Origin of the sequence: Burkholderia sp. MSMB1078WGS, assembly GCF_001528895.1 — a bacterium.
GTDB lineage: Bacteria > Pseudomonadota > Gammaproteobacteria > Burkholderiales > Burkholderiaceae > Burkholderia.
The window spans coordinates 230,687-345,171 of the sequence record NZ_LPDI01000025.1; the positions used below are offsets into that span (position 1 = coordinate 230,687).

Below are 114,485 nucleotides of genomic sequence, written 5' to 3' on the forward strand. Positions count from 1 at the left end.
CAACGTGCGACGCCTCGACGCGCTCGAGGCGTTCAAGCGCATCGTCGCGCCATTCGACGGCGTCGTCACCGCGCGCAAGACCGACATCGGCCAGTTGATCTCGGCCGGCGGCGGCGCCGGCCCGGAGCTGTTTGCCGTATCCGACATCCACCGGATGCGCGTCTACGTGAGCGTGCCGCAGAGCGAGGCCGCCGCGATCCGGCCCGGCATGACGGCCACGCTGACCGTGCCGGAACATCCGGGCGAGACCTTCCGTGCGACGCTCGCCGACACCGACGACTCGATCGCCGATTCGACCGGCACACTGCTCGTGCAGTTGATGGTCGACAACCCTGCAGGCAAGCTGATTCCCGGCGAATACACCGAAGTGCATTTCGCGCTGCCGGCCGACAGCACCCATGCGTTGACGATTCCGGCCAGCTCGTTGATCTTCCGGCAGGCCGGCCTCCAGGTCGCCGTGGTCGGCAAGGACAATCGCGCGGTGTTCAAACCCGTGACGATCGCGACCGACCTCGGTACACACGTGCAGATCGCGACCGGCCTCGCACCGGACGATCGCGTGATCGACAACCCGCCCGACTCGCTCTCGGCCGGCGACCCGGTCAGGCTCGCGGCGCCGGCCCGCGCCATCGCGTCGGCCGCGCGCGATACGGAGCGTGCGCATGGCTAACCGGCTTCGGCTCAGCGCGCTGCTCGCCGGCGTCGCGTTTCTGTCCGCGTGCTCGTTCGCGCCCGCCTATCGTGTGCCGCAGACGGCGCTGCCGGCCAGCTTCAAGGAAGCGGACGGCTGGCAGGCCGCGAAGCCGGCCGACCGCATCGCGCGCGACGGCTGGTGGAAGGCGTTCCGCGATCCCGTGCTCGACCGGCTCGAAGCGCAGGTAAGCGTGGCCAACCCCGACGTGGCCGCGGCCGTGGCCCGCCACGACGAGGCGGCCGCGCTGTTCGATCAGGCGCGCTCGGGGCTGTTCCCGACCATCGGCCTCGGCGCGCAGGTCTCGAGCAACCGTCAATCGGCCACGCGGCCGCTGCGCGGCTCGAACCAGCCGAACGTCTATGGCGCCAACACGCTCGACGCCGGCTTCGACTACGACCTCGACTTGTGGGGGAAAGTCCGCAACGAGGTCGCGGCCGGGCGCGCCGACGCCCAGGCCAGCGCCGACGATCTCGCGTCGGTGCGGCTGAGCCTGCAGGCGAGCCTCGCCAGCGCGTACTTCAGCCTGCGCGGGCTCGATCAGCAACAACGGCTGCTGACCGACACGATCGACACCTACCAGCGCGCGCTGCGCCTGACGATGAGCCGGCACGCAGGCGGCATCGCGTCCGACCTCGACGTCTCGCGCGCGCGAACGCAGCTCGATTCGGCCCGCGCGTCGGCCGAGGACGTACGCGCGCGGCGCGCGCTCTACGAACACTCGATCGCGACGCTCGCGGGCGTGCCGGCGTCGTCGTTCTCGCTGACGCCGAACCTGAACGTGGCGTATCTGCCGACGATCCCGCCCGGCATTCCCGCGACGCTGCTGCAGCGGCGTCCCGACGTGGCGGCCGCCGAACGGCGCATGGCCGCCGCCAACGCGAAGATCGGCGTGGTACGCGCGGCGTTCTTCCCCGACATCACGCTCGGGCTGGTCGGCGGCTACCAGAGCTCGGGCCTCGGTCACTGGCTCAGCGCGCCGAACGAGATCTGGTCGATCGGGCCCAGCCTCGCGCTGACGCTGTTCGACGGCGGCCGGCGCCAGGCGCTCACCGACCAGGCGCGCGCACAGTTGGCCGAGAACGGCGCGAAATACCGCGCAGTGGTGCTCGACGCGTGCCGCCAAGTGGAAGACAACCTCGCACTCGCGCACCACCTCGGCGACGAAGCCGAGCGCGAGCAGGAGGCGCTCGACGCGGCCGAACGCACGTTGCAGCTGTCGATGTCGCGCTATCGGGACGGCGTCGTCAGCTATCTCGACGTGGTGACGGCGCAGGCCACCGAGCTGGATACGAAGGTCGCGATGCTGGAGCTGGACACGCGCCGGCAACTGGCGGCGGTGGGGTTGATCGCCGCGCTGGGCGGCGGGTGGTCGGCGGATGAAGCCGCAGCCGATACCCAAGCATCGGCCGCGCTGCCGGCTCGTTCAACGAACTGAATCCTTCGCGACATGGACGAGGCGTGTCGCATTTCAAGGCACCCGTCGCGAGGACGGGTGCCGTTTTTTTTACGTCGGACTTGCGGCTCAGAACTTGTGACGGATGCCGGCTGCGACCACGGCCTGACGATCGTTGCCTGACGCTGCCAGGTTGAAGATCCCCGCGTTGCCGAGCACCGCGACGCCGTCGGCGCCTGTCACACGCTGGTACACGCCTTCCAGATAGAGATCGGTGCGGCGCGACAGCGCATAGTCGGCCTGCAGCATGAACTGGTTCCACTTCGGTGCGATGCCGCGGCCCGCATCGTCGAAGCGGCCCTGCGTGAACGTATAGGCGCCGCCTAGCGAGAAGGCCGGCGTGACGAAGTAGCGTCCGTTCAGTTCGTAGTTGCTGAAGGTCAGCAACTGGCCGTTCACACGGCCGTATGCGCCGCCCTGCGACAGCTCGCGCGGGTCGTTCAGGATCGTTCTGGTGTAGACCAGGCCGATCGATGCATGGTCGAACGCATAGTGCGCGCCGGCGCCGAACGTGCGCCAGCGGCCGCCGGCCAGCATCGCGTCGCCATCCGAACTGCTCAGCGAACCGCCGGTGTTCTGCGGTGCGTTCACGCCGCCCGGCTGGTTCGACTGCAGGTACGCGACGGCGAGGTCGACCGGGCCGTTCGCATACTGCGCGCCGATGCTGTATGCGTTGTTGTTGCTGAACCCGCCGCCCTGATTGCTGAAGCCGTACGCGCCGCCGAACGTGAAGCCGCCGTAGTTTGCACTGCGGAACTTCACCGCGTTGTTCATCCGCGTGTCATTGGCGAGGTTGTCGTTGTCGTACGGATGATCGGCGAGGTTGCCGCCAAATCCCGACCCCGTCGCCGACAGCGGCGCGACGAAGTCGACCAGGAAATCGTATTGGCGGCCGAGCGTGACGGTGCCCCACTGGCGGCTCGCGAGGCCGACCCACGCCTGGCGGCCGAACTCGTCGCCGCCGTTGCCGAACTTGCCGTTCGCGACGTTGAAGCCGTTCTCGAGGGTGAACACGGCGGCCAGGCCGCCGCCGAGATCCTCGTTGCCGCGCAGCCCCCAGCGCGACGTGCTGACGTTGCCGCTCTGCAGGCCGTAGACGGGCCCTGCGCCCGCGGCCGATTTCTGGTTGCTGATGTAGTCCAGGCCCGCGTCGATCGTGCCGTACAGCGTCACGCTGCTCTGCGCATGCGCCGAACTCGCCAGCAGGCACGCGACGGCTGCCGGAATTGCCAGATATTTCTTCATGATGGTTTCGTTGGAGTGGATCGGTCTGCTCGCATCGCCGGCCCGTGCGACATGGCCGCTCGTGCGCGATGCGATGGTGCCCAATTTAGGCAGCGGGCATGACAGCGCCGTTATCGAAACGGCCCGAAAAATGAAACCTGCTTCATCTTGACGACATACCGGTTTCACGTCTCCGCGAATGCGCGCCTGTGCATGAATTTCTTTTCACGTTGCGTATGCCGATCCGCTAACGCCCCTCCTCTATGCTTGTCCTCAACCCGTGCGCGACGCCGACATCGACACGCCGCGCCCGGGGAGATGCCCAGTCGATCATCATGAGGACTCCAAACATGAAAACCACCAGCATCGTCGCCGCCGCCATGCTTGCGGCAATCGGCACGCTGTCCGTGCCCGCGTTTGCACTGACCGGCAGTCAGCCGATCCGGATGTCGCCGGCCGCCACCAAGGACGGCACGCCCGGCACGCAGGCCGCCGGCCAGTGGGTGCCGCCCTACGGCCAGCCGATCCACGAGAAGACCCGCGCCGAGGTCCATGCCGAGCTCGTGCAGGCCGAACAGGACGGGCAGCTCAAGTACCTGAACTCCACGCTCTATTCGCATTGATGGGTGCGACCGTGCGGCCGGGCGCGCTGCCCGGCGCACGCCGGCTGTTCCCCGCATTGCCCGCCATCCATGAAGCTGCTTTCCCTGCTCGCCCGTTCTGCCCGTCTCATGCTCCTCGCGATTGCCGCCGGCGCCATGTTGTCCGCCTGTGCCTCCGCGCAGCCCGACGGCCCCGGCCATTGTGTCGGCCCGCCCGACTTCTGCGTGCCCTTCTTCGGCTCGTAAACGCACGACGGGCGCGCTGCCGCTGGCAGGGCGCCCGTCGCGTCGGTTGCGCGGCCGACACCGCGCGTTCATGCGTCCGGCAGCGTCACCTGGTAGCCATAGCGGCTCACCGTATCGATGCGGACGTCGGGCAGATGCCGCGCGAGCTTACGGCGTAGCCGCGACACCACGAGATTGACGCTCGACGGATCGACATCCTCCTTGTCCTGCCATACATACCGGATCAATTGGTCGCGCGGCACCGGCGCGTTCGGATGACGCATCAGGCATTCGAGCAACAGGAACTCCCGGCGCGTCACGGCGAGGCGCAGCTTGCCGTCCTTGAGCTCCCGCGCGAGTGTCCCGACCGCGGACGCACCCGCGATCGAACGGCCCGCATCGCGCGGCCCGGCCAGCCGCTGCAACGCCTCCAGGCGTTCGTGCAGCTCGATGAACGAATACGGTGCGCAGAAACATGCATCGGCGCCCGCGCGCAACATATGGATGCGTTCGCGCGCCGACGCCTCGCCGATCAGCACCACGAGCGCGGCGCCGCCGCCGTCGGCAACGAAACGCGGCAGCATCCCGAGCAACGCGGCATCGCTGCCGGGCTCGAACGCGGTCGCGACGATCGCGTCGAAAGCCTCCTGCGACGCGAGGAACAGGCCGTCGCGCAGATCGTCGGCGCGCTGCACGCTGTGCCCGCTTTCCAGCAGCGCCTTGTACAGCCACGACGCTTCCGGATGCGGCGAAGTCGCGAGCAGGATGCGCATCGTCAGCCGGCCTCGCGGTTGCAATATGCGATCGCGTGCAGCGTCGTCCGGACGGCCATCATCCCAGCGACCTCGGCCAGCATTCGATCGTCACGCGCGTGCCGGGTGCGGCATTGCCGATCCGCAGCGTGAAATCGTGCACGTTGACGACCGTCGACACGATGCTCAGGCCGAGGCCAGCCCCGCCGAAATGCCCGGTGCGACGGCTGCGGTAGCGATACCGCAGCACCGCGTCGCGCTCGTCGGCTGCGATGCCCGGGCCGTTGTCGATCACGTCGATGCGCGGACCGGACGGCGTGTCATGAAGCTCCAGGCGTACCGTATCGCCCGCCGTCGTGTACTTGAGCGCGTTGTCGAGCAAGTTGCTCAGCGCCTCGAACAACAGCGCGCGATCGCCGTGAATCCGCGCCACCGGCTCGACGGACTGCACGAACTGGATCGCGCGGCTATCCGCGAGCGGTTCGAACAACTGCCCGACGTCCACGACCAGATCCTCCAGCGACAGCTCCGCAAATCCGCCGCGCCGCTGCAAGGAGCCGATTTCGGCGATACGCAGCATCGCCCGGAAACGATCGAGCAACACGTCGGTCTCGTTGCGTGCACGCGAGACGAGACGCTCCAGCACGGCATCGTCGAGCCGCTCCGCGCGCTGCGCCGCCTGCGCGAGCAGCGTGTGCACGTGTGCGAGCGGTGTCCGCAAGTCATGCGCGATGCCGTCGCAGACACCCTTTACCTCGTTCATGAGCCGCTCGATCTCCTCGAGCATATGATTGACGAGATGGGACAGCAGATCGATCTCGTCGTGTCCGCCCACCGGCAGCCGCTGGCCGAGATCGCCCTGCGCAATGCACTGCGTGATGCGCCGGACTTCCTTCAGACGCCGCATTTGCCGCACGCTGAGCATCAAGCCGCCCACGACGCCCGTGCCAAGACAGAGCAGCCCGCCGCCGACCAGCGCCTGGATGATCGCCGCGCGGATTCGCAGGATGTGCGTGAGGTCGCGTCCGAGCACCAGCACGTCGCCGTTTGCACGCCGCTCCGCCATCGTGCGGACGACCGGCGGCACCTGGTCTCCCGCGATCGGCATCGTGTGATCGAGCGTCACGCCGCTGCGGTTCGGCTGCAGGCCGGCGGGCAACGCCAGCACATCGCCGGCAATATGCCTGCCGTCCGCGGTAAAGAGCCCGTAGTAGTTGGTATGCATCCGCTCGTGCTCGATCCGGTGCAGGATCGCGGCAGCAAGCTGGCCGTCCTGTATCGAATCGAAATAGATCATCTGCCAATCGATCACCGTATCGGTTTCCCGTTCCATGTCGTGCGTGATCACCGATGCGATGAAACCGAGCAGCAGCATGACCGACACGGAGAACGTGACGGCATAGACCGACACCAGGCGAAACGTACTCGAGTACCAGCGTCGCGCGGGTGCCGGCTGGACCTGTTGTGCGGCGCACGCCACGGTAGCCGGTTCAGCCAAGGCGATACCCCGCGCCGCGTACCGTCTGGATCATCTGCTTCGCATCGGGGGGATCGATCTTCTTGCGCAACCGGCCCATGTGCACTTCGATCAGGTTCGTGCCGGGATCGAAGTGATAGCCCCATACGGCCTCGAACAACATCGTCCGCGTAATGGTTTGCCCGGCATTGCGCATCATGTATTCGAGCACGCGATACTCGGTCGGCAACAGCACGATTTCTTCGCCGTCGCGAAACGCCTTGCGCGAGATCAGGTCGAGCTTGAGGGGGCCGACGACCAGCGTCGTGTCGAACGGAGCCGGCGCGGCCTGGCTCCGGCGCAGCAGCACCTCCAGGCGCGCGGCCATTTCCTCGGGATCGAACGGCTTGGTCAGGTAGTCGTCGCCCCCCGCACGCAGCCCGCGCACCCGTTCGTCGACATCGCCGAGCGCGCTCAGCATCAGCACGGGTGTGCGCACCCCGACGCTGCGCATCGTGGTCAGGATCGTGAGGCCATCGACGACCGGCAGCATCCGGTCGAGCGTGATCACGTCGAACTCGTTGCCGAGCGCGCGCGCCATGCCATCGCGCCCGTTCGCCACCCATTCGACCGTAAAGCCGCGCCCCTCCAGCTCCCTGACTATCTCGTTCGCGGTGATTTCGTCGTCTTCGATCGTGAGGACATGCGCGATGGCTGCACGCTCCTCGGCCAGCGTGTCAGGCAAGTTGAGTTCGTTGCCCGGGGAAGCGGATGATGCCATGTACGATTCTCGTCTTCGTCGAAAGGACGTATGCGCGTCGATACCCGACGACCGAACGCGCTCGTGCAGAGCTTATGCGCGCACGCATAAAAGATGCACATCGGCTTCGTGAAGAAAGTTTCATATCCGGCAGCATGGCGTCCAGACCGTCTTCGATCCTGGCCGATGCGTCGTCGCAACGGAGGCCGGGAACGACGCGGCATGCGGGCCTTTGCGACACGATGCCGTACCGCGACCATCAGTGCACACCGGCCGGCGCGACCGGCTACGAACCGAGCGACGCAACGCGCGATCAGCGCTGGTGAGATCGTGTGTCCGATCCGTCCGTACGATGCGACGGGAGATCGCGTGCGGCATCGATCGCGCGATCTGTCCGTTCGGCTTTCGCATGCGCGAGCGTCACGTCGGCGATCGCGAGCCCGGTTCCCTGCACCTTCGCGAACGCCGGCAGCGACACACACGTCAGCGCGACCAGTCCAGTCATCATGACCGTTGATTTCATTGCATTACCTCAGGCGTGTACCGCGCGGCGCACGGCATCGATCGATTCGTTGCTCGACGATACGCCGCAGCGCCTAACCATCCGGAAACACGCACATGAAGGATTCTTTAAATTCCCATGCGACAGCCGATGCATGGACGGATCCGCGCTTGCCTAAAACATCTTTCATCATCGCGCTGCCGTTTAGATAGCCCACCGTGCCTAATCTTCGTCTCGCGGCCGACGCAGGCATTCTGCCGTTCGGCCTCTACCCAACGCTATCCAGGAGCCGAAGATGAATCATCCCGTCCGTTACCTCGTCTGCGCCGCCATGCTCGCATCGAGCGTCTGCGCGCATGCCGAGACGAAGCTCACGTCGGCGCAATGCCATGACTATCCGTTCGTGCATACGAAAGGCCCGGTCTCCCACCGGCAGCTCGTCAACGAACTGAACGAGCTGGAATCCGTCGGCTACAACCCGTCGTCCGGCGACGAGAGCAGCTATCCGGACGACATCGATTCGGCACAGGCGCGCCTGATGCAGAAGTATCAGCACGATTGCGCCGGTGCGGCCAACACCGTCGCGTCGAACGGCAACTGAATCCTCTGCGGCAACCGTTCTCCGAGTTTGCGCGCGAGCCTCGCGGCCGCGCGCGTTTTTTTTGGGTGGATGCGACTCGATCGTCGACGGCACACGCGACCGTTTCCTCGTGCGCTTTGCCCCGACATTCCGTTTCGATATGTCGACTTTTCACGCGAATAAAAACTTCATGTCAACCGGCGAAAAACAGAAAACAACACATCGCCAAGCGTTCGATATGCCAGGCGACTCCAAGGCACCCCATCTTTGCGCGTGAACGTCCATCGCCGCATGACACTTTCGAATACTGAAAGATAGTCTTTCCATGCACGTTGCGGCGCCCGCTTTTCCTCTGCCTACACTGCCTCGTCCGCCGAGATCGCATTTCGGGACGACATCGACGTCGGCGCCATCCGTCGCCGACTACCCAACCACACCATCAGAGCAACGAAATGAAACGTCAATCGATGAAACCGTGCTGGTTCGCATTCGCGCCGGCGCTCCTGCTCGCCGGTGCGGCGCACGCACAGCAGAGCATCACGCTATACGGGCTGATCGACGAAGGCCTCAACTTCACGAGCAACGCAGGCGGCCATCGCGCATGGCAGATGTCGAGCGGAGACACATTCGGCAGCCGATGGGGCTTGAAAGGCAGTGAAGACCTGGGCGGCGGCGACAAGGCCATCTTTCAGCTCGAAAACGGCTTCAACGTGAACAGCGGCAAGCTCGGTCAGGATTCGAGCATGTTCGGCCGCCAGGCGTTCGTGGGCCTGTCGTCTTCACGGTATGGCACGCTCACGCTCGGACGCCAGTACGACACCAGCGTCGACGCGCTCGGCTTCGGCGGTATCACGGCGGCCGGCAACTGGGCGGGCGACATCGCTACCCACCCGTTCGACAACGACAATACGGACTGGGATTTCCGCGTCGACAATGCCGTCAAGTATGTCACTCCGACATACCGCGGACTCACGGCGGAAGCGATGTACGGCTTCAGCAACCAGCCCGGCGGCTTCTCGAACAACCGCGTCTGGGGCGCCACGCTGAACTACCAGAACGGCAACCTGACGGCGGCGGCGTCCTACCTGAAGCTCGACAATCCGGGGCTCGCCGCGGGCGGCGCGGTCAGCAGTGGCGATCTCTTCAACGGGTCGTCGCAGCAGGACATCGGCGTAGCGGCTTCCTACCAGTTTACCCACGTACTCGTTGGCGCCGCGTGGTCCCATGTCGATGTCTACAACCCCGCCGGTAATGCATGGATCGACAATTCCACCCTGCAGAACGGTGCGACGTGGAATGCGTGGAAATTCGACAACTTCGAACTCAATGCTCAGTACTACTTCACTCATGCCCTATGGCTGGGAGCGTCCTATACGTTCACCATGGCGCATCTGTATACGTCCGACACGAAATATGTCCCCAAGTGGCACCAGATCGGCATGATGCTCGACTATGACCTGAGCAAGCGCACTTCGCTGTATCTGCAAGGTGCGTGGCAGCATGTCGTCAGCGCTCGTACCGGCACCGGCTTTGACGAAGCCCAGATCGTCGACGCATCGGCTGACGCGTCGTCCGGGCCGAACCAGATGGTTTATCGCATCGGCATGTTGCATCGTTTCTAGCCCGCGAGACGCCCGCACCGGAACCCGCTGGGCGCGGCTTCGGTGCGGGCGCCGGCATGTCGATCGGCATTCGATGCGAATCATCGTCATGAATTCGCTCGATTACACGCGGGCACACGTGCTCAGTCTTCGTGCGGGATGCCTTCGATCGGACACTCCGGTGTGCCGGGCGTAGCGCGCGTGAGCGCTTCGACACGGCGACGCCTGCGCATCGCCGGCTCGGCGTCCGCGTCGCATGAATGCCGGTGGGGCTACCCGATGTCCATCACTGCCTTGCCCGACTGGCGGCGCGCCTCGAGCGCAGCATGCGCTTCTTCGACGTTGTCCAGCGTGTAGCGCCCGTTGATTTCCACATGCAACGCACCCTGCGCGACGGCGGCGAACACGTCGTCGGCGCGGCGCTGCACGGTGATCGCGTCGGCGAGATGATCGGCGAGCCGCGGGCGTGTCAGGAAAAGCGAGCCGGCTTCGCCGAGTTCGTAGGGATCGAGATCGCGGATCGGGCCGGTCACCGAGCCGTAGTTGACGACCAGCCCGCGCACCCGGGTCGCACGGAAGCTGTCGCGCAAAGTGGTCTTGCCGACGGCATCGAACACCACGTCCACGCCGCGACCGTCGGTCAGTTCGCGGATGCGGTCCGCGAAGCCGCCGTTCTCGTAGAGCAGCACGTGATCCGCCCCGCGCGCACGCGCGATCGCGGCTTTGTCGGCCGTGCTCGTCGTGGCGAACACTTCGACGCCCCGCCGCTTCGCCAACTGCACCAGCAATTGGCCGATACCGCCCGAGGCCGCATGGACGAGGCAGGTCATGCCGGCTTCGAGCTTCCCGACGTCGTCGAGCAGATAATGCGCGGTCGAACCCTGAAAGATCGCTGCTGCGGCGAGATCGTACGCAATGTCGTCCGGGATGCGTGCGAGCCGCGCGGCGGGTACGACTGCATACTGGGCGTATGCCCCCCAGACGATGCACCACGCGACGCGATCGCCGGTGCGCACGGATGTGACGCCCGCCCCCACCTCGACGACCTCCCCTGCGCCTTCCATGCCGAGCGTGCACGGAATCCGCACGGGATAGGTACGCGAATCGCGGTACTTCCCCTGTCGCGTATGAACGTCCATGAAGTTGATGCCGGCCGCGACCACACGCACCAGCACTTCGCCCGCGCCCGGTTTCGGCACGTCGATATCCACTCGACGCAGCACGTCGGGGCCGCCGTATTCATGAATCTGAATGGCTCGCATGAGCATGTCTCCTTCGTTCGATCACGTTTGCACGACAGGCACGTCTTGTCGCGGCGCATCGACGAAACGGTGCGTCGACGTGGGGCAGCACGACATCGGCATCGACGTCGGCGGCGCTTGCGCGCACGGCATTCAGGTCTGCATCTCGTGTTCCCACCAGCCGCGCGTGTTCACGTCCGCAGCGTCGGCGAGCGCTTCCAGCCCGGCGATTTCGTCGGCGGCAAGCGCGATGCGGCTGGCTCGAACCAGGCCATCGACATGATCGGGCCTGGTCACGCCGACGATCGGCGTCGTTCCCTTGGCGATGGCCCAGGCCGTCGCGACATCGGACGCTGCTGCCCCGCGCGTCCGACCGATCGCGGCGAGTGCGTCCGTCAGCGCTTTCAGCCGAGGCAGCATGCGATTGTAGGTCTGCGCCCGGTTGCTGCCTTCCGGCAAAGGATGCGCCGGACCGTACTTGCCGCTCAACGCGCCCTGCTCGAGCACCATATAGGCGAAGAACGGGATGCCGCGATTGCGGCAATAGTCGAGGATGCCGGCGCGTTCGGAATCGCGATAGAGGAGACTGTAGTGGTTCTGGATGGCTTCGACCCGAAACCCGGCTTCGCCGAGAATCCGGTCGGCGTGTTCGATTTCGCTCAGGTCGTGATTCGAGACGCCGACGTGCCTGATCTTCCCGTTCTCGAGCAACGGAATCAGGTGCGGCGTCCATCGCGCCACATCGGCCGGATTGTGAATCCAGTAGAGGTCGATGTAATCCGTACCGAGGCGGGCCAGACTCTGCTCCAGCATGTCCGCCACCGGATCGGCGCCGGTTCCCGCGGCCTGCGGGGTGAATTTCGTGGAAAGCCGATAGTCGCTGCGCGCGAAGCGCTTCAGCACTTCGCCGAGTAGGGTCTCTGAACGGCCCATGCCGTACACCATGGCGGTGTCCCAGAAGCCGAATCCGGCCGCATGGGCCTTGTCGGCGACTTCTTCCAGGCCGGCCCGGGTGAGGCTGCTGCCGAAGTAGCCATCGCCTGCCTCGCCGCTGTCGCCCCAGGCCCACGTGCCCAGCGCGATCGTGGGTGTCATCGTATTGTCGGTTGTCATGTCGGATCCCTGTTCGTCTGGCGACCGGGTTTGCCGTGCCCCGGCTGCCAGGAACACTATGCTGTACCGCGCCGCCGAACCGTGAGCCCGATACCCCGAAATAGCTGCACGATCCTCCGGAATCAGGTTCGCATTGCCGCCCTCCCGCGTGGCATGCGATAGTCGGACGCATGGAAACACTGACCGAAATCGCTTCCGTCATTGCCCGGCATATCTCGACGGATGGCTTCCAGGCCACCCCGATCGAGCGCGTGACGCTCGTTCGATCGTCCACGGTGACGATGCCGATGCCGAACGTCTACCGGCCGCAACTCTGCCTCGTCGCGCAGGGGCACAAGGAGGTCACGCTGGGCGAGCGCATCTTCAAATACGCACCGGGGCGCTACGGGGTCGTGACCTACGACCTGCCGGCAACGGGCCGCGTGGTCGACGCGACGCCCGACAAACCCTACCTGTGCCTGTACCTCGATTTCGATCCGGTCATGCTGGCGGATCTGGCACTGCGCGTGCCACCGCCGCCGGACGCGCCCTTCCCGCCGATCGGCAAGACGGTGTCCGACGCCGGCGCCGGCCTGCTCGACGCGGCGCTGCGCTTGTTGCGCCTGCTCGACGATCCGGCCGGGCTGCCGGTGCTCGGGCCGCTTGCCGAGCAGGAGATCCTCTATCACCTGCTCGCCGGCCCCGACGGCGCCAGGATGCGCCACATTACCGCCAGCCAGGGCCGGCTGGCTCAGGTCGGTCGCGCCATCGCATGGCTCGGCAAGCATTTCCGGGAACGGTTCAGCATCGAGCGGCTTGCCGCGGAAGCCGGCATGAGTCCGTCGAGCCTGCACGAGCATTTTCGCGCCGTGACGGCGATGACGCCGTTGCAGTTTCAGAAGCAACTCAGGCTGCAGCAAGCGCGCAGCCTGATGTTGGTGCACGACATCGACGTCACGACCGCCGCCTTCCGCGTGGGTTACGAGAGCACATCGCAGTTCAGCCGCGAATATCGCCGTCATTTTGGAGAATCGCCGGCACGCGACATCGCTCGCTTGCGCGCTTCGGCGGATTCGGCAGTGGTCACTTGAGTCGGGATGGCTTCGCACGCCGCGCACCGAGCAAGAATGGGGCGCGCCGCAACACGGGATGATCGCGCCGGCGAATTCGTGTGCCATACGCACGAATTGACAGCCCCGATCGGTGCACTGAAACTGAGCATCCCTTTCCATCGCGGCGATCACCGGAATGAATTTCGAGATATCGGACTTGCGGGCCTTCGTGGCGACGGCCGACCTCGGCAGCTTTCGCGCAGCGGCCGACACACTGCATCTGTCGGCGTCCGCGCTATCGCGCCGGATCGAAAAACTCGAGGAGGTGCTGGGCGTCAGACTGTTCGAGCGAACGACGCGGAAGATGGACCTGACGATCGTCGGTCGCGGGTTTCTCGAGCGCGCTCACCGCATCCTCAACGAAGTCGACAACTCGATGCTCGAGTTCGACGATCTTGCACGCAAGATGACCGGCGAACTCACGGTCGCGTGCGTGCCGTCGGCGGTGCGCTACTTCCTTCCGGAAACCATTGCGATCTATCATCAGCGTTACCCGGGCATTCGCCTTCGTCTCATCGACGAGCCGTCGTCGATGGTTTTCCTCGCCGTCGCCCGTGGGGAAGCCGATTTCGGCCTGACTTACGTCGGCACCGAGGAGCCCGACATCGAATTCACGCCACTGCTCGACGACCCGTTCGTTCTCGCGTGCCCGCGCAGTCATCCGCTTGCAAAACGCAAATCCGTCGCCTGGGCGGAGCTCGCCAGCCTCGAGTATCTGGCCATCGCACAAGGCAGCGGCAATCGCGCGGTCATAGACGAAGCGCTGGCAGGCGTCGCCGACCGGCCCAAATGGTTCTGCGAGGTACGCCATGTACCCGCGCTCGTGAGCCTGATCGAAGCGGGGCTGGGTGTCGGTGTCGTGCCTCGGCTCGCGATGCCCCGCGGCCCGCACAAGGTACTTGCCAGCGTCGCGCTCGTCGATCCGCCGATCCGGCGAACGCTGGGTGTCATCCAGCGGCGCGGCCGCGGTCTGTCCTCCGCAGGCCGCTTCTTCCTCCAGCTGTTGACGGAGATGCGAGCGCCCGGTATGCCGCCCGCAAACGCTGCCGCATAGGCGAAGCGCCGGCCTCTCGGCTCGAGGCGGCCCGGCAAGCCTTCGCAGGCATCCGGTGGTTGGATTCGATTCGTGCGTACGACGCACCAATCGAACGAAAATATGCGTTTGTTGGGTGAACCGCTCCTGCACGATCATGTGCGAAACGCAAGCGTCGTGCCGTGCGCAGCCGCTTGAACCGCACAGCGTCCAAATCGAAGGAGACAACGCATTCCATGACCCAGCCCACTCCCACCCATGGCATCGTCAGCAAGGCCCATCTGACCGAGCTGACCGTCGAAGCACTCTGCGCGCTCGGCCTGACGCGCGCCGACGCGACGGACACCGCCACGATCCTCGTGCTTGCCGATCTGTTCGGTTTGCGCACGCACGGCACGAGCCGCATCGAGTCGTACGGCGCGCGACTGCGCATCGGCGGCATCAATCCCGCGCCTTCGATCACCGCCGAACAGGTGGCGCCGGCGCTTCACCGCCTCGACGGCGACAACGGCATCGGCCCGCTCGTCGGCTATCGCGCGCTCGATCTGGCGATGACCGCTGCACGCGAACATGGCATCGCCTGTGTGTTCGTGCGCGGCAGCAACCACTTCGGCCCCGTCTCTCCGTATTCGTACCTCGCCGCGATGCAGGGCTTCGCCAGCATCATCGGCAGTAACGCGACGACGACGATCGCGCCGTGGGGCGGCACCGACGCTCGCCTGGGCAACAGCCCCGTCGGCTTTGGCGTCCCGAACCCGAATGGCCGTCCGTTCATGCTCGACATGGCGATCAGCGTCGCGGCACGGGCGAAGATTCGCAACGCGCTCAAGCGCGGCGAACCGATTCCCGGCGATTGGGCAACCGATGCACACGGCAAACCGACCACCGATCCGAAAGCCGCGCTCGATGGCTTTCTGCTGCCGATCGGCGGCCACAAGGGCTACGGCCTCGCGCTGGTGGTCGATCTGTTCGCGGGACTGCTTTCCGGCGCGGCCTATCTCACGCACGTCAAGTCGTGGGAAGACGATCCTGAACAACCGCAGAATCTCGGCCACTTCTTCATCCTCGTCGATACGGCCAAGCTCGGCAGCACCGAATGGCTCGCCACGCATATGGCCGACCATGCGGCGATCCTGCACGGCTCCAAACCCGCCGATCCGGACGCGCCCGTGATCGTGCCAGGCGAGCTCGAACTCGGCCGCCTGGAGCGCCAGATGGCGGAGGGCATCGATATCGGCGCGGCCCAGCTCGCCATGCTGGAAGCGATCGCGCATCCGCGGCGCTGAACGCGTCGTTCGCGAGCGTGGCCCGCCACGCTCGCGCCGTTCCGAACACGCGGCGCGGCGGCGAACCGACCAGGCGGCGGACCGGATGGCGCGTACGAGCGCCCGGCCGTCAAGCACATAACAAGCTCCAGGGAGCGACAGGTGACAAACATTCGATGGCGCATCGTCCTGCTGCTGTTCATCGCAGGCTTCATCAACTATCTCGACCGTGCGGCGCTGTCCGTCGCCGCGCCCGCCGTCATGCGGGAACTGCATATGTCGCCGGGCAGCCTCGGGCTGCTGTTTTCGACGTTCTTCATCGGCTATGCGGTATTCAATTTCATCGGCGGATGGGCGGCGGACCGCTGGGGCGGCAAACGGGTTTTCTCGGGCGCAGTCCTGACGTGGTCGTTGCTATGCGGCGCGACCGGCCTTGCCAGCGGCTTCGGATCGCTGCTGGCCGTGCGCACCCTGTTCGGCATGGCCGAAGGTCCGCTCGCGACGACGATCAACAAGATCGTGAACAACTGGTTTCCGCACAAGGAATCGGCGACCGCGTTCGGCTTCGCGAATTGCGGCCTGCCGCTGGGCGGCGCGGTGGCGGGACCGGTAGTCGGCCTGCTGACGGCCGCTTACGGCTGGCGCGTCGCATTCGCCGGAATCGCGTGTTTCGGCCTGCTCTGGCTGGTGTTCTGGGTGTTCATGGCGACGGACAAGCCGTACCAGCATGCACGCGTCTCCGCTGAAGAACGCCGGCTGATCGAATCCGATCGAAGCGTCGCCGAAAGCCCTTCCGACCTGCGGCCCCTCGGCTTCTACCTCAGGCAGCCCGCCATTCTCGCGGCGATGATTTCGTACTTCGGTTACAGCTACATCCTGTTTTTCTTTCTCACGTGGTTCCCGACCTTTCTGACGATGGACCGTCACCTGAGCCTCAAAAGCATGAGTCTCGCGACGGTGCTGCCCTGGCTGCTGGGGTTCGTCGGCTACGGACTGAGCGGCGTGCTGTCGGACCTGATCTTTCGCCGGACGGGCAATGCCCTGCTTGCGCGCAAGCGGGTATTGATCGCCTGTCTCGGCACGGCAGGCGTGTGCGTCACGCTGGCCGGCGCCGTGACCACGACGCTCGGTGCGCTGCTGTTGATGGCCGTTGCGGTGTTTGCCCTTTATCTGAGCGGCAGCGCCTATTGGGCGCTGATCCAGGACACGATCCCCGGCCCGAAACTCGGCAGTGTCGGCGGATGCGTACATGCGATTGCAAACTGCGCAGGCATCGTCGGCCCGGCTGCAACCGGCTTTCTCGTGCAGGAAAGCCATACGTTCCTCAGCGCGTTCTTTCTCGCGGGCGGTATCGCGTTGGCCAGCGTGCTCGCCGTGGCGATACTGCTGAGGCCTCGCGCGCCGGCGCCACGCGCATCGAGCGATGCGCGGGTCTGTGGCTGAAGGCCCCGCGCCCGCCCATGAACGTCAGTTCTTCTTACCATCGACATGAAACCCGATCCATCCGTCATTCGCGCATTCACCCCTGCCGGCAAGCTGCGGGCATCCATCAATCTCGGGAACCCCATTCTCGCGGGCAAGGACACCTCGGGCGCCCCGACCGGCGTGTCGGTCGACCTGGCGCGCGCCTTTGCCGCAACGCTCGGTGTCGCGCTCGAACTGGTGGTCTTCGATACGGCGGGCAAGTCCGTTCAGGCGGTCAGCGACGAGCGGGCAGACGTCGGCTTCTTCGCCATCGATCCACGGCGAGGAGAAACCATCGCGTTTACCGATCCGTACGTTCTGATCGAAGGCTATTACATGGTGCGCGATGCATCGCCGATTCGCACCAACGACGATGTCGACCGGCCGTCGATCCGCGTGGCCGTTGGCGAGGGAAGCGCTTACGACTTGTTCCTGACGCGCGAATTGAAGCATGCGCGGATCGTTCGTGCGCCGACGTCTCCGACCGTTGTCCGCACCTTCCTCGACCAGGGTCTGGAAGTCGCCGCCGGCGTCAAGCAGCAGCTCGAGGCAGACGCACGTCGAGCCCCCGGCCTGCGCTTGCTCGACGAGCGATTCATGGTGATCCGTCAGGCGATGGGCTTGCCGAAGCGTCGCGGTGCGGCGGCAGCCGAGACGTTGCGCGCCTTCGTCGAGGAAGCGAAGACATCCGGGTTCGTCGCCGAGGCACTCGCGCGGCACGGGATTACCGGCGCGTCGGTTGCACCTGCCGCATAGGCCGATACGGCCCACGCGTCGCGGCCTGGCGTCAGTCCGGCACGCGCGCAGTCGATCGGGTCCGGACCACGCCGACGGCGACGAGCGCGCCGCCCAGTATCGCCATGCCGATCGACGTCAGCGTCACGACGAGTGCAACGCGCCCGTGATCGGGGAAGAGCCCGACGAGCAGCCCGGCAAGCGGCTGTGTCGCGTTGTTCAGCAGGACGATGACGCCCGTCGTCTTGCCGTAGTCCCGAGCGGGGATGATCGCCTGCCGTGCGCTGCGGATATACACGTTGAACATCTTGTCGAAGCCGATGACCATCAGGAAACCGGCAACGTACATCGCAATCGAACCCGACGTGCCCATCACGAGGCCACCCGCCGCGATCGCAACGAAGGCGACGATGCCAAGCCGCACGCGCGATACCTCGATACGCGCGACGAACAACAGGATCGCGACCGTCGCGATGGCGCCCGCGACCTGCAGCCCGGCATAGAAACCGCCTGACTGCCGAAACGTACCGGTCACCATTGCGGCCGACGTCGCAAGTGTCGTCCCGATCACGAGGTTTTCCGCCGCCGCGAGCAGGACCAGCCGCAAGAGCCCCGGCAGCGTGACGACATGCGTCAGCGCCACGCCGAACGGCGTATACCATGGCCCCGCCGCGCGTTCGGGAGGCGCCACGCGCGCCGTGCTGGTCCGTTGCCATACGAACATCGCCATATCCGCCGCGACAAACAGCAACGCCGCGCAAGCGACGGCCCACTCCCAGGTGCGCCATCCCAGTAGCGCCGCCGCGACGATCGGCCCGAGCACGACACCCGACTGATCGGCGAGCTGCGTATGGGCCAGCACTTTCTCGAAACGCTGCCGCGGAAAAATCTGTGGCAGCAGCACCTCCCGGGCGACGAGACCTTGGCTCGTGAGTGCGCCGCATACGGCGGACAGCGCGATCAACCAGCCGATTCCGCTCCAGGCGACATAGCCGACGATGCCGATCAGGCAAGCGACGGCCCGGCTGGTCTGGCTCACTCGCAACACACGAATTGGCGACACGCGGTCGCTCAGTGCACCGCAGATCGGAAAGGCGATGAATCGCGGAACCGTTTCGACGAAAAACGCGAGGCCGGACCATGTCGCTTTCTGAGTGACCTGAAAGACGACGAGCGGCACCAGAAAGAGCAGCATCTGGTCTGCCAGACGCGACAGAAAGAGAGAACCTAGAAAGGCCGGCTGCTCGACACGCATTGCGCGTATGCCTCTGCAAGATTGATCGGAAGGTGCCCGTGGGTACGCCTGCTTCGCCGGACGCTCGGTACGTCGATCCGGACGCGCCGCCGATGTTGCGCGGCTCGGAGCGGACCCGCCGATAAGCACGAGATCCTCGCCCTTGCCGCCATTCAACCACGCGCTCCGTCCGGTTGCAAACCGCAACCGGACGGTCGACAGGCCGATCGACCTCAATTGCTGAAGATCAGACCGCGAGCGGCGCCATTGACGTAAATCCGGCCGTATGTGTTCCAGTCGCCGGCCATCACGCCGGAGTCGCCGAATTGGTGCGCGTCGTCGTTGAAGCGCGCCCACGTTGCGCCGCCGTCGTCGGAATGGTAAATGCCCCAGACGCCGTTCAGCGTGCCTTCCACGTACACCGCGGCCGAGTACGGCGAACCGGTCAGCGCCTTGCCCAACGCGATCACGGTGGCGCCCGGCGTGCCGTTGGCCGACGCAAAGGCGCCGAGCTTCGCCCAGGTCGCCCCCGAGTCCACCGAGTGGTACACGGCCGTGCCGTCGGCCAGCCAAAGATCGCCCTCCGCGTTCGGATTGACCGCCATCGACGTATCCCGCCACGAATTCCAGGCCAGATTCGCGTTCACCGAGCCCTGGCTCAGCATGAAGGTGTGGCCGCCATCGTTCGAGACGTAGATCTTGCCCCGCTGCCAGCTCCACGACGCACCGCCCGAATCGTACGCATAGACCTTGTTCGGGTTCTTGCGGTCCGCGACCAGGCGATAAGCACGCGGGAAGCCGTTCCAGGTGGCGCTGAACGCCGGCAGGTTGGTCGCCGTCCAGCTGGCGCCATTGTCGGTGGTGTACGACGGCACCGAGTCCGGCGGTGCCCAGGTCACGTTGTTGCGGGACGGGACCGCCAGGTTGCCCACGTTGCTCTGGCTTGCCGCGGCGCCGTTGGGCAGCGACGCGAACGTCGCCCAGCTATTGCCGCCGTCGCCCGACCAGAAGCCCTTGGTGGCATGGCCGTTGGCGTTGTCGACGCCCGCGGCAGCGATGTACGTCGGATCGGACCACGACATATCGGCCGAATTGCCGCTGCTCCACGTGTTCAACGGGCCTTTCGTCGGCCTCGTCGAGAGGTCCGTATTGACCCACGTGCCGATGTCGCCGGCGCTGTTGATGAAGTTGTACGACGCACCGGGCGGCGCCGTGACGAGTGCGAGCGTCACGGTTTCCTCGAGGTTGTCGACCTTGGGGCTCCAGGTTGGCGTGGGCGACGACGCGTTCATGGTTTCACAGATACCGCCGCCGTGGACGTGCATGATGTGATCGCGATTGGCGGGGTCGATGGTGACGCTTTCCACCCAGCCGGCGCAGCCATCCGAGGCCATGCCCGTATGCGGCATGCCGGCCTCGATTTCGCGCCACGTGTTGCCGCCGTCGTCGGACAGCTGGATGGTCTTGCTGGTGTCGCTCCAGCCGGTCATGCCCAGTGCAATTCGGGCGGACGAGCCCAGACCGGAGACGGACAGGCCGCCGAAGCCGTTGCTGCTGGAACGGTTGAGCAGCGTCCAGTTGCCGTCGTTGCTGCCGCCGAACTTGTAGAGATAGCTCGGTCCGCCGATGCCCTGGCCGACGCCCGCGTTGAACACCACGTAGAAGTTGCCGTCGGACGTGCGCACGACGTGCGGGATGTAGTAGCCGGACACCGTCGGCGGGACGGGCACCGGGGTCCACGAGAAGCCGCCGTTGGTGGACTTGTACAGCGTCGACGTCAGGCCCGCTGCGTTGGCGTAGTCCGGGGCGACGGTGGCCCACATGATCCAGGTCGGCTGGCCGCTGCCCTTGCCCGACGTATCGAAGATCACCTGTTCGACGCCGATCGGGGAATTGCCGCCGCCGATCGTGGTGGAGGACAGGCCCGTGACCTGCGCCCACGTGCGGCCCGAATCGGTACTCTTCCACAGGCCGGCCGTGCGCGATCCGTAGAACAGCGTCGACGGATTGTTGGGGTCCACCTGCAGGCGCTCGCCGGTGGCCCGGCCGTTGTCGTTGCCGCCCACCGGGAACGGCAGATCGTAGTGCGTCCAGCTGTTCCCACGATCGCTGGAGATGTAGATGCGGCCGTTGTGACCTTGCGTCACGGTAATGCCGGCCATCATGTAGACGAGCTGATCGTCGTTCGGGTCGAGTGCGAGGCTTTCGACGCCGTGGAAGTCGCCCTCGCCCGCGCCGAAACCGATGCCGTCGGTGATGGGCGTCCATGTCGAGTCGGTCGCGTTCCAGCGGTACGCGCCGCCGACGTCGGTGCGTGCGTACAGCAGGCTCGCGTTGGTCGGATGATAGATCAGGCCGGTGACGTAGCCGCCCCCGCCCCACTTGACGCTGGTCCAGCTGGCCGCCGGCAGGTTGCTGCCGCTGCCGTTTCCGCCGGTCTGGTCACGCTTGGCGGCGACATAGGCCCCCAGGCTGGACGTGCTTGTCGTGCTGTCGGATCCGCCACCACAGCCCCATAACGTACACGCCATCGCCGCGACGGCGATCCGTCGTCGAGAAAACACGGTCATCGGAGAAATCCTTGAAGGAAGAGGTTCATCGCAGGGCCCGCCATGGGCCCGCGCAATCAATTCGCCATGAGCGATGCAATCTGCGCAGCGCCGAGCGCACCGCGATAGATGCGGAAATCGTCGATCAGGCCGTTGAACGTGGCGTCGGCACTGTATTGCGATTTGCCCAGCCAGTTCTGCGTGGTATCGCCAAGGCGGAACGGCGCCTGGAACATCGCCGTGTTGGTGCTGACGGGCGTACCGTCCACGTAGATCGTGCCGGTCGACCCCGACAGCGTGACGGCCACATGCACCCATCGCTTGCTCGGCAGCTCGGCGGGGGCGTCGATGACCTGTTCCGGAGGGCCGTCACCGGGGCCGTTGGCCGTCATGGCGAAGCGCATGCCGGCCCAGCCGTTGCGCGACTGCCCGCGCGGCGTGAACATCATGTAGCGGTGGAAGCCCGTGCCGAAGTCGAACAGGCGTGCCCACGTCTGCGAGCCGTTCCAGAACACCCAGCTGGCGATGGTGAAGTCCGACACATCGGTCAGCACATCGTCGGGCAACGCCACATACGCACCCGAGCCGTTGAGCGAGACCGCGTTGCCGTTGCGCCCCGTTGCCCACGTTGCGCCGTTGAGCGTGCCATTGCGCCCGTTGCCCGAACGATCGGCGGCCGTGATGCCGCTGCCTTCATCGAAGGCGAGGTGCGCAAGCAGCTGCTGCGCCGTGATCACTTTCACTTCGTTGGAGTGCGCCGATTCGCCCGCAATCGTTTGCGCTGTCACGACATAAAAATACGTGCCGGCACCGGCTGGCATGTCGGTATAGGTCAGCAGATCGGCGATCCCGCTCTGGATGGTGCTGTACGGTCCGCCGGCAATGGTCGCGCGCTTGACGTCGTAGCTCGTGGCATTGCTGCTGCCCCACCACGACAGCACCACCTTGCCCGCGCTGGCGTAGCCGGTCAGGCCGGTCGGCGTGGCGGCAGCGGGGCCGGGGTCGAGCGTGCAGGTGAGCGTGCCGTAGCCGAGCTGGTCGAAGCCGCCACTGTTGGGGCCGTAGTTGCCGCCACCGCCTTCCGGTGCCACGAGTTCGGCTGCGCGCTTGGTGTAAGGCGCCGCCAGGCCCTTGCGGTTGATGTAGTGGTTGGCCACCAGCGCCCAGCAGGGCCGCCCCAGCGCGCTGCCTTGCCCGCCGGCGGCGAACTGCGTCTGGATGACGCCGGCGCTGTTCTGGTACGTGACGAAAGGCACCGTGTAGAACGCGCCGTCTGCCTGCTTCAGGTTCGCCTTGGCCACGTATTCGGCGCCCGCCAGAAAGCGGTTGTTGTCGTAGCCGTACAGGTCGATGCCCTGATTCCACGCCATTTCGCAAATGGCGCCCGTCAGTGCAATGCCCAGCACACTGTGCCCCTGGTCCCGGCCGGCTTCCTGCCATTGCCCGAGGTTGCCGGGATGCATGTAGTACACGGCCTGGCGGATACAGCCGTTACTGCCACCGGTCTTGAAATGGGTGACGGCCTCGTCGACGAGCCCGGCATCGTCGCACAGCACGCCAATGGCGAGGACGCACGCGACGTTGGCCAGTCCCCAGTTGGCCCAGTAGTGCGTGTCCATCGCGGTGTCGATACGGGTCAGGAAAGCATGGCTGACCGGGTAGAAGACATTGCGCATCATCGCCTGAAACGCGGCGAGGCCGGCCGGGCTCCAACCGCTGTAGCTGCGCATGATTTCGGCTACGTTGGCGAACTCGTAGCCATAGATGCCGGCAGCGAGTGCCACGTCGCTGCCGCCGAGCGTCGTCAGCGTCGAGGCCCATCGGTCCAGATACTCCACTGCCTTGTCGGCGTAGCGCTTGTCGCCCGACACCTTCCAGCGCAGCGCGTCGCCGTAAGCGGCGGCGATGTCGTTGTAGAGGGCGCCGTAGTTCTGACCATGCGTCGGATCGTTGCCGCGATAGATGCCGACCTGCGGGTTAGGCTCGTTCGTCAGGCGCGTGTGACCGTTGGCAGCGAGCACGTTCCAGCTGTCGATCCACGGGGAAGCGTGCGCGCCGACTTTCGCGCGCATGCGTTCGAAATCCGCGTCGGTATGCAGCAAGCCAGGATGCGTGAAGGTGCGGGTTTGGGCAGTGCCTGCCGACGTCGCACCTGCGTCGATACCGTCCGAAGTCGGGGCCACGGCGGACGCTTGGCCGCCGCTGTTTGCCGATGCACGCTCACCGCCTGTAACCGCGTTCCCTCCGTCGCCGCCGCATCCGGCCAGAAGCGTTGCACCGAGCCCCATCACGAAATGGCGTCGTGCAACATTGTCGATGTCGCCGAGTGCGACGATTTCCCCGGATAGCATCGTCGATGCTCCCTTGTCTCGCATGTCTGGATCCCCTGTTTTTAGCTATCGTCAACGCGACGAAAATGTACTATCCGTTCCGTATCCATCAGGAACGGGGTGCATTCTATCCAGTGTGATAGGGATCCAATCAAGCGGAAAATAACAAATTCACCGATGACACGCACTTGTCACATCGGTGATGCAGGGATCGAGGAATGTGCGGAGCGGTCGGGTACAGCCGCAGAACTGGGCAAAGGTCGTCATCGCTTGCGAAGTACGAATGTCGCTTCATCATCCGACACCGACGCGAGACCTGAAAACTTTCACGGAATCCTTTCTATTCGTTAAACGAAATAAAATCGTCACCGGCCGTGATGTCGTGAAAAGCGGCGTCAACTCCCCTGCAGTGCCGGCACTGCCTCCCTACCGCCCCAAAACCCGCTCCACCAGCCTCACGAAATAACTCGCCCCCACCGACAGCAACGCATCGTTGAAGTCATAGCTGGCGTTATGCAGCAGGCAAGGCCAGCCGCCATGCCCGTGCACGCGATGATCGCTCGCCCCGTTCCGGAGAAACGCATAACAACCCGGCTTCTCACGCAGCATGAACGAGAAATCCTCCGCCGCCATAGTCGGCTCAACGGCTGCTCACCTGCGCGTCGCCCACCAGCTCACGTATCACCGTCACCGCCACCGCCGTCTGCTCGGCGTCGTTCACGGTCGCCGGATACTGGCGCTGGAAATCCACGTCGCTCTCGCAATCGAAGGCTGCGGCCGTCGCGGCCACCACGGCGCGCATGCGCGTCTCGATCAGATCGAGCGTCGCATGCCCTCATGGGCACATGACCCGAACCAGACGCCCTCACGCATCCGCATCCGGAATCCGCGCCGACTGAATCACCACCAGCGTATCGCCCGCCTCGATCCTGCACGGCGGATCCTCGTAAAACGAATGGATCTTCCCGCAGCGGTCGAGCCCGACCACGATCGCGCCCGGCACGACGTTCGTCATGCAGCCGATTTCATGCGGCAACGCCTCGCGCTCCAGCAGCGTCGCGCGACCGCGCGTCGACAGCATGTCGTTCACGAACGGCACGATGTAGCGGCTATGGACCGCGTCCGCCAGCAACAGCGCGCCGATCTTCGTCGACGACACGATCACGTCCGCGCCGGCCTGCCGCAGTTGCCGCTGGTACAGGTTTTCCTGGATCCGCACGACGATCTTCGTATCGGGCGCGATGCTGCGCACCGACAGCGTCAGCAGGATCGCGGTCGGATCGTCGGTCACCGAGATGATCACGGCCTTCGCCGCGCGCACCTGCGCCTGCTGCAGCAGATCCTCGTGCGCCGGATCGCCGAGCAATCCCGTCACGCCGAGCGACGTCGCCGCTTCGAGGGCCTGCTGTTGCGAATCGATCACGATGATCGTGGCCGGATCGACGCCGCTCTCCAGCAACTCGCGCACCGCGATCGACCCCGACAGGCCATACCCGCACACGACGATGTGATCGGACAGTTGCTTCTGCAGGCGTTTCATGCGGAATTCCTCGACGACGCGCTGGATCACGAACTGATACGCCGTGCCCAGGAAAATGAACCAGATGCCGATGCGGATCGGCACGATGAAGAATGCATCGAGCAGGCGCGCCCGCGCCGTGACGGGCACGATATCGCCATAGCCGACCGTCGCGACCGTGACCATCGTGAAGTACACGAGATCGGCCACGGTCATCGGCGTGCTCTTGGTCGAATCGCGCAGGCCGTCGCGATCGAGATACAGCACGAGAAACGCAAGCGTGCACAACAGCACGACCGCGCCGAGGCGGAACAGCAGCGTGCGCCGCGGCGATGTCGCGGGACGCGTGAACAGCGTGCGTGCGCGCGGCGCCTGCCACGGATCGCGGGCGCGACGCAGACGCAAGCGCAACGAGCGGCGCTGATCGGATGGCGTTGCCAACGGAAAATCTCCTGAAGGATGCGGGCTCGATTCTACGACGGGAACGCGTGTGCGCGGCCGGTCACAGCATGCTGCGCGGCCGCACCATCGTCCCGTCGACGAAACGCCGCGCACGAAACGCCGAGAGGTCGAGCGACGGCGCGCCCGTGTCGATCCATTCGGCGAGCAGCCGGCCGACGATCGGCCCCATCGCGAAACCATGCCCGCAGAACCCGGTCGCGATCGCGAGCCCCGCCGGCGTGCCGGGCGCATCGATCACCGGAATGCCGTCGGGCAGCACGTCGATCAGGCCGGCCCATGCCTCGACGACCTGCGCATCCTTCAGCGCGGGAAAGATCGCCTTGAGCTTCGCGAGCGCGCGCGGCGCATGGGCGCGATTCGGCTGGGGCTGCGGATCGCGCGGCTCGATCGGCCCGGTCGAGCCGTTGATGCGTGCGAGCACGTCGCGCCATGCGGACGCACCCAGATGCAGCCGGAATTTGTCGCGCTGCGACCAGAATTCCGGCCAGAAGAGACTCAAGCCGCGCAGATGGCCGAGCGTCAGGTCGACGTCGACCTGCATGTCGTCGGCGAGATTGATCGCACCGTTCTTGCGCTGCCGGATGCCGAGACCATGGCCCCACACCGTCGCTGCGGACACCGGCGGAACCACGTTGGTGCGCATGCAGGTGCCGCGCACGGCCTGCTGCGGCAGCCGGATGCCGACGCCGTCGAGCAGCCGGAAACTGGTCGCGCCGGCCGCGCAGATCACGCGACGCGTGCGGATCGTGCCGCGCTCGGTCGCCACGCCGACGACCGCGCCGCCGGCCGTCTCGATCGCGGTCACACCGCAGCCTTCGAAGAAACGCGCGCCGGCCTCGGTCGCGCGCGCCGCGAATGCGGCGGCCACGCGACGCGGCTCGGCCTGCCCGTCGGTTGCCGTATACAAGCCGCCGAGGGTACGCGCGTGCGTCGACAGCCCCTGCACGCGCTCGTCGATCTGGGCGCGCGTCAGCGTGCGCGTGTCGAGCCCGTGCTCGCGCGCGACGGCGAGCCACGCCTGGAACGAGGCCCAGTCGTCTTCGTTGTCCGCCATGTAGAGGCAGCCGCCCTGCCGCCATTCGAGATCGAAGCCGAGCGCCTGCTCCAGGCCTTCCCATATCCGCATGCCGGCCATCATCAGCGGCACTTCGGCCGATTCGCGCCCCTGCTGTCGCACGAAGCCCCACGCGCGCGTCGATTGCTGCCCGGCGATGCGCGACTTGTCGAGCACGACGGCTTTCAGGCCGCGCAGGCCGAGGTAGTAGGCAGCCGCGCAGCCCATGATGCCGGCGCCGGCGACAACGACGTCGGCTTCGGATGGAAACGCCGTATCGGCGTGGCTCAATGCGTCGTGCAGCGGATAGGTGGTGGTCATTGTTTTCTGTCGGAGGTCGATGCATGCCCGGCGAAGCTTATCGCGGCGACGGCGTCACATGAAGCGATAAATTTCGGAAAACCGTCATTCGGCCATCCCTTCGGGTCCGTCATCGCATTGACGCCGACCGCGGTGGCGCAGCCTGCCGAAGCCATGGAGCCGGAGCCGCATGTTGCGCCGACGATTGCCATCGCTCGAGCGTCGATACCGGCACCGGTGGAATCGTCGGCCGATGCCGGCTCTCCGACACCCGGCGTCGTTGCGGAAATTCCATCCGACAATGCGGGGTCGCCGAGCGCAACGCGAACTGCTGCGTCGAGAGGAGCTCGGCGCCCGACGCGATCGCCTTCTCGCCCATCCGGATTTTTTATCGATAAGGACTACAAATGTAACGACAGGCAATACCCGATCAATGCCGGAGCTGTTCGCGCTGGATCAGCTTCGGCGGCTGCTGTCCGTCGAGCGGGACGACGGCGAGCCGTTCGCGTATATGCCGACGTAGCGCGAACGCGCAATCGATGTGCGTCGGCTCGGCGGTGTCGACGGCGACATGTCGAGCGCTCGATAAACCACGCGGCCGTTTCAATCGGGACTTAGCGGTCAGCGCGGCGGGAAGCCGCCGCTGCGCCGGCGTCCTCAGTGCGAATAGCGCGTTTGAGTACCTGCCGCGCGATCGAACGGCTGCAGCCTCGCAAGCTGCTCGATCGACATCGTGACGACTTCGAGAACATGTCGCGCGATTTCGTCGTCGGCCATGCCCGCATTGATGTACCGCTCGATGCTCATCGTGCGGGGCGGATAGCTGCCGGTTTCGTCATCGACGATGTCGATCCTGGCTGTACGCTGCTCGGGCGACAGCACGATCTGGACAGTTTTGCCGTGAACGACGGTCTGCATGCACAAAGTGGACATTCGCAGTCTCCGATTGCGTTGGCTTCGGACGATCGATACCTCACAACAGGAGTCGTCAATCTACAAATTTCCGGACGCATTCGCAATATTCAGGCATGAATTCCCCGTCGTTCGGGGCCCAGCACCGCCGGTCGACCCGATGCCCGCATTGCACGGGCATGCGCTGCGCTATGCATAGCGGCTCAGCCATTCTTCGGAGAATTGTCTCGCGTACGCGACCGCTTCGGCTTCGGTGTCGAATTCGCCCAGCTTGCGGAACGCAGCCTCGCGGCTGAAACCCACCTTCGTGACCTCGACCTGCGCGGCGTATTTGCCCGCTTCCGTCACGCGCGGCTCGCAGTTCATTTCGTATCCGCGCATCAAGAATTTCTTCTGCATCGGTTCAACACGTTTTTTGAAACGGCGGAATCGTAGCACGCAGCTGCGCCGGCCTGAAAAGTGTATCCGCGTCGGTCTCACTAGAGGAAACCGTCGATGGATCGCCTTCCAGGAACTTCGACGATCCGTCGCGCGATATCCTGAAAAAATGGGGCGGATACGTCGGTCCGGCGCGTCCGCGCCCTGCGTTGGTGCATCGTGCGGCGATTACCTGCCGCCTCGTGTGGAATCGCATTGCGGCCGACAGGAATGCGGACCGGAAGGTGTCGAACGCGTCATCACAGGCATGCGCCGCGTCAAGCCGGGCGTAACTTCGTGACACACCTTTCACACAAACGCACCTTTCACCATACTGAATGACGACCATTTTGCGGTAAAGTTATCTTTTCCGTGCGTGGCCGGTCGGCTCGCCATTGGACGTCATGAAGACTGTCCGCCGAGACTGCCGCAAGGCGTCGTTCTGAACGTCACGATCCGTTCCCGTAGCATGACCACTGAAGCAATCACCACGGATTCCCTCGCGGTTGCCGAGCGCGTGCGCGAGCTGATGACCCGCAACGGCATCGGCAAGCGCCAGCAAACCACCGAGCTGTGCCGCATCCTCGATCTGAGTTTCTCGCAAGGCCACCGCAAACTGCGCGGCAGCAGCCCCTGGACGCTCGCGCAGATCAAGAAAGTCGCCGAAGCGTACGGCGAACCGGCCGCGCAGTTGTTCGGCGCGCAAACGCTCGACCCCGGCATGGTCGGCGCCTATTCCCAGGAAGCCGTCCTGTATGCGGGCGTCGCCGAGATTCCGTGCACCGCCTGGATCGGCGCGCCGCTCGAAGCCGGTGCGCGCCCCGAGTTCGTCGCGTACGAACAGAACGGCCGCTGGCGCGTGCTGCGCCATACCGGCGTGCTGTACCAGAACGCGTACGACGTGCACAAGATAGAGATCTACCCGCGCCGCGCGGAGAGCGACAAGCTCGTCGTCGCGGTGATCGATCCCGATCGCGTCAGCGCGACCGAGCTGTGCCGCTATCTCGAACGGCAGGGTTTCGCGACGGCCGCGTTCGACGGGCTCGCAGCATTCGTCGACGCGCTGCAGGGCCAGGCCTTCGACGCGGTCCTGACCGAATGGCTGTTCGACGACGGGACGGCCGCGACCGCGATCAAGGCCGTGCGCACGTCCGACAATCCGGGCGCGCCGATTTTCGTGCTGACGGGCGACCTGCTCACCGGCCGCGCGAGCGAAGCCGACATCAGCGAAGTGATCCGCGCGTTCGACGTGGTGTGCTACGAAAAACCCGCACGCATGGCGATCCTCAGCGCCGATCTGGCGAAGCGCCTCGCGCGCGGCTGACGTCCGCCGGGCCGGCCGCCCGTCGAATGGCCAACGCATGCGCCGCGGGCATGAACCGGTTCCTCAGTACAATAGCCGCACCCGTTCACGCGCACGCCGGCATCCGCCGCCCGACTCCATGGCCCGCCTCATCCCCGACGACTGGAAAAGCCTCGCCGCGACCGGCGCGGCCGAACGCGAGCGCGAAACGCTCGCCGCGCTCGAACACGCGCTGCCCGACAGCTACACCGTGTATCACGGCGTCCACTGGACGCGCGCCGACCAGGCGTTCTCGGTGTTCGGCGAAGCCGCGTTCGTCGTCGTGAGTCCGGCCGGCCGCGTGCTGCTGATCGAGCAGAAGGCCGGCTTCCTGCGCGAAACGCCGAAAGGGCTCGTGAAGGTCTACCTGCAGAAGGAACGCAATGTCCCGATCCAGCTCGCGCGCACGCAGGAGACGCTGCACCGGCGCCTGACGGCCGCGCTCGGCGCGGGCGTCTACGGCGTCGAGGCGCTGCTGTACTGCCCGGACTATTCGATCCGCGACGCGTCGATCGCCGGCGTCGCGCCCGAGCGTATCGTCGATGCGTCGCGCAAGGCGCAGCTCGCGCAAGTGATCCTGCAGATCCTGCCCGAGGACGACGCGCCCTTTCCGAACGCGCCGAAGCTCCACCATTTCCTCGCGGACGAGCTCGCGCTCACGCCCGACACGAGCGCGCTCGTCGGACAGGCCGGCACGCTCGTCACCCGGCTGTCGGGCGGGCTCGCCGCATGGGCGCGCCAGCTCGCGTTCACGCCGTTCCGGCTGCGCGTCACCGGCACCGCGGGTTCGGGCAAGACACAGCTCGCGGTGCAGGTGATGCGCGATGCGGTCGCGGCCGGCCAGCGCGTGCTCTACGTATGCTTCAACCGGCCGCTCGCCGACTACATCGCGCGCATCGCGCCGCCCGGCGCGAAGATCGCGAACTACCACCAGCTGTGCGACTGGGTCGCGCGCGACGGCGGCTATACGCCCGACTTCCAGGTGCCCGGCGAATTCGAACGGCTCGAGGCGCGCTTCGCGCAAACGCCGATTCCCGAACGCTGGCGCTTCGACGTGCTGGTCGTCGACGAAGGGCAGGATTTCCACGCGCCGTGGGCGGCCGCGCTGGAGCGCCTGCTCGCGCCGGACGGCGCATGGTGGTGGCTGGAAGACCCGCTGCAGAACCTGTACATGCGCGAACCCGTCGCGCTGCCCGGCTGGGTCACGCTGAAGGCGCTCACGAATTACCGCAGCCCGCGCGACCTGCTCGAATTCGTGCGCGACGTCGTCGGCCGGGCCGAGCCGCTCGCGGCCGAACTGCGCTCGGGCAGCCCGTTCGACGGCTCCGATCCGTCGGTGTCGGCATACGGGGAAGATGGCGCGTCGGGCGACGCGTTGGCCCAAGCCTGCATCGATGCGACCAAGCGTGCGATCACGCATGCGCTGTCGCTCGGCTTTCGCAAGCAGGACATCGCGGTGCTGTCGTACCGCGGCCGCGAAGGCTCGGTGCTGGCATCCCTCGACCAGCTCGGCCCGCACCGGATCAAGCGCTTCACCGGCAAGTACGACCTGTTCGGCAACCCCGAGTATCGCGACGGCGACGTGCTGCTCGATTCGATCTACCGCTTCAAGGGCCAATCGGCGCCGTGCGTGATCCTGACCGAAGTCGATTTCGACACGCTCGACGCGCGCGCCGCGCGCAAGCTGTTCGTCGGCGCGACGCGCGCGACGATGAAACTGCTGATCGTCGCGTCGTCGCGCGCGGCCGGGCAACTCGCGGCCGGTTGACGCGGCGGGCGGTGCGCCTGCCCGCCGCCGCGCCGCCGTCATTTCGCTTCAAGCGACCCGAAACGCCCCCACCGCGCGACGCAGCCCATCCGCCTGCTCCTCGAGCGACGCGGCAGCCGCGGCCGCCTGCTCGACCAGCGCCGCGTTCTGCTGCGACACCTGATCCATCTGCGACACTGCGCGGTTCACCTGCTCGATCCCGTCGCGCTGCTCGCTCGATGCGGCCGCGATCTCCGTCATGATGCCCGTCACGCGCCCGATTGCCTGCTGGATGTCCTGCATCGTCGCGCCGGCCGTACCGACGAGCCGCGAGCCGGTCGCGACACGCTCGACCGATTCGCCGATCAGTGTGCGAATTTCCTTCGCCGCGGACGCCGAGCGTTGTGCCAGCGTGCGCACCTCGCCCGCGACCACCGCGAAGCCGCGGCCCTGCTCGCCTGCACGCGCGGCTTCGACCGCCGCATTCAGCGCGAGGATGTTGGTCTGGAACGCGATGCCTTCGATCGTGCCGATGATGTCGGCGACCTTCTGCGAGCTCCGGTCGATCTCGTTCATCGTGCCGATCACCTCGCCGACGACCGTCGCGCCGCGCGTCGCGATCTCGCTCGCGCTGTCCGCGCAGGCCTGCGCCTCGAGCGCGTGATCGGCGTTCTGCTTCACGGTCGCCGTCAATTGCTCCATGCTCGCGGCCGTCTCCTGCAGCGCCGACGCCTGTTCCTCGGTGCGCTGCGACAGGTCGGTGTTGCCGGCCGCGATCTGGTGCGTCGCCGTCGAAATCGCCTCGGAACCCTGGCTCACCTGGCGCACCGTATCCGCGAGGCTGTGCTGCATGCCGGTCACGCCCTTGACCAGTTCGGCCATCTCGTCGCGCGACGACCAGTGCACTTCCGACGTGAGGTCGCCGTCCGACAGCCGACGGAAATGCGACAGCAGGCGATTCACCGGCTGCGTGATCGCGAAATGCAGGCCGACCGCGCAACCGAGGCACGCGGCCAGGCCGAATGCGATGCCCGCGATCGCGCCCATGCGCATCCAGCCGTAATAGGTCTGCGCGGTGTCGTACACGTCCTTGCCGCGCGCGGCCTGGTATGCATCGAGCGCGTCGGTCGCCTGCGTGAGCGCGACCGACAGGGGCGGCGCGACCGTCATCAGCAACCGGTCGGCTTCGTCGCGCCGCCCTTCGCGAATCGCCTCGATCATCGGCTTCAGCGCCTGTCCGATCAGCGCCTGGCGCGCGGCATCGAGGCGGCTCGCCAGCGGGCCTTCGTCGTCGCCGTGCGGCATCGCCGCGTAGTTGCGCCACGCCGTGTCCGCCTTCGCGAGATAGCCCTCGGCCTTCTTCACGAGATCGGGCACCTCCGGCGCTTCCGGATGCAGCAGCGCACGGTCGAGCGTCGTACGCACGATCGTCAGGTTCAGGCTCGCCGCGGCCAGCGCGGTCTTCGCCGCCAGTTGCCGCGTATAGGCCTCGTCGAGGGCGCGGTTCGAGCTCTGCATGCCCGCGAGGCCGATCAGCCCCGACACGACGAGCAGCGCGGCGACGAGGCCGAGCGTGGAGAAAATCCGCGTACGGATCGAGAAACGGGAAAACAGGGCGTTCAGGTTCATGACGGCACGTGAGCGATGAAAAGCGCCGCGGCAATCGGTCCGCGGCAAGCTGTATTACGGTTTGCCTGCAAAAAACTTGAGTCCGTCCCTGCTTCGCGGCTGACCGCGATCAATTTTTCGGGCGGCAATTTCCTGTTACGACTGCAACATATCGAGTCTGGGCAGAAATTGACTAGGCAATCATCCATGGCTATATTTCGACTCAATTCCCTGCCATGGCAGATATTTCGATGACACCCCATACGCTCCTCACCTCCCCGTCCGCGGACGCGGCCCGCCGCAATGCGCCGACCGGGCTCATCGTCGCCGCGCTGCTGCTCGTGATGCTGCTTTCCGCGCTCGACCAGACGATCGTGTCGACCGCGCTGCCGACGATCGTCGGCGAACTCGGCGGGCTCGACCAGTTGTCGTGGGTCGTCACCGCGTACCTGCTGTCGTCGACCGTGGTGCTGCCGCTGTACGGCAAACTCGGCGACCTGTATGGCCGCAAGATCGTGCTGCAGGTCGCGATCGTGCTGTTCCTCGCCGGCTCCGCGCTGTGCGGCATCGCGCAGGACATGACGCAACTGATCGTGCTGCGCGCGCTGCAGGGGCTCGGCGGCGGCGGCCTGATGGTCGTCACGATGGCCGCGATCGGCGATCTGGTCCCGCCCGATCGCCGGGCGCGCTACCAGGGGATGTTCGGCGGCGTCTACGGCCTCGCGACGATCGTCGGCCCGCTGCTCGGCGGCTTCCTGGTCGAGCATCTTTCATGGCGCTGGATCTTCACGATCAACCTGCCGCTCGGTGCGCTCGCGCTCGCGGTGATCGGCATGGCGTTCCGGCCGCACACCGCGCACGTGAAGCACCGGATCGACTACATGGGCGCCGCGTTCCTCGCGACCGCCCTGACCTGCGTGATCCTGTTCACGAGCGAAGGCGGCTCGCTGCTGCCATGGACGTCGCCCCAGCTGTGGATGACGCTCGTGCTCGGTCTCGTCGCGATCGGCGGCTTCATTTACGAGGAGCGCATCGCGGCCGAGCCGATCATGCCGCTCGACCTGTTCCGCCATCGCACCTTCGTGCTGGTCAGCCTGATCGGCTTCGTGGTCGGCATCGCGCTGTTCGGCTCGGTCACGTTCATCCCGCTCTACCTGCAGGTCGTGAAGGGCTCGACGCCGTCGCAGGCCGGCATGCAACTGCTGCCGATGATGGGCGGGATGCTCGCGACGTCGATCGTCAGCGGGCGGCTGATCTCGCGGTTCGGCTCGTACCGGCTGTTCCCGATCGGGGGGACGCTGATGGGCGGCGTCGCGATGGCGTTGCTGTCGACGCTGGCGCTCGATACGCCGCTGCACACGATGTACGCGTACATGGCGCTGCTCGGGATCGGGCTCGGGATGGTGATGCCCGTGCTGACGCTCGCCGTGCAGAACACGGTCGAATTCCGGCACATGGGTGTGGCGACGTCGGGCGCGACACTGTTCCGCTCGATCGGCGGCTCGCTCGGCGTCGCCGCATTCGGCGCGCTGTTTTCGCACGGGCTGCAGTCGCGGATGATGCACGCGCTGCCGGCCGGTACCGAGCTGCCGCCCGCGCTCGGCCCGGCCGCCGTGCACCAGTTGCCGGATGCCGTGCGCGACGCGTACCTGCACGCGTTCGCCGGTTCGCTGCACGTCGTCTATCTGTCGGCCGCTGCGGTGATCGCGATCGCGTTCGTGCTCGCGTGGTTCGTCGAGGATGCGCCGCTGCGCAAGCACCACTGAGCGCCTGCGGCTCGCGATGCGACCGCCGGGCCGCCGCGCGAGCCGCCGCCCCCGCCGTCACGCCAGCAGCACGACCCCGCCCGTCGTCGCGCGCGACTCCAGCAACCGGTGCGCGTCGGCCGCCTGTTCGAGCGGCAGCCGCGCGCCGATCTCGACGTGCATGCCGCCCGCCAGCCGGTCGAGCGTCGCACGCGCGGCGTCCCGATACGCGCCGACGTCGCGCGCGATGAAACCGAGCACGCTCGGCCGCGCGAGCGCGATCGAACGGGCCGGGCCCAATTCGTCGAGATCGAACGTCTGCCGCGCGCCGATCGCGGCCACCTGCCCGATGCTCGCGACCATGCCGAACGGACGAATCGCTCCGAGCGTGCGGGTCAGCACGTCGCCGCCGATGCCGTCGATCGCGTAGTCGACGCCCGCGCCGCCGCCGAACGTGCGCGCGGCCGCGACGAAATCCTCCTCGCGATAATCGACCACCGCTTGCGCGCCGTGCGCGCGCACGAGCGCGGCTTTCGCGGCCGATCCGACCGTGCCGATCACCCGCGCGCCGAGCGCACGCGCCCACTGCGTCGCGAGCAGCCCGACGCCGCCGGCCGCCGCATGCACGAGCACCGTGTCGCCGGCGCCGACCTGCCGGACACGATGCAGCAGCATGTAGACGGTGATGCCCTTCAGCAGCCCGGCGGCAACGGCTTCATCGCTCAGCCCGTCGGGAATCGGCAGCACGCGCTCGGCCGGCATCGTGCGCAGGCTCGCATAGCTGCCGGTCGGCAGGCCGGCATACGCGACGCGCAGCCCGGGCGCGAGATCCGTCACGCCCGGCCCGACCGCGTCGATCACGCCGGCCGCCTCGACGCCGAGCGCTTCCGGCAGCGCGGGCAACGCGTGCGCGCCCGTTCGGAAATAGATGTCGACGAAATTCACGCCGATCGCGGTCTGGCGAATCCGCACTTCTCCGGCCCCGGGCGGCCCGACGGGCGCATCGACGCGGCGCAGCACGTCGGCGTCGCCGTAACGGTCGATCCCGATCCGGATGGCATGGGCGGTTTGGGTCATGGTGTTCCTCGCTATCGAATGAAGTGACACGATCATCTCATCGTGCATAATCGAACGGAATTCACGTTCAACGCCCATCTACTGTGCAAAATTCAACCGATCGAGATTCTGTGGCCGCGCCCATGCTGCCGATGAGCTGGGATGACATTCGCTATTTCCTGGCGGTGATGCGCGGCGGCAGCCTGTCGGCCGCCGCCCGGGCGCTGCAGGTCCAGCATTCGACGGTCGCGCGGCGGATCGACGCGCTGGAGTCGGCGCTCGGGATCCGGCTGTTCGACCGGCTGCCGCGCGGCTGGCCGCCGACCGACGAAGGGCTGCACGTCGCCGAGCATGCCGCGCGCCTCGAAGCCGACGCGCATGCGTTCGCGCGCGCGGCGCAGGGCGCGGCCGCGCTCGACGGCGTGGTGCGCGTATCGGCGTCGCCGGTATTCGCCAGCCATTTCCTCGCGCCGCGTCTGGCCCGCGCGCAGCGCGCATGGCCGGCGTTGCGAATCGACCTGATGGGCGAGATGCATGCGGCGAACCTGTACACACGCGAAGCCGATCTCGCGGTGCGGCTGTCGCGGCCGAGCGAACCGGGGCTCGCCGCGCGCCGGCTCGGCACGATGCGCTTCGCGCTGTGCGCGGCCCGGGAATGGGCGGACGCGCCGCCCGATAGCTGGCCGTTCGTCGGCTACGACGATGCGCTCGCGCAAACGCCGCAGCAGCAATGGCTCGAACGCTTCGCAGCCGGGCGTCGTTTTGCGTTCATCGCCAACGACCTGGCCGCGCAGCATCGCGCCTGCGCAGCCGGGGCCGGCGTCGCGCTGCTGCCGCGGTTTCTCGTCGACGATCCGGCCGCGCACGCCGGCGCGCCGCTCGTCGAGCTGACGGCCGCGCCGCGCTGCGACATCGAGCGCGAGATCTGGCTCGTCGTTCACCCGGACGTGCGCCGGTCGCCTCGCGTGCAGCGCGTCGCCGACGCGATCGCCGATGCGGTTCACGCGGCGGACGGCAGGCTGTAAGCCGCCGAAACCGCAAACGGCTTTGCCATGCGCGCCGGCGGCCGGCATAGTAGCGTTTTGATTTCATTCGCCCTAACGCCATGCCTGCCGCTCCCGCCTGCGTCGTTCGCGACGCGACCGACGCCGATCTCGATGCGATCCACGCGATCTATGCGCACCACGTTCACCACAGCGTCGCGTCGTTCGAGGAAACGCCGCCTGACCTCGCCGAACTGCGCGCACGCCGCGACGCGGTGCTGCGCCACGGGTTGCCGTATCTCGTCGCCGAAAGCGACGGCCGCGTGGCCGGCTACGCCTACGCAACGCCGTACCGCACGCGCAGCGCGTACCGCTTCACGGTCGAGGATTCGATCTACATCGACGATGCGCAGCGTGGGCGCGGCATCGGCCGCGCGTTGCTCGCGGCGCTGATCGAGCACTGCGAACGCGGCCCGTGGCGACAGATGATCGCGGTGATCGCCGACGGCGGCACCGGCGGCTCGACGTCGCTGCATCGCGCGTTCGGCTTCGAGCCGGCCGGCCTGCTGAAAGCGGTCGGGTTCAAGCACGGCCGCTGGATCGACACGGCGCTGCTGCAGCGCCCGCTCGGCGACGGCGCTAACACGCACCCCGTCTCGCCCGAGCCTGGCGCGGCGCGCTAGAATGGCCGCATGCCAAAACAGACTCATTCCACGCCCGACGAGGCCGCGCCGGATTCCCGCAACGAGTACACGGTCGACGAACTCGCACGCGTGTCCGATACCACCGTGCGCAACGTCCGCGCCTATCAGGATCGCGGGCTGCTCGCGCCGCCGGAGAAACGCGGGCGCGTCGGCATCTACGACGACACGCACGTCGCGCGCCTGAAGCTGATCAACCATCTGCTCGCGCGCGGCTATACGCTGTCGAACATCCAGGACCTGATCAAGGCGATCGACGAAGGCCACGACCTGCGCTCGATCCTCGGCCTCGAAAACGCGATCGGCGGCCGCTGGTCGCACGAGCTGCCGAAAACCTATTCGCTCGCCGCGCTCGCGCAGATGTTCGGCCCGCAGGCAACCACGCAACTGTCGCGCGTGACCGAGCTCGGGCTGTTGGAACGGCGCGGCCTGTCGTTCGTCGCGAAAAGCCCCGCGCTGCTCGAGGCGGCGGCCGCGATGACGAAGGAAGGGATTCCGCCGCGCGAGCTGCTCGACGTGATCAGCCTCGCGCGCCCGCATTTCGACGCGATCGCGCGGCTGCTCGTCGATCTCGTCGTGAAACGGCTCGACCGCTACGACGCCGGCACGCTGCCGCCGGCCACCGACGTGCCGGCACTGGTCGACGCGATCTGGCGCCTGCGCCCGCTCGCGGCCGTGTTCGTCGAGGCCGAGACGAACCGCGCGCTCGAAACGGCCGCCAGCGCGTATCTCGGCGGGCGGGTCGCGACGATCCTCGACAAGAAGCTCAGCGACGAAGCGGCACGGCAGGCCGGTACGAGCGAGACGCAAGGCGACGGCGACGACGCATAGGGCCGCCGCTTGCGTCGGCTCGTCGCTGACAACGCGCGCGTATCCGGTTCGCGGAAAGACCGGCGGCCGTTGCAGGCGGGAACCGCCGTTCTCATGGGTCGGCGAAAGGCGGCAGCGCCGTTCGGCCCTCGTTCCCGCCGGACGGCACCGCATCGCTCTGCCTACGATAACCCGCCGCGCCGCAACACAGTTACAAGTTATCGGTTGACGCTAACCCGCCCGGCGGTTACTGTATGCGTCGAAGTCCAAGAAGTCCGATTGCTGTTCATCAATTGCTCGCTCTCCCCCCAGCGGTATTCGTTGTCCTCTCCCTCCTTGACGCTTCAGGCGCTCTCCAACAGAGCAACTCCCCGTATATTTTTTCTCAAGGAATCTTCATGGATACCGGTATCGTCAAGTGGTTCAACGACAGCAAAGGCTTTGGCTTCATCACGCCGGACAAGGGCGGCGACGACCTGTTCGCTCACTTCTCCGAAATCCGCGCCGACGGCTTCAAGACGCTGGCCGAGAATCAAAAAGTGAGCTTCGAAACGAAGCAAGGCCCGAAGGGTCTGCAAGCGGCCAACATCAAGCCGCTGTAAAGTTTGAAGGGCCCGGCCTCCCGCGATGGACGCCGGGTCGCAGCGACATCCCCACGGAGCTTCGTCTCCCAAAGTTGGCGCGATCGGCTTGATCTGCATCTGTTCAGTCAGCAGCTTGCCCAGCGCCACACGTCTCGTTGCACTTCATCCCCCCTCCGGCCGCAACGCCTTATTTTTACTTTCCGACTGCGTCAGATTCCGCTCGCAATGGCGTTGAATCGGCGTACCCGTGCGTATGGCGCACGGCACGCGCGCACTCGGCCATCATTAAAATTAAAATGGACAACCAACGAATTCAACAGTACAACGGCTATGCCGTCCAACCCTCGGCGCATCGCCTGCCCGACGGGTGTTTTTCATCCAACCTGCTGCTCGAACGTACCGACAGCACACACGACGAAGGCCGCTACCAGTTCTATTCGCTCGATTACTTCGCGAGCGAAGCGCAGGCGCTGGCGCATTCGGCACGCTGGGCACGCAACTGGGTCGATACGCGCGGCTGACGGCAGCGCCCCCAGTACCGGTGCTCATCGCGCATGAGCCGTGGGTACGGTCGATTCGAACCTCCGGATCGTCCCTCCGACGTCGTCGTCATCGCTGCGTCCTCTGCGCGCGGACATCGACGACGTACTCGCGACATCAGTGCAGACGACCATCAAAAAACCGGCGGGCAATCTGCCCGCCGGCCTGCTGCATCACCCGTCCGTTCACCGACTTCACCGCCCCGCCACCTTCTTCTGCCGCCACAGACACAGCAGATCGCAAGCCACGTGCGCGGCCGCGATCGCCGTGATGTCCGCGTGATCGTACGCAGGCGCCACCTCCACCACATCCGCTCCGACCAGATTCACCGCCCCGAGCCCCCGCACGATCGCCAGCGCCTGCGCCGACGACAACCCGCCCGCGACCGGCGTCCCCGTTCCCGGCGCGAAGGCGGGATCGAGGCAATCGATATCGAACGTCAGATACGCAGGCCGCGCGCCGACGATCTCGACGACCCGCTCGACCGCCGCCCGCGCACCATGGTCATGCACCCACGCGGCATCGAGCCGCTCGATCCCGAGAAAGTCGTCGTTCCACGTGCGGATACCGACCTGCACCGACGTCGCGGGATCGATGAGCCCTTCCTTCACCGCCTTGTAGAACATCGTCCCGTGATTGAGGCTGTCCGGATCGTCATCGGCCCACGTATCGCAGTGCGCGTCGAAATGGATCAGCGACAGCGGCTTGCCGTAGCGCTCCGCGTGCGCGACCAGCAGCGGATACGTGATGTAGTGGTCGCCGCCGAGCGTCAGCATCTTCGCGCCCGAATGCAGGATCGTGCGCGCATGCTCGACGATCGCGGGCTTGATCGACAGCGGGTTGTGCGCGTCGAACCAGCAGTCGCCATAATCGACGGCCGCGAGGTCGTCGAACGGATCGAAGCCCCACGGATACGGATGGAGCTCCGCGAGCTGCACGCTCGCCGCACGGATCGCGGCCGGCCCGAGCCGCGCACCGGAACGATAGGTCGTCGCGAGATCGAGCGGCACGCCGGAAATCGCGACGTCGATACCGTCGAGCGTGCGCGAGTAATTGCGGCGCATGAACGACAGCACGCCCGCATAGGTGTTTTCGATCGAGGAGCCGTACGGCGTCGTGCGACGGATCGCGCCGTCGCCGTGAAGAAGATCGGTCATGGTCGAGTTCGGGTTCGTGGTGGCCGGGCCGCCCCGCTTCGAGCGAGCGCTCGGGCCGGGCACGGCGTGGATACGTCATGCCTGCACCGGCTCGCGCATCCAGTCGCGAGGCGAGGCGGGACATCGACAGCGACAACGGCAATACCGCGGCGATCATAGCAAGCCGATCCGCCGCCGTTGCCCCGGTTCAGCCGGGGCAACGCGCGGAAAAATCCGCTGGCGGCGTCGCGGCCCGTCGCCGTCGTTTCCTAGAAGGATTCGCCGGTTTTCGCGCCCCCGTTCTTCCGGATAATGGCCGGCAGCCGCGCCATCGACCGCGCGCCGTCCGCCGCGGACGACAACGAACCGGAGACCCCCGCCTTGATCGCCACGCTTCCCGCCGCCTACCGCCGGCTCTGGCCGCTCGCCATCGCCGCGGCGCTGCTGTACGGGCTGTCGCTCGCCGCCGCGCCCTATCCGGGCCAGGCCGCCGCGAAAGCCGCGATGGGCATCCTGCTGCTCGCGGCGGGCAGCACCTGCGGCGCACCGCGCGAACGCACGTGGCTGTGCGCGGCGCTCGCGACCGCCGTGCTCGGCGACGTGCTCCTCGCACTGCCCGACTGGCCGCTGTCGTTCGTCCTCGGCCTCGGCGCGTTCCTGCTCACGCATCTGTGTTATTGCGCGATCTTCTTCCGGTGGCGCGCGCGGCCGCACGGCTGGCGCATCGTTGCGCTCGTCGGGCTGTGGATCGCCGCGCCGGCGTTTTACGTGGCGTTCCTCCCCCATCTCGGCGAGCTGCTGGCGCCGGTCGCCGTCTACATGCTCGTGCTGTGCTCGATGGCGAGCTTCGCGCTCGCCGCCCGCACGCACGGCCCGCTGGTCGCGATCGGCAGCCTGGTCTTCGTCGGCTCCGACACGCTGATCGGCGTCGGTCGGTTCCTCGGCGGTTTTCCGGGTATCGACTATTGCATCTGGGGCCTCTACGCGCTCGCGCAGGTCACGATCGTGGCCGGGGTTTTCCATGAGACGGCCAACCGGTCGATCCGTCCCTGATACCGTTTCAAACAGGCCGCCGCGTGCCGGCGGCCCCGCTTCTTCCGTGTCTCGCCCTGTCGACGGCCTTGTCCGCTCATCCCGCATCGCGGAAACCGGACCGTTCCAAACCCCGCTCAGCCTTTTCCCGCCTGGTTTTCGGCCCTTAGAGCGCCGCTTCTAGCCTCTTGCGGTTTCCGGGTTCACGCACTATCGTTACATCAACAAATGTAACATTAAAAAATGAGCCAAATCGGAGACACCCGGATGAATGCTCGCACGTTGCCTTTCGGTCCACCCGGCCATGACGGCCTGGACGAAACCATCGACATCGCCATCATCGGCACCGGCTTTGCCGGCCTCGGGATGGCGATCCGCCTGAAACAAACGGGCGTGACCGACTTCGTCGTCCTCGAGAAAGCCGCGTCGGTCGGCGGCACATGGCGCGACAATCATTACCCCGGGTGTGCATGCGACGTGCAATCGCACGTCTATTCGTTCTCGTTCGCGCCGAACCCGCGCTGGACGCGCATGTTCGCGCCGCAGCCGGAGATCCGCGCGTATCTGGAAGACTGCGTGCAGCGCTTCGGCGTCGGCCCGCACCTGCGGATGAATCACGAACTGCAGCGCGCCGAATACGACGAAGCCGCGCAACGCTGGCGCCTCACGTTCGCGAACGGCAAGCGACTATCCGCGCGCGTGCTGGTGTCGGGAATGGGCGGCCTGTCGCGCGCCGCGCTGCCGGCGATTCCCGGCGTCGAAACCTTCCAGGGCCGCGCATTCCATTCGCAGCAGTGGGATCACGATTACGCGCTCGAAGGCAAACGCGTCGCGGTGATCGGCACCGGCGCGAGCGCGATCCAGTTCGTGCCGCAGATCGCGCCGCGCGTGAAGTCGCTCGCGCTGTTCCAGCGCACGCCGCCGTGGATCATGCCGAAGCCCGACCGCAACCTGACCGGCTTCGAGAAATGGCTGTTCCGCACGCTGCCGTTCACGCAGAAGGTCGTGCGCAGCGGCATCTACTGGATGCTCGAATCGCGCGTGCTCGGCTTCGCGATCCATCCGTCGCTGATGAAGAACGTGCAGAAGCTCGCGCTGCGCCACATCCGCAAACAGATTCCCGACCCGGCGCTGCGCAAGACGGTCACGCCGAACTACACGCTCGGCTGCAAGCGCGTGCTGATCTCGAACGACTACTACCCGGCGCTGTCGCGCAAGAACGTCGACGTGATCACGACCGGCATCGATCGCATCGAAGCCGACGCGGTCGTGACGACCGACGGCAAGCGTCATGAAGTCGACTGCCTGATCTACGGCACTGGCTTCCAGGTGGCCGACCCGTATCCGCGCGGGGCGATCATCGGCCGCGGCGGCCTCGACATCGTCGACGCGTGGCGCGACGGCGCGCATGCGTATCTCGGCACGACGCTGCCGGGCTATCCGAACTTCTTCATGATCGTCGGCCCGAACACGGGCCTCGGCCACAACTCGATGGTGTTCATGATCGAATCGCAGATCGAGTACATCCTCGGCGCGCTGCAGGCGATGCACCGCGAACGCGCGGATGCGATCGAGGTGCGCCCGCTCGTCGAGGCGCAGTTCAACCGCGACCTGCAGGGCAAGCTGAAAAAGGCGATCTGGTCGACGGGCGGCTGCAAGAGCTGGTACCTCGACCCGCGCACCGGCAAGAACACGACGCTGTGGCCGGGCTTCACGTGGCGCTTCCGCCAGGCGACCGCGCACTTCTCGATCGCCGATTACCACACGTATCGCGCGCCGCAGCACGACACGACCGCGCGGCCCGTCGCCGCGCCGGCCGCTTCCGCTTCCACGTCCGCCGAAGCGGCCTGAGCCAGACAAGGAGCCATCGACATGAAAGATTTCGCCAACAAGGTCGCCGCGATCACGGGCGCCGGCTCGGGCATGGGTCGCGCGCTCGCGATCCAGCTCGCGCAGGCCGGCTGCCACGTGTCGCTCGCCGACAAGAACGGCGTCGGCCTCGCCGAGACCGAACGGATCGTCCGCGCGATCGCACCGAACGTGCGCGTGTCGACACGCGTGCTCGACGTCGGCGATCGCGACGCGATGTTCGCGTGGGCCGACGACACCGCGAAGGAGCACGGCAAGGTCAACCTGATCTTCAACAATGCGGGCGTCGCGCTGTCGAGCACGATCGAAGGCATGGAATACGGCGATCTCGAGTGGATCGTGAACATCAACTTCTGGGGCGTCGTGCATGGCACGAAGGCGTTCCTGCCGCACCTGAAGGCATCGGGCGACGGCCACGTGATCAACACGTCGAGCATCTTCGGGATCTTCGCGCAGCCGGGCATGAGCGGCTACAACGCGACCAAGTTCGCGGTGCGCGGCTTCACCGAATCGCTGCGCCAGGAGCTCGACATGATGAAGTGCGGCGTGTCGGCCACCTGCGTGCATCCGGGCGGCATCCGCACGAACATCGCGCAGTCGAGCCGCGTCGCGAAGAACATGGTCGGCTTCATCGTCGAGAGCGAACAGCAAGGCAAGGACAGCTTCGAGAAGTTCTTCATCACGACCGCCGACGAAGCTGCGCGCACGATCCTCGCCGGCGTGCGCAAGAACAAGCGCCGCGTGCTGATCGGCCGCGACGCGAAGGGCGCCGACTGGATGGCACGCATCCTGCCGGCCGCCTACCAGGCGCTCGTCGTGCTCGCGACGCGCCGCGAGGCCGCGAAGGCCCGGCGCCATGCCGCGCGCGGCACGCCGACGCCGGTGCACGCCACCTACAACAATGCAGGCAACCAGGGAGAACAATCATGACGACACCGAACATGATGCCCGTGCGGCGCGACATCCGTTTCGCGCTGCCGCCCGAACGCGCGAAGGACTGGCATGTGCAGGGCGTGCCGGTCACGCACTTCATGAACGCACTGTCGCTGCTGTTCCCGGCCGGCGAACGCTTCTTCATGGATTCGGTGCGCCACTACCGCGACCGGATCGAGGATCCCGAGCTGAAGAAGCAGGTGCTCGGCTTCATCGGCCAGGAAGCGATGCACACGCGCGAGCACATCGAGTACAACGACCTGCTGCAGGCGTCCGGCCTGCCCGCGCACAAGCTCGACAAGCGCCTGTGGACGATCCTCGGCTGGTTCAAGAAGGTGCTGCCGCACTCGATGCAGCTGGCGATCACGATCGCGCTCGAGCACTACACGGCGATCCTCGCGAACCAGTTGCTGTCGGGCCACGAGCACCGGATCGACGGCTCGGTCGAAGGCTACCGGCAGATGTGGATGTGGCACGCGATGGAGGAAACCGAGCACAAGGCGGTGTCCTACGACGTGTGGCGCACCGTGATGAAGCCGGGCCTCGGCAGCTACCTGCTGCGCACCGGCACGATGCTGACGACGACCGTATTCTTCTGGGCCATCGTGTTCGACTTCCACGTGCGGCTGATGCGCGCCCACCGTCGCGAACACGGCAAGTTCGGCGGCATGTGGCGCCTCGTGAAGTATCTGTACAGCCCGAAGAACGGCGTGTTCCCGAGCATCGCGCGCGAATGGCTCGACTACTTCCGCCCGGGCTTCCACCCGTGGGATCACGATAACCATCAGTACTTGCAGGAGCTCGACGCGCTGCTCGAGAACATCGACGCGACCAACGCGCGCTATGCGGCGCAAGCCGCCCCGCGCCGCGTGCCGCTGCATTCGGTGGCGCAGGCATGACGCCATGGCGCGCGCTCCCGAGATGCTGACCGTCCAGTCGGGCGACGTGAAACTCGCCGTCTACGCAAGCGGCTCGCGTCGCGCGCCGCCGCTGATCCTCGTGCACGGCTATCCCGACTCGGCGGCCGTGTGGGCGCCGATCCGCGCGCGGCTCGCGAAACGCTACCGCGTGATCGCATACGACGTGCGCGGCGCCGGTGCATCGGATGCGCCGCGCCGCCGTGCCGACTACACGCTCGAACGGCTCGCCGGCGACCTGAAGGCGGTGGCCGATGCGACCTGCGGCGGCCGGCCGTTCCACCTGGTCGGCCACGACTGGGGCTCGATCCAGTGCTGGGAAGCCGTGACCGATCCGGCGTTCCGCGGCCGCATCGCGTCGTACACGTCGATCTCCGGCCCGTGCCTCGATCACGTGTTCCGCGCGAAGATGCGCGTCAGGCAGAGCCTGAAGTCGTGGTACATCGCGTTCTTCCACCTGCCGCTCGTGCCGTCGCTGGTGTGGCGGCTCGGCGGTGCCGCGCTGTGGCCGCGCTGGCTCCAGCTCACCGAGCGCGTGCGTGCCGAGCGCGATCCCGCGCAACTGAAGAACGCGCTGAACGGGATGCAGATGTACCGCGCGAATTTCCTCGCACGAGCCCGCAGGCCGCGCGAACGGTACGCGCAGGCGCCGGTGCAGATCCTGGTTCCAGTGCGCGACCGCTACGTGACGCCCGAGATGTCGGTCGACCTCGATCGCTGGCTCGGCGACCACGTGCGCGAGGAAATCGACGGCACGCACTGGATCGTGCTGCGTCACCCGGACATGATCGCGTCGCGGATCGACCGCTTCGCGTCCGCGCAGGAGCGGCCGGCGGCGACGCACGCCGCGGTTCAGCGTGCCGTCGGCGGCGCCGGCAGGCGTCTGAACAGCGTCTCGTAATCGACGACGAGCCCGTCGTCGTCGATGTCCATTTCCGCGGTGAAATTCCGGAAGATCCCTTCGTAGCGGTAGCGGCGGCCCGGTTCGATGCACGCATAAGCCTGCTTGACCGGCTTGACGGTCAGGTCCGGCGTCGAGATGTAGGCGACGTCGATCGGCCGTCGCTCGCCGCGCGCGAGCCCGAGGCGGCCGATCGGCAGCGAATTCGTGAACGGCGTCGCCGCGATGTCGATGTCGATGCAACCCTCCAGTTCCGGCAGTGCACGGCCTGAACCGTCGCGCCAATGCCCGGCCCCGTCGCCGCGCAATTCGAGCGTGCCGCCGCCCATTACCTTGAGCACTGCGTAAGTCACGCGCCATTGCGCATCGCACTCGACGCGATACGCAAGCCCATACGCACGACCGTACCGCTGGCCGACCACCGCGCTTTCGACGACGAGCGCGCCGCCGCTCCGGTCGAACGTCAGATGTTCGACCCCGTCGCCTTCGAGCGACGCCCACCGCACTTCACGCATCGTTCCGCCTCCCGGTTTCCCATTGCAGGGCATCGTCGCACAAATCCCGACTATCCAGAATTCCCTATTCCGGTGCATGAGATTGTGTCCTATGCTCGCGGCTCATCCTGTTCCGCCGTCATCATGCCTACCGCCCGCCCTGCCTCGCCGCCGATCGACCTGCGCATTCTGCTGCGCGGCATCGGGCAGGTCGTGCTGCAGGCGAACGCGCTCACCGGCACGCTGCTGCTCGCCGCGCTCGCGCTGACCGACCTGCGGCTCGCGTGCGCGGCGCTGGTCGGCACCGCCGCCGCCAGCATGACGGCCGTGCTGACGGGCGCCGAGCGCCGCGACGTCGAACAGGGGCTGCACGGCTTCAACGGCGCGCTGGCCGCGCTGATCGCCGTGCTGTTCGCGCCCCATCAACTCGCCGCCGTCGCGCTGGCGCCGCTGGTGGCGATCGGCGCGGCGCTCGTGCAACGCGCGATGCGGGGATCGCTCGCCCGCTGGCGCCAGTGCCCGTATTCGAGCCCGTGCCTGGCCGTCACCGCGCTGTGGTTCCCGTTTATCGCACTGCAACAGGCGGACGGCGTAACCGCCGGCCCGCTGCTGACGCCGGCTTGCGCCACCGACGCGCTGCTGTCCGGTATCGCCCAGACCACCTTCGCGCACGGCGCATGGGCCGGCTCGCTGGTCGTCGCCGGCCTCGCCGTCGCATCCCGCCGCGCGGCCGCGTTCGCGCTTGGCGGCGCGGCCGTCTCGACCGTGCTGCTGGTCGCACTCGGCGCAAGCGGCGCGTCGTTCGCCGGCGGCCTGCTCGGCTTCAACGGCGCGCTCGCCGCCCTTGCGCTGATGTCGCGCGGGCCGCGTGCGGCGTTCGCGGCCGCCGCACTCGCCGCGCTGATTCAATGGCTCGCGATGCGCGCGGGCATCCCGGTGTTCACGGCCCCGTTCGCGCTCGCGTCGTGGGCAACCGTAGCCGTCGCGCGCCGCCTCACCCTCGGAGAACCCGATGTCGTTCGCACACCGTCCTGATGCCGTGAAGCCCGGCGGCCCGATCTCGGACGCCGAGCGCCGATTGCGCGTCGACCTCGCCGCCGCATACCGGCTCGTCGCACTGAACGGCTGGGACGACCTGATCTACACGCATCTGTCCGCGACCGTGCCCGGCGAGCCCGGCCACTTCCTGATCAACCCGTTCGGCCTCACGTTCGACGAGGTTCGCGCATCGAACCTCGTGAAGATCGATCTGGCCGGCCAGCGGATCGGCGACGGCGAGCACGCCGTCAACGTGACCGGCTTCGCGCTGCATGCGGCCGTGCACGCCGCGCGCGCCGACGCCGTCTGCGTGATGCACCTGCACAATACGGCCGGCATCGCCGTGTCGATCCAGCGCGACGGGCTGCTGCCGGCGTCGCAGCACGCGTTACGCTTTCATGGCGATCTCGCGTACCACGACTATGAAGCGCTCGCGTTCTCGCCGGCCGAAGGCATGCGGCTGACCGCGAGTCTCGGCGCGAAATCCGCGATGCTGCTGCGCAACCACGGCACGCTGACGGTCGGCCGCACCGTCGCCGAAGCCTATGTGCTGATGGATACGCTGATCAAGGCGTGCGACATCCAGGTGCGCGCGCAGGCCGGCGGCGGGCCGCTCGTGCTGCCGGAGCCGGCCGTCGCCGAGCGCACCGCCGAACAACTGCGCGACGGCGGCGCGATCGAAGGCGAACTGGAATGGCCGGCGCTGCTGCGCCGGCTCGACCGGATCGATCCGTCGTATCGCGACTGACGCTGCCTCCACACCCGACCGAATCGTTCGTCGTCAATCGTTCAATCCCAACCGGAGCATCTGTCATGCCGACTTTCAATATCCAGCTCTTCGAAGGCCGCACCGTCGAGCAAAAGCGCGCATTCGTCGAAGCAATCACGCGCGTCACGTGCGAAACGCTCGGCTGCACGCCGGGCTCGGTCGATATCATCCTGACCGACGTGAAGAAGGAGAACTGGGCGACGGCCGGGAAGCTGTGGAGTGACGAGCGCTGAAAGCGCGTCGCACCGAAACGGCGCGCTTCCGAAGCACGGGAGCGCGTCGTCATCGTCCGATCGCGACGCGGTTCCGATCCGACCGCCCCTCAATCGACATCCCGCAGCGTCTTCAAATATCCGATCGCATCAGCTATCTCGAAATATCGCCGTTGACAACGATTCTCGCTACCACTAACTTTCGGGAACATCGCGGCGTCCAGCGAACATTCCGATCCAACTGCGAAGTGAATCAAAGGCTTTTCTCAGACTTTTGTGAAGATACCTTCGCACAACGAATCATTGTTTCTGCCTTGGCACGCGAAGCAGCGTCGTTGTTTTCGTCGGCACCCCGACCATCGGCAACGCACTTGGGCTCCTACCGCAGCCCCGAATGCGGAGAGAAATACGCGAGCAAATACTCGCCAATGACCGTACCGACAGGCAATACATGATCTCGGACCAACACGTCGCACGTGCGCTGAACGATCTGATCCTGCAAATGGGCGCCGATCTGGACCGCTCCTTGCTAACAGTGAAAGCGTCGTGTCCCGACGCCGAGTTCGTGATCTATCGCAAATTCGTTTCGTCGCTGTTGACCACGATGCTGGTCGACTTCATGAATCCGCTCCATGCACGGCACCCCGACCTGAAGCCTCCCGAACTCTCGTGATCCCGGCCCGCGCTGCCCGTCACGGGCGGTGCGGGCGGCTTTCGCGGCGCGGGCCCTCGCCCATTGTGCGCCCGCACATCGCTTTGTCACGCAATCGGCGCATAATGCCGGACAGACGCAGCAGCCAATGGCCACCCGACGGAGACCGCCATGGAAGCGAAGAACGAGGAAGTCGTCGCACACCTGCTCTCCGACGTCGTCGAATTCGCGCGCGCTCGGCTGCCCGAAGCCACGTTCCGGATCGTCGAACCCTTCCTGCGTCACTACTACGATTTCGTCGACGCCGACGATCTGCAGAACCGCAGCATCGCCGACCTGTACGGCGCCGCGATGGCGCACTGGCAAACCGCCCAGAAATTCGTGCCCGGCAGCGAACGCCTGCGCGTGTACAACCCGATCCTCGAACAGCACGGCTGGCATTCCGACCACACGGTGATCGAGATCGTCAACGACGACATGCCGTTCCTGGTCGACTCGGTGACGATGGCCGTCAACCGTCTCGGGCTCGCGCTGCACTCGGCGCTGCACCCGGTGTTCCGCATCTGGCGCGGTGCCGGCGGCGGCATCGAGCGGGTCGACGCGGGCGGCGCGACGTCCGCCGACGGCCAGTCGCAACTCGCGTCGTTCATCCATTTCGAAGTCGACCGCTGCGGCGACGCCGCGTTGCTCGACACGCTGCGCGAGGACATCGCGCGCGTGCTCGGCGACGTGCGCGCGTCGGTCGAGGACTGGCCGAAGATCGTCGACATCGCCCGCGCGACGATCAAGGAGATGAAGGCGCGCGAATCGACCGCGGAGGACATCGAGGCGCGCGCGTTCCTCGAATGGATGGCCGCCGATCACTTCACGTTCCTCGGTCAGCGCGACTACGCGCTCGTATCGGACGGCACGGGCTTCGGCCTGCGCGGCATCGAGGGCTCGGGCTTCGGCATCCTGCGCGAATCGCTGCGCACGTCCGATGCGCCCGACGTGACGCCGCTGCCGCAGGCCGCCGCCGACATCATCACCGGCGCGTGGCCGATCTTCCTGACCAAGGCGAATTCGCGCGCGACCGTGCACCGCCCCGGCTATCTCGACTACGTCGGCGTGAAGCTCGTCGGCGCCGACGGCAAGGTCACCGGCGAGCGCCGCTTCATCGGGCTCTACACGTCGACCGCGTACATGGTGTCGAGCGCCGAGATCCCGATCGTGCGCCGCAAATGCGCGAACATCGTGCGGCGCGCGGGCTTCTTGCCGAAGGGGCATCTCGGCAAGTCGCTGGTGACGGTGCTCGAAACCTATCCGCGCGACGAACTGTTCCAGGCCGACGAAGACCAGCTCTACGACATCGCGCTCGGCATCCTGCGCCTGCAGGAACACCAGCGCACGCGCCTGTTCGTGCGCCGCGACCGCTTCGACCGCTTCGTGTCGTGCCTCGTGTTCGTGCCGCGCGACAAGTACAACACCGACCTGCGCCGCCGCATCGCGAAGCTGCTCGTCGATGCGTACAACGGCGTGAACGTCGAATTCACGCCGCTGCTGTCGGAATCGGCGATCGCACGGATTCATTTCGTCGTGCATGCCGAACCGGGCACGATGCCCGACGTCGACACGCGCGAACTCGAAACGCGGCTCGTGCAGGTCACGCGCCGCTGGCAGGACGACCTCGCCGACGCGCTGCTCGACGCATTCGGCGAAGAGCAAGGCAACCGTCTGCTGCAGCGCTACGCGGAATCGTTCCCGGCCGGCTATCGCGACGACTATCCGGCGCGTACGGCCGTGCGCGACATCGAGCTGATCGAGCGCGTGAAGGATTCGGGCCAGCTCGCGATGAACCTGTACCGGCCGATCGAGGCCGAGCCGCGCGCGTTCCGCTTCAAGGTCTATCGCGCGGGCGACCCGATCGCGCTGTCGCGCAGCCTGCCGATGCTCGAACACCTCGGCGTGCGCGTCGACGAGGAGCGGCCGTACCGGATCCAGACGCAGGACGGCACGCATGCGTGGGTACACGATTTCGGGCTGGAGCTCGCCGACGATACCGAATTCGACATCGAGCGCGTGAAAGGCCTGTTCGAGGATGCATTCGACCGAATCTGGAGCGGCCGGATCGAGAACGACGACTTCAACCGCCTCGTGCTGCGCGCACACCTGAGCGCACGGGAAGTGACGATCCTGCGCGCATATGCGAAATACCTGCGGCAGGTCGGATCGACCTTCAGCGATGCCTATATCGAACGCGCGCTGACCGGCAATCCGGCGATCGCGCGGCAACTCGTCGAGCTGTTCCTGCTGCGCTTCGACCCGCACATCGGCAACACGCGCGACGTGCAGGCCGAACGGCTGCTGAAGGCGATCGAAGGCGCGCTCGACCAGGTGCCGAATCTCGACGAAGACCGCATCCTGCGCCAGTTCCTCGGCGTGATCAACGCGACCGAGCGCACGAACTACTTCCTCGCCGACGCGAACGGCGAATCGAAGCCGTACCTGTCGTTCAAGTTCGATCCGGCGAAGGTGCCCGGGCTGCCCGAACCGAAGCCGATGTTCGAGATCTGGGTGTATTCGCCGCGTGTCGAGGGCGTGCACCTGCGCGGCGGCCGCGTCGCGCGCGGCGGCCTGCGCTGGTCGGATCGCCGCGAGGATTTCCGCACCGAGGTGCTCGGGCTGATGAAGGCGCAGATGGTGAAGAACGTCGTGATCGTGCCGGTCGGCTCGAAAGGCGGCTTCGTCGTGAAGAACCCGCCGCCGCCGAGCGATCGCGAAGCATGGATGCGCGAAGGCATCGCGTGCTACCAGACGTTCCTGCGCGGGCTGCTCGACCTCACCGACAACCTCGCCGGCAACGCGATCGTGCCGCCGCCCGACGTCGTGCGTCACGACCCCGACGATCCGTACCTGGTCGTCGCCGCCGACAAGGGCACGGCCACCTTCTCCGACTATGCGAACGCGATCTCGCACGAATACGGCTTCTGGCTCGACGACGCGTTCGCATCCGGCGGCTCGGTCGGCTACGACCACAAGAAGATGGCGATCACCGCGCGCGGCGCGTGGGAATCGGTGAAGCGGCACTTCCGCGAGATGGGCGTCGACACGCAGACCACCGACTTCACCGTGGTCGGCATCGGCGACATGTCGGGCGACGTGTTCGGCAACGGGATGCTGCTGTCGCCGCATATCCGGCTCGTCGCCGCGTTCGATCACCGGCACGTGTTCCTCGACCCGAACCCCGACCCGGCGACGAGCTTCGCGGAGCGCCAGCGTATGTTCGCGCTCGAACGCTCGAGCTGGGCCGACTACGACACGGCCGCGATTTCGCCGGGCGGCGGCGTGTATCCGCGCACCGCGAAGACGATCCCGCTGTCGCCGGCCGTGCAGGCCGTGCTCGGCATCGACGCGCACGCACTGCCGCCGACCGAGCTGATCCGCGCGATCCTCCAGGCGCCGGTCGACCTGCTGTACAACGGCGGCATCGGCACCTACGTGAAGGCGACGCGCGAAACTCATGCGCAGGTCGGCGACCGCGCGAACGACGCGGTGCGCGTGAACGGCGCGGACCTGCGCTGCAAGGTCGTCGGCGAAGGCGGCAATCTCGGCTGCACGCAGTTCGGCCGCATCGAGTTCGCTCAGCGCGGCGGCCGCATCAACACCGATGCGATCGACAACTCGGCCGGCGTCGATTGTTCGGATCACGAAGTCAACATCAAGATCCTGCTCGGGCTCGTCGTCTCCGACGGCGAGATGACCGAGAAGCAGCGCAACGCGCTGCTCGCCGAGATGACCGACGAAGTCGGGCTGCTCGTACTGCGCGACAACTACTACCAGACGCAGGCGCTGTCGATCGCGGGCCGCCATGCGGTCGAACTGCTCGACGCCGAGGCGCGCCTGATGCGCTGGCTCGAACGCGCGGGCCGCCTGAACCGCGTGATCGAATTCCTGCCGACCGACGACGAAGTCGCCGAGCGGCAGGCCGCGAAGCTCGGCCTCACGTCGCCGGAGCGCGCGGTACTGCTCGCGTACAGCAAGATGTGGCTCTACGACGCGCTGCTCGAATCCGACGTGCCCGAGGATCCGCTGGTGGCGGCGATGCTCGTCGACTACTTCCCGAAGCCGCTGCAACAGCGCTTCAGCGAGCCGATGCGCCGCCATCCGCTGCGCCGCGAAATTCTCGCGACGCACCTGACCAACGCGCTCGTGAACCGCGTCGGCTGCGCATTCGTGCACCGGCTGATGGAGGAGACCGACGCGAAGCCCGGCGACATCGTACGCGCGTGCATCATGGCGCGCGACGTGTTCGACCTCGATGCGGTATGGCGCGACATCGACGCGCTCGACAACCGCGTCGCCGACGACGTACAGGCGCGCATGTTCGTCGACGTCGCGCGGCTGCTGGAGCGCGCGGCGCTGTGGTTCCTGCGGCATCTGCAGTCGGGTGCGGTGGCCGACGGCGGCGTCGCCGGATTGATCGCGCGCTGCCGCGACGCAGTGCAGCGCATCGCGCCGCAACTGCCGTCGCTGCTGCCGGCCGACGATCTCGATGCGCTGTCCGAGCGGCAACGCGTGCTGGTCGACGCCGGCGTCGACGCCGCGCTCGCCGGGCGCGTCGCGAGCGGCGACATCTCGGCCGCGCTGCTCGACATCGCCGAAGTGGCGGCGACCTGCCATCGCAGCCTCGAACTGGTCGCGGGCGTCTACTTCTCGCTCGGCACGCTGCTCAACTACGGGTGGATCGGCGAACGCGCGGCCACGCTGCCGACGCCGACGCACTGGGACATGCTGGCGCGCGCGGCCGCGCTCGCGGAAGTCGCGCGGCTCAAGCGCACGCTTGCCACCAGCGCGCTGGCGGAATCGCCCGATTCGACCACGCCGGACGCGATCGTCGGCGCGTGGCGCGCGCGCCGCGAGACCGCGCTCGCGCGCTACGAGCACCTGCTCGCCGATCTGCGCGCGTCGGGCGGCGCGAGCCTCGCGGTGCTGCTCGTGGTCGTGCGGGAGATGGCCGTGCTCGAACGGGCGTGAAGCTCACACGCGCGGCACGCCGCGGTCACACCGTCGCGACGAGCAGTTCCTCCGCGCGATTCGGCGGGCGCAACCCGTCGGTACGATCGGCGAAATAGCGGCGCGTGAGGTCCGCCGCCGACACGTGCTCGGCCCGCGTGAAGCCGGCTTGCGTCGCGAGCGCGCAAATCTGCGCCGGCGTGAAGAAACTGATGAACGGCGTGCCGCTCTCGCGCGCGCCCTTGGCGGCCATTTCGAGGCCCGGGCGCACGTCGGGATCGGCATGTTCGAGCGGCAGCAGGAAGGTCATCGCGAATGTCGAGCCCGGCGCGAGCGACGCCACCTCGCGCAACGCCGCCACGTTCGCTTCGTGCGTCAGGTACATGCTCACGCCGGTGGACACCACGACTGCCGGTTTGTCCGCATCGAAGCCCGCCCGCACGAGCGCGTCGTGCCACGATTGCTTCGCTTCGAAATCGACCGGCACGAAGCGCAGCCAGTCCGGCACGCCGAAGCCGAGTTCGATCAGGCGGCGGCGTTTCCACGCCTGAGGCGCGGGCGGATCGACCTCGAAGACGGTCAGTCGCGATGCCATCTCGGGCCGGCGCTGTACGAAACTGTCGAGGCCCGCGCCCAGGATCACGTACTGGTTCACGCCCCGCGCGGCCTCGTCGACAACGAGATCCTCGATGAAGCGCGCCCGCGCGACGATCGACGCGCGAAACGGCCGCGTGAAGCGCTGATCCATGTCGCCACGCCGCTGCCAGCCGGGCGGCGGCGCGAGCAGACGCAGGCCGACTTCATCGGCGAGCACGTGCGGCGGCTCATCGAGTTCGACGTGAAGCGCGCGCCACAGCGCGACGCGCTCGGCGGTGCTGTCGGGCCCATCCTGATGGCGGTCGGTCATCGTCATCACCTCATGCACCGGACTTGCCCGGCGCCTGCAGGCGCCACACGCGCCCGTCCGGATCGCGCACGGTCATGTCGCGCGTGCCCCAGTGCGTATCCTCGAACGGCGTGACCACGTCGACGATCGGTTGCGGCCGCACGGCCTGCTCGTCGGGCACCTTCAGCACGACCTGCATGTCGGGCTTCTCGCTCGCCGGCACCTCGGCGATGAACAGGAACGGGCCGTCGCCGCACCTGAGCTGGCCCGAGTGATGATCGGTTTCGAATTCCAGCGTGAAGCCCAGCGCCTGGAAAAACTTCGCCGACTTGCCCCAGTTGTGCGTCGTCAGGTACACGGCTTCGATTCGCTCGGATGACATGTCACTCCTCCTTGTCGGATGGGCCGGCCCCCGGTTGCGGAGCGGCCAGATACGCGCGCAATGCGTCGGCCACCAGCGCGGACAGCGACTGCTCCGTCTCGATGGCGCGATGCTTGACCTGCCGGATCAGGCTCAGCGGCAGGTACACGTTGAATTGCTTCACTTCTTCGTCGGTCATGGTTACTAGTATGCTAGCAAACTAGCAAAAGTCAACCGAAGACGATGGCGGGACGGTCACGGCCCGCGTGCGAGCCGCCGGCGATGTCGTGTATCCGTGTTACGTCGCGCGCGCCGCAAGCCGCGCGAACAGCGCGTCGAGATCGAATCCCGCCGTATCGATGCCGATCGTGTCGCGCAGGCACGCCGCCCAGTCGGCCGCATCGTCGAACGTGACCGTGCGCCCGGCTCCCGCCGCGTCGCGCAGCGTCAGCACGGTGTTGAGCAACGCCGCGCGGCCGTCCGGCAGCACACGGCACGCGATCAGGTCGTTCACGAAGATCGATTCGGGATACGTCGACGTAAACCAGTTCGCGGCTTCGTAATCGATCCACTCGGCCGGCTTCAGCGAGAAGCGGTAGGTCGTCTGCCAGCCGTCGGGGATCTCGAACTGCATGTCGAATTCGCCATCGACCGGTGCATCGATCACGCGAAACGCGCCGTGCGGCGTCAGTTGCCGCTCGCCCGGCACGAAGCGCAGCGGCGCGGTCAGCGTCGCGCTGCCGAAGCCGATGTCCGCGAACCACGCCGCGCCGTCGAGATCGATGCGCAGCAGCATGTGCGTCTGCGCGGTGACGATCTCGGGCGGCCGCATCCAGCGCACGCGCGCGATCAGCGGCGTCACGCGAAAGCCGATCGTCGTGAGCGCGGTGTAGAACAGCTTGTTGAGTTCGAAGCAGTAGCCGCCGCGGCGGCGTTCGATCACCTTGTCGACGAGCGCGGGCAGGTCGAGCGCGACCCGCGCGCCGGTCAGCGGATTGAGGTTTTCGAACGGGATTGCCTGCGGATGCAGCAGATGCAGCCGGCGCAGCACGTCCAGCGTCGGTTCGGCCGGGCCGTCGTAGCCGATGCGGGAGAAATAGCGCGAGAGGTCGAACGAGTCAGTCATGAACCGGCACCGATGGGAGGAACACGCCACGATAGCATCGCGCGAAATCCCCATGTTGTGCGGGGCCATGGCGCGTCACCGGCGCGCACGATGCCGGCCACAGCATCGCGCACGCCACCGCGCAGCGTTACGGCAGCAGCTTCAGCGCGGACGACGCGACCGACGGCACCGAAATACCCTGGCTCGTCGCGAACTGCACGGCCTGGCCGAGCGTCGCGGCAAGCGACTGCAACTGGCCCGGCGCGCTTTGCGCGATATACGTCGCGGCCTGCATGTTCTGCGGATTCAGGCCAGATTGCAGCAACGACGCGGCGCTCGTCGAGCCGAGATTGCCGAGCCCCGACTGCAGTTGCGAATACTGCGTGAGGCCCTGCCCCAGCGACGCGAGGCCGTTGCTGAACGCCTGCTTGTCGATCGGGCCGTGCGTGGCGCCCCCGCTCGCGAATGCCTGGCCGAGCGCCTGCGACACCGATTGTTGCGCGCCGCCCATCTGCGACAGCGTGGCCGGCGACAGCGCATCGCCGCCGGACAACTGGCTCGCGGCCTGCTGCGCTTGCCCGGCCGCCCCCGTCAGCCCCATCGCCGACGCGAGCGACGACTGGCCGTTCAGCACCTGCTGGTTCGCACCGACATAGGCCTGCAGCAACTGCGCGACACCGCCCTGCGCAGGCGCCGCCTGCTGCTGCCCGCCGCCGAACAGCGACGCGCCGATCGACTGCAGGTCGAGCTGCGCGTGCGCGGCGCCGCTCACCAGGATGCCGAACGCGATGCCTGCCGAGGCCAGATGCCGGCCCGTCGCGCGAATGTGCTTCATGTGTTTCCCTCGTGCCCGAATGGTCGAGGCGATATTGTCGAAGCGCGTCGCGCGCCGCCGCAACGACTGAAACACATCGAAACGAAATCGGGCCGCGCCGCCGCTTGCAATCCGGCGGCCGACGGGCCCCGTCGCGCAGATTCCCGTGCGGTTGCCGCGCGATGTCGCGCACGTCCCGCGATTCTTTCTCCGGTTGCATCAATGGATGCCGGCTCCGGCCTGCGGCGGCGACGCGACGCAATGCATCCGCCACGCGCTTCGCGTCGAGCGATGGACAACGAAACGGGCAGCCCGTCGCCGCCCGTTTCGTCGCCCGGCTTACCGGCTGCTTGCCGGCCGCGGTATTACGCTGCCGTTCTTACGCTGCCATCCACGCCGGCACTCGCCGGGCCACCCAGCCGGCCGCCTGCTCGTAGCCGCGCGCAAGCTGCAGCACCGCGAGATCGGCGCGCGGACGACCGATCAGTTGCATCCCCATCGGCAAGCCGGCGTCGTTGAAACCGACCGGCACGTTGATCACCGGGCAGCCGGCCAGCGTCCACGGCACGACCGTTTCCATCCAGCGGTGATAGGTGTCCATCGCGCGGCCCGCGATCTCCTTCGGCCAGCGCTGGTCGACGTCGAACGGGAACACCTGCGCGGTCGGCGCCGCGATGAAGTCGTAACGGTCGAAGAAGCTCAGCGCCGCCTGATGCCACGCGGTCCGTTCGACGCTCGCGTCGAACACCGCCGCGCCCTGCATCGCGAGCAGCCCCTCGACCTCGTAGATCGCCTCGGGCTTCAGCAGCGCGCGCCGCGCCGGGTCGCGATAGTGCGCGAGCAGCCCGCCGCCCGACAACAGGTGCCGGTGCGCGAGCCACAGGCGCCAGATCCGGTCGGGCGCGAACGCCGGCAGCGCCGCATCGACGTCGCAGCCGATCTCGCGCAGCGTCGCCAGCCCGCGCTCGCACTGCGCGAGCACGCCGGCCTCGGTCGCGAGATAGCCGTTCCAGTCGCCGACCCACGCGACGCGCTTGCCGCGCAGGTCCGCGTCGAGCGGCTGCGCGAACGCCGCCGGATCTTCCGCGAGCGACAGCGGATCGTTGCGGTCGTAGCCGGCCTGGATTGCGAGCAGTTGCGCGACGTCGCCGACCGTGCGGCCCATCGGCCCTTCGGTGCCGAACTGCTGCATGAACACGTCGACGCCCGGCCAGCGCGGCACGCGCCCCTGCGACGGACGGAAGCCGTAGATGTTGCAGAACGCGGCCGGATTACGCAGCGAACCGCCGAAATCGCTGCCGTCCGCCACCGGCAGCATCCGCGACGCGAGCGCCGCCGCCGTGCCGCCGCTGCTGCCGCCCGCGCTCTTCGTCAGGTCGTACGGGTTGCGCGTCGCGCCGTAGACCTCGTTGAACGTGTGCGAACCGAGCCCGAACTCGGGCGTATTGGTCTTGCCGATGAAGATCGCGCCGGCCGCGCGCATCCGCGCGACGCCGACGGAGTCGGCCTGCGGCACGTTCTCGCGGAAGATCGGCGAGCCGTAAGTCGTGCGCAGCCCCTTCGTCATCGCCAGATCCTTCGGCGCCTGCGGCATCCCGTGCAGCCAGCCGCGGTACTCGCCGCGCGCCAGCTCCGCGTCCTTTTCCGCGGCTTCCGCCAGCAGCGCATCGCGCTCGCGCAGCGCGACGATCGCGTTGACCGCGCCATTCACGCGCTCGATGTGATCAAGATACGCACGCATCGTCTCGACGCATGAAACCGCCTTGCCGCGGATCGCCGACGCAAGCTCGCCGGCCGACAGGCGCACGATCGGATCGACGGAAATGGAAGCGGGAGCGAGAAACTGCGGGGCGCCGTGCGGCATGCGGGTCTCCTGGGATGCGGTATCGGATGGCGCGCCGCCGGGCGGCGGCCGACGCTCTACTCTACGCGACGCGCCCCGGGCGACCTCCGATATTTTGCGGCGCAATTCATTGCGGATCCGACTGAATCGCGCTCGCGACGAGAGTCCGCACCGACCGGCCGGGGCCGGCGCTACCGCTCGCTGCCGTTTATGCGCATAAACTTAAATTTCTTATATTTTTAATTGGTGCGTCACGGGGCTGCGTGCGTTAACGACATTTTTATGCGGCCGGCCGATCTCTTTAGATCGTTTCGTCCGGCCGCCCGCTACGCTGGAAGCACTTCGTTTCCGGGTTCATCATCCATGCTCAAGCTGCTGGTTCCGGTCGGCCATTCGCCGCGCTCGCTTCAGGCCGTCCGGCACGCGACTTTTCTGTATCGCGAGCGCTGCGCGTCGGAGGTCGTGCTGGTCAACGTGCAGGCACCGCTCGAATCGACGCGGCTCGAGGCCTATCACCCGCTGTCGCGGTTGCGCGCGATCGAGACACGATTCGCGACCGACGATCTCGCGATGGCCGAGCGGCTCCTGCGCGATGCGGACGTGAAATACAGCGTCGTGATGAAGGTCGGGCCGGTGGCCGATACGATTGCGGCCACGGCAGCCGAAACCGGGTGCGACGAGATCGTCGTGGCCGTGCCGGGACGCGATCCGCTGCACGCATTGATGTCGGTGTTTCGGCGCAGCGTGATGGCCCGGCTGTTGCGGATTTCGAATGTGCCGGTAACGGCGGTGCAATGACGGGAACGGCGCGTCACGCGTGCGCACCGTGCGCACGCGGTCGCGCGGCGCTCACTCGATGACCTTGCGCCAGAACACGAAATAGGCGGCTGCCGAAGACGCCAGCAGCAGGATGGCCCACATCGGAGCAAGACTGATCAGGACGGACGAGACGTTCAACATTTGGATTCCTCACTATTTCGACAGCGATCTTCAACACCTGCCTGCTTGCCGGACCCGATGCGTCGACCTTGCATCGCGTTCCGTCAAATCATGCATTCATGCTATCGCTTTGAACGGCCGTGCGACCGCCGCCGCCGGCCCGCACCCTGACATTTGTCAAACTCGCGTGCATTGCCCGGCCATCGCACGGCGACGGAAAAACAGGACAGGATCGTCCTGCCTCGCCACCGCTTTCAGCAGACGTTTACCGGGGGAAGCCCCAAGTGCTTCGTCGAACGTGTCCGCGTTACGCTTGAGCAACGAGGAGACGAACCATGAGACGAGCCGTACATATCGCCGTTTTCGCCCTGCTGGCCTATCTCATCGGCGATCGCGCGATCCTGCACGCGCAGGGCCGCGACGCCAGCCCGCTCGCGTGCGAGCAAGGCGCCGCGCAGGTGAGGGCCGATGCGCTCGGTCGCGGCTTCGGCGAAACCGCCGCCGGCAGCCAGAGCGAGGCCTTCATGTCGGGCTGCCTGGTGACGGGACGGAGCGATCAGGCCGTCGCGATGGCCGCCCGCTGACGCGTATCATCCGGCAGCGAGCCGGCTACGCCCGACGTCGCGAGCACGGGCGTCGGTTCACGCTGCCTGCCCCACTGTCCCGATACGGACGCCACCGTTCACCCCCCTGCCCCGTTAGCCCCGACATGACCGATCCGAACACCGCGTTGATCCAGCGCTTCTACACGGCCTTCCAGCAGCGCGACATCGATGCGATGCTCGCGTGCTATGCCGACGACGTCGTATTCAGCGATCCCGCATTCGGCGAACTGCGCGGCGAACTCGCACACGACATGTGGCGGATGCTGGTCGCGCGGGCGCAGGAATTCTCGCTGACGTTCGGCGAAGTTGCCGCGGACGACCAGGCCGGGCGCGCGAAGTGGAGCGCGCACTACCGGTTCGCCGCGACCGGACGGAGAGTGGTCAACCGGATCGATGCGCGATTCCGGTTTCGCGACGGACGCATCGTCGAGCATCGCGACCATTTCGACCTGTGGCGCTGGGCGCGTCAGGCGCTCGGGACGAAAGGCGCCCTGCTCGGCTGGACGCCTTTCATGCAGCGCGCGATCCGCGCGCAGGCACGGAAAAATCTCGACGCGTATCGCGCCAAGCACAAGTAAACCGCGCCCCTGCGCTACGGCTTCATCGTCGCATCGATCGGGCCGCAGGCCATGTCGGCAACGCGTCAGTCGTCCGGATGCTCGAGGCCGTTCCGGCGATGCCCGCTTTCATCGGCCTCCGGATGCGGGCTCGCGAGCCCGCCGCCCCCGTGCCGTAGCGGTACGTGGCGGCTGCGATGTCCGGCCGTCGCTGGCCGGGAGCATCGCACCGTCCCGATAGCAGATCCAGCGCCTTTTCCTGCACCATACGACCGGCAACACGGCCTCGTTCCATGCATCCGTACCCCTCGTCTTCCGCGCCTCAACTCTTATATAAGACATAAGACATTTGACGTTGCACCCCGTTGAGATTAGAATTCCGCTCAAAGCAGTGCCTGGAATCGCCCCGGAGTGCCGGCAAGGCCTTCCCCTCAAACGCAATATCAGCAGGTCTCCCCATGCTTGAAAACTTTCGTGCTCACGTGGCCGCCCGCGCCGCGCTCGGTATTCCTCCCCTGCCGCTGACGGCTCAGCAGACCGCCGAACTGGTCGAATTGCTGACGAACCCGCCCGCCGGCGAAGAGCAGACGCTGCTCGAGCTGATCACCCATCGCGTGCCCGCGGGCGTCGACGAAGCCGCCCGCGTGAAGGCCGGCTTCCTGGCCGCCGTGGCCAAGGGCGAGACCGCCTGCCCGCTGATCTCGCGTGCGCGCGCCACCGAGCTGCTCGGCACGATGCTCGGCGGCTACAACATCCAGCCGCTGATCGAACTGCTGTCCGACGAAGCCGTCGCCGCAGTGGCCGCCGACGCGCTTAAGAAAACCCTGCTGATGTTCGACCAGTTCCATGACGTGAAGGAACTCGCCGACAAGGGCAACGCGCACGCGAAGTCCGTGCTGCAAAGCTGGGCGGATGCCGAATGGTTCACGAGCCGCCCGGAAGTGCCGGAAAGCCTGACCATCACCGTGTTCAAGGTCACGGGCGAAACCAACACCGACGACCTGTCGCCGGCGCCGGACGCCACCACCCGCCCGGACATCCCGATGCACGCGCTGGCGATGCTGAAGAACGCGCGCCCGGGCATCACGCCGGAAGAAGACGGCAAGCGCGGGCCGGTCAAGTTCATCGAATCGCTGAAGGAAAAGGGCCACCTGGTCGCCTACGTCGGCGACGTGGTCGGCACCGGCTCCTCGCGCAAGTCGGCCACCAACTCGGTGCTGTGGTTCACCGGCGAAGACATCCCGTTCGTCCCGAACAAGCGCTTCGGCGGCGTATGCCTCGGCGGCAAGATCGCCCCGATCTTCTACAACACGATGGAAGACGCCGGCGCGCTGCCGATCGAGCTCGACGTGTCGCAAATGAACATGGGCGACGTGGTCGAACTGCGCCCGTACGAAGGCAAGGCGCTGAAGGACGGCAAGGTCATCGCCGAATTCCAGGTGAAGTCCGACGTGCTGTTCGACGAAGTGCGCGCCGGCGGCCGCATTCCGCTGATCATCGGCCGCGGCCTGACCGCGAAGGCGCGCGAAGCGCTGGGCCTGCCGCCGTCGACGCTGTTCCGCCTGCCGCACCAGCCGGCCGACAGCGGCAAGGGCTTCTCGCTCGCGCAGAAGATGGTCGGCCGCGCATGCGGCCTGCCGGAAGGCCAGGGCGTGCGCCCGGGCACGTACTGCGAACCGAAGATGACCTCGGTGGGCTCGCAGGACACCACGGGCCCGATGACCCGCGACGAACTGAAGGACCTCGCGTGCCTCGGCTTCTCGGCCGATCTCGTGATGCAGTCGTTCTGCCATACCGCCGCGTATCCGAAGCCGGTCGACGTGAAGACGCACCAGACGCTGCCGAACTTCATCAGCACGCGCGGCGGCATCGCGCTGCGCCCGGGCGACGGCGTGATCCACTCGTGGCTGAACCGCATGCTGCTGCCCGACACCGTCGGCACCGGCGGCGATTCGCATACGCGCTTCCCGATCGGCATCAGCTTCCCGGCAGGCTCGGGCCTCGTCGCGTTCGCGGCCGCCACCGGCACGATGCCGCTGGACATGCCGGAATCGGTGCTGGTCCGCTTCAAGGGCAAGATGCAGCCGGGCGTCACGCTGCGCGACCTCGTCAACGCGATTCCGCTGTACGCGATCAAGCAAGGCATGCTGACGGTCGCCAAGCAAGGCAAGAAGAACATCTTCTCGGGCCGCATCCTCGAAATCGAAGGCCTGCCCGACCTGAAGGTCGAGCAAGCGTTCGAGCTGTCGGATGCGTCCGCCGAGCGTTCGGCCGCCGGCTGCACGGTGCGCCTGAACAAGGAACCGATCATCGAGTACCTGAACAGCAACATCACGCTGCTCAAGTGGATGATCGCGCAGGGCTACCAGGATCCGCGCAGCCTGCAGCGCCGCATCGCAGCGATGGAACAGTGGCTGGCCGACCCGCAACTGCTCGCGCCGGATGCCGACGCCGAATACGCGGCCGTGATCGAGATCGACCTCGCCGACATCCACGAGCCGATCGTCGCGTGCCCGAACGATCCGGACGACGTGAAGACGCTGTCCGACGTCGCAGGCGCGAAGATCGACGAAGTGTTCATCGGCTCGTGCATGACCAACATCGGTCACTTCCGTGCCGCGTCGAAGCTGCTGGAAGGCAAGCGCGACATTCCGGTCAAGCTGTGGGTCGCGCCGCCGACCAAGATGGACCAGAAGCAGCTGACGGAAGAAGGTCACTACGGCGTGTTCGGCACGGCTGGCGCACGCACCGAAATGCCGGGCTGCTCGCTGTGCATGGGTAACCAGGCACAGGTGCGCGAAGGCGCGACGGTGATGTCGACGTCGACCCGCAATTTCCCGAACCGTCTGGGCAAGAACACGAACGTGTATCTCGGCTCGGCGGAACTGGCGGCGATCTGCTCGCGTCTGGGCAAAATCCCGACCAAGGAAGAGTACATGGCCGACATGGGCGTGCTCACCGCGAACGGCGACAAGATCTACCAGTACATGAACTTCGACCAGATCGAGGACTTCAAGGAAGTGGCCGACACCGTGCAGCTGTAAGCACGCAGTCGGGCTGCGGCGGGTGGTCGACGTCGCAGCGCACCGAAAGGCGCCGCGGGCCGACAGGCCGCGGCGCTTTTTTTCATGGATTGCGTCTTGCGGAATGAGCGGTAACGGGGCGCGCTTCGATGACCGGCGATTCTAGCGCCGCGCGCGACACTCATGCGGCGCCGCCGCCCGGCTCGCGACGAATCGCCAGTTCGTTGAAGCCGGTGCCCGCATCGGGCTCGCGCGAGAAACGATGCGCGGGCAGCAGCGCGAGCAGGATCTCGGCCGTCGTGCGCACCACGCAGCCGGGCGCAACATGGCCGCCCGTCACGCGGCCGTCCGCGTCCGAGACCGACATATGCAGATGCGCGCCGTCCGGCGACACCGAGCCGGCCAGCGTCAGGATTTCGAGGTCGCCGCGCAGCTCGGCCGGCTGGTCGGCGCCGGCGAAGCGCAACTGCGCGACGCTCAGGCTGCCGATGCCCTGGATCACGAAGGCCGCGTGCGAATCCTGCCGATGCAACGCTGCTTCGATGGCGCCGCGCAGATCGTCGCCGGGGGAAAGGCGCAGAGGATGGGCTTGCATGGTCAATACCTGCGTTCGGGCCGTGGATTCGACCAAGGGTACGTTCGGGCGAGAAATCCGGCAAGCCGGCCACTTACGCACCGCGATCGCTCGCCAGCAACCCGTACAGTGCGCTGTCCGACACTTCGTCGCCGACGATCCATCGTTCGCGCAGCAGACCTTCCCGGACGAAACCCAACCGTTCGAGCAACCCCGCCGACGCGACGTTGCGCGGATCGATATCGGCCTCGAGCCGGTTCAGCCGCAGCGTGCCGAACGCATGATCGATCATCGCCGACGCCGCTTCGCGCATGTATCCGCCGCGCCAGAACGTGCGCCGCAGGCAAAAGCCGATCTCGGCGCGCCGGCATTGCGCGTTCGCATGGAACAGCGCGCATTCGCCGAGCGCTTCGCCGGTTTCCCGCAGTTCGAGCACGCAGACCAGGCTCTCCCCGCTCGCGGACGTCTGCACGTTGCGCGCGACGCGCGCCTCGGCCTGCTCGATCTCCGTCATCGGCGAGAACGAGAAGTAGCGCATCGCTTCCGCATCGGACCAGATCTCGAAGAAAGTCGGTGCGTCGGCGTCGCGAAGCGGCCGCAGGACGAGGCGGGAGGTATGCAGCGTGACGGGTTCGAACAGGGGCATGGCGACGGTCTGATGAAAATCGTGACCGTGAATTAGAACACGCGAGCCGTGCACCAACCATGGCGCCCGTTCGCGGCACCCGACATGAAACGACCGGATCGCCGTGAAATGAAGCGGCCCGGGCAACATCCGCCGGGCCTATGCACATCATCCGTGACTACCGGCCGCGCTTACGCTTCGAGCGCCTCCAGCACCTTCCCCTTCGTCTCGATCCCGACGAAGTGCACGGTCAGCGCCGCGATCAGCGGCACCACGCCGATCAGATAGAACGCCGGCGCGAGGTTCCCGCCGATGATCGCATGCGGCACGACCATCGGCGCGACGAACGACGCGATCTTCAGCCACGCGCTGCCGAGCCCGCAGCCCGACGCGCGGATGCTCGTCGGATACTGCTCGGGCGTATAGACGTACGCGGTGATGAACCCCGACGCCATCAGCCCGAGCGACAGCGAACAGAAGACCGCGACCACATACACCGACGACGCGTGATAGATGCCGGCGAGCGCCAGCGACAGCGCGCACAGCACGAACGACCACACGATCACCGGCTTGCGGCCGAGCTTGTCGACCAGCAGCGCGGAGGCCAGCGACCCGAGCACGCCCATCACCGAGCCGATCACCGCAAGGTTCAGCGCGAGCTGCAGCGGTGCATGATAGAAGTTCTTGTAGATCGTCGGCAGCCACGTCGACAGCCCGTACTGAATGAACCCGCAGGTCGCCCACAACGTCGCCACCGCGAGCGTGCGCTTGCGATACGCGGCGCTGAACAGGTCGCTCATCCTGCGCTTCGGATGCTGGCGCACCATCTCGTCGAACGCGGCCGCTTGCGTGACCGGCGGCAGCTCGCCGCGCACCGATCCTTCGAACATGCCGACCGCGCGCCCGGCCTCCGCGAGCCGCCCGCGCGACGCGAGCCAGCGCGGCGATTCCGGCACGAGGCGCGTGAGCACGAGCGACAGGATCACCGGCAGCCCGCCGACGAAGTACATGATTTCCCAGCCGAAGCGCGGCACGAGCCACGCGCCGAGCGCCATCGACACGAGCAGGCCGATCGGGAACACGATCTCGTACAGCAGCACGAAGCGGCCGCGGCCATGCGCGCGCGTGATTTCGTTGATGTACGTGGCCGCGACCGGCAACTCGCCGCCGAGCCCGAGCCCCTGCAGGATTCGCAGCAGCACGAACACCTCGAACGTAGGCGCGAAGCCGCACGCGATACTCGTGATGCCGATCACGGCCGAACTCCACGCGATGGCCTTCACGCGGCCATGCTTTTCCGCGAGCGCGGGAAAGAGGAATGCGCCGATCAGCTGGCCGATCGCGCCGGACGCGATCAGCATGCCGATCTGCGTCGGCGACAGCCCCCATTTGTGAATCAGCAGCGGCAGCGTCGCCGCGATCGTGATCACGTCGAAGCCGTCGAAGAACGTCGCGGTGCCGATCAGCACGCGTGCGCGGATCTGCATCGCGTTGGCCGGAAGCCGCTCGAGTCGCGCGATGATCGCGCCGGGCGTGGAGGCGGCAGCTTCCATCGTGGCCCTGCCGGCCACGACGTTGTCGAAAGTGCTCATGCGAGGTGTCTCCTGGGGTCTCTTTCCGGTTGGGCCGGTCAGGCAAGCGCTTGGGTCGTGTCTGCCAGGGCTTCCGTATCCACTGCCCGGCCCTGGTTCATCCACTTGCGCGCGAGCTTCAGCTCGCGTGCGTTGTTCACGGCGACGACACCTCTCACATGTCCGTCGCCCACGAAAAACAGCGTCGCACGACGCGCGGCGAGATCGCCGCGCACGACGAGCTGCGCATCGGCCGGCAGATCGCCGAGGATCTGCAGGTTCACGTCGTACTGATCGGACCAGAACCACGGAATCTCCGCGTACGGTGCGCGCACGCCGAGCACGGCTTTCGCGGCCGCGATCGCCTGGTTCTGCGCGTTCGCCCACGATTCCAGCCGCACGCGCCGCTTCAGCCAGCCGTTGTGATGGTTCGCGACGTCGCCGCACGCGAAGATCGCGGGGTCGCTGGTCGCGCCGTATTCGTCGACGACGATGCCGTCGTCGACCGCGAGCCCCGCGTCGCTCGCCAGCGACGCATTCAGTGCGAGACCGATGCCGGCCACCGCGAAATCGGCGTCGATCGTCGTGCCGTCGGCGAGCGTCGCGCGTACCTTCGACGCGTCGTCCGGCTGCGGGTCGAGCGACGCGAGCGCCGCGCCCATGCGCACGTCGACGCCGTTCGAACGATGCAGGTCGAGCAGGAAGTCGGACACGATCTGCGGCACCGAACGCCCGCACAGCCGCGGCGCGCCTTCGACCACGACGGCGTCTACGCCGAGCTTGCGCGCGGTCGCCGCGACTTCGAGGCCGATCCAGCCGCCGCCGATCACGAGCACGCGCCGGCTCGCCCGCAGCTTCTCGCCGAGCGCGGCCGCTTCGTCGAGCGTGCGCAGGTAATGCAGGTTCGGCGTGTTGACGAGCGCATCGGGCAAGCGGCGCGACGTGCCGCCGGTCGCAATCACGAGCCGGTCATATTCGATCTCGCGGCCGCTTTCGGTCTTCACCACGCGCCGCGTGCGGTCGATCGACGCCGCGCGTTCCGGCTGCCATGCCTCGACGTTCAGCGCGTCGAATTCGTCGGGACGCACGACGCGCACGGTCTCGATGTCGGCGTCGCCGGCCAGCACGGCCTTCGACAGCGGCGGGCGCTCGTACGGCAGGTGCGGCTCGTCGGCGATCATCACGAGACGGCCCGCATACCCCTCCGCGCGCAGCGTCTTCAACACCCAGCCGGCGGCCTGGCCGCCGCCGATCACGACGACCGCACCCGGTGCGGGCTGCGCGGGCGTATTCGCTTCGGGCATCATTTGCGCTCCGTCATGAACTTGCCTTCCGGCGCCTTCGCGTTCTTCTGCCGGCGCGTGTTGCCGTCCAGGCCGCCGTCGACGGCCCACTCGGCGAACACGGTCGGCCCCGGTTCGAATTCGCGCGGTTGCCAGTCCGGCGTCAGCACGTCCTCGTCCGCGTAGTACTCAATCAGCGCGCCGGCCGGATTCTGGAAGTACCAGAAGTACGCGGACGACACCGGGTGACGCCCCGGGCCGAGTTGCGTTTCCCAGCCGCAGCGGTCGATGTGCATGCCGCCGCCGAATACTTCGTGGATGTCGCGCACGGTGAATGCGACGTGGTTCAGGCCGCGTTTGCCGTTCGGCAGCGCGAGCAGGAACAGGTCGTGATGGCCGCCGTGCGGCGCGCAGCGCATGAACGCGCCGCGGCCCGGATACCGGTCCGACGTCTCGAAGCCGAGCAACTCGTGATAGAACCTTTCCTGCGCGTCGAGGCAGTTCGTGAAGAACACGACATGTCCGACCTCCACCGGCTCCGCACGCGCATAGATCGGGCTCGGCTGATCCACGCGCAGCGTCCGGCCCCAAACGTTCGACGGCGAGCCCGCGATGTCGAGTGCGCGTTTGCGCGTGACTTCGACGCGAATCGCCATCCCGTTCGGGTCGATGCAGCCGAGCGCATCGTCCTGCGCGTAATAGCCGGGCTGGCCGGCCAGCTTCGTGCGCAATGCGTCGAGTTCGCCCTGCGTCGCGACGCCCCACGTGACTTCCCGCAGCGTCGGGCCTGCTTCGAACGCGGGCGGCAGCGACGGATCGTCGGCTTTCACGACCAGCACGGTGCAACCGTTCAGCGTCTCGAAACGCGCACGCGTGTCGTCGTGCGCGACTTCCTTCAGCCCCCAGTCGGCGAAGAAGCGCCGGCACGCGGCGAGGTCGTCGACACCGTAGGTGATCTGCTCGATTCCCAAAATGCTCATTGCGTCATTCCCCTTCGCTCAGTTCGCCCACGGCAGCGGCGCGTCGTTCAAGCCCCAGTAGAGGCTCTTCTGCTGCATGTATTCGCGGATGCCGAGACGCCCCTTCTCGCGCCCCATCCCGCTCTCCTTCCAGCCCGAGAACGGCGTGGAGATCGAGAACAGCTTGTACGTGTTGATCCAGACGGTGCCCGTCTCCAGCGCGCGCGCGATGCGCCACGCGCGCTTGTAGTCGCGGGTCCAGATGCCCGCAGCCAGCCCGAACACGCTGTCGTTCGCCTGTGCGATCAACGACGCTTCGTCGTCGAACGGCATCGCGACCAGCACCGGCCCGAAGATTTCCTCCTGGCAGATGCGCGCGCTGTTCGGCAAGCCTTCGAGAATCGTCGGCTGATAGAAGAAGCCGTTCTCGCGCCCGTCGCCCGTCGGCCGCTCGCCGCCGCACAGCAGGCGGCCGCCTTCTTCCAGCCCGAGCGCCACGTAGCGTTCGACCGATTCGCGATGCTTCGCGGTGATCAGCGGGCCCATCTGCGTGTCGGGTCGCGTCGGGTCGCCCACGCGCAGCTTGCGTGCACCGGCCACCAGGCGCTTCATGAATTCGTCGTATATCGCGCGCTGCACGAACAGTCGCGAACCGGCGATGCACGCTTCGCCCGACGAGCTGAAGATGCCGTACAGCACGCCGTTGACCGCGTGGTCGAGATCGGCGTCGTCGCATACGATCGTCGGCGACTTGCCGCCGAGTTCGAGTGACACGGGCATCAGCTTCTCGGCCGCGATGCGCGCGATACCGCGACCCACTTCGGTGCCGCCGGTAAACGACACCTTCTTCACGAGCGGATGACGCACGAGCACGTCGCCGATCACCGAGCCCTTGCCCGGCAGCACGCTCAGCACGCCCTTCGGCACGCCCGCTTCCTCGCAGATGCGCGCCAGCGCGAGCGAGACGAGCGGCGTGACCTCGGCCGGCTTGAGCACCACCGCGTTGCCGCCGGCCAGCGCCGGCGCGAGCTTTTGCGCATCGGACGCGATCGGCGAATTCCACGGCGTGATCGCTGCGATCACGCCGATCGGCTCGTACACGCTCATCGTCAGGTAGTCGCCGCGCGACGGCGTCAGCTCCTCGTCGAGCGTTTCGAGGCAGGCCGCGAAATAGCGGAACGTGTTCGCGGCGCTGGCCACCAGCACGCGCGTCTCGCCGATCGGCTTGCCGTTGTCGCGGCGCTGCAGGTTCGCGAGCGCCTCGTGGCGCTGCATGATGAGATCGGCGATGCGGTACAGCACCTGCGCGCGCTGGTGCGGCTTCAGCCCGGCCCAGTCGGCGCGGCGCCATGCGGCGTCGGCCGCCACGACGGCGTCGGCCGCGTCTTCCGCGTTCGCCGTCGATACTTCCATGTTCGGCGACTGGTCGGCCGGATAGATGCTCGTGTAAGGCGCGCCACGGCCGCGCCGCCACTCGCCGCCGATCAGGATGTCGCCGTCGGGTACGAGGCTCGTATCGAAAGGAGTCATGTCACAAGTCCCACAAATCTGTCTCTGCACATCCGCCCTCGCCGTGGCGCGGGCGGACGCTCGATGGTCCGGTCAGATCACGCAGCGGGCCGCGCGGTTGCGCAGCGCACGAATCGCGCTGTACGCCGTCAGCGCGGACGTCTTAGGGTTGTCGGGCAGCGGCTTGCCGCTCATTTCCAGCGACATCTCGCCGAATGCGCCGCGCGCGGTGATGCGGTGCACGTTGCGCGCGACCGCCGGATCGGCGATCAGGCGCACGTGCGTCGCGTCGAGGCCGAGGCCCGCGAGCGCGACCGTCGCCGCGACGTTCGCATTCTTCGGGTACAGCCGCGCGGCGTCGCGCGCGGTGCCTTCGAAGATCACCTTTTCCTCGGTCATCGCGCGCAGATCGCACAGTTCCTCGGCCGGCGTGCCGAGCCAGCCGAGCGGCGGCTTACGGCCGACGTACAGCACTTCGTCGAGGCCGCCCTGCTTCGCGGACGCCAGCGCGTCGATGCCGCCGATCGCGCCGGACAGCAGCGTCACCGTCGTGCCGCCTTCGTCGGCCGCTTGCGACAGCGCGTCGAGCAGCGCGAGATCGGACAGCGCGCCGATCGACGCGACCGCGCAATCGGTGCCGGCCTTCAGCAGCGGCACGACGTGGTCGACGAGCGCGCTGTGGCCCGCGCATTCGAGCGCGAACTCGGGGCGGCGGGCCAGCGCGTCGACCGACGACACGACCTCCACCGCGCCGCCGAGCGCGTCCTGCACCGCCGCGCGCTGGTGTTCCGGCACGATCACGTGCGCGACGCGCAGCGACGCATCGTGCTCGACCGCTTGGTACACGGCCGCGCCGATCGCGCCGAAGCCGATCATCGCGACGTCGACGGGGGCATGCGCCCGCTGTTGCCCGTTACGCATACTGGCGCTCCGTCGGCGCTTCCTTCTTCACCGGCGGGCCGGCGAATGCCGACGCGAACGAGCCGACCGACAGCATGTCGACCTCGACCATCACCGGCCCTTCCTTCGCGAGCCCTTCGCGCACGATCGCGTCGGCCTGGTCGAGCGACGTGATCCGGTAGTGCGTGAGGCCGAAGCTCGCGCAGAACTGCGCGAAATCGGGCTGGTGCAGTTGCACGAAGCAGCGGCGGCCGCCGTAGTGCGCGTCCTGGATGTTGCGGATCACGCCGTAGCACTGGTCGTTCATCAGCACGATCATCACGTTCGCGTTTTCCTGCACGGCCGTGACGAGCTCGCCGACGTTGACCATCAGGCCGCCGTCGCCGACGAGGCAGACCGTCTTCGCCGCCGCGCCCGCGAGCGCGGCGCCGATGCCCATCTGGATGCCCTGGCCGATGCCGCCGCCGAGCGCATGCACGCCCGAGCGCGGCTCGAAGATCTTCAGCAGGCGGTTGCCCCACGTGCTGTTCGAGATCGTCACGTCGCGCACCCAGTTGTAGTCGCGGCCGACGGCAGCCTGCAGCGTGTCGACGAGCTTCTTGTACGGCCCGAGGCCCTTCGCCACGTCGGCCACTGCCGCCTCGCGGGCCGCCGCGAGATCGGCCGCGAATTGCGGGTCGACCGACAGGCGGCCTTCGAGGCGATCGGCCAGCTCGGCCAGCACGCGCTTCGAATCGCCATGCACGAACAACGCGTTGCGATAGCCGCGGTTGTCGGCGAGCGCATCGGCATCGATGCGGAACAGCGGCTGCGGCAGCGCGAGCTTGTACTTCAGCGTTTCGTTGCCGCGCAGGCGCGAGCCGACCACGACGAGTGCGTCGCAGGTCTTGTAGAACGCTTCGACCGACGCGTGCACGTTGAACGCGCCGAGCGTCGCCGGATGATCCTCGGGCAGCACGCCGCGCCCCTGCACGCTCGTCACGACGCCGAAGCCGAGCTTCACGAGGCGTTCGACTTCCGCACGTGCGTGACGCGCGCCGCCGCCGAGCCACAGCAGCGGGCGGCGCTTGGCCGCGAGGGCGTCGGCGAGCTTCGCGACGCGGGCTTCGTCGTGCTCGCGCACCGCGACGTGTGCGGGTGCGAGATCTTCCGGCCATTCGATTTCGGCCGCCTGGATGTCGATCGGGATCTCGACGGACACGGGGCCGGTAGGCGCGGTCTGCGCGATGCGCACGGCTTCGCGAATCGTCGGCAGCACGGTTTCGACCGTGCGCACGCGGAACGCCGCCTTCGAGATCGAGTCGAGCATCGACAACTGGTCCGGCGCTTCGTGGATGTACGCGAGATCCTGGTCGAGGTACGGCGTCTCGATCTGCCCGGTCACGTGCAGCAGCGCGGTGCCGGCCGTCAGCGCTTCGACCATCGCGCCGGCCGCATTGCCCGCCGCCGTGCCCGTGCTCGTGAATGCGACGCCGAGGCCACCCGACACGCGGGCCAGCCCGTCGGCCATGTTCAACGCCCCCGCTTCGCCGCGCGCACCGACATACCGGATGTTGCCGCGCGAGTGGATCGCGTCGAGGATCGGCATGTTGTGGATCGAGATGACACCGAATGCGGTCTTCACGCCGCACTGCTCGAGAAAGGCGGCAATCAGCTCGCCAACCGTGGTTTTTTCAGACATGGCGTGCAAAGCCTCCAGAAACGTCGATATGGCTGCCCGTCGTGTAGGACGACAGATGCGTTGCGAGATAAAAAAGTGCCCAGGCGGCCTCGTCGGGCTTGCCGAAGCGATTCAGCGGAATGTTCTTCTTGCGGGCGAGCGCGCCCGTCCAGTCCTCCCAGCTTTCGCCGGGCTGTGCCTGCGTGTCGTAGCGGCGGCGCCACTGCCCCGACTCGACGATGCCGATCAGGATCGAGTTCACACGGATGCGCTGCGGCGCCAGCTCGGCTGCGAGCGACTTCACGAGGCTGAGCACGCCGGCACGCGCCGACGACGTCGCGACCATGTGCGGCTCCGGCTGCAACGCGAGCAGCGAATTCACGCAGGTGATCGTCGGCGCCTGCGCGTCGCGCAGCAGCGGCAGGAACGCGCGCGTCGGGCGGATGATGCTGAAGTACTTCAGTTCGAGTTCTTCGCGCCACGCGTCGTCGGTCGTGTCGGCGAAGGTCGATACGCGGCCCTGGCCGGCATTGTTGACGAGCATGTCGGCGCGGCCGAAACGCGCGGACACCGCTTGCGCGAAGCCGGCCACGTCGGTTTCGTCGAGCACGTTGCAGCGCGTGGCCAGCAGTTGCGCATCGGCGTACTTGTCGCGCAGCATCGCCTCGGCGCGTGCGAGGCGGTCGCCGTCGCGGCCGCAAATCGCGACCGACGCGCCCGCCTGCAGGAACCGTTCGGCCGTCGCGAGGCCGATGCCGGACGAACCGCCCGTCACCACCGCCACCTGCCCGGTGAGATCGATCTGAATCATCGGAGTCCTAAAGCCTTGAGAAACGTGTGCTCGTCATCCGAGCGATAATTGAGCCGACGCGACAATTCCGCCGCCGCGCGCTGCACCTTGTCGATCAGCCCGTCGGCGATCAGCGCCGCGTCGATCTCCGGACGCGGCACCGTCACCGTGATGCACGCGACGATCCGCTGCGTCTCGTTGCGCACCGGCGCCGTGACGACCGAGATCCCGCGCTCGAACGACGAATTGCTGACGCCGTAGCCGCGCAGCGCATCCTCGCGGATCACTTCGTACAACGCATCGACCGTTTCGGGCGTCGCGCTCGTCATCCGGCTCAGCGCGCCTTCCGGATACAGCGCACGCAGCTCCTTCAGCGACAGGTCGCCCATCAGCACGTGGCCATGCGTCGTCGCATGCGCGGGCAGCCGCGTGCCGACGTTCACGCGGATCGAGCTGAACACCGGCGACTGGCTCTGCGCCTTCGCGACGAACACCACGTCGCGGCCGTCGCGAATCACGATGTGCGTCGTGAAGCCGGTCGCATCGCGCAGGCTCTCGATCACCGGCAGGCCGAGATCGGTCAGCTCCAGCGAGCTCAGATATTCGAAGCCGAGCCGCAGCACGGCGACGCCGAGCCTGTAGTTGCGATCCTTGTCCGCGCGTTCGAGAAAGCCGAGCGATTCGAGCGTCTGCAGCAGACGGAACACCGTCGTGCGCGGAATGCCGAGCCGCTTCGACAACTCGGGCGCGCCGAGCACGGGCTCGCGCGGCGAGAATTCGGCGAGAATGCGCAGCCCGCGCTCGAGGCCCGGCACCACGTAGCTGGCTTCGGCCTTCGCGTTTTCGGATTCGTTTCGTTGCAGCGGTTCGCTCATGATGCCTCCCGCCGGGCCGCCCCAAGCTTAGATGGACATGCTCTCTGGGGATGGGGGGGCTGCGCCCCCCCAAGCGAACGAATGTGAGCGTGGGGGCAATTCATGCCAGCCCCCGCTGCGTATCGCACTGACGGCAGAACGTATCGATCAGCGCCGAATAGGCGGCCGGCGCCTCCACATAACCGGCATGCCCGGCCTGCGGAATCACCTGCAGCCCGACGTGCGCGGCCGCGGCGATCCGCTCGCACGCGGCGGGCGGCGTGATCGCGTCGTTCGCGCCGACGGCCACGGCCGTGCGGCCGCGGAAGCCGGCGAGATCGGCCGCGAGATCGGCGTTCGCGAGCAGATGCGTGGCCTGCGCATAGCCGGCCGGCACGATGCGCGCCATGTTCCAGCGCACCCATGCCCGTGCCTCCTCGTTCGCGAAACCGGACAGCATGTTGCCGCTGCGCTGCTCGGCGAGCCCGGCCGGGCCGAGTTCCGCAAGCATCGCGAGCCGCGCGTCGCGGCGCGATTCGCGCGTTTCGGCCGGTGCGCTGCCGTAACCGCCCGCGGGCGAGATCAGCAGCAGGCCGGCAATGCGCGCGGGCATCACGCGGGCCAACCCGCCCGCGACGATCGCGCCGAGCGAATGACCGACCAGCACGCAGCGTTCGATGCCGAGTGCCTCGAGCCACGCGTTCAGCGATGCCGCGTAATCGGCGGCGGCCGGCGACGCGCCGTGCACGGGCGTCGACACGCCGTAACCGGGCGCATCCCACGCAAGCACGCGTCGTGACGCGCCGAGCGTGTCGAGCTGGCGGACCCACGACGCGGCGCCCGAGCCGATCCCGTGCAGCAGCACGACGGGCAGCGCGCGGCCCGCATGCTGCGCGCCGGCCTCGCGGTAGCCGATCGTGCCCGCCGCGCCGGCTGCGCAACGCTGTTCGGGAAACTGCCCGAGCAGCGCGGCGAACGCCGCGGTGCGGTCGCGTTCACGTTTGTCGATGACACTCATTGCTTCACCCGCTCCGTCTCAACGCTTGATCTTCGCGAGCGGCGAATCGGGCGGATACGTCGGCGTGATCGGCTTCGGCGAACCGAGCATCACGCACATCAGCGCATCTTCCTCGCCGATGTTGATTTCCGTGCGATACACGCCCGGCGGCACCGAGATCAGGTCGCGCTCGCCGAGGATCGCTTCCCACGTCTCGCCGTCGCGCTCGCAGATCACCTTCATCTTGCCGCGCAGCACGAAGAAGATTTCCTCGACGTCGACATGGATGTGGCTCGGCCCGATGTTGCCGGCCGGGATGACCATCGTCGAGAACGTGAAGTTGCCGGCCGGCACCGTGTTGACGTCCTTCGCGACGCCCGTGCCGCCCGTGCCGACATAGCGCATCTGCGCACGGCGGTACTTCGGGTCGTAGTCGGCCTGGAACTTCAGTGCGTCCCAGTCGTAGCGTCGCGTCGCGTAGCGCGCGACGCGCCCTTCCATCCAGTCGTTGAAGCTTGCACCTTCCGGCTGGTCCCACGACTTGCGTTCGAGATCGGCGTCCGCCATCGTCCTCTCCTTCATTGCGAGTGAAAACTTCGATTCAATTCATTACGAAGCCGCCGTTCACCGGCAGCAGTTGCCCCGTCACGAAGCGCGCGCCGTCCGACAGCAGGAACAGCACGGGGCCCGTCACGTCGTCGGGCACCTGCGCACGTGCGAGCGCGCGGCCCTGCAGGTAGAACGCGTGGCGTTCCGCCGGCACGTACGCGGTCGCCTCGACTTCGGTCAGCCCCGGCGCGATCGCGTTGACCGTCACGCCGTGCGCGCCGAACTCGCGTGCCTGCGCGTGCGTCATCGCGATCACCGCGCCCTTGCTGGCGACGTACGCGAGCAGCTTCGGCGCCCCCCACAACGCGGTGTCCGACGCGAGGTTCACGATCGCGCCGCGCCCCGACTGCGCAAGGTGCGGCAACGCCGCATTGCTGACGAGCCACACGCCGCGCACGTTCACGTTCATCACGGCGTCCCACGTCGACACGTCGAGCTCCGTCGAGAGCTTGCCGCCCGAGTTCGTGATCGCCGCGTTGTTGATCAGCGCGTCGATACCGCCGAGCGCCGCCGCGCCCTGCGCGACGAAGGCGTCGATGCTGGCCGGGTCGGCGAGATCGAGCGCGAAGAAATGCGCGGTGTGGCCGGCGCGTGCGAGCTGCGCGGCCAGCGCGCGGCCCTCTTCCGCCAGCACGTCGCCGAACGCGACCTGCGCGCCCGCTTCGACCAGCGCCTTCACGAACGCGGCGCCGAGACCGCGCGCGCCGCCCGTGACGAGCACGCGCCGACCGGGCAGCGCCACGACCGGAGCGAACTCAGCCATTCGCCGGCTCCGAAGCGGCGTGTGCCGCGCGATGCGCGTCGAGCGCGGACAGATGCTCCTGCGCCCGCTGGCGCAGCATCCGGCGCACGCGCGTGATGCCGACGTCGTGCTGATACAGGTATTCGTGATCGCGCGCATGCGGCGCGAGGCTTTCGAGAACGTAGCGATCCTGTTCGAGCACGTCCCAGTGCAAGCCTTCGAGACGGTTGCGGTACATGAAGCGCCACACGTCGCGCTGCCAGCCGCTGACCTTGCGGGTACGCCAGAAATAGACCTGGCAGTGGTCGCCGTCGACCGGCGTCGCGAAGCCGATGATCCCGAAGTTGCCGCCGGGGCCGAACTTCTGCTTGTACGGAATCGCGAGACGCATCCACAGGCAGCCGGTTTCGCCGAGCTCGACCCAGTCGAAGTTCACGTCGCGCTGGCCGATCTTCTCGAACATCAGGCCCGTATCTGTCTTGCGCACGCGCATGTCGGCCTGCTTGTCGCCTTCGGCCATCGAGTGCGACGTCGCGTGCAGGTACGCGCCGTGCATCGGGTCCATCACGTTGTCGATCGCGTACTGGTAATTGCACTTCCAGTTCGACACGCACAGGAAATGGCCGTACTCGTCGGCCACGAGCTCTTCCGGCAGGTTCAGCGGCGCCGGCTCGCCGTGCGCTTCGTCGCCGAACCACAGGAAGATCGCGCCGGCCTTCTCCTCGACCGGATACGACTTCACGCACTTCGTGCCTTCGAGCGGGCAGTTCGACACGGCCGGCACGCGGTTGACCGTGCCGCCGCCGTCGACTTCGATGCCGTGATACCAGCATGCGATGTTGCCGCCGAGGTTCCAGCCGAGCGACAGACGCGCGCCGCGGTGCGGGCAGCGATCTTCCAGCGCATGGACTTTTCCTTCGTGATCGCGCCACAGCACGATCTGCTCGGACAGGCGCGTGAGGCCGACGGGTGCGTTCGACACCTGCCAGCTCGGCGCGACGGGATACCAGTAGTTCTTGATGCCGCGGTCGAGGTAGTCGCGGACCGGGTCGCGTTGGGCTTCGTATTGTGCGGGGGACGTCATCGATGTGCTCCGGATGCGGTTGTCGTCGGGTCGGCGGTCACGCAGCGCGCGCTCATTCCGCCAGCGAGGCCATTTCGGCGCGGAAGCGCTCCGCGGTCCACGCAGTGCCGTCCGGCGCGCGGAAGCCGATGCGGTTCAGGCCCGCGACGACATCGTCCAGCTCGGTCGCGCCGCTCTCGAACACGCGTTCGAGCGCATCGCCGAGGTCGTTCTCGTACTGGGTCGGTTCGGCCTTGCGGTTCTGCCAGACCTGGTTCTCGACCTGGCCGGGAATCTCGATCTGCCCCTTGCCCGCGACGTTGTTCGGCTGCGGCGCCACCCACGGCTTCAGGAAGGGATTGAAGTTGACGGTCGCTTCTTTCATGTCATTCCACCTTGATCTGGATTTCCTCGCCGGCAAGACGCACCGCGTACTGCTTCAGCGCACGTCCGCCCGGCCCCTTCAGGCATTCGCCCGTCTTGATGTCGAACACCGCCTCGTGCAGCGGGCATTCGACCGTGCCTTCGTCGACGAACCCCTGCGTCAGCAGCGCGTACGCATGCGGGCATACGTTCTCGAGCGCATACACGTCGTCGCCGACGCGGTAGATCCCGATTTCCACGCCGTCGGTCCGCTTGAACTCGATCGGCGTGTCTTCCGACAGCGCGCCGGCGTGACCGGCGCAAATCCATTGCTCAGACATCTCGCACCCTTCCTTCTGATCGACTCTCGTTTTGTTCCATATCAGGAACAACAATTTATGGATGGTGATTATAGGAGCGACCTTCCGCGAGTAAAACAAAAAGCTGCATGTCCTAGGGAAAACACCGACCGGCGGGTCGAAGATCGCCACGACCTATCTCGTCAAATGTGATTTTTTGTTTGGTTGCGGGGATTTAGGTCCGTTTTTCCGGATTCTCGAACCCATGTTGCAGATCAGCGCCCACCCGATCCGGCCCGATAAATTTATTTTTGACCACCCGTCGGACACCTCTATACTTCATTCCACTAGAGGTACATTGTTCCTTATATGGAACATCAAAATGCCCACTCGACGATGAACATGCGCGACGGCCGGCCGTCCCTGCGCAGCCCCGTCACTACACGTTTTCATCAGGTTGGAGAGTCAGGAGACAAAATGGTCAAGCATGCGGTAGCAGCGGCAGTCATCGGAATGGGCGCCGCGTCGGGCGCATGGGCGCAGAGCAGCGTGATGCTGTACGGCAGCCTGGATGCGGGCGTCGCGTACGTGAACAACGTCGGCGGCCACGCGAAGTGGGCGATGATCCAGGGCAATACGCAGCCCGATCGCTGGGGCCTGAAAGGCAAGGAAGATCTCGGCGGCGGGCTGTCGGCTATCTTCCAGCTGGAGAACGGCTTCTATACGAACAACGGCCAGTTCGCGACCGCGAACACAATCTGGAACCGCGCGGCGTTCGTCGGCCTCAGCGCCGAGCGCTACGGCACGCTGACGCTCGGCCGCCAGACGCCGCTGGCGTTCGACTATCTCGATCCGCTCAGCACCGCGTACCTCGCGATGAGCTGGTACGCGTTCCACCCGGGCAACATCGACGGGCTCGCCGCGACCGGCAACGTGCCGTACAACAACGCGATCAAGTACCGTTCGCCGAGCTTCGCGGGCTTCTCGGCCGCGGCGACGCTCGCGCTCGGCAACACGACGAATTTCTCGACCGGCAAATCGGTCGGCGTCGCGCTGAACTATGCGAACGGGCCGTTCAAGGCGTCGGCCGTCTACTCGAACGAGCACGATCGCTCGATCCTGATCGGCCAGACGGGCATCGCGTCGTTCCAGGGGCAGAGCACCGCGAACGGCTACCTCGCGAACAAGGTCGAGAACATCGGCGCGGGCGCGTCGTACCAGATCGGCGACTTCCTCGTGCACGGCCTCTACACGCGCGTGAAGATGCAGTCGAACGGGTTTTCCGACACGTTCCAGAGCTACGACGCGGGCGTGAACTACCGCAGCAGCGCGTTCAACACGATCGCGGGCGGCGCGGCGACCACGACGCTGGCCGGCCGCCGCTGGACTCAGGTCGAACTCGGCGACATCTACGCGTTGTCGAAGCGCACGCAGTTGTATGCGAACGTGCTTTACGAACACGGTTCGGGTGGCGCCAAAGCCGCGTTCTTCACGGCCGGCACGTCGAGCACCGCGAACCAGGTGATCGTGCTGACCGGGATTCATCACTCGTTCTGAGCGACGGCGGACGCGCTTGCCCGGTGCCGCAAACGAAAAGAGCAGCCCGTGGGCTGCTCTTTTCTCGTTGGCGACGGGTTGCCGGCGATCGGCGCAGCCGCGCGATGCGGCGCGTTCGGTGGATCAGAACATCGCGACCTTGTGGCGCGCATGCGCGAACGTCGGGTCGCTTTCGAGCGGGCGATAGTTCAGCCGTTGCGACAGGTCGACCGCCGCGCCGCACACGGCTTCGACGAGCCGCTCCTTCTCGCCGGCGTCGCCGATCTCCGAGCGCGGCACCGTCGCGGTGATCGCCGCGACGATGGAACCCGAGTGATCGCGCACGGGCGCGGTCACGGCCGAAATGCCGCTCTCGAACGCCGCCTCGCTGACCGCGTAGCCGAGCCGTGCGTAATGACGCACGCGTTCGTACAGTTCGTCCACGGTGCCGGGCGTGCGCTCGGTGAACTGTTCGAGTTTCTTCTCCGGATAGAGCTGCCGCAACGCGTCGCGCGTCAGGTCGCCCATCAGCACGTGGCCGTGCACGGTCGCATGCGCGGGCAGGCGCGTGCCGACGTGCACCTTCACCGAACCGAACATCGACGCGTTGCTCTGCGCCTTCGCGACGAACACCACGTCACGCTGGTCGCGGATCAGCAGGTGCGTCGACAGGCCGGTGGAATCGCGCAGCCGTTCGAGCACGGGCGCACCGAGATCGGTCAGTTCGAGCGAATTCAGGTATTCGAAGCCGAGCCGCAGCACGCCGACACCGAGCCGGAAATAACGATCGCCGTTCACGCGTTCGAGAAAACCGAGCGCTTCGAGCGTCTGCAGCAGGCGGAACGTGGTCGTGCGCGGAATGCCGATACGCTTCGACAGCTCGGGCGCGCCGAGCACCGGCTCGCGCGCGGAGAATTCGGCGAGGATACGCAGCCCGCGTTCGAGGCCGGGCACCAGATACGACGACGCGCCGCCGGACGGCTCGTCGTCGCCGGGCGCTGCCGGATCGGGTGCATCGCTCATCGTTGTCTTGACCATGTGGACATGGACGGAAGGAAGTCGGTCACGAAACAGGTCATGGATCGTCGTGGATATTCGGTCATGCTACCTCAGTGCGCGCATGGCTCGCACCGGTGCGCGGCGCCGCGAGGCGGCATGCGCGCCCACGCCGCCATGACGCGTCATTCAAGGTCGAGAGGATAGCAGCGTTGGACGGCGCGACGCCATGCGGATATCGCCGAACGGCGGGAAAGCGGCCGCGCGGCGCCGGCGCGCGGCCGCCAACGGGTAATGACGGAAACGGCGGAAACGGCGTGAGATTCGACGCCGGACAGCCTACAGGCGCGACAGATAAACGCGAATGGTCGTGCGATCGTACGTAAAGCCGCCGGCCGGATCCGGCTGCAGCACCCGTGCCAGATCGACCGGATGCAGCCATCCGGCGCCCAGCAGGCCGCCGTTGATCCCGCGGATCCGAGTGCCGCCCACGGCGATCGCGGCGTGAAAGACATTGGCGCCGCGAGCGAAGCCGACCGCTGTGCCCGCCGGAATGCTCGCGCGCCCGTCCCATTGATCGCCGGTCTCGAAGTTGAAGCGCGTCCTCCACTGCTGACCGTTCGTGTCGAGCAGCGCACCGGGCGCGATCATTGCGTCGGCGCGCAGCAGATACCGAACATACGCCGCAGCGTCGTAGCAAACGCCGCCGGACACGTACTCGTCGATGTTCGCCATCCCGAACATCAGCGCTTGCGCGTGTTTTTGCCGCTCGGCGATGCCGGATTGGGCGACATGCCCGCCTAACTGGGTCAGTTGCACGGATAGCTCCTCTCAGGAAAGCGGGGCATCATTGTCCCGCCGATGCAATATCGTCATATCTTATTACGATATCCGCCAGCGTCTACCCGGTCCGGAACGTCATGGCATGCGCGCCGCCGACGCCGGTGCGGCGGCCGCCGCGTCGGGATTGGGTGCGAGCCGCAGGCGCACGCGCAGCGGCTGCAGCATGTCGGGCGGCGGCGGCTCGCTCAGCGGGCCGGCCGTCAGCAGTTGTCGCAGCGTCGCGTCCGCATCCGGATCGCCGAGCGACGCGAACTCGACGCGCGTGACGACGCCGTTCGCGCCGATCCACGCACGCACGACGATCGCGGGCGGCGGCGCATCGGCGCGCGCGTTCAGCACGCGCGTCTCGAGATAGCGGTGGAGCCGGTCGGCCGCGTCGCCGTCCGCTTCGAGCCACGTCTGGAACTGCTGCCCGGCGAGCTGTCCGTAGCGGATCCACGCTTGCGGCACGTCGGCCGTCTGCGCGACGGCCGGGGCCAGGGCCGCGCCCGCGGCCAGCGCCGACGCGACGACGATCGCACCCAGCCATCCCGATGCGCGCTGCTTGCGCATTCGCTTCATCCCGCCTCCCGTTTCGACGACGAATCCGCCCGGCCGATCTCGATCGGCACATACAGCCGCGTGCCGCCACGCTGCACCAGCAGCGCGACGTTGCCGTGCGCGGCGTCGATCCCGGCCATCAGCGCGCCGATGCTCGCGACCGGCACGCCATTGACCGACAGCACGGCATCGCCGGGCTGCAACCCCGCGCGCGCCGCCTGGCCGGTCGCCTGTTCGACGACGAGCGCCTGGCCGACGCCGAGCCGCCGGCGCTCCTGCTCCGTCGCGGCCCGCAGCGCGAGCCCGAACCGCGCGGGCCCCTGTTCGCCGCCGGCAGATGCCGTGCCGCTGTCGAACGCGCCGACCGTCGCGATCGCGTGCATCGCCCGGCCCGCACGCCACACGAGCAGATCGGCTTGCCGGCCCGCCCGCATGGCCGCAACCATGCCGAGCAAATCCGCCGATTCCGCGACCGGCTTGCCGTCGACCGCGAGCACGACGTCGCCCGCCTTCAGGCCCGCGCGCGCGGCCGGGCCGTCCGGCTCGACCATCGTGATCAGCGCGCCGTCCGGGCTCGCGAGACCGAACGAACGCGCGAGCGCCTGGCTCACTTCCTGCAGGGCCACGCCGAGCCGGCCGCGCGTGACCTTGCCGGTGCGCAGCAACTGATCCTTCACGTCGAGTGCGATGTCGATCGGAATCGCGAACGCGAGCCCCTGGTAGCCGCCCGTCTTCGAGAAGATCATCGAGTTGATCGCGATCACGCGGCCGCTCAGATCGAACAGCGGGCCGCCCGAATTGCCGGGATTGATCGGCACGTCGGTCTGGATGAACGGAATCGCCTGTTCGCCGGGCAGGGAGCGCGATTTCGCGCTGACGATGCCCTGCGTGACGGTATTCGCGAACCCGTACGGCGACCCGATGGCCATCACCCAGTCGCCGACCTCGGTGCGCGCCGGATCGCCGGTCGCGACGACCGGCAGGTCGTGCGCATCGATGCGGATCACCGCGACGTCGGATACGGGATCGCTGCCGATCACCCGCCCCTTGAACTGGCGCTTGTCGGTCAGCTTCACGTCGATGGCGACCGCGTCGCCGACCACGTGCCGGTTGGTCAGGATCACGCCGTCCGCGCTCACGATGAAGCCGGAGCCGAGGCTCACCTCCTCGCGGTTGCCGATCACGCGCCGCGCGAGAAACGGCGCGAGCGGATGATCGGGCGCGATGCCGGGCGGCAACTGGATCCCCATCTGCGTGACTTCGCGCGTGACGCTGATGTTGACGACCGCCGGCCCGACGCGCCGCACGAGCGCCGCGAAGTTCGGCAGCGCAACCGTGGGCGCGCCGGCCCCCTGCACCGCGCGCTCGGCGCCCTTGGCCGCGCCGCATGCGCAGGCGAGCGTCACTGCGAGCCCGGCCGCGAGCGCCGCCACGCTGCCGATGTGCTTGCCCGATTTCACGTTGCTGCTCCTCGTCGGTTCGCGCCGGTGCGCCACCGGCCCGTGCCTGTTCCCACACCGTTGGCCCACCGCACCGTTCGCGCGCCGCGGCTGCGCAAGCGCTTCACTTCGGCGGCACGGCAACCGGCGCATTCGGCCGTTGCGGCGTAACGGATTTGCCCCAGTTCGACCCGAAGCGGTTCCGCTCGGTCGACAGGTTGAACGTGCCGAGACGGTTCGACGGTTGCTTCGACAACCGCTCCGAATCCGTCTGCGACGCGCCCGCCTGAGGCTCGGCCTTCGGCTTCAGTTGTTCGCTCAGGCAGTCGTACGACAGCGCGCGCTTGCCGTCGACTTCCGCGTCGACGCACACCGGCTTCGCGGCCGAGCCGGGCTCGGCCGCCGCCGCGCGGCCGCCCTGCGCGTGCGCGCCGGCCGCCAGCAGCACGCAGGCGATCGCCGCGACGCCGTTTCGTCGCCTCTTCATCCGCGCCTCCATCGGTAACGACGCCATCGCGCGCATGCCTTCATGCTCCCGCACCCGACCCCGACGCGCGGGCCAGAAAGCGCCCGAACGCCGCGCGATCGGCTGCGTCGACGGCCGGTTCGCCCGCATCGACATATCGCGCCCACGCATCGCGCATGCCGTCGACCGGTTGCCATGCGTGCACCTGCGCGCCGGTCGGATACGGCGTGACGAGCGGCTCCCGGTAGTCGACGCGAAACAGCGGCGACGCGTCGTTGCCGGCCGTCCACAAATCGCCGACGTCGCGCACGCTCGCGTCGAACCAGAAGCGCACCCAGCGAACGGCCGGCGCGCGCGCATCGTCGGCCGGCGTACCGGCAGCGGGCATATAGGTACCCGGCATACCGGCTTCGGGCGTACCGGCTTCGGGCATACGGGCACCCGGCGCAGCGGTGCCCGACACATCCGGCACGCGCAGGAAACCGGCCAGTACGAGCAGCACGGCGGCGAGATCGTCTTCGCGCAACGTCCGGTACGACCAGAGATCCGCGACATCCGCGCACGAGATCACCGCGATGAAGCGCCCGATCGTGAGCGCGGGCCACGCGCGCCGCATCAGCGCGTAATGGCGCGGCCACTGCGCAATGAAGCGGTCCCGATGACGGGCCGCGACCTGCACGTCGCGCGAGCCGCGAATCGTCGGCTCCTCCGGTTGATACTGGCGTGTGGTGAGCACGCACTGCGCGGAACAGCGCGCGCTCCGGTGCCGCGCATAGCCGCCCGCGCCGGGCAGCGGCTCCAGCGCGCCGAAGCAAAGCGGGCAATGCGTCGGCCACTCGCCGGGCCGGCCCGGCCACGGGTTCGCCTTCGGCATGCGCGGACGATCGGAGGCGGCGGAGCGACGACGCGCCGGCGTACGCGCGTCGGGCGCCTCGACGCGCGGCGTCGAACGGAGCGTGGCCATGAGCGCGCCTACCGAGCCGACGCGAGCGCTTTCTTCAGCGCGTCTTCGTTGATCGGTGCGTTCGCGGCCAGCTTCGCGAGATACGCCTGTGTATTTTGCTGCGTGCGCTGGGCGCGCAGCATCGCGCGCAGCTGCTCCTTCACGTCGGCCAGCGGACGCGGCGCGGCCGCGCGTATCTCGATCAGCTTCACGACGTGAAAACCGGCCGGCGTCTGGATCGGCGCGGATACCTGACCCGGCTTCAACGCGTCGGCTGCCTGACGGACCGCCGGCACCATCAACTGCTCGGGCACGAAACCGAGATCGCCGCCGTTCGCGGCGCTCGCCTTGTCCTGCGAGTTCGCCTTCGCCAGCGCCGCGAAATCGCCGTTGCGCGCGCGGCTCGCGAGATCGGCGGCCTGCTTGCGCGCCTTGTCGAGCGTCGCGGCATCCGCGTTCGGCGGCACCGCGATATAGATCTGAGCGACATGCAGCGCGCGCGGCGCCGTGAACGCCGCGCGGTTCTTGTCGTAGGCGGACTGGAGTTCCGCGTCCGACGGGTAGTCGGCCGGCGGCGCATTCACCGACGCGAGATAGCTGCGCACGACGATTTCGCGCTGCGCCTGCTCGACGGCTGCCTGCACCTGCGGCTGCCGGTCCCAGCCCTTCGACTTCGCCTCGGCCAGCACGGCCTTCTGTGCGAGCGTCGAACGCACGACCTGGTCCAGCGCCGCGGGATCGGCCGCGAGACGCTCGCGCCCTTCCGCGCTCACGGTCTTCAACAGCCCGGCAATGTCGGCCTGCGTGACCGACGCCTGCGCGGCGTTCGCGATCACGTCGTCCTGCGCGCATGCCACGAGCGGCGCGCCCAGCACGAGACCGCCTGCCACCATCGCCAGCATCTTCATCTTCGTCATCATCGTTCGACTGCCCTCTGGATTGCTTCTTTTCAAATACGGACGCCGTATCAGCGTGCGCCCGTCAGCGCCACACGCAGGACGAGCGGTTGCGCCATCCCGCGCGGCGGCACCATGCCGATCTCCCTGCCGGCAAACGCGGCGTGCAGTGCGGCGTCGAGCGACGCCTGCCCGGCCGCCGCGCTGTCGACGCGCGTCACCCGCCCGCGCCGGTCAAGCCACGCTCGCACCGGCAGTACAGGCCCGTCGTCGCCGGCATCGGCCCGCGCGTCGGCCCAGCGCTCGATGTCCGCGCGCAGGCGGCCCGCGGCCGCATCGTCGCCATCGAGCGCCGTCTGCAGCCATTGCGCGACGTGTTGCGCGTACGTGCCCCACGCGGCAGGCGCGTCACCCACGGCCGTCGCGTCGGCTCGCGTGCGGCCCGGCAGCAACGCGCGTAGCGCGGCGCCGAGCCGATGCGCGACGATCACGATTGCGCGGCCGCTTCGACGGAGGCGGCCGTGGCGGGCGGTTCGCCGGCCGCCGCCCGCGCCGCCGCTTCCTGCTCGGCCATCGCGGGGCGATTGCGCAGGTGCAGCAGGAATTCCTGGATCAGCCGATCCCACAGCTCGACCGTCGAACGCAGATAGCGCTCGGACACGCCGCCCGCGACGACGACGTCCATCTCCAGCGCGAGAAACTGCCCGTGGCTCGCGAGACGCGCGAAGCGCTTGGTGCGGTTCCAGTCCGCGACGAGTTCGGCCGGCAATTCGCCCTGCACTTGCAGCACGCACGACATCGTGTAATCGATGTACGGCAGCGCGGCGAGCGGCGTGTCGGCGCCCTGCGGCGCGAGCGGCGCCGCCGGGTTGCCGAAGCGCACCGCGAAGCCGATGCCCTGGCTCGCGCTCATCAGTTGCACCGAGCCGTTCTGCTCGGCGGCCGTCACGCGGTAGCCCGCACGGCGCAGCACGTCGGCCAGGCGGTCCGCGCTGATCGCTTCGATCGGCGCGTCGTGTGCCGCGCGTTCGGCGCCGGCGTTCGGTTGCTTGTCCTGCATGTCGAGGTTCCCCCTGTTCGACGGATCGATGGATTCCAATGCGGTATCGGGCGACACGCTCACGGCGCGCTCGCCGCCGATGCCGGCGCCGCGGCGGCCGCACGCGCGGCCGGATCGTACTTTCCCGCATACAGCGCATCGCCGTAGCGCTGCGCGAGATCGTCGTACTTCACGCGGGCCGACTGGGCGAACGGCTGCCTCGACGAGAGGAAGGTGCCGATCCCGACATGCTCGTACGCGTCGAGAATCTCGTGCCCGACGCGATACAGCTCCGCATTGTGTGCCTGGCAGGTTTTCAGTTGCGTGTCACGCGCGGCAACGTCCTTCTGCAGTTGCGCGTGCTGCGCATCGCGGGCGCGCGACACGGCGAGCAGATCCTCATAGGACGCCTTGTATTTCGCGAGCGACCTCGCGTCCTGCTCGCGGCCGGCCCGCTCCTGCGCGAGCGCGCGCTTCGCGGCCGCCTCGGCGCCCGATTCACCGCGCGCCGCTGCAAGCTGGCCCTGCATCGCCTTCAGTTGTGCGAGCGCATCGTCGCGCTGCTTCTCGGCCGCCGCCTTGTCGCTCTGCAACTGCGCCTGGCTGTCCTGCAACTGGCGCAGCTCCTGCACGGTCGAGCGCAGCTGGCTGCGCAGCTTGTCCTCGATGCTCTGCGCGTGCGCGCCGACGGCCGCGAACAACAGCGCGGCGGCGACGGCGGCCGCCGGCATCGTGCGAGTGATCGTATTCATGCGCGGCTCCGGTCAGAAGCGAGCATTGAGCTCGATCTGCAGCACGTCGATCGACACCGGCGGCCCGTACACTTCCTTCGAGCTCAGGTAGCGGGCCGACACCCACGTGTCGCGCGCGACCGCATAGGCTGCGCCGATCACGTAGCCGCGTGCGTTGGTGCCGCCGAGATGGAAATCGGGATCGTTGAACGCGTCGAGCACGGCGTCCGGCTGCAGGTACTTGTACGCGATCGAGAAATTCCACTGGCCCTTCTCGCGCGGCTCCGGCTCGCCGACCGTCGCCTTCGCGAGGAAGCCGTTCGGGCCGCTGCGATAGTCGGCGCGCGTCGCGTTCACCGACGTCGCTTCGTAGTTGTTGACCGGCAGCGACGCCGCCGCGAACGCCTTGTTGTCGTTGTACGCGAGGTTGCGCACGTATTCGCCGTCCAGGCGCAGCTTGAAGCGATCGGCCACGACGGTATCCCACTGCGCCTTCAGGTCGAGCAGCCGATAGTTGTACGCGAGCCCGAAGAGCTGCGGCTGCGGCGTCATCCCCGGCGCGAGGTTCGGGTTCTGCACGATGTTGCGCAGCGCGATCAGCGTGTTGCCGCCCTGCATGAACGCGGGCGCCTCGTTGTCGGTGCTGCAGTTGGTCGCGCCGAGATACAGCGCGCACGGCGACGACAGCGTGCCGCGCATGTTCTGGAAGTCGTAGTACGCGACCGCGCCGCGCAGCCGGTTCTTCGCGTCGATCTTCCAGTCGGCGCCGAACTGCGCGCCGAACATCCACTTCGTGTCGCTGCCGGCCTTGTCGGTGCTGTTCGACGGGAAGTTCTCGCTCGTGTACTGGATCGGGAACACGCCGAGCGTGCCGAACAGCGTGACGTCCGGATTCCACGGCAACGCGTGGCGCAGGTTCGCGGCGAGCCCGTCCATCATCAGGTCGTCGGAGAACACGAGGTCCGACTTGAAGAACGGATTGTCGAAGCGGCCGGCCGTCAGGTTCAGCCACGGCGCCGGCTTGTACGCGAAGAACGCCTTGTTCAGCCAGATGTTCTTTTTCGCGAAGCCGCCGCCGGCGGTGGCCGTGGTCGACACCGGCCCGTTGTCGTTGCCGCTCGCGAGCTGGATGCCGGCCGTCATTTCGTCGGACAACGTCGCGGTCACGCCGAGCCGCGCACGGTAGCGCAGCAAGTTGTTGCGGTTCTGCGTGGTGTTCTGCGTCGGCAACTGCGTCGTGTTGGTGTTCGGGTTGATGTCGAACCCGTTGCCCTGGTTGATCGCCGCGAAATTCGTGACGTTGTTCGCGTTGCGGCTGCCGTAGAAGTGATACTCGTCGCGCACGCGCAGGTCGCCGTCGAGCTTGATCCGCGATACCCAGTCGGGGAACGTGTTCGGCTGCGCCCAATTCTCGGCCTTCGCCTGTGCGATCACTTCCTGCTTCACCTGGTCGCGGATCTGGTCGCGCACGAGTTGCGGCACGTACGGCACCGCGACGTCGCCCGGCTGGGTCGGCGGATTGACCACGCCGCCCGCGACGACCGGTGCGCCCGACCCGCGCGCGGCCCGCGCCTGCACGGCCTCGGTGCGCGCCTCGCTGATCAGCTCGTTCGCGTTCTGCTGCGTGAGCACGCCGCGCTTGACGAGCAGGTTGATCAGGTTGATCACCACGCTTTCCGTTGGCGCGGCCTTCCCCGATGCCGCCTGCGCCTCGAGCGATTGCGCCTGTGCGACGGACGCGCACGTCAGCCCCAGCGTCAGCACCGCCGCGCCGACGCGCGACAGGCGCGCGGGCGGCGCGCCGTTGCAGGGCACCCCGCCCCGTCCGTTCATCTTCCGAATCATCGAAGCACTCCGAACAATTTTCGTTTCTTTTCCGGCAGGATCCGTGCGACGGACCTGCCCCATGATTCTTTCGTGGTCTCTCTCGCGCATCGTCATGCCGGCTTGCGGCCCTGAAGCTTGACGAGCACCGGGTACGACGTCGCCGGCGGCGGCACTTCGTCGACCTTGCCGAGCGTCTCGACCGCCGCGACGACGGCCGCGTCGATCTTCGCGTCGCCGGTCGACTGCGCGATCGTCACCTTCGTGATCCGCCCCGACGCATCCATCCACAGGTTCAGGCTGCCGGCGAAGCGCGCGCCGCCAGCCTCCTGCACGCCCTTGTCCTGTTCGATCGCACGCTGCAGCACGTACACCATGTACTGCGCGTAGCTCGCGTTGCCGAACTTGCCGCCCCCGCCGCTGCCGACCATTCCCGAGCCGTCGCCCGCGCCGATGTTGAAGCTGTCGGTGCCGGCCTGTGCGGGCGCATTCATCGTCATCTGCTTCGGCTGGTTGTCCGACGGCTTCGGCGCCTCGGACGGCTTCGGCGCGACGGTCGGCTTGTCGACCGGCGTCTTGACCTCTTCCTTCACCTTCTCGGGCGGCGGCTTCTGTTTCGGCGGCGGCGGGGGCGGCGGCAACGGGATCACCGTCGTCACCTGCGGCGCGCTCGCGCGCTTCACGCCCGCGGTGTCCCCCGCGAAATGCCAGATCAGCGCGGCGAGCCCGGCGAGCACGAGCGCGATCGCAACCGGCTTCACGAAGCGGCCGGGGCCTTTCTGCGGCGGGCCGCCGTTGTAGGTCATTTCCATCGCGCTAGCCGCCCTGCTTCGCCTTGCCGGTCACGAGCCCGACCTGCGACAGGTCGAGCCGGCGCAGCAGGTCGAGCACGTCCATGACCTTCTGGTACTGCACGGCCGCGTCGCCCTTCAGCACGATCGGGAATTCCGGATTGGTCGCCTTCTCGGTGCGCAACCGGCTTTCGAGTTCGTCCATCGTCACCGGATACGCGTCGAGGAACACCTGCCCCGAATCGGCGACCGTGATCGCCTTCGTCTTCGGCTTCGCGAGGCTCGCGGACGAGCTCGCCTTCGGCAGGTCGACCTTGATGCCCTGCACCGACGCGGTCGTCATGATGATGAAGATGATCAGCAGCACGTACGCGAGGTCGAGCATCGGCGTGATGTTGATGTCGTCGTACGGCTTGTCGTCGTCCTGAACCTGCATGGTGGTCTCCTGCGTGCGTTCAGTCGGCCAGCACCGCGTGGTCGGGCGCGCGGTGCGCTTCGGCCAGGCGCGTGACGAATTCGTCGACGAACACCTGCATGTTCGCGGTCACGTTCTTGTTGCGGATCAGCAGGTAGTTGTAGCCGAACAGCGCGGGAATCGCGACGAACAGGCCCGTGACGGTGGCGAGCAGCGCGGCCGCGATACCCGGTGCGATCGCGTTCACGTTCACGTCGCCGGCCGCCGCGATCGCCGCGAACGTGATCATCACGCCGACCACCGTGCCGAGCAGGCCGAGGAACGGGCCGCCCGAGATCGCGATCGTCAACAGCACCATCGATTTCGACAGTCGCTGGTTCTCGCGCACGAGCGTCGCGTCCATCGACGCGCGGATCGCCTCGATCGATTCGGACGTGATCACCGTGCGGCCGTTGCCGTCCACGCGGCTGTGAATTTCATGCACGCCGGCCTTGTACAGCCGGTACAGCGACGACTGGTACAGGCGCCGCCCTTCCGCACTGCCTTCGTCGACGTGCGCGAGGCCGACCAGGTGACGCCCGGCCACTTCGCGGAAACGCTGCACGAAATACTGGTTCGCCTTGTCGACGGTGCCGACGTAGCGTGCCTTCGTCCACATCACGATCCACGACACGAGCGCCATCCCGAGCAGGATCGTGATCACGACCCACGCGTCGACGGTCACCGACTGCACGATCACGCCGAAGTAGCCGAAGCCGAAGCCCGACTGCTTCTCGTCGGCGCCGTACGCGACCAGCTTCGATTCCGAGCCCTGCGCGAGCGCGTCGACCGCGAGTGCGGCGGGCGAACGCGCGATCTTCGACAGGCGCAGTTCGTCGAGTGCGCCCGCATACGCGGCGAACCCGGCCGGCGCACCCGCCGCGTCCGCGCCGATCGTCGTCACGCCGTTCAGCGCGGGCAGCGTTGCCGCGACCTGCGCGGCCTGCTTGCCGTTCACGTAGACGGTCAGATTCTTGCCGTCGGCCGTCGCCGCGACATACGTCCACTGGTTCGCGGCGACCGGCGACGCGGCCGGCGTGCGCACGGGCGCCGCGCCGCCCTGGACTTCCGCGAACGGCACGCCGTTGTCGAGGCCGATCAGCAGCGCATTCGCGCCGTCGCGGCGGCCGTACAGCAGCGTGTTCGGCGCGAGCGCCGACGGCTTGACCCACGCGCTGAACGTGAAGCTGCCGCCGGCCGGCACGTTCAGCGACGGGCTCGCCGGCAGCGTCAGCGACCCCGTGCCGTCGAACCGCGCGCCCTTGCCGACGATGCCGTCCTCGATCGTGCGGAACGACGCGTTCTGCGCGTGGTTGCCGTACGCGGTCGCGTCCTTCGGCGGGGCGCCGGCCGCACCGTTGAAGTGATAGACGAGCGTGTAATCGGCATCGAACGTCTCGGCCGGCTTGCCGCCGTCCGGCGCCTTCTTGTTGCCGTAGTACATCCAGATCGACTCCGCGGCGCCCGCCGGCATCTTCGGCACGTCGACCCAGATCAGCGCGACGCCGAGCACCGGATCGTATTGCTCGACATGGAAATTCAGCGGCGTCTTGTCGTCGGCCGCGACGAAGCGGATGTCGGCGCCGTTGTCGGCCAGCCCGTCGAACTGGAAGTTGCCCGAATGCAGGCGAATCAGCAGCGGCACGCGGCCGGCCGATTCCGCGAGGTTCGCGCCCTTCGGGCTCGCGTCGATCGTGATCGCCTTTCGGTACGACCAGTCGTTCTGCCACCATGCGTTCGCGATGCCGGGCAGCACGCCGAGCATCACCGCCAACAGGAAAAACAAGACTCGCTTCACGATCCACTCCCCGAATGGGCGGGCGCCGCGCTCGTCGCATCGCCCCGCCACGATCAAAAAATCCGTCAGAAACCCAGCCTTACGTAGAAATCGAACCGCGGGCTGTACTGCCGCGTGTAGACGCCGGCCTTCAACGGCCAGCCGGCCTCGAAATCCGCGCTCGCGTATTTCATGAGCTGCAGCCGCGTGCCGACGCCGACGCTCATCAGGTTGAAGCGCGACGTCTGCTCCGGCAGCGGGCTCAGCAGCCACAGGTGCGCCGCGTCGAAGAACGCATGGAAGCGCCATTCGTTCACCCGGCTGCCGACCGCGCCGCCCAGCCACTTCGACAGCGACGGGCTGCGCAACTCCAGCGACGCGATCACGCCGCTGTCGGCCGTGTCTTCCGCCTGCATGTAGCCGCGCACGCTGTTCATCCCGCCGGCGGCAAACTGCTCGCTCGACACGAGCGGCGAGTTCGAGATCTGGGCGCTCACGTGCGCATTGGCCTGCATGTCGTTCGCGAAGCGCTGCGTGTGATTCACGTCGAACTTGCCGTACACGAAATCGGGCGTCGCGTTGTAGCGCTTGTTGTCCCATGCGCCCCAGTCGCTGCCGAGGCCGCGGATGTTCGTCGTCAGCGACGCGGAGAACGACGTCTGCGAGTTCTTCAGGCTCAGCTGGCCGTTGTACGACAGCGTCACCGGCACGTACGTGAGCGGCGCCGTCGAGCCGCCCTGGCCCGGCAGCGACACGTCTTCGTCGTAGTGCTTGCGGTCGATCTCGATGCTGACCGTATGCGCGTAGGTCTCCGTCGCCGGCAGCGAATAGATCGCGGTGAAGCCGTACGTGGTGCCCTTGCCGAGCACGTTGGTGTTGCCGACCGACGCGACGTTGCTGTCCGAATGCACGACCGTCGCCAGAAAGCTCCAGCGCGAATCCTTGATCGGCGCGAGATACGAGAATGCGTAGACGCGCGCATCGTTCGGATGCTGCGGCGCGATCACGTAGGTGCCGGAAATCACGTGGCCGAGCTGCCACAGATTCGAATAGCTGAGGCTCGCGGTCGTGCGCAGCGTCGACGTGCCGGGGCTGTTGTCGTTGTTCAGTTCGAGCGAGCCGTGCAGCGGGCTGTGATCGTCGACCTTCAGGTCGACGTCGACCGTCTGCGGCAGCGCGCCCGGCTTCAGCACCGGAATCACCTGGCGGTCCGCCGAGCGGTTCAGGTCGGTGAGCTGCTGCTGTGCCTGGTTGAAATCCGGCACCTTGCCTTCGGCCAGCGCGGGCACCGCGTCGCGGATGTTCTGCGGCGAGTTGTATTGCGCGCCGTCCACACGCAAGCGCCCGACCTTCGCCTCGGTCACCTGCAGCAGGATCACGCCGTTCTTCACCTGCTGCTGCGGCAACTCGACGACGACCGACTGGTAGCCGCGATCCTGGTACGCCTTCTGCAACGCATCGCGGGCCGCGTTCACGTCGGCGAGCGTGCGGCCCGGCCCTTCGAACGGATACACGGCCTTCTCGATCTCGAGCGTCGGCAATGTCGTGTTGCCACGCACCACGAAGGCATTCACGTCGAACGACTGCGGCGCGGCGGGCGCCGCCTTCGCGGCCGGCGCGGCAGCGTCCTGCGCATGAACGCCCGGCGCGACGCTCAAGCCTCCGGCCAGCACGGCACCGGCCAGGCATCGGCCATTCAGCCGCCATCGTTCGCGTGACTTGCGGTCTACTCTCGGCGGCATGCGCCATTCCCCTTTGTTGTTCCGGACGCAGCGAAGCTGTCGCGACCCCGTCGCTCGCCCCGCTATCAGTTGCCTGTTTCACTTTGATGACGATTGATTCGCCATCCTTATCATGAACCGCGCAATGCTCTTTATGCCGTCGAACCGAACTCAGCCGTGATGTGTCGGCACCGCCTGCGCATCCGCGTGAAAGCCGAACTGCGTCACGGTGAACTGCAACAGCGTATCGACGCACGTCGCGAGCGATGCGCGGCCGGTATCGAGCGTGAGATCGGCTTTCACCGGCGGTTCGTACGGCGCCGACACACCCGTGAATTCCGGCAGCGCGCCGCACCGCGCCTTCGCATACAACCCCTTCGGATCCCGCGCCTCGCAGCACACCAGCGGCGTGCTCACGTACACTTCGCGGAACGCCGGCCCCACGATCGCTCTCGCCGCATCGCGCATCGCCGCGAGCGGCGAAATGACCGCGACGATCGCCAGCGCGCCGGATTCGCTCGTCAGTGCCGCGACTTCGGCGATGCGCCGTACGTTTTCGAAACGATCCTGCACCGTAAAACCGAGATCCCGATTCAGCCCCGTGCGCAGCCGATCACCGTCGAGCACCACCGCATGCATGCGTCGGTCGCGCAGTCGCGCCGCTACCGCGTCGGCCAACGTCGTCTTGCCCGCGCCGGACAACCCGGTGAGCCACAACACCCCGCCGGCCCGCTGCGGCGACACGCGCCGCTCGTCGCGGGGCACGTCTACCGATAAGGACGAAACGACGTCGGGAAACCCGCAACGATCGATCTTCATCGTGCACGCTCCGCCGCCTTCGCCGGTTCGTCGTCCTCGCGCGGACGCGTCTGCCAGAAGCCGCCTTGCATCGTCACGATCGACGGTGTCTCGGCCCATTGATGGGGGCTCAGGATTTCGGCACGTCGCACGTTCGGGATCACCTGCACGTCGAAGATCTCGTCGACGCCGTTGAAGAACTGCAGGATGCCGAGCACGTCGCCGGTGTTCGCGTCGAGCGCGGCGACCCCCGCGACCAGCGCATCCGATTCGCTTTCGATCGGCAACCCCTGCGGGCCGCGTTTGTCGCGCAACTTCGACAGCCCGACGAACAGCACGCCCCCGTATTCGGCGAGACCGTGCGTGAAGCCCGGCAGCTTCGCGAGCACGCGCCGCGCGCCCGACTGCGGATCGATCTGCAGCACGTGGCCGCGACCGCCTTCGAGCACGTGCAGGCGAGCGCCGATCACGCGCGGCGAATGCGGCATCGACAGCCCCGATGCGACGATCCGGCCGGACGGCACCTCCATCACGATGCCGCCGGCGGCCATTCCGCTGCGCCAGCCGAACGGCTCGTTGCTCATGCCAAGCGCCGTCGCGAACCGCACCTTGCCGTCGGCGAACGCCATGCCGTTCAGGTGGCAGCGATCGTCCGGCGTGGTCTCGGTCACGAACGGCGGCTGCCAGATCGGCGTGAAGTTGAAATAGCCGTCGATCACGCTGATACAGGAATAGCGTGTGTTGACCGCGAGCAGCACGTGCTTGTCGAACGCCATGTCGTGCAGGTCGAGATCGCCCGTGTAATAGGACATGCGCGGCACGAACATCGCGTCGTAGTGATCCGGTCGGGCCGGATAGTGCGGCGCGAGTGTCGATACGTTGGCGAACACCATCAGCTCGTGCATCGTCGCGATCGCGAGCCGCTTGCCCGACACGGCCATCCCCATCGAGCGCGGCAACAAGCATGCGGACAGCGTCGGCGCGCCATCGTCGACGCCGATCACGGCCACGCCGGACGGGCGGCGGCTCACGGCCAGCGAGCACCCGAGCGCCTCGAGCACCTGCAGAAAGCGCCCGGTGTCGCGCAGGTTGATGACCGGCGACAGCGCTTCCGCCTGCCGCGCCGATACGTCGTCCGTCGGCGCGCCGCTTTCGCCCGCCGGGCGGGTTTCCTCGAACTGTTCCACTGTCATGCACCTGTCGGCTTCACGCCGCCTGATGAGAAAAAATGCTCGCTTGCCTGCCGGCCCGTCGGCCCGGTGCACGCGCATCGGTCGCGGGGCCGCGTACGGCGCACCAAGTCGCAGCTCCCACCTACCTAGACGGAATGAAGCGCGCATTGCCGCAATGTTTTTTGCGTGACGTCGACCGATCCGCCGGCACGGGCAGCGGTCGACGCAAGCGGCCTGCATGCGTGCAGCCGCTCGCCCGCGCGAGATGCGGCGCATGACCTTGCGTGGCCCCCATTTCGTATACATGTCGTTGCCCGGCCCGCGCGCGAAAACGCGACGGCCTGCGTGCGGCCCGACAATCCTCCGGTTTCAACCGGGAAGTTTTTGTGACATTCGACTGAAGATATTCACGAAACACGCGCAAACCACGGGGTGCGATCGTCGGGACCGTTTACGCTGCACCGCACGCCGCGAGCACGTACGAAATCCTGCGGCTTGCAGCCGCCCGCTTCGTCCTAGCTATTGAGAACGGAACATGTCAACGACAGGACACTCCATGTCATTCGCCACGATGCTCGTACGGTGGCTCGCCGGGCGGTTGGCCGGCGCCGCCGGAATGCCGGGCCAGTTGCGGCCGCGCGCCGCTCATGCCGCGTCGGATCCGCCGCTGCGCTGGCGCTCGCCGTGGCTCGCGTGGCAACTGCTGTCGTGGTCCGTGCTGACGCTGCTCGCGCCGCCGATCTGGACGATCGGCACGCTGCTGCTGATCAATCCGTCGAGCGATCAGCCGCTGTTCTGGGCGCTCGCGATGGCGATCGTGCCGGTCGCGAACGGGGTCGCGATCGTCGCGACGAACCAGCGGCATCACCGCACGCCGTTCACCCGCCGCCCCGCGGTTGCAGCCCACACGTTCGCGATCGCGATGACCGTCGGCTGCACGCTGTTCGTGCTGCTGCTGTGGCGCTCGCACGCGATCGCCGACCTGGTCGGCCCGCTTGCCGACGACGGCATGCGTCCCGCGACGCTCGCATGCTGGGTCGCGGGGCTCGCCGCGCTGTTCGGCGTCACGTCATCCGCGCATGCGAGCATCGCGCATGCGTGGCTGGCGTTCGAAGTGTGAGCGCACCGCGCCGACACTGCGAGGGCACGCGGATGCATCGATACGGGACAGGAAGGACGGCGCACGCGCGGCGCGAACGCGGCATCGCGATCGTGACGGTGCTGCTCGTCGTCGCGCTGGCGGCCACGCTCGCGGCCAGCGTGCTGTGGCGCCAGCAGGTCGCGACGCGCGACGTCGAGAACCAGCGGCTCGCGACACAGACGATGTGGATCGAGCGCGCCGCGGTCGAATGGGCACGCGCGACGCTGCGCGCGCAAAGCGCGACGTCGAACGTCACGTTCGTCGGCCAGCCATGGTCGGCGCCCATCGCCGACGTGCAGCTCTCGGACCTGCTGCCATCCGACGCGCTGGCGGTCAATGCGGAGCTGTCGCGCGCGTGGATCTCGGGCAGCGTCGAGGACGCGCAGGCGCGCTTCAACCTGATGAACCTCGTGTCGCGCGCCGCGCCCGGCAAGCCGTGGCAGTCCAACGGCGAAGGCGTGCTGGCGTACCGGCGCCTGCTCGGCCAGTTGTCGCTCGATCCGGCGCTCGCGCAACCGACGGCCGACTACATGCTGCGCTCGCTGCGCGACGCGAACGGCCCGGGCGGCTGGCCGCTGCAGCTCGTGTCCGTCGACGATCTCGCGCGCATTCCCGGCTACGACGCGCATGCGATCGAAGCGCTCGCGCCGTACGTCACGATCCTGCCCGACCTGACCGTCGTCAACGCGAACACCGCGCCCGAACCCGTGCTCGTCGCCGCGATCCCGACGCTGTCGGCGAGCCAGGCGAAGCGGCTCGTCGACCGGCGCGCGACCGCCTACTTCGTGAGCACCGGCGACATCGCCGAATACCTGCTGCCCGCGCAGGGCGGCAACCCGACTTTGCCGGACGGCTCGGCCGTCGGCGTGAACAGCGGCTACTTCATCGTGCATTGCCGCGTGCATTCGGCGCGGATCAACGCGCGCGTGGACACGCTGATCGCACGCTACGGCAGCGGCAATTTCGCGTGGACGTCGGTGATCTGGGTGCGGCGGCTGACGAGTTGAAGCCGGATGCGGCAGAGACGGGCGCGGCGAACGGCGAGCCGGGCCGAGCCGGCAACGTGCGATCGGCGCCGGCTAATTCAGCGACGACTCGCTCAACGTCACCGGTCGCTGGCCCGGCGACGCCGCCGCATCGAACGACAAGCGCGTGAAGCTCGTCTCGCGCACTTCGCCGAGGAGCCGGTTCCAGTCGTCGATCGACACGAGCAGCGCGATCGGCCGGTTGTACTTGGTGACCATCACCAGCGCCTCGCCGGCGTGCCGCAGCGCCTTCGACGGATTGCTGCTGAAGTCGCGCGTCGCCATCGCGATCGTGCGCAGGCTGAAGACGTTCGCGGCCGGATCGTCGCCGTTGTCGTGCAGCAGGCACTCGAGCGTCGCGGCGCGCAGCAATGCCTGCGACTTCGACGACAACCGGCTGTCGCGGCGGCGCCGCCGTTCGCTGCGCGGGTCGACGTGCACGGCGAGCATCCGCACGATCTGGCCGAGCGTCGTCGCGGGCAACCGGTCGTAACGCTGCCACCAGTCCGGCGGCAGCGCGATCATCATGCCCGCATAGGTGGCCGTCACGCCGTCGGCGATCAGCGACGGCAGGCGCGCGACGTCGCGCGCGTCGAGATCGAGCGCGCCGCCGACCACGCGCGTCATCACGCTGAACGCGTTGTAGGCGAACGCGGCGATCCCGCTCGCCAGCAGCGCCGCACGCGCGGGCACGGCGCCGAACGGCGTGCCGCCCGTCACGGGCTCGAGCGCGAGCGGCAACGCGTCGCGCCAGCGTCGGCGCGACAGCGCCACGATCTGCGGCGCGTCGAACCGCTCGGCCGACAGGTCGGTCAGCAGCATGACGCTTTCGCCGGGCGCCTCCGCGCGTTCCCATTCGATCTGGCGAAACGTGTCCGACGCGCCGCCTTCGCCGGCCATCCCGACGGATCGTTCGCGAACGCGCCCGGTGCCGAACACGCCGGCGTCCTGCCAGTCGCCGAGCGGCCGGCAGGCGGCCGAGCGGCCGTATTCGCGCAGCACGAACGCGCCGCCGCGGCGCGGCCAGCCGGACAGGATCGCATCCGTATCGAAGCGCCCGTCGACGATCCACAGCTCGCCGGGCCGGACCGCTTCGAGCAGCGCGCCGACGAATGCACGCTCGTGCGACCGGCCGCGCTCGCAAGGCAGCAGGTCGACGATCATCCCGAGCTCCGGGTCGTACACCGGCAGGACGCGCGCACCGCCTGCCGCCGCATCGCGCGCCGGGTCGTCGCACGCGCGCCCGCAGTCGCAACCGTCGGCGCGCGGCGCACAGGCCTCGCCGGCGCCGTCCAGCACGCGCAGCCGCATCCCGTCGACGGCGCACGCCCCGTCGACACCGCGCACCGACGCGACCGGCAGCAGCAGGTCGACGCTGTCCCTGGCCAGCGCGCGCCCCCAGCCGGACCGCCACCGGCTCATGCAATCGTGCAGCGCCGTCACGGCCGCGCCGAACCCCGGCGCGACGGCGCCGGCGGCATCCGGCATCCGCCGCCACGCGGCAATCGCCGCGATCGCGTCGACGGCAACGGCAAACAGCGCCTCGCGGATCGACTCGCCGTCGGGCTCGTCGCCGGCACCCGCCGCGGCGTCGACCCAGTCGTCGTGCAGCGCGCATTGCAGGACGAGCCGCGCCATGATCGCCATCGGGCTCTGCTCGACGAAGCGTTCCACGACAGCGCGCATCATCGGGTTACCTCACACTGTCCTGTCGATCGTGCGGGCCGCCGCAACGGCATACGCTCGCGCGCGTCGCAACGCGTTCGCACTTGACGCAGCGCGAGCGACCCCGCAGCATCGTGAGCGACCCGCTCCGCGCGACGCCGCGCCGTCGCGGCGGGCCATTCGCAATCAATGCACGAGGCACCGGCATGTACGTAGATCCCCGCGTGGCGCACGGCCGCGCCCGGTTCGACCTGAGCGGCTCCCCGCGGCTCATCGCCGACGAGCGCCGCTGGGAGATCAGCGACATCGTCACGCGCGGCCTCGACGATTTCAAGGGCGTGCGCAATCGCCGCAACCTGCTCCGATTGCTCGCGCGTCAGATCGCGCCGAAACTCGTGCGCCTCGGGCTCGAACCGTACGTCGGCGCGCTCGGTCACGCAGAGGGGCTGTTCGTCCATTTCTCGACGATGAGCGCCGAGCACGGCTTGCGCGAATTCCAGCTTCAACTGACGGTGCCCGACCTCGTGCTGCGCAGTTTCGCGTCGAATGCGATCCGGCCGCACGCGGTCGCGCGCTGCATGCAGCGCAACGGCGTGATGTCGCTTGCGGAAATCGAGCACGAGACACGCATCGCGTTCGTCGCGGCGCGCGTGATGCGCTCGCTGGCGATCGCGGAAGGCTGGCAGCAGATCGGCGTGCCGACGCCGCACGGGCTGTTCGTCGGCACGCTGACGCAGGCGCGCGACGTCGCGATGAATACCTATTTCCGCCCCGGCGACAACGACCGCCCGTCGCGCTGGAGCGGCTTCTCCGCCCTCTTCTCGACGATGCCGGACTGGCGTCCGGAACAGGTCCGGCACGGCGGCGAACTGCTGCAATGGATGGTCAACCATATCGTGGCCCTGCAAGAATCCGCACCGTTCGTCGAACGCTTTCCGTTTCTGCGCGAGCCGCTGCGCGATGCCGACGATCCGCTCGATGCCGCATGGACCGGCGCGCGCGCCGACCACCGTGCATGACGGGCGATCCGGGGGCCCATTCCGGCCCCCGTTCCCCGATCTCCACGCCATCGCCCCTCTTCACGGCCCCTCGCTCTCTCATATACAAGGTCGCAGCGGCCCCGCCTAACCCGCAAACTTTCTTGCAACGCCAATGCGGCGCGTCAATGCGTGCGCGTGGACCCACCCGGCTCGCCCGGCTCCGGGCGGCCGACCGTCTCCAGCACGGCCCACATCCAGATCAGCTCGCGCACCGTGCGTGCATGCTCGTCGCTCTGTGCGCGCCACCGCCCGAAAGCGTCGCGCTCCCGTTCAGTCGTGTCGCCGGCGCGCAGCCACAGCAGCCAGCGCACCGCGCCCTCGCGGATCGCGTCGGCGCGCGTGCCCGCGTCGCCGGAATCCGTATCCCGTTGCGATTCGTTCATGATCACGCCACCGCCCGAAGCTCCCTCGACACACATCCCCCCACCGCGCATCGCTGCGCGGCCGGGCGCTTGCCACCCACGCCTCGGGTCCGACGACGCCCCACCGGGCCGTCACGCGTGACGGCCCGGCGTTTGCCGGCCCTCATGGATAAGGTCGTATCGACGCGCCGTAACCCGCAGCGCGGGCAGCACCGCGGCAGGCGGAGCAACGGCCGGATGGAAACGGGAGAAAGGAAGGAAAGCGGAACGCGGGGAAAGCAGCTCAGCTCAGCAGCACGATGTTGCCGGGCAGGCGCGTGATGTGCGCGCCGTACAGGCGGCCGACCATGTCGATCACGTCGTCGAGCCGCGTGATCGGAAACTGCGCCTGCATTCGGTTCGCGCCGAGCGACGCGCTGCGCAGGATGACCTTGCCGCGCCGGTAGCGGTTGATCTCGTCGACGACGTCCGACAGCGGCACGCCGTTGAACACCAGCATGCCGCGTCGCCACGCGCTGACGGCGCCCGGATCGGTCCGCGACACCGACTGTACGCCGCGGTCGTCGTAGACGACCTGATCGTCGGCGCTCAGCGTACGTGCGCCGCGCGGATGTTCGAGCGTGACCGTGCCGGACAGGCACGTCACGCAGACCTGCGAGCCCGTACGCCGCACGTTGAAACGCGCGACCAGCGCCCTCATGCGGCCGCCGCCCGCCACCACCGTGACGGGCTGAATCGGCGTCGCGCGGCCGGCCGGCGGCGCGATAGCGTCGATCTCCGCCTCGCCCGCGACGACTTCGACGCCATGCGCGGCATCGCTCGCCGGCAGCACGTCGAGGCGCGTTTGCGTATTCAGTTCGACCGTGACGCGCGGCGACAGCGCGACGCTGCGCTGCTCGCCGGTACCCGTGTGGTAATCGGCCGCGATGTCGCCGAGCGACGGCCATAGCTGCAGCGGCGGCCGCACGGCGAGCCACGACGCGCCCGCGGCGACCGCGAAGCCGATGAACGCGCGCCGCCCAGTGCGCATCGTGCGTTCGCGCCTGGCGACCTGTGCCCAGGCCGCGGCCGTGCGCTCCTCGTGCGCGAGTTCGGTCGCGGCCGTGCGCAGCGAGCTCCAGGTGCCGCGCAGCAGATCGGCGGCTTGCGGACGATCCTTGCACCAGCGTTCGAACGCGTCGGCGTCGTCCTGGCTCGCGTCCCCCGAGCGCAGACGCAGCAGCCACGCACTCGCTTCGTCGAGTTCGTCGTGGGCAGGTTGGGCCTGGGCTTTCGTCATCGTCCGGATGCTCAAAATTTGCGCGGGCCGCCTCGCGTGCCCGCGTACGAATCGCCGTCTTCCTGCATCCGCTGCAGGCAGTACTTCATCGCCGCGCTCAGCTCGCTTTCGACGAGCCGCAGCGAAATGCCGAAATGCTCGGCGATCTCGCGATTCAGCAGGCCGTCCACGCGGGCGGCCAGCAAAATCGCGCGACGCCGCGGCGGCAGGCCGCGCAGCACGTCCTTCAGCGTCTCGACCTTGCGGCGCGCCGCGACGATGCGCTCGGGATCGGCCAGTTCGTCGGGCACCTCCAGCAGCGTCTCGACGTCGTCGTCGTGCAGATGCCGCCGTTCGCGCCGATGCTGGTCGATCGCGACATTGTTCGCCATCCCGAGTATATAGGCGTCCGCGTTCGTCACCTGCGTGGAGACGTTCGCGTTCTCGAGGCGCAGCCAGGTTTCGTGCAGCGCGTCGGCGGCGCCGTCCTTCGACCCCGTCACGCGTTCCAGCCGCCTGACCAGGTACGCGTAGCGCGTCGCCAGCAGATTCCGGAGCCCGGAGCGGTTGCTGTCGGACATGATGGCCTAGCCCCGAACGGCCGGCTGCGGCGCCGGGCAACGGAAATGCACGCCGTTGCCGGCCGGGCGCAGCAGGATCGTGACCGGCTGCGGCAGGTCCGCAGGCGGCGCGTCGTCCAGCTTCAGCGCGCGCAGCGCGCGCATCACCGCCGCGTCGCGGGCGGCCGAACCGCTCGATGCCACCATGTTGACCGCCACCACCGCCCCCCTGTTGTCGATGCGCATCTGCGCGACGAGTCGATAGCTGCCCGGCACCGCCGCCGGCTGCGCGCACAGCGCATCGATCAGATGCGCCTGCAGCAGGCCCGCGAACGCGCGCCGATCGCCGGAATCGCCGATCCCGTCGATCGGCAACGCCGCATCCGCCGGCGTGTCGGCCGGAGCGGGCGGCGTCTCGGCGGCCGGCTGCGCGACGATGATCGCTTCGTCCGGACGCGAGAATTCCGCACGCAACCCCGTTCCGGCCAGCATCCGCTCGAGCGCGTCGCGCGGCGCGAAATCGCCCTGGACCGGCACACTCGTGCGCCCGTCGAGCAGCGGCGCCGGCGCGAGCACGATCAGCTCGGTGAGCCGCGCGAAATCCTGCAGCGTCTTCGCGAGCGGCTGCGCGGGCAGATCGAAATGCACCGCGCTGCCCGGCTGGCGGCCGATGGAACCGGTCTCCTGCGCGTGCACGCCGCGTATCGACAGCACGACCAACACGAGCCACGCGACGAGCGCCAGGACACCGGTCGGCGCCCGTGAACGAGTCATGAATCCCTGGACGGAAGTGGAGTTGCACGCCGCGTGCCGAAGCGTGCATCCCCGTGAGCGGCTCCGTCGCAAGCGAACGACAGATTGTGAGCGGGCACTGTGACAGTCCGGTGAAGCGTATCGCCGCGCGACACGATCGCGCCGCACCGCTTTCGTGCATCGCCGGCGCGCACGTGGACCATGACGCGTGCCGCTCAGGGCCGGCGCACGACGAAGTTGCCGATGCCCGTGCCGACGACGGCCATCCGCACGTCGCCGGACCACAGCGTGATCGTCACCGGCACATCGATGCTTTCGCTGCCGAGCACGATCCGCGACGGCGCTTCGCCGCCACCCGTGTAACGCACCGACACGCCCGTCACTGCGCTGCCCCAGCGGCGTGCGCGATACAGGTCGTCGGTCATCGGCGCCCAGCCGCCGCCTTCGGTGCGCTGTACGAAGCGATAGCCTCCGCCGACCGGCTGCCATGCGATCGGCATCGCGCGCACCTGCGCTTCGTCGCCGGCCGATTCGAGCAGGTTCGCCAGGCGCTGCGCCTCCTCCGCCAGATCGGTGCGCCGGTTGCGCGACGGCGCGAGCGTGACGACCGCGACCAGCAGCCCGACGATCACGAGCACGACGAGCATCTCCAGCAGCGTGAAGCCCGCCGCCGTGCGACGTGCGGCGCCCGCGCGCCGGCCGCGCCCGTTCAGGATGCCCATCGTTCCGTCACTGCCACGAGCCGATGTCCGCATCGTTGCCCTCGCCGCCCGGTTTGCCGTCCGCACCGTAACTGAACACGTCGATCGCGCCGTGCGCGCCCGGGTTCAGGTATTGATATGCGTTGCCCCATGGATCCTTCGGCAAGCGCTCCAGGTAACCGCCGTCCTTCCAGTTGTTCGGTACCGGATCGGTTGTCGGCTTCTGGATCAACGCAGCGAGCCCCTGCTCCTGCGACGGATAGCGGCCGTTGTCGAGGCGATACAGGTTCAGCGACTGCATCATCGTGCCGATGTCCTGCTTCGCGGCGATGCGACGCGCCTCGTCGGGACGGCTCATGATCTTCGGCACGATCAGCGCCGCGAGAATCCCGAGAATCGCGACCACCACCATGATCTCGATCAGCGTGAACCCGCGTTGCGTATGGCGACGCGCTCGTCTGCCCGCCTGGCAGGCGTACGGCGTTCGGGTTTCGTTGAGGCCCGTCATCATGCATTCACCCTCGCGGCAAAGAATGGAAAACGTCTTCTGTCCATCGCATCGACCCGTCGCCATGAAACCATTCGACCTGCTTCGCATCGCACCGTCCCGCACCGATCTCGTGCCGCTCGCGGCGACGCTCGCCGCCGCCGCGGCACTCGCCGCCGTGTCGCTGTGGGCCGTGCGCGTATTGAGCACCGCCGATGCGCCGGTCGCGGCGCTTGCACCGCCGCCCGCGCCGATCGACGTTGCGGCCGGCGCGCGGCTGTTCGGCGCGACACCCGACGACGGCCGCGATGCCATCCAGTTGCTCGGCGTACTCGCGTTCGATGCACGCCGAGCGGCCGCGATCGTCAGCGTCGGCGGCGAAGCATCGCGCGTCGTATCGCTCGGCGCGGCGATCGGCGAAGCCGCGAAGCTCGCCGAGGTTCGCGCGCGCTCGATCGTCGTCGACCGCAACGGGCTGCAACGCGAAATCGCGCTGCCCGCCGCGGAGAAGGCCAACGCGTTCGTGCGCTGAGCCGCGCATCACTGCACCATGTTGTTCAGCTCGATGATCGGCATCATCACCGCCAGCACGATCACGAGCACCACGCCGCCCATCGCGAGGATCAACAGCGGTTCGAGCAGGCTCGTCAGGAACATCGTGCGGCGCTCCAGTTCGCGCGATTCGCCTTCGGATGCACGATCGAGCATCGTCGTCACGTCGCCCGTCGCCTCGCCCGAGCGGATCAGGTGCACGAGTACCGGCGGAAACGTCTTCGTATGCGCGAGCGCACGCGACAGCGCCGAGCCTTCGCGCACACGGACGATCGCGTCGTCGACGTTCGCGCGCATCGCACGGTTCGACAACGTCTCGCCAGCCGCCTGCAACGCGCGCAGGATCGGCACGCCGGCCGCCGTGAGAATGCCGAGCGTGCTCGCGAAGCGCACCGTGTTGTAGCCGCGCACGAGCTTGCCCGCGAGCGGCGCGGTGAGCACCCAGGTGTCGAACCTGAGCCGCGGCGCATCGCGCGACAGCACCTTGCGGATTGCATAGACGATCGCGACCGTCGCCGCGAGCGACGCCCACCACCAGTGCCGCACGAAGTCCGACAGCGCGAGCATCACGACCGTCAGCGTCGGCAGTTGCTGCTTGGTGCTGGTGAACACGTTCGCGACCTGCGGCACCACGTAGCTCAGCAGGAACGTGACGATGCCGAACGCGATCAGCGTGACGATGCCCGGATACGTGAACGCCAGCAGGATCTTCTGCTTCAGCGCGTTGCTTTGTTCGATGTAGTCGGCCAGACGCGACAGCACGACGCCGAGCTTGCCCGTGTGCTCGCCGGCCGCGACGAGCGCGCGATAGATCTCGGGGAAATCGCGCGGATGCTGGCTCAGCGCATTCGCGAACGAATGGCCGCCGACGATTTCCGCGCGGATCGACGCCATCAGCTCGCGCACGTATTCGCGTTCGGCCTGCTCGCTCAATACCGACAGCGCTTCGTCGAGCGGCAGCCCCGCGACCAGCAGGCTCGCGAGCTGGCGCGTGATGATCGCCTGCTCGCGCTGCGACAGCTTGCGGCCGAGCGACAACCGTTGATGGCGCTCGCCGTGCAGACGCTGCGCGGCCAGTTCTACGACGAGCGGCGTGAGCCCCTGCGTGCGCAGATGACTGCGGCCGGCGCGCGCGCTGTCGGCTTCGAGCACGCCTTTCAGCGTGCGGCCGGTGGGATCGATCGCTTCGTAGCGGAATGCCGACATGTCAGTGCCCTCGTGTCACGCGTGCGACTTTTTTCGGCGACTGCGCGCAATGTGCCGGACGGAGTCGCCGGGGAAGACTACGGAGCGAACCAGCGCAGATTTGTGACGGATGTTGGGCTACCTTTTTTGACGGGTTTTATTACCCGGCTTCGCCATTCTTATAACGTAAAAACGATTTCAAGCTTATCCAGTAAATTAATCGAACACACATTAAATACAATGCGACCTTGCTCGACCTTCCATTTACAGATTCGTGCGACAAGCGAAAAAAGTACCTCGAAGTGGAAGATATTCATCGACGTGCGCAATGTTCCGTAACATCTGCCACGAAACCGTCGTGAAGTTGGGATAGCGCGGCCCGGCCCCACGTGTTACGTCAACAGCTTCCATCAAGCCTGACGCGGGTTCTCGTGCGCAATCCGTCGAGCGACTCCGGCCAAATCCCAGTATATGGGCGCTCCAACTCATGTCGAATGACACTCCGATCGGCGCTTTATCAATTCGAATAACGCAATGGCTTGATCGATAAAAATGTTACGCACCATTCGTTATGAAAAATTCACACGCGCCATTCGAATTACCTCCTACATTTACCCGGCGGTCCATAAGCATTCCAACCGCAGTAGCAGGGGTTCCCGTTTATCTTCGTTCAAGGAAATTTCTCATGAAATCCAGCAAGCGCAAGATCTGTCAAGTCCTCGCTCTCGTTGTTTCCGGTCTGGGCGCCACGGCCGCGATGGCCGCGGACATCCACGGCGGCGGTTCGTCGCTCGTCGCCCCGACCATCGGCGCGATCGGCAACACCGCGACCGAAATCGGCCTGTTCGGCACGGCCGAAGGCTCGTTCACGTATTACTCGGTGGGTTCGGGCGCCGGCCAGAACGCGTTCCTGAACAACCAGCCGACGTTCTTCGGCGCGGGCGTCACGGGCACGGTCCACTTCGCGAACAGCGATGCGGCCCTGTCGACCGCCCAGCTCACGTCGTACAAGGCCGGCCTCGGCGCGACCAACGGCCCGCTGATCCAGATTCCGTACATCGTCACGCCGATCACGGTGCCGGTCGTCAACGGCCCGGCCGTGACGAGCACGACGACGCCGCAAACGACGCCGGGTCAAGCGCATAGCATCGCGCTGAACGACGACGATCTGTGCGGGATCTTCTCGGGCAAGCTGACCGACTGGAATCAGGTCATCAACCCGCAAACGGGTTCGACGTACCTCTCGTCGACCACGACGCCGACCAGCAGCCCGATCAAGGTCATCTACCGGACGGACGGCAGCGGCACGACCGAACTGCTGACCCGCCATCTGGCCGCTGTCTGCTCGGCCACCAACACGGCCACGGGCGTGACGTTCGTCGACTCGCTGACGTTCACGGCTTCGTTCCCGGGCGGCGTCGTGCCGTCGAACTTCACCGGCGCTTCGGGCAGCAGCGGCGTGCGCAATGCACTGTCGTCCTCCACCGGTGCCGCCGTTGCCTACCTGAGCCCGGACTACACGAACACGTTCCTCGCCCCGTCGAGCACGGTCGTGACGTCGGCCGGCGCGCTGCAACTGCCGGTGGCCAGCCTCGTGAACAAGACGAATGGCGTCTACTACGCACCGACGTATGCGAATGCGTCGACCGCGCTCGGTACGGTCAAGCCGCCGGCACTCAAGGCCGGAGCCTCGGATCCTTCGCAATGGGTGCCGGCCGCCGGCAACCCGGTGTCGGGCTACCCGGTTTCCGGCACCAGCCAGATCATCCTGAGCCAGTGCTACAAGGATGCGACGGTGAAGACAGCCGTGCATGACTTCCTGAACAGCCACTACACGAACGCCAGCTTCGCGGCGATCGTTCATGGCAACGGCTTCGACACGGTTCCGTCGAACTACCAGACGGCCATCTCGAACGACTTCCTGAGCAACGCGAGCACGTGGAACCTCGACATCGGCAACGCAAGCGTCTGCACGGGCACGGTGGTCGGCCGCTAAGCGACCGGCAATCAGCTTAACCTCGTCGGAACGGCTGCGCCCCCGGAGATCCGCGGGCGCAGTTTTTCACTTGTCCTCGATTTGTCCTCGGTCGACGCACCGTTGACGTCAGTCCGGCGTGCCATCTCTTCTCCTCGGAAATTATCACATGCGACTTCATCAACACCGCAGGCTCTGCCAATCGATCGCTCTTGCTTTCTCCAGCCTCGGCGGTATTGCCGCGATGGCCTCGCCTAACGTGCAAGGCGGTGGCTCGTCCCTCATTGCTCCGGCAATCGGTACGATCGGCAACACCGCGACCGAAATCGGCCTGTTCGGCACCGCCGAAGGCTCGTTCACGTATTTCTCGGTGGGTTCGGGCGCCGGCCAGAACGCATTCCTGAACAACCAGCCGACATTCTTCGGTTCGACGGTCACGGGCACGGTCCACTTCGCGAACAGCGATGCGGCACTGTCGAGCGCCCAGCTCACGTCGTACAAGGCCGGCCTCGGCGCGACCAACGGCCCGCTGATCCAGATCCCGTACATCGTCACGCCGATCACGATTCCGGTCGTCAACGGCCCGGCCGTCACAAGCACGACGACGCCGCAAACGACACCGGGTCAAGCGCACAGCATCGCGCTGAACGACGACGATCTGTGCGGCATCTTCTCGGGCAAGCTCACGAACTGGAACCAGATCATCAATCCGGAAACAAACTCCCCCTACGTGCTGAACGAACCGATCAAAGTCGTCTATAGCTCGGACGCCAGCGGCACGACCGAACTGCTGACGCGCCACCTGGCTGCTGTCTGCTGGGCCGGCAACACGGCCGCGGGTGTGACGTTCTTCGATTCGATGACATTCACGGCTTCGTTCCCGGGCGGCGTCGTGCCGTCGAACTTCATAGCTGCTTCGGGTGACGGTGGCGTGCGTAGACAGTTGGCGAGCTATGCGTCGGCCGGTATGGCCGCTGTTGCATACCTGGCTCCAAATTACGCGAACACGTTCCTCGCCCCGTCGAGCACGGTCATGACGTCGGCCGGCGCGCTGCAACTGCCGGTGGCCAGCCTCGTGAACAAGATGAATGGCGTCTACTACGCGCCAACGTATACGAATGCTACGAGAGCGCTTGGTGCTATTCACCCGCCAGCGCTAAGGTCCTATGCTGCCAATCCGGCAAACTGGGAAATGAATACAAGCAACCCTCCGTCGGGCTACCCTATTTCCGGTATGAGCTACATCATCCTGAGCCAATGTTATGCAGATCCGGCAGTCGGAACAGCCGTGCATGATTTCCTAAACGCTCATTACACAAACCCAAGCTTCGCCTCTATCGTTCATGGCAACGGCTTCGACACGATTCCGACGAACTTCCAGACGGCCATCTCGAACGAATTCCTGAGCAACGCGAGCACGTGGAACCTCGACATCGGCAACACGAGCGTCTGCACGGGCACGGTGGTCGGCCGATAAGTCGTCGACATACCGACTACCGGGATCCAAACTGCTGCGCCCCTTGGTTACCAGGGGCGCAGTTTTATTTGAAAGTCACCAACCCACTCATCAGGCGCCCGTAACTTCCCGACCCACGTCATTGCAATCGGAGAGGCCGCTTCGTCTCGCCGCGTTTAAAGGGCCCGGCGAACGACTGTCAATACGGCTCGCGCTTCACACTACACGAACGGCAAGCATCCGAATCACGGGGGACACTCATCCGTCTTCGATCAAACGATCCATGCGGCGACCGCATACAAAAAAACGCGGGCGCCAATACTACCGGTAGCCCGCGTCGCGCACACTTCGCTCGATCAGATCTTGCCCAACCTGTTACGCTCCTCCGATGTCAACGTGGCTCGTTGTGTAGCTCCGGGTTGACCGAAGCCAAGAACCGACACCGCGTTCGACGAATCGTAGCCAACCTGCTGCTTGTGCTTCTTCGCGCCGTCTCCGCCAGCATCGCCGAACCCTTCGACCTGCACCGAAATCGTCCAGCGCCGCACCGCGCCTCCGGGAGCGTTGTTCTTCGCGATATCCTGCGCCACCTGAGTGGCGGCCGATGCAGCCGCACTCGCGGCCGTCAACGCACCGGTATTCACCGCCTGCACGAGCGGGATGCCGGTTGCCTTGCCGGTCACTTGAATGTTGTCGGCATTCACCACGCGCAATGCCGCAACGTTCAGATTACCGGCACGAATACCGGCATCGCCCGCGTCCACCGTACCTCGCGGTGCGATCAGGTTGATCGTACCGATCGGCACACCCGGCACGCTTTGCAACGTTGCAATGCCCGCGCCCGTGACCTGCCCGCGCGCATCGACCGTGCAATAGTGGTTCGCGTCGCATACGTATTGCGGCGCCGGCGTGTCGGCCGACGACTTCGCACCCTTGCCCGCGTTGATGTCGCCGTTCGAACTCCAGATCGTCATGTCGCCACCCTGCTCGGTGAAGATCCGGCTCTGGGCGAGCAGCACGCTGCGGTCCGTAAAGATGTTGATGTCACCCTTCTCGAGCGTGAGGACACCCATTGTTCCGGGCCCGGCAATCGTCTTGCCGGTACCATTGCTGACGATCTGAGGCGGTGCGGACGTACTCCCGATCAGCGCCTGCCCGCCCGGGCCAAGGATCGATACGTTACCGCCCTGCTGCGTCTGGATGGTCGTGCTGCGAATGTCCAGGTCGCCCGTATCGATCAACTTGTTCGCACCGTTGCTGCCGCCGCCGAGATTGTTGGCCGTGTAGCCCAGCGAAGCGGGAAACATCGTATTGAGCGCCTCGTAGCCGCGCGCGTATTTCTGATAGTACGGACTGGTGGGATTGTTGTAATCCTCGCCGACGCTGGTCAGGACCTTGAACAGCACCTGCTCGGCAAAGAGCTGCTGGACATACTGCGGCAGCGCCTTGAATTTCGACCAGGCCTCGTCCGCGCTCAACGGCTTGATAGCTGGCTGATCGTTGACCAGCCCCGTGTCGACCGAGAGTCCCGCCTCGTATTGCTCCATGAACGTAACGAGCGCGGGCGTCGCGCTGGAAACACCCGGCACGGACTTCGCTGGATCGACATACGTGGAGACGAACGAGGCGGTGTCGATGCCCGGCCCAACACCGAACAGCACATTGATGCTCGCACTTTCATGGGGCAAATACGGGTTGTTTGCATTCCCGATTGCGTCAATCCCCGTCGGAATCCCCTCACGGAGGTAACTTCCGTCACCCAGCGACGCATAAGCTTGCGCCTGACTCGTCAGCGGGCCGATGTTTCGACCCGCCTGGATATCAAATGTCCCAGGCCCGCCTAGCGCCAGCACCGGTATAACCGCGTCGACGTTATGTATGAGCGGTGTGTCGTAGATATCCCGTCCTGCGACGATCCGCGTCACATCCGACTTGCGCAGGTTTTGCCCGAAAAACGACAGGTTCACGATGTCACGCCCTGCCTGAACCAAAGCGGGCTTGTCTATCGCGACAGGCACCAGATTTCCGTAGAAACCAGCGTTAACATCGGTCGCCTGCAGAACACCATCGACGATATCGCCGTTCAAACTGTAGATTCGCGCCGGTACCGTATCGTCGCCATGCAGGGCAACCGGATCATGAGCCGCCGCCGATGGAACCGTCGGCCTCGCGATGGCAACATTCGGCTTCACCGGTGACGGCATCGCGGACGGGTCGACGTCGAGCATGCCGAACGCAGGAAACCCGTTGGCAACCAATCCGTTGACCGTCGACAGATTGATCGACTGGTCGGCGATCAGGCTCAGGTCGCCAAGGGCCGACGGATAGAGCATCCCGCTCGCCGCCACCGTGATGCCGCCGGAAAGCGCAGTCAGGCTCATCGACGCCGGCAGCACGGACGACAAGTCGTTCAGCCCCGGCACATTTGAATTGTGCGCCCCGCCGCCGATCAGGCTGACCCCCGAGAGCGTGCCGATCGCAACGTCACCCGTCGTCGACACGATGTTGACGGCGGACGTCGACGAATAGCCCTTCATGTCGGCCTGCTGCTTGTACGCAGACAACAGCGCATCGCTCTGCGCATACGACGGATCGAACACGCGCCCGATGCTGACGCCTTGTCGCGCGCTTACGTCGAGCACGCCGTCCTGTGTCGCCAGCAGCGTATCCATCGTTACGGGAGGCTGGCCGTCGAATGACGAAGGCACCGCAATATCGGACCCGACCTTCCCGCCTGCCGTGATCGTTCCTGTTCCCTTCGCGACAAAATAGCCGCCGCTCAGAATGTCCCCTGCGGCT

Annotated in this window: 107 protein-coding genes and 1 pseudogene (2 of these 108 running past the window's edge); 40 read left to right on the plus strand and 68 right to left on the minus strand. The window is 67.1% G+C overall.

The window, feature by feature from the left end:
* On the plus strand, positions 1-670 hold the 3' portion of the coding sequence (locus WT24_RS05845; protein WP_060031830.1) for an efflux RND transporter periplasmic adaptor subunit. It extends 536 nt beyond the left edge of the window; the window shows 670 of its 1,206 coding nt (coding positions 537-1,206); the start codon falls outside the window, past its left edge; its stop codon occupies positions 668-670.
* Positions 663-2,129, plus strand: a complete 1,467-nt coding sequence (locus WT24_RS05850; protein WP_060031833.1) for an efflux transporter outer membrane subunit — start codon at positions 663-665, stop codon at positions 2,127-2,129. The genes WT24_RS05845 and WT24_RS05850 overlap by 8 nt, the downstream gene beginning before the upstream one ends.
* 87 nt (positions 2,130-2,216) lie before the next feature.
* On the opposite strand, the gene WT24_RS05855 is transcribed toward WT24_RS05850, so the two are convergent.
* Positions 2,217-3,392 carry a porin gene (locus WT24_RS05855; RefSeq protein WP_060032074.1) on the minus strand — a complete coding sequence of 392 codons (1,176 nt, stop codon included), beginning with the start codon at positions 3,390-3,392 and terminating at the stop codon, positions 2,217-2,219.
* A 329-nt stretch (positions 3,393-3,721) separates the two neighbouring features.
* On the opposite strand from WT24_RS05855, the gene WT24_RS05860 reads away from it, so the two are divergent.
* Positions 3,722-3,994 carry a DUF4148 domain-containing protein gene (locus tag WT24_RS05860; protein WP_059500284.1) on the plus strand — a complete coding sequence of 91 codons (273 nt, stop codon included), beginning with the start codon at positions 3,722-3,724 and terminating at the stop codon, positions 3,992-3,994.
* Positions 3,995-4,063: 69 nt separating this feature from the next.
* Positions 4,064-4,219 carry a hypothetical protein gene (locus WT24_RS34830; protein ID WP_179949317.1) on the plus strand — a complete coding sequence of 52 codons (156 nt, stop codon included), beginning with the start codon at positions 4,064-4,066 and terminating at the stop codon, positions 4,217-4,219.
* Between the two features lie 68 nt (positions 4,220-4,287).
* On the opposite strand, the gene WT24_RS05865 is transcribed toward WT24_RS34830, so the two are convergent.
* From WT24_RS05865 to WT24_RS05880, 4 genes are all read right to left on the minus strand, one after another.
* Complete coding sequence (locus WT24_RS05865) at positions 4,288-4,971, minus strand: response regulator transcription factor (protein WP_059500283.1); 684 nt, start codon at positions 4,969-4,971, stop codon at positions 4,288-4,290.
* A gap of 58 nt (positions 4,972-5,029) precedes the next feature.
* Positions 5,030-6,448 carry a HAMP domain-containing sensor histidine kinase gene (locus tag WT24_RS05870; protein ID WP_060031836.1) on the minus strand — a complete coding sequence of 473 codons (1,419 nt, stop codon included), beginning with the start codon at positions 6,446-6,448 and terminating at the stop codon, positions 5,030-5,032.
* A complete protein-coding gene (locus WT24_RS05875) occupies positions 6,441-7,118 on the minus strand; it encodes a response regulator transcription factor (protein ID WP_034206160.1) in 678 nt (225 codons plus the stop codon). Before WT24_RS05875 ends, WT24_RS05870 begins: the two co-directional genes overlap by 8 nt.
* A gap of 361 nt (positions 7,119-7,479) precedes the next feature.
* Positions 7,480-7,674 carry a hypothetical protein gene (locus WT24_RS05880; protein WP_257127434.1) on the minus strand — a complete coding sequence of 65 codons (195 nt, stop codon included), beginning with the start codon at positions 7,672-7,674 and terminating at the stop codon, positions 7,480-7,482.
* A 289-nt stretch (positions 7,675-7,963) separates the two neighbouring features.
* On the opposite strand from WT24_RS05880, the gene WT24_RS05885 reads away from it, so the two are divergent.
* Together WT24_RS05885 and WT24_RS05890 are read left to right on the plus strand one after the other, a co-directional pair.
* Positions 7,964-8,269 (plus strand): DUF4148 domain-containing protein, encoded by a 306-nt coding sequence (locus WT24_RS05885; protein ID WP_059500280.1) that lies wholly within the window; start codon positions 7,964-7,966, stop codon positions 8,267-8,269.
* A gap of 431 nt (positions 8,270-8,700) precedes the next feature.
* Positions 8,701-9,870, plus strand: coding sequence for a porin (locus WT24_RS05890; protein WP_060031842.1), 1,170 nt, complete (start codon positions 8,701-8,703; stop codon positions 9,868-9,870).
* Between the two features lie 251 nt (positions 9,871-10,121).
* On the opposite strand, the gene WT24_RS05895 is transcribed toward WT24_RS05890, so the two are convergent.
* Both WT24_RS05895 and WT24_RS05900 read right to left on the minus strand, forming a co-directional pair.
* Positions 10,122-11,111 (minus strand): quinone oxidoreductase, encoded by a 990-nt coding sequence (locus WT24_RS05895; RefSeq protein WP_060032077.1) that lies wholly within the window; start codon positions 11,109-11,111, stop codon positions 10,122-10,124.
* Between the two features lie 132 nt (positions 11,112-11,243).
* Positions 11,244-12,203, minus strand: a complete 960-nt coding sequence (locus tag WT24_RS05900; RefSeq protein ID WP_060031845.1) for an aldo/keto reductase — start codon at positions 12,201-12,203, stop codon at positions 11,244-11,246.
* Positions 12,204-12,373: 170 nt separating this feature from the next.
* Between WT24_RS05900 and WT24_RS05905 the strand changes: the two genes are divergently transcribed.
* The 5 genes from WT24_RS05905 (at position 12,374) to WT24_RS05925 (ending at position 17,812) form a co-directional block, all read left to right on the plus strand.
* On the plus strand, positions 12,374-13,273 hold the full coding sequence (locus WT24_RS05905; protein WP_059500277.1) for an AraC family transcriptional regulator: 900 nt from the start codon (positions 12,374-12,376) through the stop codon (positions 13,271-13,273).
* 157 nt (positions 13,274-13,430) lie between these two features.
* Positions 13,431-14,348, plus strand: coding sequence for a LysR family transcriptional regulator (locus WT24_RS05910; protein ID WP_060031848.1), 918 nt, complete (start codon positions 13,431-13,433; stop codon positions 14,346-14,348).
* A 215-nt stretch (positions 14,349-14,563) separates the two neighbouring features.
* On the plus strand, positions 14,564-15,613 hold the full coding sequence (locus WT24_RS05915) for an Ldh family oxidoreductase (protein WP_060031851.1): 1,050 nt from the start codon (positions 14,564-14,566) through the stop codon (positions 15,611-15,613).
* A 141-nt stretch (positions 15,614-15,754) separates the two neighbouring features.
* Positions 15,755-17,035 carry an MFS transporter gene (locus WT24_RS05920; protein WP_060031854.1) on the plus strand — a complete coding sequence of 427 codons (1,281 nt, stop codon included), beginning with the start codon at positions 15,755-15,757 and terminating at the stop codon, positions 17,033-17,035.
* A 45-nt stretch (positions 17,036-17,080) separates the two neighbouring features.
* Positions 17,081-17,812, plus strand: coding sequence for an ABC transporter substrate-binding protein (locus WT24_RS05925; RefSeq protein WP_060031857.1), 732 nt, complete (start codon positions 17,081-17,083; stop codon positions 17,810-17,812).
* Between the two features lie 31 nt (positions 17,813-17,843).
* On the opposite strand, the gene WT24_RS05930 is transcribed toward WT24_RS05925, so the two are convergent.
* The 9 genes and pseudogenes from WT24_RS05930 to WT24_RS05965 form a co-directional block, all read right to left on the minus strand.
* Positions 17,844-19,046, minus strand: a complete 1,203-nt coding sequence (locus WT24_RS05930; RefSeq protein ID WP_060031861.1) for an MFS transporter — start codon at positions 19,044-19,046, stop codon at positions 17,844-17,846.
* 212 nt (positions 19,047-19,258) lie between these two features.
* Positions 19,259-21,595: a hypothetical protein gene (locus WT24_RS05935; protein WP_060031864.1), complete on the minus strand. Its 2,337-nt coding sequence runs from the start codon at positions 21,593-21,595 to the stop codon at positions 19,259-19,261.
* Positions 21,596-21,651: 56 nt separating this feature from the next.
* Positions 21,652-23,925: a LamG-like jellyroll fold domain-containing protein gene (locus tag WT24_RS05940; RefSeq protein WP_060031868.1), complete on the minus strand. Its 2,274-nt coding sequence runs from the start codon at positions 23,923-23,925 to the stop codon at positions 21,652-21,654.
* Between the two features lie 405 nt (positions 23,926-24,330).
* Positions 24,331-24,733: pseudogene (locus tag WT24_RS32240) on the minus strand (M20/M25/M40 family metallo-hydrolase); the annotation flags it as partial.
* 36 nt (positions 24,734-24,769) lie between these two features.
* On the minus strand, positions 24,770-25,864 hold the full coding sequence (locus WT24_RS05950; protein WP_059500269.1) for a TrkA family potassium uptake protein: 1,095 nt from the start codon (positions 25,862-25,864) through the stop codon (positions 24,770-24,772).
* 61 nt (positions 25,865-25,925) lie between these two features.
* On the minus strand, positions 25,926-27,260 hold the full coding sequence (locus tag WT24_RS05955; RefSeq protein ID WP_059500268.1) for an FAD-binding oxidoreductase: 1,335 nt from the start codon (positions 27,258-27,260) through the stop codon (positions 25,926-25,928).
* On the minus strand, positions 27,257-27,541 hold the full coding sequence (locus WT24_RS34200; RefSeq protein WP_156441756.1) for a hypothetical protein: 285 nt from the start codon (positions 27,539-27,541) through the stop codon (positions 27,257-27,259). Before WT24_RS34200 ends, WT24_RS05955 begins: the two co-directional genes overlap by 4 nt.
* 355 nt (positions 27,542-27,896) lie before the next feature.
* Complete coding sequence (locus tag WT24_RS05960) at positions 27,897-28,172, minus strand: hypothetical protein (protein ID WP_060031871.1); 276 nt, start codon at positions 28,170-28,172, stop codon at positions 27,897-27,899.
* A gap of 168 nt (positions 28,173-28,340) precedes the next feature.
* Positions 28,341-28,550: a hypothetical protein gene (locus tag WT24_RS05965; protein WP_034204620.1), complete on the minus strand. Its 210-nt coding sequence runs from the start codon at positions 28,548-28,550 to the stop codon at positions 28,341-28,343.
* A 487-nt stretch (positions 28,551-29,037) separates the two neighbouring features.
* Between WT24_RS05965 and WT24_RS05970 the strand changes: the two genes are divergently transcribed.
* Both WT24_RS05970 and WT24_RS05975 read left to right on the plus strand, forming a co-directional pair.
* Positions 29,038-29,892: a helix-turn-helix domain-containing protein gene (locus WT24_RS05970; protein WP_027780902.1), complete on the plus strand. Its 855-nt coding sequence runs from the start codon at positions 29,038-29,040 to the stop codon at positions 29,890-29,892.
* 118 nt (positions 29,893-30,010) lie between these two features.
* Positions 30,011-31,678 (plus strand): ATP-dependent helicase, encoded by a 1,668-nt coding sequence (locus tag WT24_RS05975; protein ID WP_060031874.1) that lies wholly within the window; start codon positions 30,011-30,013, stop codon positions 31,676-31,678.
* A gap of 48 nt (positions 31,679-31,726) precedes the next feature.
* Here WT24_RS05975 and WT24_RS05980 read toward each other — a convergent pair whose 3' ends face one another.
* On the minus strand, positions 31,727-33,286 hold the full coding sequence (locus WT24_RS05980; RefSeq protein WP_060031879.1) for a methyl-accepting chemotaxis protein: 1,560 nt from the start codon (positions 33,284-33,286) through the stop codon (positions 31,727-31,729).
* Between the two features lie 230 nt (positions 33,287-33,516).
* Between WT24_RS05980 and WT24_RS05985 the strand changes: the two genes are divergently transcribed.
* Positions 33,517-35,031, plus strand: coding sequence for an MDR family MFS transporter (locus WT24_RS05985; protein WP_060032078.1), 1,515 nt, complete (start codon positions 33,517-33,519; stop codon positions 35,029-35,031).
* 57 nt (positions 35,032-35,088) lie between these two features.
* Here the strand turns inward: WT24_RS05985 and WT24_RS05990 are convergent, their stop codons facing one another.
* The gene (locus WT24_RS05990; protein ID WP_060031882.1) at positions 35,089-36,087 is read right to left on the minus strand and encodes a quinone oxidoreductase; all 999 of its coding nucleotides are present in this window, start codon (positions 36,085-36,087) and stop codon (positions 35,089-35,091) included.
* Positions 36,088-36,218: 131 nt separating this feature from the next.
* Here WT24_RS05990 and WT24_RS05995 point away from each other — a divergent pair, with 131 nt between their 5' ends.
* The 5 genes from WT24_RS05995 (at position 36,219) to WT24_RS06015 (ending at position 39,665) form a co-directional block, all read left to right on the plus strand.
* On the plus strand, positions 36,219-37,091 hold the full coding sequence (locus WT24_RS05995; protein WP_059500365.1) for a LysR family transcriptional regulator: 873 nt from the start codon (positions 36,219-36,221) through the stop codon (positions 37,089-37,091).
* A gap of 80 nt (positions 37,092-37,171) precedes the next feature.
* Entirely contained in the window at positions 37,172-37,732 is a 561-nt protein-coding gene (locus WT24_RS06000) for a GNAT family N-acetyltransferase (RefSeq protein WP_060031886.1), read from the plus strand.
* 9 nt (positions 37,733-37,741) lie between these two features.
* Positions 37,742-38,581 (plus strand): MerR family transcriptional regulator, encoded by an 840-nt coding sequence (locus WT24_RS06005; protein WP_059500260.1) that lies wholly within the window; start codon positions 37,742-37,744, stop codon positions 38,579-38,581.
* Between the two features lie 377 nt (positions 38,582-38,958).
* Entirely contained in the window at positions 38,959-39,162 is a 204-nt protein-coding gene (locus tag WT24_RS06010) for a cold-shock protein (RefSeq protein WP_011549079.1), read from the plus strand.
* A 278-nt stretch (positions 39,163-39,440) separates the two neighbouring features.
* Entirely contained in the window at positions 39,441-39,665 is a 225-nt protein-coding gene (locus WT24_RS06015) for a hypothetical protein (RefSeq protein WP_059500259.1), read from the plus strand.
* Between the two features lie 213 nt (positions 39,666-39,878).
* Here WT24_RS06015 and speB read toward each other — a convergent pair whose 3' ends face one another.
* Positions 39,879-40,841 carry an agmatinase gene (gene speB / locus WT24_RS06020; RefSeq protein ID WP_060031889.1) on the minus strand — a complete coding sequence of 321 codons (963 nt, stop codon included), beginning with the start codon at positions 40,839-40,841 and terminating at the stop codon, positions 39,879-39,881.
* Between the two features lie 360 nt (positions 40,842-41,201).
* Here speB and WT24_RS06025 point away from each other — a divergent pair, with 360 nt between their 5' ends.
* From WT24_RS06025 to WT24_RS06045, 5 genes are all read left to right on the plus strand, one after another.
* Positions 41,202-41,873, plus strand: coding sequence for a lysoplasmalogenase (locus tag WT24_RS06025; protein WP_060032081.1), 672 nt, complete (start codon positions 41,202-41,204; stop codon positions 41,871-41,873).
* A 246-nt stretch (positions 41,874-42,119) separates the two neighbouring features.
* Positions 42,120-43,703, plus strand: coding sequence for an NAD(P)/FAD-dependent oxidoreductase (locus WT24_RS06030; RefSeq protein ID WP_060031892.1), 1,584 nt, complete (start codon positions 42,120-42,122; stop codon positions 43,701-43,703).
* Positions 43,704-43,724: 21 nt separating this feature from the next.
* The gene (locus WT24_RS06035) at positions 43,725-44,651 is read left to right on the plus strand and encodes an SDR family oxidoreductase (RefSeq protein ID WP_060031895.1); all 927 of its coding nucleotides are present in this window, start codon (positions 43,725-43,727) and stop codon (positions 44,649-44,651) included.
* A complete protein-coding gene (locus WT24_RS06040) occupies positions 44,648-45,553 on the plus strand; it encodes a metal-dependent hydrolase (protein ID WP_059500256.1) in 906 nt (301 codons plus the stop codon). The genes WT24_RS06035 and WT24_RS06040 overlap by 4 nt, the downstream gene beginning before the upstream one ends.
* A gap of 4 nt (positions 45,554-45,557) precedes the next feature.
* Positions 45,558-46,472, plus strand: coding sequence for an alpha/beta fold hydrolase (locus tag WT24_RS06045; RefSeq protein WP_060031899.1), 915 nt, complete (start codon positions 45,558-45,560; stop codon positions 46,470-46,472).
* Here WT24_RS06045 and WT24_RS06050 read toward each other — a convergent pair.
* Complete coding sequence (locus WT24_RS06050) at positions 46,424-46,987, minus strand: putative glycolipid-binding domain-containing protein (protein WP_059789649.1); 564 nt, start codon at positions 46,985-46,987, stop codon at positions 46,424-46,426. The two genes, WT24_RS06045 and WT24_RS06050, sit on opposite strands and share 49 nt — an antisense overlap.
* A 123-nt stretch (positions 46,988-47,110) precedes the next feature.
* On the opposite strand from WT24_RS06050, the gene WT24_RS06055 reads away from it, so the two are divergent.
* The 5 genes from WT24_RS06055 (at position 47,111) to WT24_RS06075 (ending at position 54,650) form a co-directional block, all read left to right on the plus strand.
* Positions 47,111-48,001 (plus strand): urea transporter, encoded by an 891-nt coding sequence (locus WT24_RS06055; RefSeq protein WP_060031903.1) that lies wholly within the window; start codon positions 47,111-47,113, stop codon positions 47,999-48,001.
* Positions 47,979-48,752, plus strand: coding sequence for a class II aldolase/adducin family protein (locus WT24_RS06060; RefSeq protein ID WP_059500252.1), 774 nt, complete (start codon positions 47,979-47,981; stop codon positions 48,750-48,752). The genes WT24_RS06055 and WT24_RS06060 overlap by 23 nt, the downstream gene beginning before the upstream one ends.
* Before the next feature lie 65 nt (positions 48,753-48,817).
* Entirely contained in the window at positions 48,818-49,006 is a 189-nt protein-coding gene (locus WT24_RS06065) for a 4-oxalocrotonate tautomerase (protein WP_059500251.1), read from the plus strand.
* Positions 49,007-49,436: 430 nt separating this feature from the next.
* A complete protein-coding gene (locus WT24_RS06070) occupies positions 49,437-49,658 on the plus strand; it encodes a hypothetical protein (RefSeq protein ID WP_060031907.1) in 222 nt (73 codons plus the stop codon).
* Between the two features lie 150 nt (positions 49,659-49,808).
* The gene (locus WT24_RS06075) at positions 49,809-54,650 is read left to right on the plus strand and encodes an NAD-glutamate dehydrogenase (protein ID WP_060031910.1); all 4,842 of its coding nucleotides are present in this window, start codon (positions 49,809-49,811) and stop codon (positions 54,648-54,650) included.
* Between the two features lie 25 nt (positions 54,651-54,675).
* On the opposite strand, the gene WT24_RS06080 is transcribed toward WT24_RS06075, so the two are convergent.
* The 6 genes from WT24_RS06080 to WT24_RS06105 form a co-directional block, all read right to left on the minus strand.
* Positions 54,676-55,536, minus strand: a complete 861-nt coding sequence (locus WT24_RS06080; protein WP_060032083.1) for a class I SAM-dependent methyltransferase — start codon at positions 55,534-55,536, stop codon at positions 54,676-54,678.
* Between the two features lie 10 nt (positions 55,537-55,546).
* Positions 55,547-55,897 carry a glyoxalase/bleomycin resistance/extradiol dioxygenase family protein gene (locus WT24_RS06085; protein ID WP_059789652.1) on the minus strand — a complete coding sequence of 117 codons (351 nt, stop codon included), beginning with the start codon at positions 55,895-55,897 and terminating at the stop codon, positions 55,547-55,549.
* 1 nt (position 55,898) lies between these two features.
* The gene (locus tag WT24_RS06090) at positions 55,899-56,075 is read right to left on the minus strand and encodes a ribbon-helix-helix domain-containing protein (protein WP_059500247.1); all 177 of its coding nucleotides are present in this window, start codon (positions 56,073-56,075) and stop codon (positions 55,899-55,901) included.
* A gap of 99 nt (positions 56,076-56,174) precedes the next feature.
* Positions 56,175-57,002 carry an arylamine N-acetyltransferase gene (locus WT24_RS06095; RefSeq protein ID WP_060031914.1) on the minus strand — a complete coding sequence of 276 codons (828 nt, stop codon included), beginning with the start codon at positions 57,000-57,002 and terminating at the stop codon, positions 56,175-56,177.
* A 127-nt stretch (positions 57,003-57,129) separates the two neighbouring features.
* A complete protein-coding gene (locus tag WT24_RS06100) occupies positions 57,130-57,816 on the minus strand; it encodes a hypothetical protein (RefSeq protein ID WP_059500245.1) in 687 nt (228 codons plus the stop codon).
* A gap of 358 nt (positions 57,817-58,174) precedes the next feature.
* Positions 58,175-59,659 (minus strand): amidase, encoded by a 1,485-nt coding sequence (locus WT24_RS06105; protein ID WP_060031917.1) that lies wholly within the window; start codon positions 59,657-59,659, stop codon positions 58,175-58,177.
* Positions 59,660-60,001: 342 nt separating this feature from the next.
* On the opposite strand from WT24_RS06105, the gene WT24_RS06110 reads away from it, so the two are divergent.
* The 4 genes from WT24_RS06110 to acnB all read left to right on the plus strand — a co-directional run bounded on the left by WT24_RS06110 (position 60,002) and on the right by acnB (position 64,783).
* Positions 60,002-60,436, plus strand: coding sequence for a universal stress protein (locus WT24_RS06110; protein ID WP_060031920.1), 435 nt, complete (start codon positions 60,002-60,004; stop codon positions 60,434-60,436).
* Between the two features lie 476 nt (positions 60,437-60,912).
* On the plus strand, positions 60,913-61,161 hold the full coding sequence (locus WT24_RS06115) for a hypothetical protein (protein ID WP_059500242.1): 249 nt from the start codon (positions 60,913-60,915) through the stop codon (positions 61,159-61,161).
* Positions 61,162-61,286: 125 nt separating this feature from the next.
* Positions 61,287-61,760, plus strand: coding sequence for a nuclear transport factor 2 family protein (locus tag WT24_RS06120; protein ID WP_060031923.1), 474 nt, complete (start codon positions 61,287-61,289; stop codon positions 61,758-61,760).
* A 437-nt stretch (positions 61,761-62,197) separates the two neighbouring features.
* Positions 62,198-64,783, plus strand: coding sequence for a bifunctional aconitate hydratase 2/2-methylisocitrate dehydratase (acnB, locus tag WT24_RS06125; RefSeq protein ID WP_059500240.1), 2,586 nt, complete (start codon positions 62,198-62,200; stop codon positions 64,781-64,783).
* A 160-nt stretch (positions 64,784-64,943) separates the two neighbouring features.
* Here acnB and WT24_RS06130 read toward each other — a convergent pair whose 3' ends face one another.
* From WT24_RS06130 to WT24_RS06205, 16 genes are all read right to left on the minus strand, one after another.
* Positions 64,944-65,357: a PPC domain-containing DNA-binding protein gene (locus tag WT24_RS06130; RefSeq protein WP_060031925.1), complete on the minus strand. Its 414-nt coding sequence runs from the start codon at positions 65,355-65,357 to the stop codon at positions 64,944-64,946.
* Positions 65,358-65,430: 73 nt separating this feature from the next.
* Positions 65,431-65,982 carry a GNAT family N-acetyltransferase gene (locus WT24_RS06135; RefSeq protein ID WP_060031927.1) on the minus strand — a complete coding sequence of 184 codons (552 nt, stop codon included), beginning with the start codon at positions 65,980-65,982 and terminating at the stop codon, positions 65,431-65,433.
* Between the two features lie 170 nt (positions 65,983-66,152).
* Positions 66,153-67,553, minus strand: coding sequence for an MFS transporter (locus WT24_RS06140; RefSeq protein ID WP_059500237.1), 1,401 nt, complete (start codon positions 67,551-67,553; stop codon positions 66,153-66,155).
* A 38-nt stretch (positions 67,554-67,591) separates the two neighbouring features.
* Positions 67,592-68,836: an NAD(P)/FAD-dependent oxidoreductase gene (locus tag WT24_RS06145; protein WP_060032086.1), complete on the minus strand. Its 1,245-nt coding sequence runs from the start codon at positions 68,834-68,836 to the stop codon at positions 67,592-67,594.
* A complete protein-coding gene (locus WT24_RS06150) occupies positions 68,836-69,795 on the minus strand; it encodes a VOC family protein (protein WP_060031929.1) in 960 nt (319 codons plus the stop codon). The genes WT24_RS06145 and WT24_RS06150 overlap by 1 nt, the downstream gene beginning before the upstream one ends.
* Positions 69,796-69,813: 18 nt before the next feature.
* Entirely contained in the window at positions 69,814-71,304 is a 1,491-nt protein-coding gene (locus WT24_RS06155; RefSeq protein ID WP_060031931.1) for an aldehyde dehydrogenase, read from the minus strand.
* A 72-nt stretch (positions 71,305-71,376) separates the two neighbouring features.
* Positions 71,377-72,204 (minus strand): aspartate dehydrogenase, encoded by an 828-nt coding sequence (locus WT24_RS06160; RefSeq protein ID WP_060031933.1) that lies wholly within the window; start codon positions 72,202-72,204, stop codon positions 71,377-71,379.
* On the minus strand, positions 72,197-73,864 hold the full coding sequence (locus WT24_RS06165) for a thiamine pyrophosphate-binding protein (protein WP_060031934.1): 1,668 nt from the start codon (positions 73,862-73,864) through the stop codon (positions 72,197-72,199). The genes WT24_RS06160 and WT24_RS06165 overlap by 8 nt, the downstream gene beginning before the upstream one ends.
* Complete coding sequence (locus WT24_RS06170) at positions 73,857-74,654, minus strand: SDR family oxidoreductase (RefSeq protein WP_059500232.1); 798 nt, start codon at positions 74,652-74,654, stop codon at positions 73,857-73,859. Before WT24_RS06170 ends, WT24_RS06165 begins: the two co-directional genes overlap by 8 nt.
* Complete coding sequence (locus WT24_RS06175; protein WP_060031935.1) at positions 74,651-75,508, minus strand: IclR family transcriptional regulator; 858 nt, start codon at positions 75,506-75,508, stop codon at positions 74,651-74,653. Before WT24_RS06175 ends, WT24_RS06170 begins: the two co-directional genes overlap by 4 nt.
* Before the next feature lie 100 nt (positions 75,509-75,608).
* The gene (locus tag WT24_RS06180) at positions 75,609-76,505 is read right to left on the minus strand and encodes an alpha/beta fold hydrolase (RefSeq protein WP_060031938.1); all 897 of its coding nucleotides are present in this window, start codon (positions 76,503-76,505) and stop codon (positions 75,609-75,611) included.
* A gap of 18 nt (positions 76,506-76,523) precedes the next feature.
* Positions 76,524-77,051 (minus strand): cupin domain-containing protein, encoded by a 528-nt coding sequence (locus WT24_RS06185; protein WP_034204576.1) that lies wholly within the window; start codon positions 77,049-77,051, stop codon positions 76,524-76,526.
* A gap of 34 nt (positions 77,052-77,085) precedes the next feature.
* A complete protein-coding gene (locus WT24_RS06190) occupies positions 77,086-77,856 on the minus strand; it encodes an SDR family oxidoreductase (RefSeq protein ID WP_060031941.1) in 771 nt (256 codons plus the stop codon).
* On the minus strand, positions 77,849-78,919 hold the full coding sequence (locus WT24_RS06195) for an aromatic ring-hydroxylating dioxygenase subunit alpha (protein ID WP_059500228.1): 1,071 nt from the start codon (positions 78,917-78,919) through the stop codon (positions 77,849-77,851). The genes WT24_RS06190 and WT24_RS06195 overlap by 8 nt, the downstream gene beginning before the upstream one ends.
* Positions 78,920-78,971: 52 nt before the next feature.
* Positions 78,972-79,283, minus strand: coding sequence for a recombinase-like helix-turn-helix domain-containing protein (locus WT24_RS06200; protein ID WP_059783038.1), 312 nt, complete (start codon positions 79,281-79,283; stop codon positions 78,972-78,974).
* Between the two features lies 1 nt (position 79,284).
* Positions 79,285-79,602, minus strand: a complete 318-nt coding sequence (locus tag WT24_RS06205) for a non-heme iron oxygenase ferredoxin subunit (RefSeq protein ID WP_006489883.1) — start codon at positions 79,600-79,602, stop codon at positions 79,285-79,287.
* 435 nt (positions 79,603-80,037) lie between these two features.
* On the opposite strand from WT24_RS06205, the gene WT24_RS06210 reads away from it, so the two are divergent.
* Positions 80,038-81,117, plus strand: coding sequence for a porin (locus WT24_RS06210; protein ID WP_060031945.1), 1,080 nt, complete (start codon positions 80,038-80,040; stop codon positions 81,115-81,117).
* Between the two features lie 123 nt (positions 81,118-81,240).
* Here WT24_RS06210 and WT24_RS06215 read toward each other — a convergent pair whose 3' ends face one another.
* The 17 genes from WT24_RS06215 to WT24_RS06295 all read right to left on the minus strand — a co-directional run bounded on the left by WT24_RS06215 (position 81,241) and on the right by WT24_RS06295 (position 97,547).
* Positions 81,241-82,134, minus strand: a complete 894-nt coding sequence (locus WT24_RS06215) for an IclR family transcriptional regulator (RefSeq protein ID WP_027780959.1) — start codon at positions 82,132-82,134, stop codon at positions 81,241-81,243.
* A 297-nt stretch (positions 82,135-82,431) separates the two neighbouring features.
* On the minus strand, positions 82,432-82,911 hold the full coding sequence (tecA, locus tag WT24_RS06220) for a type 6 secretion system effector deamidase TecA (RefSeq protein WP_060031948.1): 480 nt from the start codon (positions 82,909-82,911) through the stop codon (positions 82,432-82,434).
* 99 nt (positions 82,912-83,010) lie between these two features.
* Complete coding sequence (locus tag WT24_RS06225; protein ID WP_060031953.1) at positions 83,011-83,496, minus strand: hypothetical protein; 486 nt, start codon at positions 83,494-83,496, stop codon at positions 83,011-83,013.
* Complete coding sequence (locus tag WT24_RS06230; RefSeq protein WP_060031956.1) at positions 83,493-84,935, minus strand: Do family serine endopeptidase; 1,443 nt, start codon at positions 84,933-84,935, stop codon at positions 83,493-83,495. The genes WT24_RS06225 and WT24_RS06230 overlap by 4 nt, the downstream gene beginning before the upstream one ends.
* 103 nt (positions 84,936-85,038) lie before the next feature.
* Positions 85,039-85,401: a hypothetical protein gene (locus WT24_RS06235; RefSeq protein WP_060032089.1), complete on the minus strand. Its 363-nt coding sequence runs from the start codon at positions 85,399-85,401 to the stop codon at positions 85,039-85,041.
* Positions 85,402-85,441: 40 nt separating this feature from the next.
* Entirely contained in the window at positions 85,442-86,344 is a 903-nt protein-coding gene (locus tag WT24_RS06240; protein WP_060031959.1) for a hypothetical protein, read from the minus strand.
* 8 nt (positions 86,345-86,352) lie between these two features.
* Entirely contained in the window at positions 86,353-87,243 is an 891-nt protein-coding gene (locus WT24_RS06245) for a peptidylprolyl isomerase (protein WP_060031962.1), read from the minus strand.
* 47 nt (positions 87,244-87,290) lie between these two features.
* Positions 87,291-87,710, minus strand: a complete 420-nt coding sequence (locus WT24_RS06250; RefSeq protein WP_257127435.1) for a hypothetical protein — start codon at positions 87,708-87,710, stop codon at positions 87,291-87,293.
* Positions 87,707-88,279, minus strand: coding sequence for a YbjN domain-containing protein (locus WT24_RS06255; protein WP_060032094.1), 573 nt, complete (start codon positions 88,277-88,279; stop codon positions 87,707-87,709). The genes WT24_RS06250 and WT24_RS06255 overlap by 4 nt, the downstream gene beginning before the upstream one ends.
* Before the next feature lie 59 nt (positions 88,280-88,338).
* Positions 88,339-89,010 (minus strand): hypothetical protein, encoded by a 672-nt coding sequence (locus WT24_RS06260; RefSeq protein ID WP_060031965.1) that lies wholly within the window; start codon positions 89,008-89,010, stop codon positions 88,339-88,341.
* Positions 89,011-89,022: 12 nt separating this feature from the next.
* Positions 89,023-90,834 (minus strand): putative porin, encoded by a 1,812-nt coding sequence (locus tag WT24_RS06265; RefSeq protein ID WP_082741781.1) that lies wholly within the window; start codon positions 90,832-90,834, stop codon positions 89,023-89,025.
* 92 nt (positions 90,835-90,926) lie between these two features.
* A complete protein-coding gene (locus WT24_RS06270; RefSeq protein ID WP_060031968.1) occupies positions 90,927-91,625 on the minus strand; it encodes an energy transducer TonB in 699 nt (232 codons plus the stop codon).
* A 4-nt stretch (positions 91,626-91,629) separates the two neighbouring features.
* Positions 91,630-92,040, minus strand: coding sequence for a biopolymer transporter ExbD (locus WT24_RS06275; protein WP_027780971.1), 411 nt, complete (start codon positions 92,038-92,040; stop codon positions 91,630-91,632).
* 19 nt (positions 92,041-92,059) lie between these two features.
* A complete protein-coding gene (locus WT24_RS06280; protein WP_060032097.1) occupies positions 92,060-93,856 on the minus strand; it encodes a DUF2341 domain-containing protein in 1,797 nt (598 codons plus the stop codon).
* A 65-nt stretch (positions 93,857-93,921) separates the two neighbouring features.
* Positions 93,922-95,577 carry a ShlB/FhaC/HecB family hemolysin secretion/activation protein gene (locus tag WT24_RS06285; protein ID WP_257127436.1) on the minus strand — a complete coding sequence of 552 codons (1,656 nt, stop codon included), beginning with the start codon at positions 95,575-95,577 and terminating at the stop codon, positions 93,922-93,924.
* A 150-nt stretch (positions 95,578-95,727) separates the two neighbouring features.
* Positions 95,728-96,375 carry an adenylyl-sulfate kinase gene (cysC, locus tag WT24_RS06290; protein ID WP_060031971.1) on the minus strand — a complete coding sequence of 216 codons (648 nt, stop codon included), beginning with the start codon at positions 96,373-96,375 and terminating at the stop codon, positions 95,728-95,730.
* Positions 96,372-97,547, minus strand: a complete 1,176-nt coding sequence (locus tag WT24_RS06295) for a TIGR03032 family protein (protein ID WP_060031975.1) — start codon at positions 97,545-97,547, stop codon at positions 96,372-96,374. The genes cysC and WT24_RS06295 overlap by 4 nt, the downstream gene beginning before the upstream one ends.
* Before the next feature lie 535 nt (positions 97,548-98,082).
* Between WT24_RS06295 and WT24_RS06300 the strand changes: the two genes are divergently transcribed.
* Positions 98,083-98,646, plus strand: coding sequence for a hypothetical protein (locus WT24_RS06300; RefSeq protein ID WP_060031978.1), 564 nt, complete (start codon positions 98,083-98,085; stop codon positions 98,644-98,646).
* 32 nt (positions 98,647-98,678) lie between these two features.
* Complete coding sequence (gspK, locus tag WT24_RS06305; RefSeq protein ID WP_060032105.1) at positions 98,679-99,674, plus strand: type II secretion system minor pseudopilin GspK; 996 nt, start codon at positions 98,679-98,681, stop codon at positions 99,672-99,674.
* Between the two features lie 72 nt (positions 99,675-99,746).
* Here the strand turns inward: gspK and WT24_RS06310 are convergent, their stop codons facing one another.
* Positions 99,747-101,381, minus strand: coding sequence for a transposase (locus WT24_RS06310; RefSeq protein WP_060031981.1), 1,635 nt, complete (start codon positions 101,379-101,381; stop codon positions 99,747-99,749).
* A gap of 182 nt (positions 101,382-101,563) precedes the next feature.
* On the opposite strand from WT24_RS06310, the gene WT24_RS06315 reads away from it, so the two are divergent.
* On the plus strand, positions 101,564-102,376 hold the full coding sequence (locus WT24_RS06315) for a hypothetical protein (protein ID WP_060031984.1): 813 nt from the start codon (positions 101,564-101,566) through the stop codon (positions 102,374-102,376).
* 143 nt (positions 102,377-102,519) lie between these two features.
* Here the strand turns inward: WT24_RS06315 and WT24_RS06320 are convergent, their stop codons facing one another.
* The 6 genes from WT24_RS06320 to gspG all read right to left on the minus strand — a co-directional run bounded on the left by WT24_RS06320 (position 102,520) and on the right by gspG (position 106,539).
* Positions 102,520-102,780, minus strand: a complete 261-nt coding sequence (locus WT24_RS06320; protein WP_257127437.1) for a DUF4880 domain-containing protein — start codon at positions 102,778-102,780, stop codon at positions 102,520-102,522.
* A gap of 262 nt (positions 102,781-103,042) precedes the next feature.
* Positions 103,043-104,038: a FecR domain-containing protein gene (locus tag WT24_RS06325; protein WP_060031990.1), complete on the minus strand. Its 996-nt coding sequence runs from the start codon at positions 104,036-104,038 to the stop codon at positions 103,043-103,045.
* A gap of 11 nt (positions 104,039-104,049) precedes the next feature.
* Complete coding sequence (locus WT24_RS06330) at positions 104,050-104,598, minus strand: RNA polymerase sigma factor (RefSeq protein ID WP_059789679.1); 549 nt, start codon at positions 104,596-104,598, stop codon at positions 104,050-104,052.
* A gap of 6 nt (positions 104,599-104,604) precedes the next feature.
* Positions 104,605-105,351, minus strand: a complete 747-nt coding sequence (locus tag WT24_RS06335; RefSeq protein WP_060031993.1) for a secretin and TonB N-terminal domain-containing protein — start codon at positions 105,349-105,351, stop codon at positions 104,605-104,607.
* Between the two features lie 194 nt (positions 105,352-105,545).
* Positions 105,546-106,085, minus strand: a complete 540-nt coding sequence (locus tag WT24_RS06340; RefSeq protein ID WP_082742104.1) for a GspH/FimT family pseudopilin — start codon at positions 106,083-106,085, stop codon at positions 105,546-105,548.
* Complete coding sequence (gene gspG, locus WT24_RS06345; protein ID WP_060032108.1) at positions 106,060-106,539, minus strand: type II secretion system major pseudopilin GspG; 480 nt, start codon at positions 106,537-106,539, stop codon at positions 106,060-106,062. Before gspG ends, WT24_RS06340 begins: the two co-directional genes overlap by 26 nt.
* A gap of 64 nt (positions 106,540-106,603) precedes the next feature.
* Between gspG and WT24_RS06350 the strand changes: the two genes are divergently transcribed.
* On the plus strand, positions 106,604-107,050 hold the full coding sequence (locus tag WT24_RS06350; protein ID WP_060031999.1) for a general secretion pathway protein GspC: 447 nt from the start codon (positions 106,604-106,606) through the stop codon (positions 107,048-107,050).
* A gap of 8 nt (positions 107,051-107,058) precedes the next feature.
* Here the strand turns inward: WT24_RS06350 and gspF are convergent, their stop codons facing one another.
* Positions 107,059-108,276, minus strand: coding sequence for a type II secretion system inner membrane protein GspF (gspF, locus tag WT24_RS06355; protein ID WP_059789682.1), 1,218 nt, complete (start codon positions 108,274-108,276; stop codon positions 107,059-107,061).
* Between the two features lie 664 nt (positions 108,277-108,940).
* Here gspF and WT24_RS06360 point away from each other — a divergent pair.
* Both WT24_RS06360 and WT24_RS06365 read left to right on the plus strand, forming a co-directional pair.
* Positions 108,941-110,251: a substrate-binding domain-containing protein gene (locus WT24_RS06360; RefSeq protein WP_059789683.1), complete on the plus strand. Its 1,311-nt coding sequence runs from the start codon at positions 108,941-108,943 to the stop codon at positions 110,249-110,251.
* Between the two features lie 148 nt (positions 110,252-110,399).
* Positions 110,400-111,707: a substrate-binding domain-containing protein gene (locus WT24_RS06365; RefSeq protein WP_060032002.1), complete on the plus strand. Its 1,308-nt coding sequence runs from the start codon at positions 110,400-110,402 to the stop codon at positions 111,705-111,707.
* Between the two features lie 335 nt (positions 111,708-112,042).
* Here the strand turns inward: WT24_RS06365 and WT24_RS06370 are convergent, their stop codons facing one another.
* Positions 112,043-114,485, minus strand: partial view of a filamentous haemagglutinin family protein gene (locus WT24_RS06370; protein WP_082742105.1) — the final stretch only. 10,328 nt of this gene lie beyond the right edge of the window; only the last 2,443 of its 12,771 coding nucleotides appear in the window; its start codon lies off the right edge, out of view; it ends in the stop codon at positions 112,043-112,045.

Excerpts from the sequence above, each read along its gene's own strand:
- WT24_RS06150 (WP_060031929.1), bottom strand. The coding sequence starts at position 69,795 with ATGAGCATTTTGGGAATCGAGCAGATCACCTACGGTGTCGACGACCTC.
- speB (WP_060031889.1), bottom strand. The coding sequence starts at position 40,841 with ATGACCGATCTTCTTCACGGCGACGGCGCGATCCGTCGCACGACGCCG.
- WT24_RS06215 (WP_027780959.1), bottom strand. The coding sequence starts at position 82,134 with ATGGTCAAGACAACGATGAGCGATGCACCCGATCCGGCAGCGCCCGGC.
- WT24_RS05915 (WP_060031851.1), top strand. The coding sequence starts at position 14,564 with ATGACCCAGCCCACTCCCACCCATGGCATCGTCAGCAAGGCCCATCTG.
- WT24_RS06360 (WP_059789683.1), top strand. The coding sequence starts at position 108,941 with ATGAAATCCAGCAAGCGCAAGATCTGTCAAGTCCTCGCTCTCGTTGTT.
- WT24_RS06335 (WP_060031993.1), bottom strand. The coding sequence starts at position 105,351 with ATGACTCGTTCACGGGCGCCGACCGGTGTCCTGGCGCTCGTCGCGTGG.
- WT24_RS06135 (WP_060031927.1), bottom strand. The coding sequence starts at position 65,982 with ATGCCCCTGTTCGAACCCGTCACGCTGCATACCTCCCGCCTCGTCCTG.
- WT24_RS06030 (WP_060031892.1), top strand. The coding sequence starts at position 42,120 with ATGAATGCTCGCACGTTGCCTTTCGGTCCACCCGGCCATGACGGCCTG.
- WT24_RS06090 (WP_059500247.1), bottom strand. The coding sequence starts at position 56,075 with ATGACCGACGAAGAAGTGAAGCAATTCAACGTGTACCTGCCGCTGAGC.
- WT24_RS06195 (WP_059500228.1), bottom strand. The coding sequence starts at position 78,919 with ATGACGTCCCCCGCACAATACGAAGCCCAACGCGACCCGGTCCGCGAC.
- WT24_RS06295 (WP_060031975.1), bottom strand. The coding sequence starts at position 97,547 with ATGACAGTGGAACAGTTCGAGGAAACCCGCCCGGCGGGCGAAAGCGGC.
- WT24_RS05925 (WP_060031857.1), top strand. The coding sequence starts at position 17,081 with ATGAAACCCGATCCATCCGTCATTCGCGCATTCACCCCTGCCGGCAAG.
- WT24_RS05855 (WP_060032074.1), bottom strand. The coding sequence starts at position 3,392 with ATGAAGAAATATCTGGCAATTCCGGCAGCCGTCGCGTGCCTGCTGGCG.
- WT24_RS06145 (WP_060032086.1), bottom strand. The coding sequence starts at position 68,836 with ATGCCCGAAGCGAATACGCCCGCGCAGCCCGCACCGGGTGCGGTCGTC.
- WT24_RS06115 (WP_059500242.1), top strand. The coding sequence starts at position 60,913 with ATGAGACGAGCCGTACATATCGCCGTTTTCGCCCTGCTGGCCTATCTC.
- WT24_RS06225 (WP_060031953.1), bottom strand. The coding sequence starts at position 83,496 with ATGAAGCGAATGCGCAAGCAGCGCGCATCGGGATGGCTGGGTGCGATC.
- cysC (WP_060031971.1), bottom strand. The coding sequence starts at position 96,375 with ATGAAGATCGATCGTTGCGGGTTTCCCGACGTCGTTTCGTCCTTATCG.
- WT24_RS05985 (WP_060032078.1), top strand. The coding sequence starts at position 33,517 with ATGACACCCCATACGCTCCTCACCTCCCCGTCCGCGGACGCGGCCCGC.
- WT24_RS06330 (WP_059789679.1), bottom strand. The coding sequence starts at position 104,598 with ATGTCCGACAGCAACCGCTCCGGGCTCCGGAATCTGCTGGCGACGCGC.
- WT24_RS06155 (WP_060031931.1), bottom strand. The coding sequence starts at position 71,304 with ATGACTCCTTTCGATACGAGCCTCGTACCCGACGGCGACATCCTGATC.
- WT24_RS05885 (WP_059500280.1), top strand. The coding sequence starts at position 7,964 with ATGAATCATCCCGTCCGTTACCTCGTCTGCGCCGCCATGCTCGCATCG.
- WT24_RS06205 (WP_006489883.1), bottom strand. The coding sequence starts at position 79,602 with ATGTCTGAGCAATGGATTTGCGCCGGTCACGCCGGCGCGCTGTCGGAA.
- WT24_RS06035 (WP_060031895.1), top strand. The coding sequence starts at position 43,725 with ATGAAAGATTTCGCCAACAAGGTCGCCGCGATCACGGGCGCCGGCTCG.
- WT24_RS06180 (WP_060031938.1), bottom strand. The coding sequence starts at position 76,505 with ATGAGTGTCATCGACAAACGTGAACGCGACCGCACCGCGGCGTTCGCC.
- WT24_RS06315 (WP_060031984.1), top strand. The coding sequence starts at position 101,564 with ATGTACGTAGATCCCCGCGTGGCGCACGGCCGCGCCCGGTTCGACCTG.
- WT24_RS06010 (WP_011549079.1), top strand. The coding sequence starts at position 38,959 with ATGGATACCGGTATCGTCAAGTGGTTCAACGACAGCAAAGGCTTTGGC.
- WT24_RS06245 (WP_060031962.1), bottom strand. The coding sequence starts at position 87,243 with ATGATGACGAAGATGAAGATGCTGGCGATGGTGGCAGGCGGTCTCGTG.
- WT24_RS05890 (WP_060031842.1), top strand. The coding sequence starts at position 8,701 with ATGAAACGTCAATCGATGAAACCGTGCTGGTTCGCATTCGCGCCGGCG.
- WT24_RS06275 (WP_027780971.1), bottom strand. The coding sequence starts at position 92,040 with ATGCAGGTTCAGGACGACGACAAGCCGTACGACGACATCAACATCACG.
- WT24_RS05860 (WP_059500284.1), top strand. The coding sequence starts at position 3,722 with ATGAAAACCACCAGCATCGTCGCCGCCGCCATGCTTGCGGCAATCGGC.
- WT24_RS06340 (WP_082742104.1), bottom strand. The coding sequence starts at position 106,085 with ATGCGGACATCGGCTCGTGGCAGTGACGGAACGATGGGCATCCTGAAC.
- WT24_RS05910 (WP_060031848.1), top strand. The coding sequence starts at position 13,431 with ATGAATTTCGAGATATCGGACTTGCGGGCCTTCGTGGCGACGGCCGAC.
- WT24_RS06105 (WP_060031917.1), bottom strand. The coding sequence starts at position 59,659 with ATGCCGCACGGCGCCCCGCAGTTTCTCGCTCCCGCTTCCATTTCCGTC.
- WT24_RS05905 (WP_059500277.1), top strand. The coding sequence starts at position 12,374 with ATGGAAACACTGACCGAAATCGCTTCCGTCATTGCCCGGCATATCTCG.
- WT24_RS06240 (WP_060031959.1), bottom strand. The coding sequence starts at position 86,344 with ATGGCCACGCTCCGTTCGACGCCGCGCGTCGAGGCGCCCGACGCGCGT.
- WT24_RS05850 (WP_060031833.1), top strand. The coding sequence starts at position 663 with ATGGCTAACCGGCTTCGGCTCAGCGCGCTGCTCGCCGGCGTCGCGTTT.
- WT24_RS06350 (WP_060031999.1), top strand. The coding sequence starts at position 106,604 with ATGAAACCATTCGACCTGCTTCGCATCGCACCGTCCCGCACCGATCTC.
- WT24_RS06045 (WP_060031899.1), top strand. The coding sequence starts at position 45,558 with ATGGCGCGCGCTCCCGAGATGCTGACCGTCCAGTCGGGCGACGTGAAA.
- gspF (WP_059789682.1), bottom strand. The coding sequence starts at position 108,276 with ATGTCGGCATTCCGCTACGAAGCGATCGATCCCACCGGCCGCACGCTG.
- WT24_RS06100 (WP_059500245.1), bottom strand. The coding sequence starts at position 57,816 with ATGAAGCACATTCGCGCGACGGGCCGGCATCTGGCCTCGGCAGGCATC.
- WT24_RS06075 (WP_060031910.1), top strand. The coding sequence starts at position 49,809 with ATGGAAGCGAAGAACGAGGAAGTCGTCGCACACCTGCTCTCCGACGTC.
- WT24_RS06005 (WP_059500260.1), top strand. The coding sequence starts at position 37,742 with ATGCCAAAACAGACTCATTCCACGCCCGACGAGGCCGCGCCGGATTCC.
- WT24_RS06255 (WP_060032094.1), bottom strand. The coding sequence starts at position 88,279 with ATGCAGGACAAGCAACCGAACGCCGGCGCCGAACGCGCGGCACACGAC.
- WT24_RS06160 (WP_060031933.1), bottom strand. The coding sequence starts at position 72,204 with ATGCGTAACGGGCAACAGCGGGCGCATGCCCCCGTCGACGTCGCGATG.
- WT24_RS05895 (WP_060032077.1), bottom strand. The coding sequence starts at position 11,111 with ATGCGAGCCATTCAGATTCATGAATACGGCGGCCCCGACGTGCTGCGT.
- WT24_RS06190 (WP_060031941.1), bottom strand. The coding sequence starts at position 77,856 with ATGGCTGAGTTCGCTCCGGTCGTGGCGCTGCCCGGTCGGCGCGTGCTC.
- WT24_RS06120 (WP_060031923.1), top strand. The coding sequence starts at position 61,287 with ATGACCGATCCGAACACCGCGTTGATCCAGCGCTTCTACACGGCCTTC.
- WT24_RS34830 (WP_179949317.1), top strand. The coding sequence starts at position 4,064 with ATGAAGCTGCTTTCCCTGCTCGCCCGTTCTGCCCGTCTCATGCTCCTC.
- WT24_RS06055 (WP_060031903.1), top strand. The coding sequence starts at position 47,111 with ATGCCTACCGCCCGCCCTGCCTCGCCGCCGATCGACCTGCGCATTCTG.
- WT24_RS05900 (WP_060031845.1), bottom strand. The coding sequence starts at position 12,203 with ATGACAACCGACAATACGATGACACCCACGATCGCGCTGGGCACGTGG.
- WT24_RS05865 (WP_059500283.1), bottom strand. The coding sequence starts at position 4,971 with ATGCGCATCCTGCTCGCGACTTCGCCGCATCCGGAAGCGTCGTGGCTG.
- gspK (WP_060032105.1), top strand. The coding sequence starts at position 98,679 with ATGCATCGATACGGGACAGGAAGGACGGCGCACGCGCGGCGCGAACGC.
- WT24_RS06110 (WP_060031920.1), top strand. The coding sequence starts at position 60,002 with ATGCTCAAGCTGCTGGTTCCGGTCGGCCATTCGCCGCGCTCGCTTCAG.
- WT24_RS05960 (WP_060031871.1), bottom strand. The coding sequence starts at position 28,172 with ATGTCCACTTTGTGCATGCAGACCGTCGTTCACGGCAAAACTGTCCAG.
- WT24_RS06095 (WP_060031914.1), bottom strand. The coding sequence starts at position 57,002 with ATGACTGACTCGTTCGACCTCTCGCGCTATTTCTCCCGCATCGGCTAC.
- acnB (WP_059500240.1), top strand. The coding sequence starts at position 62,198 with ATGCTTGAAAACTTTCGTGCTCACGTGGCCGCCCGCGCCGCGCTCGGT.
- WT24_RS06050 (WP_059789649.1), bottom strand. The coding sequence starts at position 46,987 with ATGCGTGAAGTGCGGTGGGCGTCGCTCGAAGGCGACGGGGTCGAACAT.
- WT24_RS06000 (WP_060031886.1), top strand. The coding sequence starts at position 37,172 with ATGCCTGCCGCTCCCGCCTGCGTCGTTCGCGACGCGACCGACGCCGAT.
- WT24_RS06040 (WP_059500256.1), top strand. The coding sequence starts at position 44,648 with ATGACGACACCGAACATGATGCCCGTGCGGCGCGACATCCGTTTCGCG.
- WT24_RS05980 (WP_060031879.1), bottom strand. The coding sequence starts at position 33,286 with ATGAACCTGAACGCCCTGTTTTCCCGTTTCTCGATCCGTACGCGGATT.
- WT24_RS06300 (WP_060031978.1), top strand. The coding sequence starts at position 98,083 with ATGTCATTCGCCACGATGCTCGTACGGTGGCTCGCCGGGCGGTTGGCC.
- WT24_RS06200 (WP_059783038.1), bottom strand. The coding sequence starts at position 79,283 with ATGAAAGAAGCGACCGTCAACTTCAATCCCTTCCTGAAGCCGTGGGTG.
- WT24_RS05975 (WP_060031874.1), top strand. The coding sequence starts at position 30,011 with ATGGCCCGCCTCATCCCCGACGACTGGAAAAGCCTCGCCGCGACCGGC.
- WT24_RS06260 (WP_060031965.1), bottom strand. The coding sequence starts at position 89,010 with ATGAATACGATCACTCGCACGATGCCGGCGGCCGCCGTCGCCGCCGCG.
- WT24_RS06210 (WP_060031945.1), top strand. The coding sequence starts at position 80,038 with ATGGTCAAGCATGCGGTAGCAGCGGCAGTCATCGGAATGGGCGCCGCG.
- WT24_RS06165 (WP_060031934.1), bottom strand. The coding sequence starts at position 73,864 with ATGTCTGAAAAAACCACGGTTGGCGAGCTGATTGCCGCCTTTCTCGAG.
- WT24_RS06170 (WP_059500232.1), bottom strand. The coding sequence starts at position 74,654 with ATGATTCAGATCGATCTCACCGGGCAGGTGGCGGTGGTGACGGGCGGT.
- WT24_RS06325 (WP_060031990.1), bottom strand. The coding sequence starts at position 104,038 with ATGACGAAAGCCCAGGCCCAACCTGCCCACGACGAACTCGACGAAGCG.
- WT24_RS05935 (WP_060031864.1), bottom strand. The coding sequence starts at position 21,595 with ATGACCGTGTTTTCTCGACGACGGATCGCCGTCGCGGCGATGGCGTGT.
- WT24_RS06070 (WP_060031907.1), top strand. The coding sequence starts at position 49,437 with ATGATCTCGGACCAACACGTCGCACGTGCGCTGAACGATCTGATCCTG.
- WT24_RS06065 (WP_059500251.1), top strand. The coding sequence starts at position 48,818 with ATGCCGACTTTCAATATCCAGCTCTTCGAAGGCCGCACCGTCGAGCAA.
- WT24_RS05880 (WP_257127434.1), bottom strand. The coding sequence starts at position 7,674 with ATGATGACTGGACTGGTCGCGCTGACGTGTGTGTCGCTGCCGGCGTTC.
- gspG (WP_060032108.1), bottom strand. The coding sequence starts at position 106,539 with ATGACGGGCCTCAACGAAACCCGAACGCCGTACGCCTGCCAGGCGGGC.
- WT24_RS06175 (WP_060031935.1), bottom strand. The coding sequence starts at position 75,508 with ATGAGCGAACCGCTGCAACGAAACGAATCCGAAAACGCGAAGGCCGAA.
- WT24_RS06310 (WP_060031981.1), bottom strand. The coding sequence starts at position 101,381 with ATGATGCGCGCTGTCGTGGAACGCTTCGTCGAGCAGAGCCCGATGGCG.
- WT24_RS06285 (WP_257127436.1), bottom strand. The coding sequence starts at position 95,577 with ATGCCGCCGAGAGTAGACCGCAAGTCACGCGAACGATGGCGGCTGAAT.
- WT24_RS06080 (WP_060032083.1), bottom strand. The coding sequence starts at position 55,536 with ATGACCGACCGCCATCAGGATGGGCCCGACAGCACCGCCGAGCGCGTC.
- WT24_RS06235 (WP_060032089.1), bottom strand. The coding sequence starts at position 85,401 with ATGAAGAGGCGACGAAACGGCGTCGCGGCGATCGCCTGCGTGCTGCTG.
- WT24_RS05955 (WP_059500268.1), bottom strand. The coding sequence starts at position 27,260 with ATGACCACCACCTATCCGCTGCACGACGCATTGAGCCACGCCGATACG.
- WT24_RS05990 (WP_060031882.1), bottom strand. The coding sequence starts at position 36,087 with ATGACCCAAACCGCCCATGCCATCCGGATCGGGATCGACCGTTACGGC.
- WT24_RS05970 (WP_027780902.1), top strand. The coding sequence starts at position 29,038 with ATGACCACTGAAGCAATCACCACGGATTCCCTCGCGGTTGCCGAGCGC.
- WT24_RS06015 (WP_059500259.1), top strand. The coding sequence starts at position 39,441 with ATGGACAACCAACGAATTCAACAGTACAACGGCTATGCCGTCCAACCC.
- WT24_RS05930 (WP_060031861.1), bottom strand. The coding sequence starts at position 19,046 with ATGCGTGTCGAGCAGCCGGCCTTTCTAGGTTCTCTCTTTCTGTCGCGT.
- WT24_RS05995 (WP_059500365.1), top strand. The coding sequence starts at position 36,219 with ATGAGCTGGGATGACATTCGCTATTTCCTGGCGGTGATGCGCGGCGGC.
- WT24_RS06320 (WP_257127437.1), bottom strand. The coding sequence starts at position 102,780 with ATGAACGAATCGCAACGGGATACGGATTCCGGCGACGCGGGCACGCGC.
- WT24_RS06365 (WP_060032002.1), top strand. The coding sequence starts at position 110,400 with ATGCGACTTCATCAACACCGCAGGCTCTGCCAATCGATCGCTCTTGCT.
- WT24_RS06140 (WP_059500237.1), bottom strand. The coding sequence starts at position 67,553 with ATGAGCACTTTCGACAACGTCGTGGCCGGCAGGGCCACGATGGAAGCT.
- WT24_RS05965 (WP_034204620.1), bottom strand. The coding sequence starts at position 28,550 with ATGCAGAAGAAATTCTTGATGCGCGGATACGAAATGAACTGCGAGCCG.
- WT24_RS06265 (WP_082741781.1), bottom strand. The coding sequence starts at position 90,834 with ATGATTCGGAAGATGAACGGACGGGGCGGGGTGCCCTGCAACGGCGCG.
- WT24_RS05940 (WP_060031868.1), bottom strand. The coding sequence starts at position 23,925 with ATGCTATCCGGGGAAATCGTCGCACTCGGCGACATCGACAATGTTGCA.
- WT24_RS06060 (WP_059500252.1), top strand. The coding sequence starts at position 47,979 with ATGTCGTTCGCACACCGTCCTGATGCCGTGAAGCCCGGCGGCCCGATC.
- WT24_RS06130 (WP_060031925.1), bottom strand. The coding sequence starts at position 65,357 with ATGCAAGCCCATCCTCTGCGCCTTTCCCCCGGCGACGATCTGCGCGGC.
- WT24_RS06085 (WP_059789652.1), bottom strand. The coding sequence starts at position 55,897 with ATGTCATCCGAGCGAATCGAAGCCGTGTACCTGACGACGCACAACTGG.
- WT24_RS06270 (WP_060031968.1), bottom strand. The coding sequence starts at position 91,625 with ATGGAAATGACCTACAACGGCGGCCCGCCGCAGAAAGGCCCCGGCCGC.
- WT24_RS06185 (WP_034204576.1), bottom strand. The coding sequence starts at position 77,051 with ATGGCGGACGCCGATCTCGAACGCAAGTCGTGGGACCAGCCGGAAGGT.